Raw genomic sequence first — 107,869 nt, 5'->3', positions numbered from 1 at the left:
AAAGGTGGTGCGGGCCCCGGGGGTAGGTGAGGCCCGTCGGCGTGAGGGTGGCGCGCCACAGGACGACGGCCGTGACTCCGCAGTCGGCGGCCGCGCGCAGGGTCGTCGGGTCGTACGCGCCCCGGGGTGGGCGCAGGAGGCGGGCGCGGCGGGCGCAGAGTGCGGCGCGCTGGACGGCGTACGGCGCTCCCGCCAGGGGGCGGGGCCCGGGGGCGAACCGGCTCACCGGCAGGTGGGGTTCTCGGAGCCCGGCGGGGCGGTCGGTGGCGTCGTAGGTGAGGAAGACGACCCGGTCGCGGGTGGGGACGTGGTCCACGACCGGGGGCAGGGGCGGGCGGGACGGCGGCGCGGCGAGCGGCCGCACCCCCTCCGCCGCCTTCCTGCCGAGGCGTTCGATGGGCACGACGGGCTGGGCGCACCCGGCGAGGAACAGGACCGCGGCGAGGACCCCGGCCGGGACGGCCGACAGCGCCGCGCCCCGCACCCGCCACCACTCACCGGCTCGCCGCCCCACCGGCACCCTCCCGGCCGGGCCGCTCACCCTCGCTCCGCCGGACACCTCACCGCGCCCCCCGTGCCCGGGGCGGGCGGTTCACAGGTAGTCCTCCAGGCGGGCCACCGCGTACCCCTCGCGCGTCACCTTGTTCAGGAAGCGGCGCATGTCGTCGACCATCGTGCCGTCCCAGTCGCTGCGGCCGCGGAAGTGGGTGAGGACGATGTCGCCCCGGCGCAGCCGCTGGTCGTCCTCGCGGAACTCCCAGTGGTCGACGTACACCTCCTCGTTCCAGATCGGGGCGTACTTGATGCCGCAGGACTTGGCGGCGACCAGGGTGTCCTGGTTGTAGTTGCCGTAGGGCGGGCGCAGGACGGTCGGGCGTCTGCCGAACTGCTTCTGCATGATGTCCTGCATGTCGCAGATCTCGTGCTTCTGCTCCTCGTAGGACAGCCCCGGCAGATAGGGGTGGGTGAGGGTGTGGTTGTTCAGGGTGTTGCCGTAGGACTGCGCCTTGCGGAAGTAGCCGTAGTCGTCCTTGACCAGGTAGTTGCTGAGGAAGGCGGTGTACGGGATCTTCAGGTCCCGCATCATCTGGAGGAAGCGGGGGTCCTTCTCCGAGCCGTCGTCGATGGTGAGGAAGACGACCTTGTTCCGGGTCGGGACCGTGGTGAAGACCGGCGGCAGGCCCCAGTCCTCCTGGTGGTCCACCTCGAAGCCGGCGCGCGCGGTGATGCGGGGCTTCACCTTGGGCGGCGCCGGGGGCGCGATCGGGACCTCGTCCAGGCCCCAGCGTTTCGCGGCGGCGACCATGCGGGTGTGTTCGGCGGCCTGGGCGGCGCGCGGGTCGGGCGCGGCGTGCCCGGTCGCGCCCCGCCGGTCGCGCCCCGGCCCGCCGCCGGGCGGGCGGTGCCCGGGTCGGCGCCGGAACCGGAGCCGGAGCAGCCGGTGACGAGGGCGGTCGAGGCGAGGACGGCGGCGGCACAGCCGAGGGCGACCCGCGCCCGACTTTTGTCATTTTGTACTACTAGTCGCATGGTGCTGGATCTTCGCAGGCCCCACCCCCGCTCCCCGGGCGACAACGCCGCCCTGACGCGCACCATCCACCGACTGGCCCACAATGACCCGGTGAACGACCTCGCTCCTCTCCTCACCCCCGAAGGCCGGGCCCTCCTCGAAGAGGTCCGCGGCACCGCCCCGGCCGATGAACTCGCCGTCGCCACCCGGCTGCGCCGCGACCACCCCGCCGACCTGGTGTCGGCCGCGCTCGGCCAGGCCCGGCTGCGGCAGCGCGCGGCGGCCAAGTTCGCGGCGGCGGACGCGGAGCGGATGTTCTTCACGCCGAACGGGGTCGAGCAGTCGACGCGGGCGAGCGTGGCGGCGTACCGGGCGCGGCGGCTGACCGATCTCGGGGTGACCTCGGTGGCGGACCTGTGCTGCGGGATCGGCGGGGACGCCATCGCACTGGCGCGGGCCGGGATCCGGGTGCTCGCGGTGGACCGGGACCCGCTGACGGCGGCCGTGGCGCGGGCGAACGCCGAGGCGCTGGGGCTCACCGGCCTGATGGAGGTGCGGGAGGCCGATGTCACGGAGGTGGACACCGCCGGGTACGACGCCGTGTTCGTGGATCCGGCCAGGCGGGGCGGGCGCGGGAGGATCTTCGACCCCGAGGCGTACTCGCCGCCGCTGTCCTGGGCCGTGGAGGCCGCCCGCCGGGCCCCGCAGGCCGCGCTGAAGATCGCGCCCGGCATCCCGCACGAGGCGGTGCCGCCGGAGGCCGAGGCGGAGTGGATCTCGGACGGCGGCGATGTGAAGGAGGCGGTGCTCTGGTTCGGGACCGGGACGCCGGGCGCGGTGCGCGCCACCCTGCTGCCCGGCCCGCGCACCCTGCTCGGACGGGGCCTGCCCGATCCCGAGGTGCGGCCGGTGGGGCGGTACTTGTACGAGCCGGACGGCGCCGTGATCCGCGCGCATCTGGTCGCCGAGGTGGCCGCGGAGGTCGGCGGCGGGCTGCTCGACGCGACCATCGCGTACATCACCGCCGACGAGCTGCACCCGACCCCGTACGCCACCCCCTACGAGATCACCGACCAACTGCCCTTCAACCTGAAGAAGTTGAAGGCCCTGCTGCGCGAGCGCCAGGTCGGGACGCTGACCGTGAAGAAGCGCGGGTCGGCGGTCGAGCCGGAGGAGCTGCGCCGCAAGGTCAAGCCGCAGGGCCCGAACGCGGCGACCGTGTTCCTCACCCGGGTCGCGGGGGCGCCGACGATGCTGGTCGGCGGGCCCGCACGGCCGCCCGAGAGCCCCTGACCGGCCGGTCAGCGCAGGGTCGCCCACAGGTTCTCGGCGTCCGGCTCCTTCGCGATCACCCGGTTGGGGTCCGAGGGCGCCGTGACGACCGGCATCATCACGGTCTTCACCCGGTCCGCGCTCAGCCCCTTCAGGCTCTTGCCCAACTCGGTCAGCTCGGTGAGGGAGTCGAGTCCGGTGTCGGTGGTGAGGCTCTTGGTGACCGCGTCGGCGACCGTGTACAGCTCGGCCGGGTCGGTGAGCAGGTTCGTGCCGGATATCCGCTCCAACAGGGCCTTCACCAGCAGCTGTTGGAGTCCTATGCGGCCGAGGTCGCTGCCGTCGCCGATGCCGTGCCGGGTGCGGGCGAGGGCCAACGCCTGCTTGCCGTCGAGGTGATGGGGGCCGGCCGCCAGACGGAGATGGCTCTTGTCGTCGTCGATGTTCTGGGTCGTGGTGACATCGACCCCGCCGAGCGCGTCGACCAGCTTGGCGAAGCCGGAGAAGTCGATCTCGACGAAGTGGTCCATGCGCACCCCGGTGATCGACTCGACCGTCTTGACCGCGCACACCGGACCGCCCGCCGAGAAGGCGCTGTTGAACATCGAGCCGTACGCCACCGCCGTCGAACCCCCGCCGGGCAGCGGGCAGGAGGGGCGGGTGACGAGGGTGTCGCGCGGGATGCTGACCACGGTGGCGCGGGTGCGGCCCGCGTCGAGGTGCACCACCATCGCGGTGTCCGAGCGGGCGCCCGAACTGTCGCCGCCGCCCAGCTCCTTGTCGGCCTTGCCGCTGCGCGAGTCCGAGCCCAGCACCAGGATGTTGAGCGACCCGGCCGGCAGCGGGGCGGCCGCGGCCGTGGGGGTGCTCGGGGAGGGCGCGATCATCGCGTGCGCGGGGCGGTCGTCGCCGAGCGCGCTGTCGATGTCGACGCCCTTGATGTTGTGGTCCAGATGCCAGTACGCATAGCCGGCCGTGGCCACCCCCAGCACCAGGGCCGCCGCCAGGGTGAGTCCGGCGATCCGCAGCACTCTCGAACGCCGGCCGTGCTCCTCGTGTCGCGTCACGGCAGGAACGTAAGTCCGAATTATTAGGGGACTGTTAGCGGAAGCCGCTCGGAGGGGTTTTCTTCCGGAATTCTCATCGGCGGCGGTCGGCGGACACTCCCTCGAAAGTTTCGATCACGCGCCGCTCCCCCGCACCTCCGCCGTGCTGGAACGCACCACCAGGCTGGTCGCCAGCTCCAGCCGGGTGGCGGCGCGTTCCTCGTGCGCGCTGCCCAGTTCGAGCACCAGGCGGGCCGCGGCCTCGGCCATCTCGGTCAGCGGCTGCCGCACGGTCGTCAGCGGGGGGCCCACCCAGCGGGCCACCGGCAGATCGTCGAAGCCGACCACGCTGAGGTCCTCCGGGATGCGCAGCCCCAGCTCGCGCGCGGCCTCGTACAGGCCCACGGCCTGGAGGTCGTTGCCCGCGAAGACCGCGGTCGGCCGGTCCGGGCGGCGCAGCAGCTCCAGGCCCAGGCGGTAGCCGGCGTCGTGGTGGAAGTCCCCGGCCACGATCAGCGAGGGGTCGACGGGCAGCCCGGCCGTCTCCAGGGCGGCGCGGTAGCCGTCGATGCGGGCGCGGCTGCACATCATCCGGGACGGGCCGCTGATCGCGCCGATCCGGGTGTGGCCCAGCTCCACCAGATGCCGGGTGGCCGCGAGCCCGCCCTGCCAGTTGGTGGCGCCGATGGACGGCACGTCCGGGCCCGGGTCGCCGGCCGGGTCGACCACCACGAACGGGATGGACCTGCTGGTCAGCAGCGCCTGCTGGGCGCCGTCCAGCTCGGACAGGACGAGGACCACGCCGTGCGGGCGGCGGGCGGCGACCTGGTCGGCCCAGGAGCGGCCGGGGGTGAGCCGCCCGGCGGACTCGGACAGCACCACGCTGAGCCCCGCCGACTGCGCCACGTTCTCCACGCCCCGGATGACCTCCATCGCCCAGGCGCTCTCCAGCTCGTGGAAGACCAGGTCGATCAGGGGTGAGCGGGAGGCCTCGGCGCGCCTGCGCCGGTAGCCGTGGGCGCGCAGCAGCTCCTCGACGCGGGTGCGCGTCGAGGCCGCGACATCGGCTCTGCCGTTGAGGACCTTCGAAACAGTCGGAGCGGACACCCCGGCCTCGCGGGCGATCTCCGCGAGCGTCGCGGTCTGCGTTTCCACGGACTTCCCAGGCTTCATGCCCGCGATCGTAATCCCTGCGCGACCCCTTGACGAAGCCCTTGTTCCGCCATACGTTCCCGGAACATTCGGAACCCCACTCGAAACATTGCGAGGGCCAGGGTCATGGAGTCCACCACGTCCAACGGCGGGCGCACGTTCAGCAGGCGCTGGGTGCTCGGCGCCGGTGCCACCACACTCGTCGCCGCCGGCACCGCCGGACTCACGGCCTGCGGCTCCTCCGGGGGGTCGGGCGGCGGCGGGGCCCTGACCGCGTTCGTGTACGGCGACGACGCGGCCAAGATCCAGGTCGCGGCGATCGACCGGTTCAACTCCTCGGCCGCCGCGAAGAAGGCCAAGGGCAGGATCAAGCTGGAGAAGGTGCCCGGTTCCGAGTACCCGGCGAAGCTGCGCACCGCGATGGGCTCCCCCAACGCGCCCGACATCTTCTTCAACTGGGGCGGCGGCTCGATCAAGGCGTACCGCGACGCCAAGCAGCTGGTGGACCTCACCGACACCATCGCCTCCGACCCGGTCCTCAAGAGCGGCTTCCTGCCCTCGGTGATCACGGCCGGCGGCATCGGCGGACACAACTACGGCATCCCCATGCGCGGCATGCAGCCCGTGATCCTCTTCTACAACAAGTCCCTCTTCGCCGAGCGGAAGCTCCAGCCGCCCACCACCTGGGACCAGTTGCTGGACATCAACACCAAGCTGAAGAAGGCCGGGATCACCCCGTTCACGCTCGGCGGCGCGGACATCTGGCCCGAGCTGATGTGGCTGGAGTACCTGGTCGACCGGATCGGCGGGCCCCAGGTCTTCGACCGGATCAAGAACGGCGACGCCTCCGGCTGGGGCGACCCGGCCGTCCTGAAGGCCGCCCAGACGGTCAAGCAGCTCATCGACGACGGCGCCTTCGGCAAGGGCTTCAACTCGGTCGCCTACACCAACGGCGGCGCCCCGGCCGTGTTCGCCAAGGGCAAGGCCGCGATGCATCTGATGGGCTCGTGGGAGTACTCCACCCAGCTCGGCAAGTTCCCGGACTTCGCCCGCAAGAGCCTCGGCTGGACCGCGTTCCCGACCGTCGACGGCGGCGCGGGCGACATCCGCAATGTCGTCGGCAACCCCACCAACTACTGGTCGATCAACGCCCGTACGTCCAACAAGGACGCGGCGCTCGCCTTCCTGCGCGACTGCGCCTCCGAGACGTACGCAAAGGCGCTGATCGCCAACGGTGACATCCCGACCACGACCAACGCCGAGAGCCTGCTCGCCGCCTCGCCGAACCCGGAGTTCGCCACGTTCCAGTACAAGATGGTGCAGGACGCCCCGGCGTTCACGCTGAGCTGGGACCAGGCGGTCGACCCGAACGTGTCGACGCCGATGCTCACCGAGGTCAACAAGCTGTTCGTCGGCAAGTCCTCGCCGAGCCAGTTCGTCTCGGCGCTCCAGGGGCTGAAGTGAGCGTCGGCACCACCAAGGGCGGCGCGCGAGAGGACGTCCCGCAGCCGGATCAGCCGGGCCTCCGCGTCCTGGCGCACGGTCAGCACCGCGTCGATCTCCCGGCGCACGTCCTCCAGGGCGCGCGCCTCGTGTGCTCTTCCGATCCGCCCCCGCCGGGGCACCGGGGCGGACGCGGGCCGCCCGCACGCCGCCCTGGCGCTGCCCGGCGTCCTGTTCTTCCTGTTCTTCGCCGCCGTCCCGATGGTGCTGGCCTTCTGCCTGTCCTTCACCGAGTGGAACGGCCTCGGCGACCCGCGGCCCGCCGGACTCGCCAACTGGCGCAAGCTGTTCGCGGACGACCGGCTCACCCAGTCCCTCACCGTCACCGTGCTGCTCACGGTCGTCAGCTGGGCCTTCCAGACGGTCGTCTCGATCCTGCTCGGCGTCTGGGCGGCGGGCCGCCAGCGCAACCGCGCGATCCTGTCGGCGATCTTCTTCGTGCCGTTCCTGCTGTCCTCGACGGCGATCTCGCTGCTGTTCTACGCCCTGCTCGACCCCAACTTCGGGATCATCCGCGGCGACACCCTCGGCTCCACCGACGGGGCCTTCCTCGCCATCGTGTTCGTCGGCGGCTGGCAGTTCATCCCCTTCCACACCCTGATCTACCAGGGCGGGGCCCGGCAGATCCCCGAGGTCCTCTACCAGGCCGCGGCCATCGACGGCGCGGGCCGCTACCGCCAGTTCTTCTCCATCACGCTGCCCCAGCTGCGCAACACGGCGACCACCTCCGGCGTGCTGATGGTCGTCGGCTCGCTCACCTACTTCGAGACCGTCCTGATCCTCACCCAGGGCGGCCCCGGCACCGACACGGCGATCCTGCCGTACCTGATGTACGAGGCCGGTTTCAAGAGCTACGACTTCGGCTACGCCAGCGCCATCGCCTCCTTCCTGGTGGTGGCCGCGACCGCGCTGTCGCTGCTGCTGGTGCGGCTGTCCGGCTTCGGCACGATGCGCAGTACCCGGGAAGGAATGTGACGAGATGTCACACGACACGCTGCCCCACCCCGTGAAGACCGGCGCCGCGCCCGCGGCCCGGCCGGGCGGGCGCCGCCGCCGGCACTGGACCCGGCGGCCCGACCCGCTGGCCGGTCTCGGCTCGGTCGTCTGGCTGGTCGTCGTCATCGTGCCGGTCTACGCGATGATCACGGCCTCGCTCACCCCGCGGGACGAGGCGCTGGGCAACAACGCCCTGAAGCCGCCCGCCCATCCGACGCTGGCCAACTACGGCACCGTGCTGCACAACGGGTTCTTCCACTATCTGTGGAACACCGTGCTGGCGGCGGTGGCCGTCGTGGCGATCGTGCTGGTGCTGTGCGTGCCGCTCGCCTATGTGGCCGTACGCACCCGGGGCTTCTGGTCCGGGGCCGCCTTCCGGCTGTTCCTGCTCGGCGTCGCCATCCCGGCGCAGGCCGTCGTCGTACCGCTGTATCTGATGATCGCCAAGCTGAACCTCTACGACAGCCTGCTCGCGATCATCCTGCCGACGGCCGCGTTCGCCATGCCGGTGGCCATCCTGGTGCTCACCGGCTCCCTCCGGGACATCTCCGAGGAGGTGTACGAGGCGATGGCCCTGGACGGCGCCTCGCCGCTGCGGATGCTGTTCCAGCTGGTCATCCCGATGTCCAAGGGCGGTATCAGCACCGTCGGGATCTACTCGGCGCTCCAGGCGTGGAACGGCTTCCTCTTCCCGCTGATCTTCACCCAGTCCGAGGGGCCGCGCGTGCTGACCCTCGGACTGTTCAACTACGTGAGCCAGTTCGGTGTGGACATCCCCGCCCTGCTCGCCTCGGTCGTCCTCTCCGGCATTCCGATCTTCGCCGTGTATCTGGTGGCCCGCCGCGCCCTGGTGGGCGGCCTGATGGGTGTGGGCGGCAAGTGACCGCCGCCCGCGCCCCCTTCTCGACAGGAGTTTCATGAGCACCACCCCCGGCACCGCGCCCGGCGCCCCCTGGCGCGACCCCGCCCTGCCCACCGCCGTCCGCGTCGACGACCTCCTGGCCCGGATGACCCTGGAGGAGAAGACCGCCCAGCTGTACGGCGTCTGGGTGGGCGCGGCCACGGACGGCGACGGGGTCGCCCCGCTCCAGCGCGAGATGACCGCGGACCACGACTGGGACGAGCTGATCACCCTCGGCCTCGGCCAGCTGACCCGCTCCTTCGGCACCGCCCCCGTGGACCCGGCGCTGGGCGCGCAGGCACTGGCCCGCGCCCAGCGCCGGATCGCCGGGGCCGGCCGCTTCGGCATCCCGGCCGTGGCCCACGAGGAGTGCCTGGCGGGCTTCACCGCATGGCAGGCGACCGCCTACCCGGTGCCGCTGGCCTGGGGCGCGACCTTCGACCCCGCGCTCGTCGAGGAGCTGGGCGGGCGCATCGGCCGGGATCTGCGCGCGGCCGGTGTCCACCAGGGCCTCGCGCCCGTCCTGGACGTGGTGCGGGATCTGCGCTGGGGCCGGGTGGAGGAGACCATCGGCGAGGACCCGTACCTGGTCGGCACCATCGGCACGGCGTACGTCCGGGGTCTGGAGTCGGCCGGGATCATCGCCACGCTCAAGCACTTCGCCGGGTACGCGTCCTCGGCGGGCGCCCGCAATCTGGCGCCGGTGCGCGCGGGCGCGCGGGAGCTGGCGGAGGTGACGCTGCCGCCGTTCGAGATGGCGCTGCGCGAGGGCGGCGCCCGCTCGGTGATGGCCGCCTACACCGAGACGGACGGCGTCCCGGCCTCGGCCGACCCCCGGCTGCTGACCGGACTGCTGCGCGAGGACTGGGGGTTCACCGGCACGGTCGTCGCCGACTACTTCGGCATCGGCTTCCTCCAGTCGCTGCACCGGGTGGCCGGTGACCCCGCCGAGGCCGCGCACCTCGCGCTGGAGGCGGGCATCGACGTCGAGCTGCCCACGCTGAGCTGTTACGGCACACCGCTGGTGGACGCCGTACGCGACGGGCGGATCCCCGAGGCGCTGGTGGACCGGGCCGCGCGCCGGGTGCTGCTGCAGAAGTGCGAGCTGGGCCTGCTGGATCCCGACTGGGCGCCGGAGACCGGCGAGAAGATCGACCTGGACTCGGCAGGCAACCGGGCGCTGGCCCGGCGACTCGCCGAGGAGTCGGTGGTGCTGCTGGACAACCCGGGCGGGGCGCTGCCGCTGGCCCCGGACGCGCGGATCGCGGTCGTCGGGCCGCGCGCGGCGGACGCGCTGGCGATGCTGGGCTGCTACTCCTTCCCCTCCCATGTGCTCACCCACCACCCCGAGGTGCCGCTGGGCATCGACATCCCGACCGTCCTCGACGCCCTGCGGGCCGAACTCCCGGACGCCAAGGTCGGGTTCGCGGAGGGCTGCGGGGTCTCCGATCCGGACACCTCGCATTTCGCCGAGGCGGTGGCGCGGGCGGCCGAGTCCGATGTGTGCGTGGCCGTCCTCGGCGACCGGGCCGGGCTGTTCGGGCGCGGCACCTCGGGCGAGGGCTGCGACGCGGAGGACCTGCGACTGCCGGGCGCCCAGGCCGAGTTGCTGGACGCGCTGGTCGCGAGCGGCGTCCCGGTGGTGCTCGTGCTGCTGACCGGCCGCCCCTACGCGCTGGGCCGCTGGCAGGGCCGGCTCGCCGCGGTCGTCCAGGCGTTCTTCCCGGGAGAGGAGGGCGGTCCGGCGCTCGCCGGGGTGCTGTCCGGCCGGGTGAACCCCTCCGGGCGGCTCCCGGTGAGCGTGCCGCAGCGGCCCGGCGGCCAGCCCTGGACCTACCTCCAGCCCCCGCTCGGCCTGGCCGGTGAGGTCAGCAACCTGGACCCGACCCCGCTGTACCCGTTCGGGCACGGCCGCTCGTACACCGCGTTCGCCTGGGAGGACTTCAGCGGGCCCGGAGCGGAGATCCCGACGGACGGCGGGTACGACCTCTCGCTCACCGTCCGCAACACGGGTGAGCGGGCGGGCGCCGAGGTCGTCCAGCTGTATCTGCACGATCCGGTGGCCTCGGTGACCCGCCCGGACATCCGCCTGATCGGCTACCGGCGGGTGGAACTCTCCCCCGGCGAGTCCCGCCGCCTCACCTTCCGCTTCCACACCGACCTCTCCGCCTTCCCGGACCGCGCGGGCACCCGGATCGTGGAGCCGGGCGAGCTGGAGCTGCGGCTGGCCGCGTCGAGCACGGACGTACGGCACCGGGCGCGGCTGCGGCTGACCGGCCCGGTGCGGCCGGTGGGCGCGGGGCGGCGGCTGCGGTGCGAGGTGACGGAGACGGGGACGGAGGCCTGACCGCACGGGCCCGACGCAAACACCCCGCCTCCGGAAACCGGAGGCGGGGTGTGAGTGGAGCGCCGGGCAGGCCTTGCACCTGCATCTCCCCGCAGGAAGCGGGACGTCTTTCCTTGGACCACCAACGCACTGCGTTCGTACCGGCTTTCCGGCCGTTCGCTGTGTGATGATCATAGACCGACGCGAGCGGTGGCCGCAAACTCGCCCGAGACAAAGGGGACTTAGCCGCCCCTATTCGGACGCGACCGCCTCGAAACGCCAGCGGTGCACGGGCCTCGTCACCAACTCCGGGCCCGGTTCCGGGAGTTCCGGCAGCGTCGCGTCGTACGGCTCCGCCCACCACGTGATGACCAGCACCCGGTCCTGCGGCGCGCGGAAGGTCTCGCGGCGCGACGGCTCCCGGTCGAGCCGCTGTTCACGGGCCCAGGCGAGGAGTTCCCCGCCCCGGCCCTCGGCCGCGCGCGCCTCCCACATCAGCGCGACCGTCATGAGTACAGGTTCTCCTTGCTGACCTCGTGCACATGGTCGTGGTTGCCCGGCACATGCGGGTCGGTGACCGGCAGGGAGGAATCGGCCGACAGGTCCCAGCTGGAGGCGGCCCGGTTACGGGCGACCATCTCGGCGCCGAGCGCGGCCACCATCGCGCCGTTGTCCGTGCACAGCTTGGGGCGCGGCACCCGCAGCCGGATGCCGGCCGCCTCGCAGCGCTCCTGGGCGAGGACGCGCAGCCGGGAGTTGGCGGCCACCCCGCCGCCGATCATCAGATGGTCGACACCCTCGTCCTTGCAGGCGCGCACGGCCTTGCGGGTGAGCACGTCCACCACGGCCTCCTGGAAGGACGCGGCCACATCGCGCACCGGGACCTCCTCACCGGCCGCGCGCCTCGCCTCGATCCAGCGGGCCACGGCGGTCTTGAGGCCGGAGAAGGAGAAGTCGTACGCGGGGTCGCGCGGGCCGGTCAGACCGCGCGGGAAGCTGATCGCGGCGGGGTCGCCCTCCTTGGCGTACCGGTCGATGACCGGGCCGCCGGGGAAGCCCAGGTTCAGCACGCGGGCGATCTTGTCGAAGGCCTCACCGGCCGCGTCGTCGATGGTCGCGCCCATCGGCCGGACGTCAGAGGTGATGTCCGAGGACAGCAGCAGCGAGGAGTGGCCGCCGGAGACCAGCAGCGCCATCGTCGGCTCGGGCAGCGGGCCGTGCTCCAGCTGGTCCACGCAGATGTGGGAGGCGAGGTGGTTGACGCCGTAGAGGGGCTTGCCGAGGGCGTAGGCGTACGCCTTGGCGGCGGAGACGCCGACCAGGAGGGCGCCCGCGAGACCGGGGCCCGCGGTCACCGAGATGCCGTCGAGGTCCTTGGCGCTGACCCCGGCCTCCTTCAGGGCGCGGTCGATGGTCGGGACCATCGCCTCCAGATGGGCGCGGGAGGCGACCTCGGGGACGACACCGCCGAAGCGGGCGTGCTCGTCCACGCTGGAGGCGACGGCGTCGGCCAGCAGGGTGGTGCCGCGCACGATGCCGACGCCGGTCTCGTCGCAGGAGGTCTCGATGCCGAGGACGAGGGGTTCGTCAGCCATTGATCTCGGTTCCTTGAACAGATGCGGAAGGGTCGGTCAGGCGCATCACCAGGGCATCCACGTTCCCCGGCTGGTAGTAGCCGCGCCGGAACCCGATGGGGGCGAAGCCGAAGCGCTCGTACAGCTTCTGCGCGCGGAGGTTGTCCACCCGGACTTCGAGCATCACCTCGTGGCACTCGAACGCGGTCGCCGCCCGCAGCAGATCGGTCAGCAGCCGCCCGCCGAGCCCCGAGCCCTGGAGGTCGCGGGCGACGGCGATGGTCTGGACGTCGGCGAGGTCGCCGGAGGCGGCGAGGCCCGCGTAGCCGACGACCCGGCCGGTGCCGTCCTCGGCGGTGACATAGCGGCGGGTGGCCGCGGCGCCCCGGGAGTGGGCCAGCTCGGACCAGAACATGCCCCGGGACCAGGCGTCCTCGGGGAACAGGTCCTTCTCCAGCTCCAGCACCTGGTCGATGTCCCACCAGCGCATCTCGCGCAGTTCGACGGTCACTTCGGGGTGACCACCTTGTAGTTCTTGGGGACCTGCGCATCCGGGCGGCGCAGGTACAGCGGCCGCGGCGCGGGCAGTTCCTCCCCGGCGGCCAGCCGCTCGGCGGCGAGCGCGGCCAGCGCGGCGGCGGACACATGCTCGGGCTCATGGGCGCGCGGGAACGTGTCCGGGTAGAGCAGGGCGCCCGCGCCGACCGCCGGGAGCCCGGCGACCTGCTCGGCGATGTCGGCCGGGCGGTCGACGGCCGGGCCGGTCAGCCGGGTGCGGGAGTCGGCGTACGTCGCCCAGTAGACCTCCTTGCGCCGGGCGTCGGTCGCCACGACGAAGGGGCCCTTCTCGATGTCGGCGGCGTAGGCGAGGCCGTCCAGGGTGCACACGCCGTACACGGGGACGCCGAGCGCCAGGCCGAAGGTGTCGGCGGTCATCAGACCGACGCGCAGTCCGGTGTAGGGGCCGGGTCCGGTGCCGACGACGATCCCGGTGACCGTCTCCAGCTTGAGTCCGGCCTCGGTGAGGACCCGGTCGACGGCCGGCAGCAGCAGCTCCCCGTGTCGGCGCGCGTCCACCTGCTTCGACGAGGCGATGACGTCCGTGCCGTCGTGCAGGGCGACGGTGACGGCGGGCGTTGCGGTATCCAGAGCGAGCAAGAGCACGCGAACAGCCTACGGCGCCCGCGCCTCGCGCACGGCCGCCCGGGGCGGACGGTCACCGGCTGCTACGGTCTGTACGAAGTACGACATATCGCGCACGGCGGAGGTGGAAGCAGGTGGCAGGGACCAGCTCGGGAATCGTGGCCGGCCTCACCGCGGCGGCCGTCGGCGTGGTCGGCTTCCTGGCCTACGAGGCGTACGCGACGGTACCGGCGGGGCTGGGCGCCCGTCCCTCGGCGAACGGCTCACCCGGCGGGCAGGCCACGAAGGCACCCCGGGACCGGCGTCACCCGACCGCCCTGCCGAGCGGTTCCGGCAAGGGTGAACGGGTGGTGTACTCGGTGGACGACGACCGGGTCTGGCTGGTCGGCGCCGGCAACCGGGCGCTGCGCACCTTCCGCGTCCGCCCCGGCACGGTGGACCCGCCCGTCGGCACGTACTGGGTCACCTCCCGCTCCCACGCCGTCACCGGCACGGACGGCATCCCCATCGAACACGTGGTCCGCTTCACCACGGTCGACGGCGTCACCATCGGCTTCTCCGCCCCCACCACCCCCGACGCCGTCCCGGCCCCCGACGCGGGCACCAAGACGGGCGGCATCCGCGAGAGCCGCGCGGACGGCGAGGCGATGTGGAAATTCGCCACGATCGGCGAACGGATCATGGTCATCCACTGAGGGCTCCGCCGGTAACACCGCCCCCTTCGGCAACCGACGACATCCCAGAGCGGGCCCGCCCTGGGAACCGGCGGCTTTCCGGAGCGGCCAGCCCTGGGAACCAGCGGCTTTCCGGAGCGGCCACCCCTGGGAACCGGCAGCTTTTCGAAGCCGACGGCCCTGCGGGACGGCGGCCCGGGGGCCGGGCGGCCCTGCTGGTACGACCACCCTGGGGCCCGGCGCCCCTGTGCGGAACGACGTGCTCACGAGGGGCGAGGCAACCTCCTGCGGAGGTCACACCCCCGGGGACCGGGCGGTCCTGGGGCCCGGCGACCCTGTGGAGAACGACGCACTCACAAGGGCAAGGCAACCCCGCGAAGGACACGCCCTCCGCGGGCCGGGCGGTCCTGCTGGCACGACGGCACTGGGGCTCGGCGCCTCTGTGGAGAACGAAGCGCTCACGGGAGCGAGACAACCCCCTATGAAGGGCACGCCCCCGGCGGACTGGCGGCCCTGCTGGTACGACCACCCTGGGACCGGCGACCCTGCGGAGAGCGACGCGCTCACGAGGGGCGAGGCAACCGTGCGGAGGACACGCCCCCCGAGCGCCGGGCGGCGCCGCCCTGGAGCCCGACGCCCCTGTGCGCAACGAAGCGCTCACGGGAGTGAGACAACCCTGCGGAGGACACGCCCCCGAGGACCGGCGCCCCTGTGGGGAACGGTGCGTTCGCACGGGGGCGAGGCGACCCCCTGCGGAGGACACGCACCCGGAGGCCGGGCGGTCCTGGGAACCCGGTGTCTCTCGCAGGGCCGACAGCCCTGTCGGGACGGGGCTCCTCCGTGGCGCCGAGCGATCCCGCGCGGAGCGGTAGCGCCTGCCGCGTCGCTGCCACGCCCCGGGCGGCAATCTCGTGGAGGGCGGCGCCCACTCCGGGTGTGACCGCCCAGCAGAGGTTGCCCACCCCTGACCGCTCGGGCCACCCCTCTCGGGGGCCGGACGGCAGGTGCGGCGAGCTTACGGGGCCGGTAGCCCGCGGCCAGAGGGGCGTGACGACCCTATGAGCCGACGATCTCGCGGGGCGTCGGCACACCGGAGCGACCCGGCCGCCGGTAGATGGTCCGGCCGCCGGTAGATGGTCCGACCGCGCCGGAAAGCGGGCAGGCAGGCGCCGCTTCCGGCGATCTACGGCCCGGCCGCCGGAGGCTTACGCGGCGCGGCGAGGGGTGGCCGTCTGCTGAGGGGCCCGGGGCTCCGGCGGGCGCGGGGGGCTGGAGAGGGTCGCCGCGGCGGCGCAGGACGCCAGCAGGGCCTGCATGGGGACCGGGGCGGGGGTCTTCGGGGGGCGGGGGGCGGGCATGGGCGCCTCCTGAGGTGCGGCGGCGTAGTTAGGCATGCCTGACTACGGGCTGGACACCATGTCATCACGCCCGGGATGGCCACGCAACATCTTGCCGACGGCCTGTCGGAAAACCCTGCCGGGTCAGGCCGTGAGGGTCTCCAGGCCCGCCTCGGCCCAGCGCGCGCCGAGCCCCGTGAGGGTCACCTGCCGCACCTCGTCCGTGGTGTCGCCGACCGCGCGGTCGATGACGAGCTGGAGCCGGTCCTCGGTCAGCTCCTCGACCTTGCCCTCGCCCCATTCCACGACGATCACCGAGTCGGACAGCGAGACATCGAGGTCCAGGTCCTCCATCTCGTCCAGACCGCCACCGAGCCGGTAGGCGTCCACATGCACGAGCGGCGGACCGTCGCCGAGGGACGGATGCACCCGGGCGATCACGAAGGTCGGCGAGGTGACCGCGCCCCGCACCCCGAGCCCCTCCCCCAGCCCCCGGGTCAGCGTGGTCTTGCCCGCGCCCAGTTCCCCGGACAGCATCACCAGGTCCCCGGCGCGCAGCAGCTCGGCGAGGCGCCGCCCCAGCTCGCGCATCTGCTCGGGCGAGGTGATCGTCAGCCGGGTCTCGGCCCGGTCGTGCTCAGCGGGGTCGTACGGTGCTGCTGCTGGACGTTCCATAGGAACTTACGGTAGCCGCTGCGGGCACCGCCCCCGCGCGGGTGAGCAGATCGGCGAGGCGGTCTATGACCACCTCCGGGTGCTCCAGCATCACCAGATGCCCGGCGTCCGGCACCAGCACCAGCTCGGCGTCCGGCAGCTCGTCGGCTATGGCCTCGCTGTGCCCGCTCGGCGTCACCAGGTCCTGCACCCCCGCCAGCACCAGCACCGGCATCTCCCGGAAGCAGGCCAGCGCCCCCGTCTTGTCGTGGTCGGTGAAGGCCGGATAGAACTCGGCGACCACATCGATCGGCGTGGACTCGATCATCCGCTCGGCGAACCGCTCCACCGCCGGGTCGATGTCCCGCCCGGCGAACGAGTACCGCTTGATGATCCCGGCGAACAGCTCCGCCGTCGCCCGGCGCCCCTTCTCCACCAGCTCCGCCTGCTGCCCGAGCGCCCTGAGCACCCCCGGCAGGATCCGGCGTATCGCGTTGACGCCGGCCACCGGCAGCCCGAAGTTCACCTCGCCGAGCCGCCCCGAGGACGTGCCCACGAACGCGGTGGCGACCACCCGCTCCGCGATCAGCTCCGGGTACTGCGCGGCGAGCGCCATCACGGTCATCCCGCCCATCGAGTGGCCGACCAGCACGAGCGGCCCCTCGGGCGCGGCGGCGTCGACGACCGCCTTCAGATCGCGGCCGAGCTGATCGATGGTCAGCGGCTCCCGGTCCCGGCTCTGTGCCACGCCCCGCCCGGAGCGGCCGTGGCTGCGCTGGTCCCAGTGCACCGTGCGCACGACCCCGCGCAGGGCCGCCCGCTGGAAGTGCCAGGAGTCCTGGTTGAGGCAGTAGCCGTGGCAGAAGACGACGGTGACCGGGGCCGGCGCCTTGCGGCCGAAGAGCCGCAGCCGGCGCGCGGCGGGCGACCCGCCCGCGTCCGGCGCCACCTCGTCGACCTCGTAGTACAGCTCGGTGCCGTCATCGGCGTACGCCTTGCCCGGGGTGCCGCGCAGGGTGCCGTAGGGCCCCGCGGAGTCCAGGGCGAGACGTGCCTTGCGGCGCACCGCGCGGCCCACCGTCATCCGCTCGACGGCGACCCCGGCCGCCGCGCCCGCGGCGAGGACGCCTATCGCGGCACCGGCGATGCCCGTCGCCCTGCGCCAGCTCCCGGCCGCCGAGGCGACGGCGTCCGTCACGGTCTCCGCCCTGCTGTCGCTCACGTGCCGCTCCTCCTCGCCGTCGTACCGAATCGTCGTACCGAATCGCCCCGTACCGACTCGCCCTACGGATGTGCCGTACCGATGTTCGCCGAGACGAGTGCGACCGGGTGCGCGGATGTGACCGTTGTTACACGTGATTTGAGGCAGCCGGTCGCGGTCTTTTCCTCGGACGGGTTATCCGCGCACGTCCTTGTTGACGTCGTCGACGCCGTTGACGCCGTTGACGCCGTTGACGTCATCGACATAGACGCGCGGCACCCTGCTTCCGATGCGCGTGACGATCTCGTACACGATCGTGCCGCACGCCGTCGCCCAGTCCTCGGCGGTGGGCTCGCCCCGGTCGCCGGGGCCGAAGAGCACGGCCTCGGCGCCGACCGGCGGTTCGTCGCCGCCGAGGTCCACCACGAACTGGTCCATGGCGACCCGCCCGGCGGCCGTCCGCCACTTGCCGTCGACCAGCACGGGCCCGGCGCCGGAGGCGTGCCGCGGGACGCCGTCGCCGTAGCCGATCGGGACCAGGCCGAGGGTGGTGTCGCCGGGGGTGACGTAGTGGTGGCCGTAACTGACCCCGTGTCCGCCCGGCACCCGCTTGACCAGGGCGAGCGAGGTGCTGAGCGTCATCACCGGGCGCAGTCCGAAGTCCGCCGGGGTGCCGACCTCGGGGCTGGGCGAGAGGCCATACATGGCGATACCGGGACGGACCAGGTCGAAATAGGTCTCCGGAAGGGTGAGCGTGGCGGGCGAGTTGGCGATGTGCCGCACCTCGGGGCGCACCCCCTGCTCCTCGGCGTACGCCACCATCTCCCGGAAGCGGGTGAGCTGGGCGTCGATGGAGGGGTGGCCCGGCTCGTCGGCGCAGGCGAAGTGCGACCACAGTCCGGTGACCCGGACCAGTCCTTCGGCCTCGGCGCGCAGCGCGGCGGCGACCAGCTCCGCCCAGTCGGCGCCGGGCTGGCAGCCGTTGCGGCCGAGCCCGGTGTCGGCCTTGAGCTGGATGCGCGCGGTCCGTCCGGCGGCGCGGGCGGCCTCGGTGACCTCCCGCAGCGCCCACATCCCGCTGAGGGACACGTCGATGTCGGCCTCGATCGCCTGCCGCCAGGGCCCCCCGGGCACCCACAGCCAGCACAGGACGCGCTGGGTCAGCCCGGCCGCGCGCAGCGCGAGGGCCTCCTCGGGCAGGGCGGTGCCGATCCAGGTGGCCCCGGCCTCGACGGCCGCGCGGGCGCAGGGCAGCGCGCCGTGGCCGTATCCGTCGGCCTTGACGACGGCCATCACGGCCGCGTCCCCCACGCGGGCACGCAGGGTCCGCACATTGGCGCGCAGCGCGCCCAGATCGATCTCGGCACGGGCACGGAGCGGGGCGGTCGGCACAGCTGCTGTCTCAGTCATGGCGCCCCCAGTCTCTCAGAGCGCGCGCCCGGCTCCCGGCGGCGGTGCGGGTACGGCCACCGCGCGGGCGCAGGGGGCGGTAGGGGTACGGCAGTTGACCGGCGCCGGTGCCACGACGTCCCGTACCCCGCCCCGCCCCCGCTCCGCCCCCGCTCCGCCTCCTCAGTCCCGCACGTCCCGCCAGGCCTCCGGCACGCACTCCGCCACGTCATGCGCACCGGCCGGCGCGCCCTGCGCCGCGAACCGGCCCGCCAGTCCGTGCAGATACGCGGCGACGCTGCCCGCGTCCAGGGCGGACAGGCCTGCGGCGAGCAGCGAGCCGCCGAGACCGGAGAGCACATCGCCGCTGCCCGCGGTGGCCAGCCAGGGGGTGCCGGTGGCGTTCACCCGTACCGCGCCGCCCGCCGTGTCCGCGACCAGCGTGGTCGAGCCCTTCAGCAGCACCGTCGCCCGGTACACCGCCGCCAGTTCGCGCGCCGCGGCCAGCCGGGCGCCCTCGACCTCCTCGCGCGCCACCCCGAGCAGCGCCGCGGCCTCGCCCGCGTGCGGAGTCATCAGGGTGGGCGCGGTACGCCCTCGTACGGCGTCCCGGTCCGCGAGCCGCAGCCCGTCCGCGTCCAGCAGCACCGGCACCTCGGCGGCCAGCACCTCGGCGACGGTCGCCGCGTCGTCGCCCGCGCCGGGACCGGTGACCCAGGCCTGCACCCGGCCCGCCCCGGCCGGGCCCCGGTCGGAGACCAGGGTCTCGGGGAAGCGGGCGATGACCGCCTCCGCGGCCGGGCCGACGTAGCGCACCGCCCCCGCGCCGCCGCGCAGCGCCCCGGAGACGGCGAGCACCGCGGCGCCCGGGTAGCGCCCGGAACCGGCCGCGACGCCGACCACGCCCCGCCGGTACTTGTCGCTCTCGGCGGCCGGACGCGGCAGCAGGCGCGCCACGTCCGCGTGTTGCAGCGCCTCCAGCTCGGGCTCGGCGGGCAGCTCCAGGCCGATGTCGACCAGCCGCACCACCCCGGCGTACTCCCGCGCCGGGTCCACCAGCAGTCCGGGCTTGTACGTGCCGAAGGTGACGGTGAGGTCCGCCCGTACGGCCGCGCCCCGCACCTGGCCGCTGTCCGCCTCGACCCCGCTCGGCAGGTCCACCGCGACCACCGCGGCCCGGGTCCGCGCCACGGCCGCCACCAGCCGCTCGGCGTCGGGCCGCAGCCCGCCCGTGCCGCCGATCCCGACGATGCCGTCCACCACGAGGTCGGCCCGCCCGATCGCGTCGTCGGCCGCCTCGGGCACCGCGCTCACGCCCCCGGCCCGCCGCAGCGCGGCCAGTCCCTGGGCGTGCGCCCGCTCGGGCGACAGGAGGACGGCCGTCACTCCGGCCCCCCGTCGCGCCAGCCGGGCACCGGCGTACAGGGCGTCGCCGCCGTTGTCGCCGCTGCCGATCAGCAGAACCACCCGGCTGCCGTACACCCGGCCCAGCAGTTCGGCGCAGGCGGCGCTCAGTCCGGCGGCCGCCCGCTGCATCAGCGCCCCCTCGGGCAGCCGCGCCATCAGGGCCCGCTCGGCCGCCCGCACCGTCTCCACGCTGTACGCACTCCGCATGGCACCGAGTCTGCCCCGTGACCCCCACCGCGCACACCCGGGCCCGGCCGGTCGGCCCCCACCGCCCGCACCGGAGCCGGTCAGGCCTCGGCGACCACCACGGCCGAGGCGATGCCCGCGTCATGGCTGAGGGAGATGTGCCAGGACCGCACCCCCAGCTCGGCGGCGCGCGCGGCGACCGTGCCCCGCACCCGCAGCCGCGGCCGCCCGTTGTCCTCGACGTACACCTCGGCGTCCGTCCACAGCAGCCCCGGCGGTGCCCCGAGCGCCTTGGCCAGCGCCTCCTTCGCCGCGAACCGGGCCGCCAGCGAGGCGATGCCGCGCCGCTCCCCGCTGGGCAGCAGCAACTCCGCGGCCACGAACAGCCGGTCGGCCAGCTGCGGGGTCCGCTCCAGGGACGCCCGGAAGCGGTCGATCTCCGCCACGTCGATCCCGACTCCGATGATGCTCATGGGCAGCACCCTAGGGGGGCGGCGTCCCGCGCATCCCCTCTACGCTTCCGGCATGACGAGCACCACGCCCCAACAGGGCTATCTCACCGAGCTGTTCTCGCTGGCCGGCCGTGTCGCCGTGGTGACCGGGGGCAGTTCCGGCATCGGCCGGGCCGTCGCCGGGGCGCTGGCGCGGGCCGGGGCGAGCGTGGTGGTCGTGGCCCGGGGCGAGGAGCAACGGGCGGCCACCGTCGAGGAGTTGACGGCGGCCGGGTGCCGGGCGGCCGGGGTCGCCGGGGACCTCGGCAGCCGGGCGGGCGTCCGGGCGGCGGCCGAGGCGGCGGCGGAGGTGTTCGGGGAGCCGGACATCCTGGTGAACTCGGCCGGGATCAATCTGCGGCCCCCGATGGACGAGCTGACCGAGGACGTCTGGGACGCCACCATGGCCGTGAACCTGGAGGCGCCCTTCCTGCTGGGGCAGCGGTTCGGGCCCGGCATGGCCGAGCGCGGCTTCGGGCGGATCATCCACATCAGCTCCCAGCAGGCGCACCGGGCCTTCGTGAGCAGCGGCGCGTACGGCGTCTCCAAGGGCGCCCTGGAGTCGCTCGCCCGCTCACAGCGGAGGCGTGGTCGCCGTACGGGGTCACCTGCAACACCCTGGTGCCGGGCTTCGTGATGACCCCGCTCAACGCGCGGCTGTCCGCCGACCCGGAGAAGGTCACGGCGCTGGCCGCGCGCACCATGACCGGGCGCAACGGCCTCGCCGAGGACTTCGCGGGCGCCGCCGTCTTCCTCGCCGGCCGCGCCTCCGCCTACGTCACGGGCCAGTCGATCCGCGTCGACGGAGGCTTCTCGGTCCACTAGGGGCCCCGGTCCACCAGGGCCTCCCGGTCCACCAGGGCTTCCCGGTTCACCAGGAGCAGCGGCTCACTCCACGGTCACCGACTTCGCCAGGTTCCGCGGCTGGTCCACCTCGTTGCCCCGGGCCGCGGCCAGTTCGCAGGCGAAGACCTGGAGCGGCACCGTGGCCACCACCGGCTGGAGCAGGGTCGGCGTGACCGGGATGCGGATCAGGTGGTCGGCGTACGGGACGACCGCCTCGTCGCCCTCCTCCGCGATCACGATGGTGCGCGCCCCGCGCGCCCGGATCTCCTGGATGTTGGAGACGATCTTGTCGTGCAGCAGGGAGCGGCCGCGCGGCGACGGTACGACGACCACCACCGGCATGTCCTCCTCGACCAGCGCGATCGGCCCGTGCTTCAGCTCGCCCGCCGCGAAGCCCTCGGCGTGCATATAGGCGAGTTCCTTGAGCTTGAGCGCGCCTTCGAGGGCGACCGGGTAGCCGACGTGCCGGCCCAGGAAGAGCACGGTGTCCTTGCCGGCCAGGGTGCGCGCCAGCGCCCGTACCGGCTCCATGGTCTCCAGGACGCGCTCGACCTCGTCCGAGATCTTGGACAGGTCCTTGATCACCGCCTGGATCTCGTCGCCCCACTTGGTGCCGCGCACCTGGCACAGGTACAGGGCGACCAGGTAGCAGGCGACCAGCTGGGTCAGGAACGCCTTGGTGGAGGCGACCGCGACCTCGGGCCCGGCGTGCGTGTACAGCACCGCGTCCGACTCGCGCGGGATCGTGGAGCCGTTGGTGTTGCAGATCGCCAGCACCTTGGAGCCCTGCTCGCGGGCGTGCCGCAGCGCCATCAGGGTGTCCATGGTCTCGCCCGACTGGGAGATCGCGATCACCAGGGAACGGCCGCCGAGGATCGGGTCCCGGTAGCGGAACTCGCTGGCCAGCTCCACCTCGCAGGGGATCCGCGTCCAGTGCTCGATGGCGTACTTGGCGATCAGCCCGGCGTGGAAGGCCGTACCGCAGGCCACGATCACGACCTTGTCGATCTGGCGCAGATCGGCGGGGGTGATCCGCAGCTCGTCCAGGGTGAGCGAGCCGGACGGGTCGATCCGGCCGAGCAGGGTGTCGGCGACCGCCTTGGGCTGCTCGGCGATCTCCTTGAGCATGAAGTAGTCGTAGCCGTCCTTCTCGGCGGCCGAGGCGTCCCAGTCCACGTGGTAGGAGTGCACCTCGGCGGGCAGCCCGTCGAAGCCGGTCACGGTCACCCCGTCGCGGCGCAGCTCCACCACCTGGTCCTGGCCCAGCTCGATCGCCGAGCGGGTGTGCGCGATGAACGCGGCGACGTCGGAGGCGAGGAACGCCTCACCCTCGCCGACGCCGACCACCAGCGGCGAGTTGCGGCGCGCGCCGACCACCACGTCCGGGGCGTCCGCGTGCACCGCGACCAGCGTGAACGCGCCCTCCAGGCGCCGGCACACCAGCCGCATCGACTCCGCGAGATCGCCGGCCGCCGAGTACTCCTCGGCCAGCAGATGCGCGACGACCTCGGTGTCCGTCTCGGAGCTCAGCTCATGGCCGCGCTCGGCGAGTTCGGCGCGCAGCAGCGCGAAGTTCTCGATGATGCCGTTGTGGACGACGGCGACCCGGCCCGCGTTGTCCAGATGCGGGTGCGCGTTGTCGTCGGTGGGGCCGCCATGGGTGGCCCAGCGGGTGTGTCCGATGCCCGTCGAACCGGCCGGCAGCGGCCGTTCGACCAGTTCCTTCTCCAGGTTGACCAGTTTCCCGGCCTTCTTCGCGGCGGCCAGACCGCCGTCCGCCAGCAGGGCGACGCCCGCCGAGTCGTATCCCCGGTACTCCAGTCGCTTCAGCCCGGCCATCACGACATCGAGTGCCGACTGCGACCCTACGTATCCCACGATTCCGCACATGAGCCGCAGCCTACGGGCCGATCGACCGTCAAAAGTGGCGCCGCGTGCCCGATTTCGGAAATCCTCGGCCCGTTCAGAGCACATCCGTGGCCTGTTCGTGGCGCATCCGGGTCATCCGCACAACCGTGCGACCGGGTCGGAGGTCTACCGGCCGAACGCCGTAAGCGAACAACGGGAGACACACAGGTGAAGCGCAGACATCGCACCGTCCTGGCCACGGCCGTCGCCGCGACGCTGGCCGGGGGTCTGACCGTAGGGCTGACCGGGCCCGCCACCGCGGCCGGTTCGGGCACGACGACCGGCGCGGGCGCGGTGGCCGCGAAGCGGCCCCTGACCGACTTCAACGGCGACGGGTACGGCGACTTCGCCGTCACCGCCCCGGCCGCCCGGCTGAACGGCAAGTGGCGGGTGGGCGCGGTCACCGTCCTCTACGGCTCGGCGCAGGGCGCCTCGGCGGACCGGCGCACCACCATCACCCAGGACGCCCCCTGGGTGCCGGGCGCGGCCGAGAACGGCGATCTGTTCGGCGCCGCGACCACCGCGGGCGACTTCGACCACGACGGCTACACCGACCTCGCCGTCGGCACCCCGCTGGAGGACGTGGGCACGGACGTCAACGGCGGCCTGGTGCAGATCATGTGGGGCTCCCCGAAGGGCCTGGCCTCGGCCACCACGATCCCCGACCCGGCCCCGGCCGCCCACGACCGCTTCGGCGCCTCGCTCGCCGCCGGCGACTTCGACGGCGACGGCCGCACCGACCTGGCCGTCGGCACCAACGGCTCCACCCTCTACACCTTCCGCAAGGGCATCTCGCGCGGCGGCAAGGCCGGCGCCCTCGCCACCCGCACCCTGCCGCTGCGCTCCGCGCCGGAGGCCGGGATCACCAACCTCACCGCCGGGGACGTCACCGGCGACGGCCGCGCGGACCTGATGGTCAACGGCCTGAACCCCACCAAGGGCGCCGACGGCACGTACTACGACGTCAACTACTTCGTGCCCGGCACCGCCACCGGCCCCTCGGCCACCAGCGCCAAGAAGATGCCCGGCGGGGTCGCCGGCGCCATCGGCGACCTCGACGGCGACGGCCGCGGCGACATCGTCACCGGCGTCTACTGGGGCAGGAACACCGCGAACGGCCCGATCGGCGGCAAGGTCGTCGTCACCTACGGCTCCGCCTCGGGCCCCTCCAGCCGCGTCCAGACCATCACCCAGGAGTCCGGCAACGTCCCCGGCGACTCCGAGAACTGGGACAAGTTCGGCCAGTCGGTCGCCCTCGGCGACATCAACGGCGACGGCCTGCTCGACCTGGCCGTCGGCGCCCCCCAGGAGAACATGCGGCTGTGGGGGAACATGCACTACAACATGGGCACCGTCACCGTGCTGTACGGCTCGACGTCGGGCGTCGACACCAGCGCCGCGCCGCAGTACTTCTACCAGGGCAACCACGGCGTCCCCGGCAGCCCGGACGGCAACTTCGGTACGGCCGTGCTGCTCACCGACCTCGACCACGACGGCGGCGCCGATCTGATCGCCGGCACCCCCTGGGCGGACAACGGCGACGGCACCGTCACCGTGCTGCCCTCCGGCATCACGGCGGACGGCACGCGCCGGATCGGCGCCGCGGGGGCCCGGCTGTTCAAGCCCGGACAGGTCGGGATGGAGATCCTCAACGCCATCCCGCAGTTCGGCAGCATCCTCCAGAACTCCCGTCAGGTGTCCTTGATCAACACCTGACCGGGGCCCGCGGCACCGGCCGGTGCGGGGTGGGAACGTCCGCGTGACGCACACCACCGTCGGCGTGACGCACCCCACCCCGCCACCCCGTTCAAACTCCGTTAACAATGGAATGTGATCTCACCGGTCCCCTCGATGCCCCGGAGCGCCCACCGGCACAGGCCGGAGGCGACTCCCTACGTCGACCTCACCCGAGCCGAGTGGAGCGCGCTGCGCGACAAGACGCCGCTGCCGCTCACTGCCGAGGAGGTGGAGAAGCTGCGCGGTCTGGGCGATGTGATCGACCTGGACGAGGTGCGCGACATCTACCTCCCGCTGTCGCGCCTGCTGAACCTCTACGTCGGCGCGACCGACGGCCTGCGAGGCGCGCTCAACACCTTCCTCGGTGAGCAGGGCTCCCAGTCCGGCACGCCGTTCGTGATAGGCGTCGCCGGCTCGGTCGCCGTCGGCAAGTCCACCGTCGCCCGTCTCCTCCAGGCCCTGCTGTCCCGCTGGCCCGAGCATCCGCACGTGGAGCTGGTCACCACCGACGGCTTCCTGCTGCCGACGAGGGAGCTGGAGGCCCGGGGCCTGATGTCCCGCAAGGGCTTCCCCGAGTCCTACGACCGCCGCGCGCTGACCCGCTTCGTCGCCGACATCAAGGCCGGCAAGAGCGAGGTGACGGCCCCGGTCTACTCGCACCTCATCTACGACATCGTCCCGGAGCAGAAGCTCACGGTCCGGCGCCCCGACATCCTGATCGTGGAGGGCCTGAACGTCCTCCAGCCCGCCCTGCCCGGCAAGGACGGCCGCACCCGCGTGGGCCTCGCCGACTACTTCGACTTCAGTGTGTACGTCGACGCGAGCGGCGAGGACATCGAGCGCTGGTACCTCAACCGCTTCCGCAAGCTGCGCCAGACGGCCTTCCAGGACCCCGACTCGTACTTCCGCAAGTACACCCAGGTCTCCGAGGACGAGGCCCTGGACTACGCCCGCACCCTGTGGCGCACGATCAACAAACCCAACCTGACCGAGAACATCGCCCCGACCCGGGGCCGCGCCACCCTGATCGTCCGCAAGGGCCCCGACCACAAGGTCCAGCGCCTGCGCCTGCGCAAGCTGTAGGGCACGGCGCACCTGCTACAAAGGCGCCATGCTGCATCTGCGCCTGATGTCCCCGGCCGAACGGACCGACGAGGTGGTGCGACTCGTCGAGGCGACGGTCGGCACCGCGCACCTCGCGGTGATACCGGGGGCCGCCCGCGATCCGGCCGGTGACCTGGTGATGTGCGATGTCGCGCGGGAGGCGGCCGACGCGCTCATCGCCGGGCTCCGGCGCCTGGGCCTGGACGACACCGGCTCCATCGCCGTGGAGAACATCGACCTCTCGCTGTCCCGGCGCGCCGACAAGGCGGAGCGGGACGCCCCGGGCGAGGGGGCGGACGCGGTGCTGTGGGAGGGCCTGACCGAGGCCACCCACGAGGAGTCGACCCTGTCGGTCACCTACCTCGCCTTCATCACGCTGGCCACGATGATCGCGGCCTGCGGAGTGGTGCTGGACAACGCCGTCCTGATCGTCGGCGCGATGGCCGTGGGACCGGAGTTCGGCCCGCTGGCAGGCATCTGCACGGCCATGGTCCGGCGCCATCCGCGCCTGGCGCTGCGCTCGGGGACCGCGCTGCTCGTGGGCTTCGCGGTGGCGATGGCGGTGACGGTCGGCTTCAGCCTCTTCATGGACGCCGCCGGCCTGTTCCACCGCTCCGCCCTGGAGGGCCGGCGCCCCAACACCGCGTTCGTCTACGCCCCCGACGCCTTCTCGTTCATCGTGGCGCTGCTCGCGGGCGTGGCCGGCACCCTCTCCCTGACCTCCGCCAAGTCCGCCGCCCTCGTGGGCGTGGCCATCTCGGTCACCACGGTCCCGGCCGCCGCGAACGCGGCCGTCGCCCTCGCCTACGGCGACATGTCCCAGACCCTGGGCTCGACCGACCAACTCCTGCTGAACCTGCTGGGCATCATCCTGGCGGGCACCCTGACGCTGCTGGCCCAGCAGCTCCTCTGGAAGCGGCGGCAGCAACGCCCTTAGGGGCGCGGGGCTGTGCGTACATGCGGCTCCGCCGCGTGGGCGCGACGAGCCGCGAACCACCCGCGGCCCGCGACGCGCGGTCCCGCCCTCCCCGAACCCGGAACTACCGGAGCTACCGGAACTACCGGAACTATCCGAGCGCGGACTTCACCGCGTCCGCGAGCCGCCCGGCGACCGCCCGCGCCTGCTCGATGTCCGCCGCCTCGACCATGACCCGCACCAGCGGCTCGGTCCCGGACGGGCGCAGCAACACCCGCCCCGTGGACCCGAGTTCCCGCTCGGCCTCGGACACCGCCGCGGCCAGGTCGGCCGACGTCCGCACCCGCGACTTGTCCACGTCCGGCACATTGATCAGCACCTGCGGCAACCGCTCCATCACGGACGCCAGTTCGCGCAGGCTACGACCGCTCTGCGCCACCCGCGCCGCCAGCAGCAGCCCCGTCAGCGTCCCGTCACCCGTCGTCGCGTGGTCGAGGATGATCACATGCCCGGACTGCTCACCACCGAGCGCGTACCCGTGCTGCTTCATCTCCTCCAGCACGTACCGGTCGCCGACCGCGGTCTGCATCAGCTGGATCCCGGCCTTCTCCATCGCCAGCTTGAAGCCGAGGTTGGACATCACGGTCGCCACCACGGTGTCGGCCCGCAGCGCGGCGCGCTCCCGCATCGCCAGCGCCAGCACCGCGAGGATCTGGTCGCCGTCGACCTCCTCGCCGGTGTGGTCCACCGCGAGGCACCGGTCGGCGTCGCCGTCGTGCGCGATGCCGAGATCCGCGCCGTGCTCGATCACCGCCGCCTTCAGCAGCCCGAGATGGGTCGAGCCGCAGCCGTCGTTGATGTTGAGTCCGTCCGGCTCCGCGCCGATCGTGACGACCTGGGCACCGGCCCGGGTGAACGCCTCCGGCGAGACCCCCGCGGCCGCGCCGTGCGCCTCGTCCAGGACGATCTTCAGCCCGTCCAGCCGGTTGGGCAGCACCGACAGCAGATGGCCGACGTACTGCTCGAAACCCTCGTCGTAGGGCCGCAGCCGCCCCACCCCGGCGCCCGTCGGCCGCTGCCAGGGCTCGCCGTGCCGGTGGGACTCGTAGACCGCCTCGATCCGGTCCTCCAGCTCGTCGGCGAGCTTGTGACCGCCGCGCGCGAAGAACTTGATGCCGTTGTCCGGCATGGCGTTGTGGCTCGCGGAGAGCATCACACCGAGGTCGGCGCCGAGCGCGCCGGTGAGATGGGCCACCGCCGGCGTCGGCAGCACGCCGACCAGCAGGACGTCCACGCCCGCGCTCGCCAGGCCCGCGGCCACCGCGGCCTCCAGGAACTCCCCGGACGCACGCGGGTCCCGACCGACCACGGCCTTCGGCCGGTGGCCCGCGAAGGTACCCGCCTCGGCCAGCACATGCGCCGCGGCCACGGAGAGGCCAAGGGCCATCTCCGCGGTCAGATCCGCGTTGGCGACACCGCGCACGCCGTCCGTGCCGAAGAGTCGTCCCACTTGTCCTCCTGAGGAAGCGTCGATGGCGTAAACGGACGGGCGCCACAGCGATGGGGGGCGCCTCGCCATCCGATCACACAAGCCTTTGAGCGTCTTGTGTCGTTATACGCCCTTGGCTGGGATAAACGAACGCCCCGACGGCACATGTGGCGTGCCGCCGGGGCGTTCGGAGTACGAGCAGCAGCTCCCGCTGTTTAGCGCTTGCTGTACTGCGGAGCCTTACGGGCCTTCTTCAGACCGGCCTTCTTCCGCTCGACCGCGCGGTCGTCGCGGCGCAGGAAGCCGGCCTTCTTCAGGGCACCACGGTTGTTGTCGACGTCCGCCTCGTTCAGCGCACGGGCGACACCGAGACGGAGCGCACCGGCCTGACCGGAGACACCGCCACCCGCGATGCGGGCGACGACGTCGTAACGGCCCTCGAGCTCGAGCACCTTGAAGGGCTCGTTGACCTCCTGCTGGTGCACCTTGTTCGGGAAGTAGTCCTCGAGGGTGCGGCCGTTGATCTTCCACTTGCCGGTGCCCGGGACGATCCGGACGCGGGCAATGGCGTTCTTGCGACGGCCCAGGCCGGCGGCCGGCTGGGGCTCGCCGAAGCGGGAGGCCATGGACTCCGAGGTGTACTCACCCTCGACGGGGACCTCGGACTCGGTGGTGTAGCTGTCGATGTCAAGCTCTTCGAGCGGCTGCTCGGCAGTGGTCTCGGCCACGATTCTCCTCAGATTCTCTTCAGCTTTGGGGGTGGCCGGAATTACTGCGCGACCTGGGTGATCTCGAACGGCACCGGCTGCTGGGCAGCGTGCGGGTGCTGGTCACCCTTGTAGACCTTCAGCTTCGAGAGCATCTGACGGCCCAGAGTGTTCTTGGGGAGCATGCCCTTGACGGCCTTCTCGACGGCCTTCTCGGGGTTGTTCGCCAGCAGGTCGTCGTAGCGGACCGCGCGCAGACCACCCGGGTAACCGGAGTGGCGGTACGCCATCTTCTGGGTCCGCTTGTTGCCGGACAGGTGCACCTTGTCGGCGTTGATGATGATGACGAAGTCACCGGTGTCGACGTGAGGCGCGTAGATCGCCTTGTGCTTGCCCCGGAGCAGGGACGCGGCAGTGGTGGCGAGACGACCCAGGACGACGTCCTGAGCGTCAATGACGTGCCACTGGCGCGTCACATCGCCGGGCTTGGGGCTGTACGTACGCACGGTTCGTAGCCTTCGCTTCGAGTGAATGGTCCTGAACAGGTCACCGAAACGATCACGACAGCCTCGACCGCACCGCGGTGACGCAAACCGCGTGCTGATCGCTGGTCATCGGCCCGGTGGACCGGTGTAAGGGCCCGTCCCGTGAGAATGAGCAAGCCAATACACAACGAAGAAGCAGGTTACCTGGCGGCCCCCGGACGGGTCAAAACGAGGCAGGCCGCCCGGCGGGCCGCCGCTCGGTATTCCCCGTGATCCCCCGCGTCTAAGATGCGCCCCATGAGTTATGGGCAGGGGGGACCCCAGTCTCAGTGGGATCCCTGGAAACCGCAATCACAGCAGCCCCAGCAGCCTCAGCAGCCCTGGAGCGGCGGCGGCGACGAGGGGACACCCGACTGGGCCGCGCTCGCGGACGCCTCGGAGACCCGCGGCAAGCGGCGCAAGCTGCTGTTCATCGGCGGCGGAGCGCTCGCCACGGTCGCCGTCGGCGCCGCGGTCGCCCTCGCCGTCGTCTCCGCGGGCGGGCACGACAACGCCTCCGGGCACCCCACACAGGTGCCCAGCGCCTCGCTGCCCGACGGCTCCCCCACCGCGCCGTCCTTCGCGCCCACCAGCGCCCCGCCGCCGCTGGACCCGAAGGTCTTCATATCCAGCGCCAAGAAGGACACCGCCCCGCTGAGCCCCGCCACCCTGTTCCCGGGCACGCGGCTCACCATGGGCGGCACGGTGTACAAGAAGGGCGCCACCGGCGACACCACCAGCTGCGCGGCGGCGGCAGGCGGCTCGCTGCCCAAGATCCTCACCGCCGACGGCTGCACCCGGGTGATGCGCGCCACGTACACCGACGGCGACATCGCGGTCACCGTCGGCGTCGCCCTGTTCGACACCGAGGCCCAGGCCACGAAGGCGCGGCGGCAGACGGACGACCACAGCATCGTGCGCGCGCTGTCCGGCAAGGGCGTCGCCGCCTTCTGCGACGGCGCGACCTGCCGCTCGACCCGCAACGCCTACGGCCGCTACGCCTACTTCACCCTCGCCGGGTTCACCAACGGCAAGAACGTCACCACCAAGGACACCGCGGTCTTCCGCGCCGGCGACGACGTGGCGGAGTTCACCTTCCAGCAGATCCACCGCCGCGGCCAGGCCCAGGCCTCGGCGGCGGCGAACCGCTAGCTCAGCAGCACCCCGCCGACGGCAGCGAGCGCTTGTTGCGGGCCTCCTTGTTACGGGCGGCCAGCAGCTCGTCGGCGGGGTAGCCGACCTCTTCGAGGGTCAGCCCGTGCGGTCGTACGACATGGACGGCGGAGTCGCGCACCCCGGCGGCCAGCACCTTCCCGGGCCACTCGGGGCCCCGGTGCCCGTCGCCGACGAACAGCAGCGCGCCGATCAGCGAGCGGACCATGTTGTGGCAGAACGCGTCCGCCCGAACCGTCGCCGTGACGACCCCGTCCGCGCCCCGCGCCAGGCTCAGGTCCTGGAGCGTGCGGATGGTGGTCGCGCCCTCCCGCTTCTTGCAGTACGCCGCGAAGTCGTGCTCGCCGAGCAGCGCCCGGGCGGCCTCGTTCATGGCCTCCACGTCGAGCGGCCAGTCGTGCCAGAGCACATGGCCGCGCAGCAGCGGGTCCACGCCCCCGGGGTTGTCGGTGACCCGGTACGCGTACCGCCGCCAGATCGCCGAGAACCGGGCGTTGAACCCCTCCGGCGCCTCGGTCAGCCGCCAGATCCGCACATCCTTCGAGAGCCGTCCGGCGAGCCGCTTGAGCAGCTTCTCACGGTGCTCCGCCCACAGCTCGGCCGGCAGATCGACGTGCGCCACCTGCCCGCGCGCGTGCACCCCGGCATCGGTGCGCCCGGCCACGGTCAGCTCGTACGTCTCCTTGGACCGCGTCACCGTGCGCAGCGCGTCCTCGATCTCCCCCTGCACGGTCCGCTTCCCGCCGGCCTGCTTGGCCCAGCCGTGGAAATCGGTGCCGTCGTAGGAGAGATCGAGGCGGATACGTACATGCCCGGGCAGCGCTTCGTCACTCACACACAGATCCTCTCAGCAACAAAAAAAGCGGGCCCGCCCCTTGAAGGGAACGGGCCCACAAACGCGCCCCGAAGGGGCGCGGGGAACTGCGCGACCAGCCACGACAACAGCCGCGGCCGCCGACGCGCAGTCCCCCGGCAGAACGCTTACGCGTCCTTCGACTCCTCAGCGGCAGCCTCGACGGGGGCCTGAGCCTCTTCGGCGTCCTTGGCGGAGCGCTTCGTCGCGGCCTCGGCCTCGCCCACGGCCTTCTGCTGCACCGTCAGCGCCTCGACCAGCTCGATGACAGCCATGGGCGCGTTGTCGCCACGACGGTTACCGATCTTGGTGATGCGGGTGTAGCCACCGGGACGGTTCTCGTACCGCGGGCCGATCTCGGTGAAGAGCGTGTGCACGATGCTCTTGTCCGTGATGACCTGGAGCACCTGACGGCGGTTGTGAAGGTCGCCCTTCTTCGCCTTGGTGACCAGACGCTCGGCGTACGGGCGCAGGCGGCGGGCCTTGGCCTCGGTGGTGGTGATGCGGCCGTGCTCGAAGAGGCTCTTCGCGAGGTTCGCGAGGAGCAGCTTCTCGTGCGCGGCGCTGCCGCCCAGACGGGCACCCTTGGTGGGCTTCGGCATAGTTCTTCTCCTGTGTGTCTGCCCCGGCCGTGTCAGGTACCGGGGTCAGTATCCGAGCAGACGGTTGTCTGTCGGAGACCCGCGCCCCGAAGGGGCGCGGGGAACTGCGCGACCAGCCGCAGCCGGCCGGCAGACGAAATCGAACCCTGAGGCCCGAGTTCCTAGTACTGCTCGGTCTCGACGAAACCGGCGTCCGCGTCGTCGTCCGCGCCGAAGGCGTCCGCGGCGGCCGTCGGGTCGAATCCGGGCGGGCTGTCCTTGAGCGCCAGGCCCATGCCGGCCAGCTTCGCCTTGACCTCGTCGATGGACTTCGCACCGAAGTTGCGGATGTCCAGCAGGTCCGCCTCGGAACGGGCCACGAGCTCACCCACGGAGTGGATGCCCTCGCGCTTGAGGCAGTTGTACGACCGAACGGTGAGCTCGAGCTCCTCGATCGGCAGGGCCAGGTCCGCGGCAAGCGCGGCGTCCGTCGGGGACGGACCCATGTCGATGCCCTCGGCGTCGATGTTCAGCTCGCGCGCGAGACCGAACAGCTCGACCAGGGTCTTACCGGCGGAGGCCATGGCGTCACGCGGACGCATCGCCTGCTTGGTCTCGACGTCCACGATCAGCTTGTCGAAGTCGGTGCGCTGCTCGACACGCGTGGCCTCGACCTTGTACGTGACCTTGAGAACCGGCGAGTAGATGGAGTCGACCGGGATACGGCCGATCTCCTGGCCCACCTGCTTGTTCTGCACCGCGGAGACGTAGCCGCGACCGCGCTCGACGGTCAGCTCCATCTCCAGCTTGCCCTTGCCGTTGAGCGTGGCGAGGACGAGGTCGGGGTTGTGCACCTCGACACCGGCCGGGGGCGCGATGTCGGCGGCGGTGACCAGACCCGGGCCCTGCTTGCGCAGGTACATCACGACCGGCTCGTCGTGCTCCGAGGAGACGACCAGCTGCTTGATGTTGAGGATCAGGTCGGTGACGTCCTCCTTGACGCCCGGCACGGTGGTGAACTCGTGCAGGACGCCGTCGATCCGGATGCTGGTGACAGCGGCACCGGGGATCGAGGACAGGAGGGTACGGCGGAGGGAGTTGCCGAGGGTGTAGCCGAAGCCCGGCTCCAGCGGCTCGATCACGAACCGGGAGCGGAACTCGTCGACGACCTCTTCGGTCAACGAAGGACGCTGAGCGATCAGCATGGTGGAGATCCTTCAGTCAGGGGCGCCCGCTATTTGACGCCCGACTCAGTACTGCAAGGGTACGGGCGGTACGGCTTCCTCACAGAGGCCGTACCGCCCGAAACCGCAAAAAACCAGCGGAGCGCTGCGCGTCAGACGCGGCGGCGCTTCGGCGGGCGGCAGCCGTTGTGCGGGGTCGGGGTGACGTCCTGGATGGAGCCGACCTCAAGACCCGTGGCCTGCAGGGAGCGGATCGCGGTCTCACGACCGGAACCCGGGCCCTTGACGAACACGTCGACCTTGCGCATGCCGTGCTCCTGGGCGCGGCGGGCAGCCGACTCGGCGGCCATCTGCGCGGCGAACGGCGTGGACTTCCGGGAGCCCTTGAAGCCGACGTGGCCGGCGGAGGCCCAGGAGATCACGTTGCCCGAGGGGTCCGTGATCGAGACGATCGTGTTGTTGAACGTGCTCTTGATGTGCGCGTGGCCGTGAGCGACGTTCTTCTTTTCCTTGCGGCGCACCTTCTTGGCAGCGCCCTGACGACCCTTGGGGGGCATCTACAAACTCCTAGAGGGAGGTGGTCGGTCCTACAGCGAAGACCGTGGAATGTGGTCCGCTGCGGACTACTTCTTGCCCGGCTTCTTCTTGCCGGCAATGGCGCGACGCGGGCCCTTGCGGGTGCGGGCGTTGGTGCTGGTGCGCTGACCGCGGACGGGCAGACCGCGACGGTGACGGAGACCCTGGTAGCAACCGATCTCGACCTTGCGGCGGATGTCGGCCTGGATCTCGCGACGAAGGTCACCCTCGGTCTTGATGTTGCTGTCGACGTACTCGCGGATCGCGACCAGCTGCTCTTCGCTCAGGTCACGAACACGGGTGTTCGGGTCGACGCCGGTCGCAGCCAGCGTCTCCTTCGAGAGGGTCCGGCCGATGCCGAACACGTAGGTGAGGGCGACCTCCACGCGCTTTTCGCGCGGGATGTCAACACCGGAAACGCGTGCCATTCAATGGCTCCTGGTGAATCTTCGGAGGTCTTCCGCAGAACCGGCTCCCGGCCGCCGTACCAGGTACGAACCGGGTCCCCGGCCTCCGAGCCGGGGGTGTCGAGCCCATCGGCTCGGGATCTGCGTATGAACAATTCAGCTCGCGTCGCGCGAAGACTCTGCGATAGAGGTGCAGAGAGGGTGGTCGTGCGTCAGCCCTGGCGCTGCTTGTGGCGCGGGTTCTCGCAAATGACCATGACCCGACCGTGACGGCGGATCACCCTGCACTTGTCGCAGATCTTCTTGACGCTCGGCTTGACCTTCATGGGGTGAGGTTCTCCGGGTCAGTGCCATCGCACCGGGCGGGCCCGGGGCGCGGGCAAGATCTACTTGTACCGGTAGACGATCCGGCCACGCGTCAGGTCGTACGGAGACAGCTCCACCACGACCCGGTCGTCAGGGAGAATGCGGATGTAGTGCATACGCATCTTGCCGCTGATGTGTGCCAGGACCTGGTGGCCGTTCTGGAGCTCGACCCTGAACATGGCGTTCGGCAGAGACTCGACGACAGTGCCCTCGATCTCGATGGCACCTTGCTTCTTGGCCACGCTTCGCCCTTCGAATCGACTACCTTGATCGACTCCCCTGCTTTTCCCTTACGGGCGCATGCGGACATGCGGGTGCACGAGAGCCGACGAGTCAGTCTACGTCGGAGGAACCCGAAACGCGAATCGAGGGAGTCTTCCCCACCAGGGCGACCACTATGCGAGCTCTGTTCACTACGCCAGGGGGTCGGGAGCGATGGTGATGCCGAACTCCGCCAGCTTCGCCTTGCCGCCGTCGACCGCGGTGAGCACCAGCGGGCCCTCCTCCGTCAGCGCGACGGAGTGCTCCCAGTGGGAGGACCAGGTGCCGTCGGTGGTGATGACCGTCCAGTCGTCCTCAAGGACCTCGGTGCGCGGGGTGCCGAGGGAGACCATGGGCTCGATGGCCAGGCAGAAGCCGGGGACCAGCTTCGGGCCCTTGCCCCGGCGCCGCTCGACGTAGTTCAGCAGATGCGGGTCCATGTGCATCTCGGTGCCGATGCCGTGGCCGCCGTAGTCCTCGATGATCCCGTACCGGCCGCCGCCCGGCTTCGGCTGGCGGCGAATGTACGTCTCGATGGCCCGGGAGATGTCGACCAGCCGGTTGCCCAGCTTCATCGCGGCGATGCCGGCCCACATCGAGCCCTCGGTCACCCGGGACAGCTCGACCAGCTCGGGGGCGTGGCCGGAGCCGACGAAGGCGGTGTACGCCGCGTCGCCGTGCCAGCCGTCCACGATCGCGCCGCAGTCGATGGAGATGATGTCGCCGTCCTTGAGGACGACCTCGTCGGACGGGATGCCGTGCACGACCACGTCGTTCACGGAGGTGCAGATGGTCGCGGGGAAGCCGCCGTACCCCAGGAAGTTCGACTTGGCGCCGTGCTCCGCGAGCACCTTGCGCGCGACCTCGTCCAGGTCCTTCGTGGAGGCGCCGGGCACCGCGGCCTGACGGGTGGCCGCGTGGATCGCGGCGACGACCAGGCCCGCCGCACGCATCTTGGCGATCTGCTCGGGCGTCTTGATCTGCACCATGGGGGGGCCTGCGCTCTCCGTCACTCACGTCAGCTGGGTTACCTGTACAACACTACGGCCGCGGCGCCCCCGTAAGGGCACCGCGGCCGGAAGGCGGCCGGACTCAGTGGTTCTCGGCCTGCTCGCTCTTCAGCGCCTCCAGCGCGCGCTCGGTGACCTCGTCCACCGGGCCCATCGCGGAGATCGTACGGACCAGGCCCTGCGACTTGTAGTAGTCGATGATGGGCTCGGTCTGCGTGTGGTAGACCTCCAGGCGCGTGCGCACCGTGTCCTCGGAGTCGTCCGGGCGCTGGTACAGCTCGCCGCCGCAGATGTCGCAGACGCCTTCCTGCTGCGGCGCGTTGTACGCCACGTGGAAGACGTGCGAGGAGTCCTTGCGGCAGATCCGGCGGCCGGCGATGCGCTTGACCACCTCGTCCTCGGGGGCCTCCAGGTCGAGCACCGCGTCGAGCGTCATCCGCTCGGTGCGCAGCAGCTCGTCCAGCGCCTCGGCCTGTGCGACGTTCCGCGGGAAGCCGTCGAGCAGGAAGCCGTTCACGGCGTCCGGCTGCTCCATGCGGTCCTTGGCCATGGCGATGGTGACCTCGTCGGGCACGAGGTTGCCGGCGTCCATGTAGGACTTCGCGAGCTTGCCCAGCTCGGTCTGCCGACTGATGTTGGCCCGGAACAGGTCGCCCGTGGAGATGTGCGGGACGGCCAGCTTCTCTGCGAGCCGGACGGCCTGCGTTCCCTTACCGGCACCGGGCGGCCCGACGAGGACGATACGCATCAGCGGAGGAACCCTTCGTAATTGCGCTGCTGGAGCTGGCTCTCGATCTGCTTCACCGTCTCGAGACCGACACCCACGATGATGAGGATGCTGGTGCCGCCGAAGGGGAAGTTCTGGCTTGCTCCGAAGCCGACCAACGCCATTGTCGGTACGAGAGCGATCAGACCCAGATACAGCGAACCCGGCCAGGTGATCCGGTTGAGCACGTACGAGAGGTACTCAGCGGTCGGTCGGCCAGCCCGGATGCCCGGGATGAAGCCACCATACTTCTTCATGTTGTCGGCGACTTCTTCGGGGTTGAAGGAGATCGCCACGTAGAAGAACGCGAAGAAAACGATGAGCAAGAAGTACGCGGTGATGTAAACCGGGTGATCACCCTTGGTGAGGTTCGTCTGCACCCACTGCTTCCAGCCCGAGTTGCCGCCCGCGAACTGGGCGACCAGGGCCGGGATGTACAGCAGGGACGAGGCGAAGATGACCGGGATCACACCCGCCTGGTTCACCTTGAGCGGGATGTACGTGGACGTACCGCCGTAGGACCTGCGCCCGATCATCCGCTTCGCGTACTGGACCGGGATGCGGCGCTGGGCCTGCTCGACGAAGACCACGAGCGCGACCATGACCAGGCCGACCAGGATCACGGTGCCGAACTCGATCCAGCCGCCGGCCAGGGTGCCCTGCTTCTTGATGGCCCACAGCGCGGACGGGAACGTCGCGGCGATCGAGATGAACATCAGGATGGACATGCCGTTGCCGATGCCGCGGTCGGTGATCAGCTCGCCGAGCCACATCACCACCGTGGTGCCGGCGGTCATGCAGATGACCATGGTGATGGTCGTGAAGATCGCCTGGTCCGGAACGATGCTGGTGGCCACCGAGCAGCCGCTGAAGAGCGCGCCGCTGCGGGCGGTGGCGACGAGGCCGGTGCCCTGCAGGATCGCGAGGGCGAGGGTGAGGTATCGGGTGTACTGCGTGATCTTCGTGGTGCCGGCCTGGCCCTCCTTCTTGAGGGCTTCGAGGCGCGGGATGACCACGGTCAGCAGCTGCAGAATGATGCTGGCCGTGATGTACGGCATGATGCCGAGCGCGAAGACCGTGATCTGCAGCAGCGCACCGCCGCTGAACATGTTCACGAGACCGAACAGGCCCTGGTTGGCCCCGGCCTCGCTCACGCACTGCTGGACGGCCTTGTAGTTGACGCCGGGGATCGGAATGTGGGTACCCACGCGGTAGGCCACGATGATGCCCAGCGTGAAGAGCAGCTTCTTGCGCAGGTCGGGCGTCTTGAACGCCCGGGCGAACGCGGTGAGCACGGTGCCTCCTGCGACCCCCGCGCAACTGCGTCAAGGGTGACGGTCTGAGGTTCGACGAATACGAATGAGAACAGTGTTGGCCACCTTACCGGCGACCATGCCCCCCTTGGAACGACCAACCGGGGATACCTCATTGTGAGGTATCCCCGGTCGGGATCGTCTACGTCATCGCAACGTCGTCTGAGGGACTCAGACGAGCTCGGTGACCGTACCGCCGGCGGCGGTGATCTTCTCCTTGGCGGAGCCGGAGACGGCGTCGACCGTCACCTGCAGCGCCACGGAGATCTCGCCCTGGCCGAGGACCTTGACGAGGCTGTTCTTGCGAACGGCACCCTTGTCGACGAGGTCCTGGACGGTGACCTCTCCACCCTGCGGGTAGAGCGCGGCCAGCTTGTCCAGGTTCACGACCTGGTACTCGGTCTTGAACGGGTTCTTGAAGCCCTTGAGCTTCGGGAGACGCATGTGGAGGGGCATCTGGCCACCCTCGAAGCGCTCCGGAACCTGGTAACGGGCCTTGGTGCCCTTGGTACCACGACCGGCCGTCTTACCCTTCGACGCCTCACCACGACCGACACGGGTCTTCGCGGTCTTGGCGCCCGGGGCGGGACGGAGGTTGTGGATCTTGAGCGGGTTCTGCTCCGCCATGATCAGTCGACCTCCTCGACCGTCACGAGGTGGCGGACGGTGTGCACCATGCCGCGGAACTCGGGGCGGTCCTCCTTGACGACCTGCGTGTTGATGCCCTTGAGACCAAGGGAGCGCAGGGTGTCACGGTGGTTCTGCTTGCTGCCGATGTAGGACTTGACCTGCGTGATCTTGAGCTGCGCCATCACGCACCCGCCCCGGCACGCGCACGCAGCAGGGCGGCGGGAGCGACGTCCTCAAGAGGCAGACCGCGGCGGGCCGCGACCTCCTCCGGACGCTGCAGACCCTTGAGGGCCGCCACCGTGGCGTGCACGATGTTGATCGCGTTGTCGGAGCCGAGCGACTTCGACAGGATGTCGTGGATACCGGCGCACTCGAGCACGGCGCGCACCGGACCACCGGCGATAACGCCGGTACCCGGGGACGCGGGCTTGAGCAGCACGACGCCGGCAGCCTTCTCACCCTGGATCGGGTGCGGGATGGTGCCCTGGATACGGGGGACCTTGAAGAAGTGCTTCTTGGCCTCCTCAACACCCTTGGCGATGGCGGCCGGCACCTCCTTGGCCTTGCCGTAACCGACACCCACGGTGCCGTCACCGTCGCCCACCACGACCAGCGCGGTGAAGCTGAAGCGACGACCACCCTTCACAACCTTGGCGACACGGTTGATCGCGACGACGCGCTCGACGTACGCGGTCTTCTCGGCGGCAGCAGCGCCGCCGTCACGGCCCTTCCGGTCCCGCCGCTCGCCGCCACCGGCACCGCCTCCGCGGCGCTGGGGTCCAGCCATTGGATTACCTCTCTCTTTCCGCTAGCTACAAGCGGCTCAGAACTTGAGCCCGGCCTCGCGGGCGGCGTCCGCCAGGGCGGCGATGCGCCCGGCGTACTGGTTGCCACCACGGTCGAACACGACGGCCTCGACGCCCGCGGCCTTGGCCCGCTCGGCGACCAGGGCGCCGACCTGCTTGGCCAGCGTGGACTTGTCGCCCTCGCCACCGCGGATCGAGGTGTCCAGCGTGGACGCCGACGCGAGGGTGTGACCCTTCAGGTCGTCGATCACCTGCGCCACGATGTGGCGGTTGGAGCGGGTCACGACCAGACGGGGGCGCTCCGCCGTACCGGACACCCGCTTGCGGATCCGGATGTGACGGCGCTTGATCGCGGCGCGCTTGTAGGCGTCGCCCTTGAGGATCTTCTGCCCGTATGCCATGGCTTACTTACCCGCCTTTCCGACCTTGCGGCGGATGACTTCGCCCTCGTACTTGACGCCCTTGGCCTTGTACGGGTCAGGCTTGCGCAGCTTGCGGATGTTGGCCGCAACCTCGCCGACCTTCTGCTTGTCGATGCCCTCGACCTGGAAACGGGTCGGGGTCTCCACCTTGAAGGAGATTCCCTCAGGCGCCTCGACCAGGATCGGGTGGCTGTAACCGAGAGCGAACTCCAGGTTGGAACCCTTGGCGGTCACTCGGTAACCGACACCGCTGATCTCGAGCTTCTTCACGTAACCCTGGGTCACGCCGGTGATCATGTTCGCCACCAGCGTGCGGGACAGGCCGTGCAGGGCCTTGTTCTGACGCTCGTCGTTGGGGCGGGTCACCTGCAGGGTGCCGTCTTCGCCCTTGGCGATGTCGATCGGTGCCACGACGGTGTGGGTCAGCTCGCCCTTGGGGCCCTTGACCTTGACCGTGCGGCCGTCGATGGTGACGTCCACGCCGGCGGGAACCGCGATGGGGAGCTTGCCGATACGCGACATAGCTGTTTCCTCCGTTCCCTTCTGCTACCAGACGTAGGCGAGGACTTCCCCACCCACGCCCTTCTTGCCGGCCTGCTTGTCGGTGAGGAGCCCGTGCGACGTGGAGATGATCGCCACGCCGAGGCCACCCAGCACCTTGGGCAGGTTGGTGGACTTCGCGTACACCCGGAGACCGGGCTTGGAGATCCGCTTGATGCCCGCGATGGAGCGCTCACGGTTCGGGCCGAACTTCAGCTCGAGGACGAGGTTCTTGCCCACCTCGGCGTCCTCGGTCTTCCAGCCCGTGATGAAGCCCTCCTGCTGGAGGATCTCCGCGATGTGCGACTTGATCTTGGAGTGCGGCATCGACACCGAGTCGTGGTAAGCCGAGTTCGCGTTCCGCAGACGCGTAAGCATGTCTGCGATCGGATCAGTCATGGTCATGAATTGGCCTGTGGCCTTTCTCGCCGGGGTTTCCTATATGCGCCATCCCTCTCCCCGTACTGGGACGGGACGGGTGCGGCGCGGGGACCTACGGCGTAGTAAGTCGTTCAGGGCGGCAGAGGCCCAACCCTCCTAGCCTAAGCCATGAGAGTGGGCGCCCCTGCCGTCCCGGTTGCTTACCGAGAGGTCCAGGTGTCCCTAAAAGCAGGGACTACCAGGAGCTCTTGGTCACGCCCGGCAGCTCGCCACGGTGAGCCATCTCACGAAGGCACACGCGGCACAGGCCGAACTTGCGGTACACGGAGTGCGGGCGGCCGCAGCGCTGGCAGCGGGTGTAGCCACGCACACCGAACTTGGGCTTGCGAGCAGCCTTAGCGATCAGAGCCTTCTTCGCCATCTCGCTCACGCCTCCTTGAACGGGAAGCCGAGGTGACGAAGGAGCGCGCGGCCCTCAGCGTCGTTGGTCGCCGTGGTGACCACGGTGATGTCCATACCCCGGACGCGGTCGATCTTGTCCTGGTCGATCTCGTGGAACATGACCTGCTCCGTGAGACCGAAGGTGTAGTTGCCACGGCCGTCGAACTGCTTGGGGGACAGGCCGCGGAAGTCGCGGATGCGCGGGAGCGCGAGCGACAGGGTGCGGTCCAGGAACTCCCACATGCGGTCGCCACGGAGCGTGACGTGGGCACCGATCGGCTGACCCTCACGCAGCTTGAACTGCGCGATGGACTTCCGGGCCTTGGTGACGGCCGGCTTCTGACCGGTGATCGTGGTGAGGTCGCGAATGGCGCCCTCGATCAGCTTGGAGTCGCGGGCGGCGTCGCCCACACCCATGTTGACCACGATCTTGACGAGGCCGGGGATCTGCATGACGTTCTCGTACTTGAACTCGTCACGCAGCTTGCCCGCGATCTCGTCACGGTACTTCTGCTTCAGACGCGGAGTGGTGGTGGTAGCCATCAGATGTCCTCACCCGTCCGCTTGGCAACGCGGATCTTGTTGCCCTCTTCGTCGAAGCGGTAGCCGACACGCGTGACGACCTTCTCGCCGTCCTTCTCCACGACCAGCTGGACGTTGGAGACGTGGATCGGCGCCTCGGTGGTCACGATGCCGCCGGCCTGCGAGCCACTGGCGGTCGGGCCGGCCTTGGTGTGCTTCTTGACCCGGTTGACACCCTCGACCAGGACACGCTCGTCGCGCGGGTAAGCGGCAATGACCTTGCCCTGCTTGCCCTTGTCCTTGCCGGTGATGACCTGGACCAGGTCGCCCTTCTTGATCTTCATGCTTACAGCACCTCCGGCGCGAGCGAGATGATCTTCATGAACTTCTTCTCGCGCAGCTCACGGCCGACCGGGCCGAAGATACGGGTGCCGCGAGGGTCGCCGTCGTTCTTCAGAATGACGGCGGCGTTCTCGTCGAAGCGGATGTACGAGCCGTCCGGACGGCGGCGCTCCTTGACGGTGCGAACGATGACCGCCTTGACGACGTCACCCTTCTTCACGTTGCCACCGGGGATCGCGTCCTTGACGGTGGCGACGATGACGTCACCGATGCCCGCGTAGCGGCGACCGGAGCCACCGAGCACACGGATGCAAAGGATCTCCTTCGCACCAGTGTTGTCGGCGACACGCAGTCGCGACTCCTGCTGGATCACGTCTATCTCCTGAATGTCTGCCGGTTCCCCGGGGGCTGCTCGAGCGAGCGGCCCCCGGAGCCTGGCGGAACTGTCCTGCGAGGGGCGCCCCGCAGGAACCTACTTTTGGAATTCCCTTGCGGGAACTACCTACTTGGCCTTCTCGAGGATCTCGACGACACGCCAGCGCTTCGTGGCGGACAGCGGCCGGGTCTCCATGAGGAGGACACGGTCGCCGACACCGGCGGCGTTCTGCTCGTCGTGCGCCTTGAGCTTGTTCGTACGGCGGATGACCTTGCCGTACAGCGCGTGCTTCACGCGGTCCTCGACGGCGACGACGACGGTCTTGTCCATCTTGTCGCTGACGACGAGACCCTCACGGGTCTTGCGGAAGCCGCGGGCCTCTGCGTTCTCAGTCACGTTCTTCTCGCTCATCAGGCGTTCTCCACCGTTTCGATGCCCAGCTCACGCTCGCGCATCAGGGTGTAGATCCGCGCGATGTCCTTGCGGACCGCCTTCAGACGGCCATGGTTCTCGAGCTGACCAGTCGCCGCCTGGAAGCGGAGGTTGAACAGCTCTTCCTTGGCCTCGCGGAGCTTCGCGAGAAGCTCCTCGTTGCCCAGCTCGCGCAGCTCGGACGCCTTGGTACCGGCCGACATCACGCTTCACCTGCCTCGCGCTTGACGATCCGGCACTTCATCGGCAGCTTGTGGGCCGCACGAGTCAGCGCCTCACGGGCGATCTTCTCGTTGGGGTACGACAGCTCGAACATGACGCGTCCGGGCTTGACGTTGGCGATCCACCACTCCGGAGAACCCTTACCGGAACCCATGCGGGTCTCGGCGGGCTTCTTGGTGAGGGGACGGTCCGGGTAGATGTTGATCCAGACCTTGCCGCCACGCTTGATGTGGCGGGTCATCGCGATACGAGCCGCCTCGATCTGGCGGTTCGTGACGTAGGCCGGGGTCAGCGCCTGGATGCCGTACTCGCCGAACGCAACCTGCGTGCCACCCTTGGCCATACCGTCGCGCTTCGGGTGGTGCTGCTTGCGGTGCTTGACCCTACGGGGGATCAGCATTTCGGTCAGGCCTCCGTTCCGGTGCTCTCAGCCGGAGCGGCGGCGGGAGCCTCGGCCTTGGGGGCCTCGGCACCGGCAGCCTGCTGCGGCTTGCGACCGCGCCGCTCGCCACCACGGCCACCACGGGCCGGGCGGTCGGCACCGCCACGGGCCGGGCGGTTACCCGCACGGGCCGCAGCGTTCTCGGCGCGGACCTCGGCGATGTTCTTGACGTCGCCCTTGTAGATCCAGACCTTCACACCGATGCGGCCGAAGGTCGTCTTGGCCTCGAAGAAGCCGTAGTCCACGTTCGCGCGGAGCGTGTGCAGGGGCACACGGCCCTCGCGGTAGAACTCCGAGCGGGACATCTCGGCGCCACCGAGGCGGCCACCGCACTGGATCTTGATGCCCTTGGCGCCCGCCTTCATCGCCGACTGCATGCTCTTACGCATGGCACGGCGGAAGGAGACACGGGAGGAGAGCTGCTCGGCGACGGCCTGGGCCACCAGCTGAGCGTCCGTCTCCGGGTTCTTGACCTCGAGGATGTTGAGCTGAACCTGCTTGCCGGTCAGCTTCTCCAGGTCACCGCGGATGCGGTCGGCCTCGGCGCCGCGGCGGCCGATGACGATGCCCGGACGAGCGGTGTGGATGTCCACACGGACACGGTCACGGGTGCGCTCGATCTCAACCTTCGAGATGCCGGCGCGCTCCATGCCGGACGTCATCATCCGACGGATGGCGACGTCTTCCTTGACGTAGTCCTTGTACAGCTTGTCGGCGTACCAACGCGACTTGAAGTCGGTCGTGACACCGAGCCGGAACCCATGCGGGTTAACCTTCTGGCCCATTACCGGGTTCCTTCCTTGCTGCTGACGACCACGGTGATGTGGCTGGTCCGCTTGCGGATCCGGTAGGCACGGCCCTGGGCGCGCGGACGGAACCGCTTCAGGGTCGGGCCCTCGTCGACGTAGGCCTCAGAGATGACCAGGCTGTCGACATCGGTGTGGTCGTAGTTGTGCGCGGCATTGGCAATGGCGCTGTCCAGCACCTTGCCGACCGGAACCGAGGCTGCCTGCGGGGCGAATCGCAGAACAGCCTGGGCCTCCGTGGCGTCCATGCCACGGATGAGGTCCACCACACGGCGGGCCTTCATGGGCGTGACGCGGATGTACCGCGCCTGGGCCCTGGCTTCCATGGTTGTCCCTTCAGAGTTACTTACTTGTCTGAATGCGATCCGCGATTAGCGGCGCTTCGACTTCCGGTCGTCCTTGACGTGGCCGCGGAAGGTGCGCGTCGGCGAGAACTCGCCGAGCTTGTGGCCGACCATCGACTCGGTGACGAACACCGGGATGTGGGTCTTGCCGTTGTGCACCGCGATCGTGTGGCCGAGCATGGCCGGGACGATCATCGAGCGACGGGACCAGGTCTTGATGACGTTCTTGGTGCCGGCTTCGTTCTGCGTGTCCACCTTCTTGATCAGGTGGTCGTCGACGAAGGGCCCCTTCTTCAAGCTACGAGGCATCTCAACCCGTCCTTAGCGCTTCTTGTTCGTCTTGCGGCGGCGGACGATGTACTTGTTCGACGCCTTCTTGGGCGAACGAGTACGGCCTTCCTTCTTGCCCCACGGGGACACGGGGTGACGGCCACCGGAGGTCCGGCCCTCGCCACCACCGTGCGGGTGGTCGACCGGGTTCATGACGACACCACGGACGGTCGGGCGAACGCCCAGCCACCGCTTACGGCCGGCCTTACCCCAGTTGATGTTGCTCTGCTCGGCGTTGCCGACCTCACCGACGGTGGCGCGGCAGCGGACGTCGACCAGGCGGATCTCGCCGGACGGCATGCGCAGGTGGGCCATGGAGCCCTCCTTCGCGAGCAGCTGCACGGAGGCACCGGCGGAACGGGCGAACTTGGCACCGCCACCGGGACGGAGCTCGATCGCGTGGATCGTGGTACCGACCGGGATGTTGCGGAGCGCCAGGTTGTTGCCCGGCTTGATGTCAGCCCCGGGACCGTTCTCGACGCGGTCACCCTGCTGCAGGTTGCGCGGGGCGAGGATGTAGCGCTTCTCGCCGTCGGCGTAGTGCAGCAGCGCGATGCGCGCGGTGCGGTTGGGGTCGTACTCGATGTGCGCGACCTTCGCCGGCACGCCGTCCTTGTCGTGACGACGGAAGTCGATCACACGGTAGGCGCGCTTGTGTCCGCCACCCTGGTGGCGAACGGTCACACGACCGGCGTTGTTACGGCCGCCCTTGCTGTGCAGGGGACGGACCAGCGACTTCTCCGGCGTGGACCGCGTGACCTCGACGAAGTCGGCGACGCTGGCGCCACGACGGCCCGGCGTAGTCGGCTTGTACTTGCGGATTCCCATTTCTCAGTCCTCGTCCGATATCGGACGATCCGGACCGCCCTTAGGCGGTCGGACCGCCGAAGATGTCGATACGGTCGCCCTCGGCGAGGGTCACGATCGCGCGCTTGGTGGCGGCACGCTGACCGAAGCCGGTCTTCGTGCGCTTGCGCTTGCCCTGGCGGTTGATCGTGTTGACCCCGGTGACCTTGACGTCGAAGACCGCCTGGACGGCCTGCTTGATCTGGGTCTTGTTGGCGTTCGGGTCGACGATGAACGTGTACTTGTTGTCGTCGAGGAGCGCGTAGCTCTTCTCCGAGACGACCGGCTTCAGCAGGACGTCACGGGGGTCCGTGTACGACTTGCTCAGCGGCGTCTCGACGGTGTTCTTGCCCTCGGTGGCGTGGCGACGCGCCTTGGCGACGCGCGCGGCCTTGGCGGCCTTGGCGGCCTTCGAGGCAATAGCGGGGTGACGGATAGCCATCAGGCCTCGCTCCCTTCGGTGTCAGCGGCCTTGGGGCCAGACACGAAGGACTCGAAAGCGGCCTGGGTGAAGACCACGTCGTCCGAGACGAGAACGTCGTACGTGTTCAGCTGGCCCGGCTCCAGGATGTGGACCTGGGGCAGGTTGCGGGCGGACAGCCACGCGGCCTCGTCGGAGCGGTCGACGACCAGGAGCAGGTTCTTGCGCTCCGAGATCTTGCCGAACAGGCTCTTCGCGGCCTTCGTGGACGCCTGGCCCTCGACCACGCCGGCGACGACGTGGATGCGGTTGTGACGCGCCCGGTCGGTGAGGGCACCGCGCAGGGCGGCGGCCTTCATCTTCTTCGGGGTGCGCTGCGAGTAGTCACGCGGCACGGGACCGTGCACGACGCCACCACCGGCGAACTGCGGAGCGCGGGTCGAACCCTGACGGGCGCGACCGGTGCCCTTCTGGCGGTACGGCTTCTTGCCGCCACCGCGGACCTCGCCACGCGTCTTGGTCTTGTGCGTGCCCTGACGGGCCGCGGCCAGCTGCGCGACGACGACCTGGTGGATCAGCGGGACGCTGACCTTGGCGTCGAAGATCTCCGCGGGGAGCTCGACGGAACCGGCCTTCTCGCCCGCCGGCGAAAGGATGTCAACAGTGCTCATCGGTTACCTCAGGCCCCCTTGGCCGCGGTGCGGACCAGGACGAGGCCGCCGTTCGGACCGGGAACCGCGCCCTTGATGAGCAGCAGACCCTTCTCCGCGTCAACGGCGTGGACGGTCAGGTTCTGGGTGGTGACCCGCTCGTTGCCCATACGACCCGCCATGCGGAGGCCCTTGAACACGCGGCCCGGGGTGGCGCAGCCACCGATGGAACCGGGCGAGCGGTGCTTGCGCTGGGTGCCGTGTCCGGCGCCGAGGCCCTTGAAGTTGTGACGCTTCATGACACCGGCGAAGCCCTTGCCCTTGCTCTTGCCGGTCACGTCCACCTTGACGCCGGCCTCGAAGACCTCAGCGGAGATCTCCTGGCCCAGCGTGTACTCGGAGGCGTCCGCGGTGCGGATCTCGACGAGGTGGCGGCGGGGGGTGACGTCGGCCTTGGCGAAGTGGCCCTTGAGGGGCTTGTTCACCTTGCGCGGGTCGATCTCGCCGAACGCGATCTGGACGGACTCGTAGCCGTCGACGTCGTTCGTGCGGACCTGGGTGACGACATTGGGGCCGGCCTTGACGACGGTGACCGGAACAACGCGGTTGTTCTCGTCCCACACCTGCGTCATGCCGAGCTTCTCGCCCAGGATGCCCTTGATCTGCTTAGCCATTCTCAGATCACCAGCCCTCAGAGCTTGATCTCGATGTCGACACCGGCCGGGAGGTCGAGTCGCATCAAAGAGTCAACGGTCTTGGGGGTCGGGTCGAGAATGTCGATCAGGCGCTTGTGCGTGCGCATCTCGAAGTGCTCGCGCGAGTCCTTGTACTTGTGCGGCGACTTGATGACGCAGTACACGTTCTTCTCAGTGGGCAGCGGCACCGGGCCCGCGACCGACGCACCAGTGCGGGTCACCGTCTCGACGATCTTCTTCGCCGAGGAGTCGATGACCTCGTGGTCGTAGGCCTTGAGCCGGATGCGGATCTTCTGTCCCGCCATGGCTACTCAGTAGTCCTGTCTCTTCTAACGCTCTGGGACCCGGTGGTTTCCGGTACCCGCTTTCTCCGACCCACGCGGTCGGGCGTGTCGCGCTCCCGCTGACATGAATGTCCCTTGTTCGAACATCCCTGCGGGGAATGCACACGGCCCTTCCGGAATCCGCGGACCGGGGACCTCGGGCCCACCGGGCGCCTGATCGGTGTCGCGCCCACACTTCCCGGAAGATTCCCGTACGTCCGCCCCAGCGCTGCCCGAGGGCAGTTAGGGCGACGAGTACTGTGGGACTCGCTTCCGGTCCTCCCGGCGGGAGGCGCGCAGCATCAACACTCGACCGAGCAACTCGGACAGTCTGCCATACGTGCGGGGGGCTCCGCCAATCGAGCCGAAGAGATTACCCCTGGAGTGACGTAGGTCAAACCGGAAGCAGGTCCGGCCGCGCTGTGGAGGTGTCGAGTCCCTTCCGCGAACGTCTCGCGAACCGGTGGCCGAACGACCCGCTGTCGTCACCGTGCGTGTGCCAAGATTGCGCCCCGAATGAACTTTCGGGGTCCGGCAGAGCCGGAGGACAAGATCGAAGCGCTGATGACCGAGGCCATGCACGCCGCGAACGGCGGGCAGTCGATCGCGGGCGGGACCGTCGTTGTCGGCGGCGTGCTGGGAGCACGTTGATGACCTCGGCGTCGACGAGCACGAACCGCGCCTGGGATGCGCGGGCGCCGAAGTCGCCGCCGCGTATCTGGGCGCGCTACTGCCTGCAGTGGCTCTGGGGACCGCCCCTCTGGCTGCTCGCCCGTCTCCCCCTGATCCTCCTCGCCCTGCTGGAGGTGGAGGTCACGCGGTCGGGCAGGGGCTCCATGGGAAAACCGCGCCGGCGAAGGCGGATGTGGGTCGACCGCGAGCGGCTACGGCTGGATCGCATGACGGATCCCCACGAACAGGAGCGCGAGCTCCGGGAACTGCTGGCCGACCACCGCCTGGACTGCGTGCCCGTCCGGCCCGGCGGGGCCCCGCCCCTGGCCTGCTCCGGCGGGTTCCATCGGCTGGCCGTCGAGGACAGCTACTACCGGCTCCTGGGCGCGCGCCGCGCTTTCGCCATCGCCCACGACGAGTTCGGGTGGGTGCTGGGCGAGAACGCCGAGCGCGATCTGCCCGAGCGGCTGGAACTGCGCTGCCCATGAGCACCGGCCACCTCCGCGGCGAACCCGTGAACCCCGACCCGTATGCGTTCCGGATCTCCGTGAACAACCCGGTGCCGGTGCCCTCCCCCGTGCCGGCGCATCTGCCGCCCGGCGCGGAGATGGCCTCGACCATCCGGCTGCCGACCGCAGGGGGCTCCGAAGACGTTCCCCTCGCCCGGATTCTCACCGCGCCCTCCACCCGGCGTTGGAGCCGCGAGAAGCCGGTGCCCTTCTGGATCCACGACGGGCGGGACGACAGGCTGCTGTGCTCCGTCCACCCCGCGGCACGGGACGTGTACGACGTCCACGCGGCCGACGGTGCCCCGCTGGCCCGCGTCACCCGCCGGGCCGGACGGCTTCTGCCCTGGCCGCGCCGCGTCCGGTGGGCCGTGTCTTCCGGCGCCCGGGCCCGGCCGGTCACGGGCCATGTGGGCACCTGGTACTCATGGCTGCTCTACGTCGCGACCGCGCCCGTCTGGTTCCTCTATGTGCTCTGCGCGACGGTGTACTCGTTCATCGACGGCAGCCCGGACGACGCCACGCCGAGCACCTACCGGGCGGCGTAGGCGAGGAAGCCGGTCCAGGTTTCCGGGGCGACGGTGAGGCAGGGGCCCTCGGTGTTCTTGGAGTCGCGGACGTGGATGGTGGTGGGGGTGGGGGCGAACTCGACGCAGTCGCCGGGTTCACTGCTGTCGCTGTAGCTGCTCTTGCGCCACGTGAGGGCCAGCTCGACGCAGTCGTCAGCCTCGCTGCTGTCGCTGTAGCTGCTCTTGAACCAGTGGAGGTGGGCGGTGCTCATAGTCTCCCCAGCGCTTGCTCGATGAAGGACCGCGACTCCCTCGGCGGGAGGGCCTGCGCCCGGATCATGCCATAGCGCAGCTCAAGGATGCGGAGCTCCTTGGGGCCTGAGACCGGGCGGCCGTTGAACGCGCCACTGGAACGTCCGATCGCCGTGCCGTCGGCGAACTTCAATACCTGGATCACGCCCGCCGCTCCGGCGTGCTCCTCCCGGTCGGTCGGCATGACCTGAAACGTGACATTCCTCAACTGCGATACCTCCAGGAGGTGTTCGAGTTGTCGGCGCAGCACCATCTTGCCGCCGTAGGGGCGTTCGAGCGTCACCTGCTCCTGGACGAAGCTGAGCGTCGGGGCAGGTTCTCGTTCAAAGACTGTCTTACGACCGATTCGCGCCGCGACACCCCGCTCGATTACGTCTGTGGAGTAGGCGGGTTGCCTCATCTCCAACAGCGCTCGCGCGTACTCCGGTGTCTGCAACAGCCCGTGCAGGTTGTGGCTGCCGTACAGCAGCATCTCCACGGCCCGCCCCTCCAGGTCCGCCAGATCGCGTACCTTCTTGGGATAGCGCGCCCTCCTCATGTCCTCCATGAAGGCCCTCAGGTGGCCCTGCGCCTTCAGGAGGGTGTCCACCTTGTCCAGGAACTCCGGCCGGGGAATCCGCGAGCCGCGCTCGATCTTGCGGATCAGTGCTTCGCTGTAGCCGAGGGCCGCGGCCAAGTCGGGGACGCTCACCTTGGCCGCCTCCCGGCAGACTTGGAGCAGCCGTCCCACCGCCTGCACCATCGGCTCCATCTCATCGCCCGGCTCGACGTCCCAGCCTGCCTCGTCCACGTTCTCGGTCATGTCTCCTCCTTCGCCGTGCACTCGACTCGTATAACGCCGTGACAGCCGGGACAGCCGGGACAAAACCGGGACAGTCACCGTACGTACAGGCGCTATCGCTTACGTAGCGAACCACCCTCGGCCACGCTGAGTGACGTGAATCAGAAAACCGTCGCGGCTCCGGCCGAACTCCCCCGCCCCACCCGCAACTTCAGGCTTCTGCTCTCCCCCACCCCACGCGGCGCCCGGCTCGCCCGGCTGCTCTCCACGGAGCAGCTGCGCAGCTGGGGGATCCTCTCGGACGCGGCCACGCACGTGATCGCCGAGCTGGCGGCGAACGCCGCGACCCATGGCCGGGTGCCGGGCAGGAGCTTCCAGCTCACGCTGAACGTCGTCGGCGACACGCTCCGTATCGAGGTGAGCGACACCCGCCGTGAACGCCTGCCCGAGGCCCAACACCCCGGCGCGGAGGCGGAGTCGGGGCGCGGGCTGATCATCGTGGAGGCGCTGGCCGACCGCTGGGGCGTGTCGTCGGACGCCGTACCGCGCAAGACCGTGTGGGCCGAGATCACCGTCCCGGATCTTTGATGCGTCGCGGGCGAACCAGGCGGAGTAGCGCGGGACCGTAGCCCTTCTCCAGCTGCTCGCCCTCGCCGGCCAGGAAGTCCTTGGCGGCGGCGCCGTGATGGGCGTACAGGCCGTAGCCGGGCTTCACCTGGCAGCCGTGCTTCCCGGCCGTGGCCGAGGGGCGCCGCCTGCCTCCTCGGCTCTGAAGTCCGACGCAGGCAGCGCCTCGCTCAGCCCGCCCCGTGCCGGCGAGCCGCCGCACGCCCGGTCCCGCGACTCCTCGCCGACCCCGGAACCGAAGGCACCGCTGCCGTGGAGCACCGCCCCCACCGGCGCGAGTACCAACAGGCGCGCGGCATGCTCAGGGTCCGGTCATGTCCAGGCGGCATCGGCGGAGCCCATGAGCCGACGGCGATGACGACCGCGGCGGATCGCGGTCACGATGCAGATCGCCGGGACCGCGAGGGCCGCCGTGAGGAAGCAGCCGACGGCCGCGAGCATGCCGACGGCCACGCCCCGCACCCGGGGCTTGTCGCCGAGGGCGAAGGCGGCCGCCGGGCTGTCCGAGGTGCAGATGACGGGGTAGTCGCCGGTGGTCCTCGGGGTGAACTCGAAGACACGTTCCCAGGAGCGGGCGCCGAGGGTGACACGGAAGGTGCCGGACGGCTGGGTCACGGAGTCGGCGAGGGCCCGCGGCACGCGGCAGTCGACGTGGCCCGGCGCGGACTGGGAGACGTAGATCGACCGGGCCCTGCCCTGGGTGAAGCTGAACGTGCGCTGCTCCCCGCCGGTGAACGTGTGGGCCGTGTCGACCATGTGCACCGTGTCCTTGACCGCCAGCACGCCGAACGCGATACCGGCGCCGATCAGGACGAGGCCGAGCAGGGCCGCCACGACGTACCAGATACGCCGGGGCCGCAGGTCCTTCGCCCGGACGACGGGCGGTACGGGGGGCGGGCCGCCGTAGCCGCCGTACGGTGTGCCCCAGGTATTGGGTATGGACATGACGCCGCATCGTAGAGGAACCATCACCACGATGTCCCCGGCCGATCGGACGGCGGTCGCGGAGCGGGGCCCGGCACCTGCCGCCCCTCCCCCACGGGTAGGTCAGGAGCGAGCCGCCGTCACCGAGTTGTCCGCGCTGAGCAGACCGCCGTCCGCCGACAGGCCGAGGGTGGTGCGCAGGGCGCCGACGGCCGGGTCGCGCAGGGAGACGACCAGGCGGTAGGGCGGCGGGCCGGTGACGGTGCCGTGGGAGTCGGCGGGCGACCGGAGCGACTTCGCCACGGACGCGCCGTCGTGGCCGGGGCACATGGCCCGAGCGGGGAGGACGACCTCGGCCGCGCCCCCGTCGCTCACGTCCACGGAGGCGCCCGACCGGGCGGCGGAGGGCCAGCTGACGGGCAGGCCGTGGGCACCGGCCACCAGACCGTCCGGGCCCTCGATCTCCACCGCCACGCCCTCGCCGCCGAGCGTGCGCGAGAGCTGGAGCGGCTTTGCCGTGCCGGGCGCGGTGAAGCGCAGCCCGATGGCGATGCCGCCCACGCCGTCGGGGTCCGCCGCGTAGCCGTAATGGCTCAGCGCCAGCCGCGGGCCGTGCGCGGCGGAACCGGCGGAACCGGCGGACGGCGGGAGCGGGAAGTGGTGGTAGCCCTTGGTGCCGCACTGATCGCCGTCGGAGGTGCCGCCGCCGGGCAGCGACACCGCCTCGGCCGGACCGGAGGCGGGACCGGCGGCCGGTGCGGGCGGCGAGGACCGCGGGATCGGGATCAGGCCCATCTGGAAGGCGCCGAAGGCGACCACGGCCGCGGCCGCCGTCCAGGGCGCCGCGCCCGCCAGCCAGGCGGTCAACGACCGGGGGCGCGCCAGCCAGGCGGTCAACGACCGGGGGCGCCGCGGCCGGCGCGGGCCGCTCGGGCGTCGTACACGGGCGGCCGCCAGCCGGTCCCGCGCCGATGCCTCCTTGGGGGCGCCCGCGTCACCGCCCTCCATCGCGTCCCGCAGGAACGCCTCCCACTGCTCGTCGGACGGGGACTCGTCGGGGCCTTCGGCGGGCGGGAGGCTGCTCACGGGCTCAGGGTACGACGAAGAGGCCCGTACGACCGAAGTCGTACGGGCCTCTCCAAAGGTCGGTCAATGACCTTCAAGCAAGCGGAACTTACTTGACGATCTTGGTGACCTGGCCGGCGCCCACGGTGCGACCACCCTCACGGATGGCGAACTTCAGGCCCTCCTCCATGGCGACGGGCTGGATCAGCGAGACAGTCATCTCGGTGTTGTCGCCCGGCATGACCATCTCGGTGCCCTCGGGGAGGGTCACAACGCCCGTCACGTCCGTCGTACGGAAGTAGAACTGCGGACGGTAGTTGTTGAAGAACGGCGTGTGGCGGCCGCCCTCGTCCTTGGACAGGATGTACGCCTGCGCCTCGAACTCGGTGTGCGGGGTGACCGAACCCGGCTTGATGATGACCTGGCCGCGCTCGACGTCCTCGCGCTTGATGCCGCGGAGCAGCAGACCGACGTTCTCACCGGCCTGGCCCTCGTCGAGCAGCTTGCGGAACATCTCGATACCGGTGACCGTGGTGGTGGTCTTCTCGGTCTTGATGCCGATGATGTCGACGGTCTCGTTGACCTTCAGGACACCACGCTCGATACGGCCGGTGACGACCGTACCGCGACCGGTGATCGTGAAGACGTCCTCGATCGGCATCAGGAACGGCTTGTCGACGTCGCGCTCCGGCTCCGGAATCGCGGTGTCGACGGCGTTCATGAGGTCCAGGACGGACTGGGTCCACTGCGCGTCGCCCTCGAGGGCCTTCAGCGCGGAGACACGGACGACCGGCAGGTCGTCGCCCGGGAACTCGTACTCCGAGAGAAGCTCACGGACCTCGAGCTCAACGAGCTCCATGATCTCCTCGTCGTCCACCATGTCGGCCTTGTTCAGGGCGACGACGATGTACGGAACGCCGACCTGGCGGGCCAGGAGCACGTGCTCCTTGGTCTGCGGCATCGGGCCGTCGGTGGCGGCGACCACCAGGATCGCGCCGTCCATCTGCGCGGCACCGGTGATCATGTTCTTGATGTAGTCCGCGTGACCCGGGCAGTCGACGTGGGCGTAGTGACGCGCCTCGGTCTGGTACTCGACGTGCGCGATGGAGATGGTGATACCGCGCTGGCGCTCCTCGGGCGCCTTGTCGATGTTGTCGAACGGGGTGGCCTCGTTCAGCTCCGGGTACGCGTCGTGCAGCACCTTGGTAATGGCGGCCGTGAGGGTCGTCTTACCGTGGTCGATGTGACCGATGGTGCCGATGTTGACGTGCGGCTTAGTCCGCTCGAACTTCGCCTTCGCCACTGGGGTCCTCCTGTGGAGTGGTTCTGTACGCCTTACTTCATCGGCGCCAGGTGATCTTTGCTGGATAGCCCGGAACCCGGGGCATTCATCCTGGTATTCGGCTGAATGCCCCTTGAGGCTCCGGAGTCAAGCCTAAAGCGTGCGAACGCGGTGCGTTACTCGCCCTTGGCCTTCGCGATGATCTCCTCGGCGACGTTCCGCGGAACCTCGGCGTAGGAGTCGAACTGCATCGAGTAGCTTGCGCGACCCGACGTCTTGCTGCGGAGGTCGCCGACGTAGCCGAACATCTCCGAGAGGGGCACGAGGCCCTTCACGACGCGGGCGCCAGCCCGCTCCTCCATGGCCTGGATCTGGCCACGGCGGGAGTTGATGTCGCCGATGACCTCACCCATGTAGTCCTCGGGCGTGGTGACCTCGACGGCCATCATCGGCTCAAGGAGCACGGGCGAAGCCTTGCGCGCGGCCTCCTTGAAGGCCTGCGAGCCGGCGATCTTGAAGGCGAGCTCGGAGGAGTCGACCTCGTGGTAGGCACCGTCGTGGAGGATGACACGGACACCGGTCATCTCGTAGCCGGCCAGGATGCCGAACTGCATGGCCTCCTGCGCACCGGCGTCCACCGAAGGGATGTACTCCTTCGGGATACGGCCACCGGTGACCTTGTTCACGAACTCGTACGAGGTGTCGCCACCCTCGAGCGGCTCGATGCCGATCTGCACCTTCGCGAACTGACCGGTACCACCGGTCTGCTTCTTGTGGGTGTAGTCGACGCGCTCGACGGCCTTGCGGATCGTCTCGCGGTACGCCACCTGCGGCTTGCCGACGTTGGCCTCGACCTTGAACTCACGGCGCATACGGTCGACCAGCACCTCGAGGTGCAGCTCGCCCATACCACCGATGATGGTCTGGCCGGTCTCCTCGTCCGAGTGGACCTGGAAGGACGGGTCCTCCTCGGCCAGGCGCTGGATCGCGACGCCGAGCTTCTCCTGGTCGCCCTTCGACTTGGGCTCGATGGCGACCTGGATGACCGGCGCCGGGAAGTCCATGGACTCCAGGATGACCGGGTTCTTGTCGTCGGACAGCGTCTCACCGGTGGTGGTCTGCTTCAGGCCCATGACGGCGACGATGTCACCGGCGCCCACCGACTCGATCTCCTCACGCTTGTTCGCGTGCATGCGGTAGATCTTGCCGATGCGCTCCTTCTTGCCCTTGACGGAGTTCAGCACCGAAGAGCCGGACTCCAGGCGGCCCGAGTAAACCCGGACGAAGGTGAGCTTGCCGAGGTGCGGGTCGCTCATGATCTTGAACGCCAGCGCGGACAGCGGCTCGTCGTCGGACGGCTTGCGCTTGACGACGACCTCGGGGTCCTTGACGTCGTGGCCCTCGATGGCCTCGATGTCGACCGGCGAGGGCAGGTAGCGCACGACCGCGTCGAGCAGGGGCTGGACGCCCTTGTTCTTGAACGCGGTGCCACAGAACACCGGGGTGACCGTGGTGCCCTCGCTCTTGCCGGACGCGATGGTGATACGACGGATCGCGGCGTACAGCTGCTCCACGGAAGGCTCTTCGCCCTCCAGGTACAGCTCCATGATCTCTTCGTCGTTCTCGGCCACGGCCTCGAGCAGCTTGCCGCGGTACTCCTCGGCAGCCTCGGTGTGCGTGTCCGGGATGTCGACGACGTCGTACATCTCGCCCTTGGTGGCCTCGGCGGACCACACGAAGGCCTTCATCGTCACCAGGTCGACGACGCCCTTGAAGTCCGCCTCGGCACCGATCGGCAGCTGCATGACCAGCGGCTGAGCGCCCAGGCGGTCGACGATCATGTCGACACAGCGGTGGAACTCGGCACCGGTGCGGTCGAGCTTGTTGACGAAGCAGATACGCGGAACGCCGTAGCGGTCCGCCTGACGCCACACCGTCTCGGACTGGGGCTCAACGCCGGCGACGCCGTCGAACACCGTCACGGCACCGTCGAGCACGCGCAGGGAGCGCTCCACCTCGACGGTGAAGTCGACGTGGCCCGGGGTGTCGATGATGTTGATGGTGTGGTCGACGTCTTCCAGCGGCCAGTGGCAGGTGGTGGCAGCAGAGGTGATCGTGATGCCACGCTCCTGCTCCTGCTCCATCCAGTCCATGGTGGCAGCGCCGTCGTGGACCTCACCGATCTTGTAGGACACACCGGTGTAGAACAGGATCCGCTCGGTGGTGGTCGTCTTGCCCGCGTCGATGTGGGCCATGATCCCGATGTTGCGGACCTTGGCCAGGTCAAGTGAAGTGGTAGCCATAAGGCTTCAGTCTTCTCTCGGTCTCGATGTGGGTAGCGACTACCAGCGGTAGTGCGCGAAGGCCTTGTTGGACTCGGCCATCTTGTGGGTGTCCTCGCGCTTCTTCACAGCGGCGCCGAGGCCGTTGGACGCGTCGAGAAGCTCGTTGAGCAGGCGCTCGGTCATGGTCTTCTCGCGACGGGCGCGGGAGTAGCCGACGAGCCAGCGCAGCGCGAGCGTGTTGGCACGACCGGGCTTGACCTCGATCGGAACCTGGTACGTCGCACCACCGACACGGCGGGACTTGACCTCAAGGGTGGGCTTGATGTTCTCAAGCGCGCGCTTCAGCGTGATGATCGGGTCGTTGCCCGTCTTCTCACGCAGACCCTCCATGGCGCCGTAGACGATGCGCTCGGCGGTGGAGCGCTTGCCGTTCAGCAGCACCTTGTTGATGAGGGAGGTCACCAGAGGAGAGCCGTACACCGGGTCGATGATGACCGGGCGCTTCGGGGCGGGGCCCTTACGAGGCATTCTTACTTCTCCTTCTTGGCGCCGTAGCGGCTGCGGGCCTGCTTGCGGTTCTTGACACCCTGGGTGTCGAGGGAGCCGCGGATGATCTTGTAGCGAACACCAGGCAGGTCCTTCACACGGCCGCCGCGCACGAGCACGATGGAGTGCTCCTGCAGGTTGTGTCCCTCACCCGGAATGTAAGCGGTGACCTCGATGCCGCTGGTCAGACGCACACGCGCGACCTTACGCAGGGCCGAGTTCGGCTTCTTCGGGGTGGTCGTGAACACACGCGTGCAGACGCCACGACGCTGGGGCGAACCCTCGAGTGCGGGCGTCTTGTTCTTCTCGACCTTGTCCTGCCGGCCCTTACGGACCAGCTGCTGGATCGTAGGCACTACTTCTCCGGTTTCTGTGTGCCGAATAGGTAAAGCTAACCTGGAACGCCTCCGACCCACGCGGTCGGGTGTGTCGAATCCGTCCGGCTTCCGCCGTGAGGCGAGAAGGGCGCGAATTACGGTGGCCGGTTGTGGCTCGCCGTACGGTTTCAAGGCACGCACAGCAGCCAGGGCACACCCCAGGCACAAGGTCTGAGCGTACCCAGGCGACAGACTCCGGTCAAAACAGAAAGGGGGCGAGGGCGGGGTGTGGGTCTTTTATCACAGGTGAGGGGGTGGCGCATGTCGGGCGGGACGGCCGGAGAACGGGCCTGGGCACCCCACTCCAGAGTGACCCAGCCGGCGGCTCGGCGCGAGCCGCCTCGAAGATCACCCGCTACGGCTTGCACGTGTAGAAGACCAGCATCAGCACCTCCGACCCGACCCCCGCCCCGGCCCACGCCAGGAATTTCATGAACGGCACCTGCTTCTTGTCCTGGCACCACCCGAGGAACATCAGGAAGGCGCCGAAGAGAAAGAAAAGCCCCGCGAGAAAGAAACAACTGCCGATAACCCAGAACAAGACGTCGATCATTTACTCCCCCTGAATCTCATGAAAGGGCCGGAACCGCGGAATGCGCGCGCCCCGGCCACCGCCCGCGCCGCTGTACCGCGACGGCGAGCACGCACGACAGCAGCCCCACGCCCACGCCTCCGACCAGCGGAATGACCGGGCGCGACGCGTCGGAGCCGAGGTCCCCGCGGGAGCCCGTCGGGGCACGCACCGGGTTCCTGGCGTCATGGAATTCCACCCGCGACACCCCCCTCCCCGAGGCGCACGGCGAAATACATCCGATTGTTGACCCCGCTCGCGTACCCCTCGCGGAGAAATACCGCCTCCCCCTCCCCCAAGGCACGACCGTACAGTAAACCTGATGCGCTTCGGCCACTCACGGCGAAAAAAGAGGGCGCCCGAAAACGCCGAAGGGCGGCCACCCCCCGATGGGGAGTGGCCGCCCTTCAGACTGCTCGCTTACTGGTTGTACGGACCGTAGTCGTAGTCCTCCAGCGGAACGGCCTGGCCGGAGCCCGTGCCGAACGGCGAGTAGTCGATGTCGTCGTAGCCGACGGCCGAGTACATCGCGGCCTTGGCCTCCTCGGTCGGCTCGACCCGGATGTTGCGGTAGCGGGACAGACCCGTACCGGCCGGGATGAGCTTACCGATGATGACGTTCTCCTTGAGGCCGATGAGGCTGTCGGACTTGGCGTTGATCGCCGCATCCGTCAGGACTCGGGTCGTCTCCTGGAAGGAGGCGGCCGACAGCCAGGACTCCGTCGCCAGCGAGGCCTTGGTGATACCCATCAGCTGCGGACGACCGGAGGCGGGGTGACCGCCCTCCTGGACCACACGACGGTTCTCGGTCTCGAACTTCGAACGCTCGACCAGCTCGCCGGGCAGCAGCTCCGCGTCGCCCGACTCGATGATCGTCACGCGGCGCAGCATCTGCCGAATGATGATCTCGATGTGCTTGTCGTGGATCGACACACCCTGCGAGTTGTACACCTTCTGGACCTCGCCGACCAGGTGGACCTGGACGGCACGCTGACCCAGGATGCGCAGCACGTCGTGCGGGTTGGTGGCACCCACGGTGAGCTGCTGGCCCACCTCGACGTGCTCGCCCTCGCGGACCAGGACCTTGGCACGCTTCGAGATCGGGAACGCCGTCTCGTCGCTGCCGTCGTCCGGGGTGACGACGAGCTTCTTCGTCTTCTCGGTCTCCTCGATCCGCACGCGGCCGGAGGCCTCGGAGATCGGGGCGACACCCTTCGGGGTACGGGCCTCGAAGAGCTCGACGACACGCGGCAGACCCTGGGTGATGTCGTCACCGGCCACACCACCGGTGTGGAAGGTACGCATCGTCAGCTGGGTACCGGGCTCACCGATGGACTGGGCGGCGATGATGCCGACCGCCTCACCGATGTCGACCAGCTTGCCGGTGGCCAGCGAACGGCCGTAGCACATGGCGCAGGTGCCGACGGCGGACTCACAGGTCAGGACCGAGCGGGTCTTGACCGTCTCCACACCGTGCTTGACCAGCTCGTCGATGAGCACGTCGCCGAGGTCGGTACCGGCCGGGGCCAGCACCTTGCCGTCGACCACGATGTCCTCGGCGAGGCAGCGCGCGTACACGGACGTCTCGACGTTGCCCGTCTTGCGCAGGACACCGTCCTCGCCACGCTCGGCGATCGCCAGCTTGAGGCCGCGCTCGGTGCCGCAGTCCTCCTCGCGGATGATGACGTCCTGGGAGACGTCGACCAGACGACGGGTGAGGTAACCCGAGTCGGCGGTACGCAGAGCGGTGTCCGCCAGACCCTTACGGGCACCGTGGGTGGAGATGAAGTACTCCAGCACGGACAGGCCCTCACGGAACGAGGCCTTGATCGGACGCGGGATGGTCTCGTTCTTCGCGTTCGACACCAGACCACGCATACCGGCGATCTGCCGCATCTGCATCATGTTTCCTCGGGCACCCGAGTCAACCATCATGAAGATGGGGTTGGTCTTGGGGAAGTTCTCGTTCATCGCCTCGGCGACCTCGTTGGTCGCCTTGGTCCAGATCGCGATGAGCTCCTGAGTGCGCTCTTCCTTGGTGATCAGACCGCGCTCGTACTGCTTCTGGACCTTCTCGTCCTGGGCCTCGTAGCCCGCGACGATGGCCTTCTTGGCCTCGGGCACGACGACGTCGGAGATGGCCACCGTGACACCCGAGCGGGTACCCCAGTAGAAGCCGGCCGCCTTCAGGTTGTCGAGCGTCGCCGCCACGATCACCTTGGGGTAGCGCTCCGCCAGGTCGTTGACGATCTCGCCGAGCTGCTTCTTGCCCACCGAGTAGTCGACGAACGGGTAGTCCTCGGGCAGCAGCTCGTTGAAGAGCGCGCGGCCCAGGGTGGTGCGCAGACGGAACGAGTCCCCCTGCTGCCACTCGGGCTCGCCCTCCTCGCGGGCCGGCGGGGTCCAGCCGCGCGGCGGGATGGTGCCCACCGGGAAGCGGATGTCGACCGGCGACTGGAGCGCGAGCTCGCCCGCGTCGAACGCCATGGTCGCCTCGGCCGTGGAACCGAACGCGCGGCCCTCGCCCTTGACGTCACGCAGCTCGCCGTCGGTGGTGAGGAAGAACAGACCGAGGACCATGTCCTGGGTCGGCATCGTCACCGGGCGGCCGTCGGCCGGCTTGAGGATGTTGTTCGAGGACAGCATCAGGATGCGGGCCTCGGCCTGCGCCTCCGCGGACAGCGGCAGGTGCACGGCCATCTGGTCACCGTCGAAGTCCGCGTTGAACGCGGTGCAGACGAGCGGGTGGATCTGGATGGCCTTGCCCTCGACCAGCTGCGGCTCGAAGGCCTGGATGCCGAGGCGGTGCAGGGTGGGCGCACGGTTCAGCAGCACCGGGTGCTCGGCGATGACCTCTTCGAGGACGTCGTACACCACGGTGCGGCCGCGCTCGACCATGCGCTTGGCCGACTTGATGTTCTGCGCGTGGTTCAGGTCGACCAGGCGCTTCATCACGAACGGCTTGAACAGCTCCAGGGCCATCGCCTTGGGCAGACCGCACTGGTGCAGCTTGAGCTGCGGGCCGACGACGATGACGGAACGCGCCGAGTAGTCGACTCGCTTGCCGAGCAGGTTCTGACGGAATCGACCCTGCTTACCCTTCAGCATGTCGCTGAGGGACTTCAGCGGACGGTTGCCGGGGCCCGTCACCGGGCGACCGCGACGGCCGTTGTCGAAGAGGGCGTCGACCGCCTCCTGGAGCATGCGCTTCTCGTTGTTCACGATGATCTCGGGCGCGCCGAGGTCGAGAAGCCGCTTCAGGCGGTTGTTGCGGTTGATGACACGGCGGTACAGGTCGTTCAGGTCGGAGGTCGCGAAGCGGCCACCGTCCAGCTGCACCATCGGACGCAGGTCCGGCGGGATGACCGGGACGCAGTCCAGGACCATGCCCTTGGGGCTGTTGGAGGTCTGCAGGAACGCGGAGACGACCTTCAGCCGCTTGAGGGCACGGGTCTTCTTCTGGCCCTTGCCGGTGCGGATGATCTCGCGGAGCTTCTCGGCCTCTTCGTCGAGGTCGAAGGACTCCAGGCGCTTCTGCAGCGCCGCGGCGCCCATCGAGCCGTCGAAGTACGTGCCGAAGCGGTCGCGCAGCTCGCGGTAGAGCAGCTCGTCGCCCTCCAGGTCCTGGACCTTGAGGTTCTTGAACCGGTTCCACACCTCGTCGAGGCGGTCGATCTCGCGCTGCGCGCGGTCGCGCAGCTGCTTCATCTCGCGCTCGGCACCCTCGCGCACCTTGCGGCGCACATCGGCCTTGGCGCCCTCGGCCTCCAGCTCGGCCAGGTCGGTCTCGAGCTTCTTGGCGCGGGCCTCCAGGTCGGAGTCGCGGCGGTTCTCGATGTGCTGACGCTCGACGGAGACGTGCGCCTCCAGGGAGGGCAGGTCGCGGGTGCGGCGCTCCTCGTCGACGTACGTGATCATGTACGCCGCGAAGTAGATGACCTTCTCCAGGTCCTTCGGGGCGAGGTCCAGCAGGTAGCCCAGGCGGGACGGGACGCCCTTGAAGTACCAGATGTGGGTGACGGGAGCGGCGAGCTCGATGTGGCCCATCCGCTCACGGCGCACCTTGGCGCGCGTGACCTCGACGCCACAGCGCTCGCAGATGATGCCCTTGAAGCGGACACGCTTGTACTTGCCGCAGTAGCACTCCCAGTCCCGGGTCGGACCGAAGATCTTCTCGCAGAAGAGTCCGTCCTTTTCGGGCTTCAGGGTGCGGTAGTTGATGGTCTCGGGCTTCTTGACCTCACCGTGGCTCCACTGACGGATGTCGTCAGCGGTGGCCAGGCCGATCCGGAGCTCGTCGAAGAAGTTGACGTCGAGCACTATGCGTCAATCCCTCTCAGGTTCGTGAGTCTGTGGTCTGAAACGGGGGCCTGGGGGTCGGCGGGGCCCTGTGGGTGAGGGCCCCGCCGGACTCCCGTCAGACCTCTTCGACGCTGCTCGGCTCGCGCCGGGACAGGTCGATGCCGAGCTCCTCCGCAGCGCGGAAGACATCCTCGTCGGTGTCACGCATCTCGATGGACATGCCGTCGCTGGACAGCACCTCCACGTTCAGGCAGAGCGACTGCATCTCCTTGATGAGCACCTTGAAGGACTCGGGGATGCCGGGCTCGGGGATGTTCTCGCCCTTGACGATGGCCTCGTACACCTTCACGCGGCCGGTGACGTCGTCGGACTTGATGGTGAGCAGCTCCTGGAGGGCGTACGCGGCGCCGTAGGCCTCGAGGGCCCACACCTCCATCTCGCCGAAGCGTTGGCCACCGAACTGCGCCTTACCACCCAGCGGCTGCTGGGTGATCATCGAGTACGGACCGGTCGAACGCGCGTGCAGCTTGTCGTCGACCAGGTGGTGGAGCTTCAGGATGTACATGTAGCCGACCGAGATCGGGTCCGGGAACGGCTCACCGCTACGGCCGTCGAACAGCCGCGCCTTACCGGTCGGGAGCACCATGCGCTCGCCGTCGCGGTTCGGGATGGTGTGCTGGAGCAGACCCGCCAGCTCGTCCTCGCGGGCACCGTCGAACACCGGGGTGGCGACGTTGGTGCCGGGGGCGACCTGGTCGGCGCCGATGGCCTGAAGGCGCTCGGCCCACTCCTCCGCGAGGCCGGAGACGTCCCAGCCGCGGCTGGCGAGCCACCCGAGGTGGATCTCCAGGACCTGTCCCGGGTTCATTCGGGACGGCACACCCAGCGGGTTGAGGATGATGTCGACCGGGGTGCCGTCCTCCAGGAACGGCATGTCCTCGATCGGGTTGATCTTGGAGATGACACCCTTGTTGCCGTGTCGGCCGGCGAGCTTGTCACCGTCGGTGATCTTGCGCTTCTGCGCGACGTAGACGCGGACCAGCTGGTTCACGCCCGGCGGCAGCTCGTCGCCCTCCTCGCGGTCGAAGACGCGCACGCCGATGACCTTGCCGGTCTCGCCGTGCGGCACCTTCAGCGAGGTGTCGCGGACCTCACGGGCCTTCTCACCGAAGATGGCGCGCAGCAGGCGCTCCTCCGGGGTCAGCTCGGTCTCACCCTTGGGCGTGACCTTGCCGACGAGGATGTCACCGGCGATGACCTCGGCACCGATGCGGATGATGCCGCGCTCGTCGAGGTCGGCGAGGACCTCCTCGGAGACGTTCGGGATGTCCCGGGTGATCTCCTCGGGGCCGAGCTTGGTGTCACGGGCGTCGACCTCGTGCTCCTCGATGTGGATCGAGGAGAGGACGTCGTCCTGCACGAGGCGCTGCGACAGGATGATCGCGTCCTCGTAGTTGTGACCCTCCCACGGCATGAACGCCACGAGCAGGTTCTTGCCCAGGGCCATCTCACCGTTCTCGGTGGCCGGACCGTCGGCGAGGACCTGGCCCTCGATGATCCGGTCGCCCTCGTTGACGATGACCTTCTGGTTGACCGAGGTGCCCTGGTTGGAGCGGGAGAACTTGTGCAGGCGGTACGTGATGTACGTGCCGTCGTCGTTCGCCGTGGTGATGTAGTCCGCGGAGACCTCCTGGACCACACCCGCCTTCTCGGCCTTGACGACGTCGCCGGCGTCGACGGCGGAGCGGTACTCCATGCCGGTGCCGACGAGCGGGGCCTCGGACTTGATCAGCGGAACGGCCTGACGCATCATGTTCGCGCCCATGAGGGCACGGTTGGCGTCGTCGTGCTCCAGGAAGGGGATCATGGCGGTCGCGACCGACACCATCTGGCGCGGCGAGACGTCCATGTAGTCCACGTCCTCGCCACCGACGTAGTCGACCTCGCCGCCGCGGCGGCGGACCAGCACGCGGGCCTCGGCGAAGCGGAGCTCGTCCGTCAGCGGGGCGTTGGCCTGCGCGATGACGAAGCGGTCTTCCTCGTCGGCGGTCAGGTAGTCGACCTCGTCGGTGACCTGGCCGTCGATGACCTTGCGGTACGGGGTCTCGACGAAACCGAACGCGTTGACCCGGCCGTAGGAGGCGAGCGAGCCGATCAGACCGATGTTCGGGCCTTCGGGCGTCTCGATCGGGCACATGCGGCCGTAGTGCGAGGGGTGCACGTCACGGACCTCGAAGCCGGCCCGCTCGCGGGAGAGACCACCCGGGCCAAGCGCCGACAGACGGCGCTTGTGGGTGAGACCCGACAGCGGGTTGTTCTGGTCCATGAACTGCGACAGCTGGCTGGTGCCGAAGAACTCCTTGATGGAGGCGACGACCGGCCGGATGTTGATCAGGGTCTGCGGCGTGATCGCCTCGACGTCCTGGGTGGTCATGCGCTCGCGCACGACGCGCTCCATACGAGCCAGACCCGTACGGACCTGGTTCTGGATGAGCTCGCCGACGCTGCGCAGACGACGGTTGCCGAAGTGGTCGATGTCGTCGGTCTCGACGACGATCGTGCCGCCGTTGTCACCCGTGGTCTCGGTCTCACCGGCGTGCAGCTGCACCAGGTACTTGATCGTCGAGATGATGTCCTCGACGGTCAGGATGCCCGCGTCCAGCGGGGCGTCGGCGCCCAGCTTCTTGTTGACCTTGTAGCGGCCGACCTTCGCGAGGTCGTAGCGCTTCGGGTTGAAGTACAGGTTCTCGAGGAGCGTCTGCGCGGCCTCGCGCGTGGGGGGCTCGCCCGGACGCAGCTTGCGGTAGATGTCCAGCAGCGCGTCGTCCTGGCCCTGGGTGTGGTCCTTCTCCAGGGTGGCGCGCATCGACTCGTAGTCGCCGAACTCTTCGAGGATCTGCTCGGTGGTCCAACCGAGTGCCTTCAGAAGGACGGTGACCGACTGCTTGCGCTTGCGGTCGATGCGCACACCGACCATGTCGCGCTTGTCGATCTCCATCTCCAGCCAGGCACCCCGGGACGGGATGATCTTGGCGGAGAAGATGTCCTTGTCGGACGTCTTGTCGATGGAGGAGTCGAAGTAGACACCGGGGGAACGGACCAGCTGGGACACCACGACACGCTCGGTGCCGTTGATGACGAAAGTGCCCTTGTTCGTCATGAGCGGGAAGTCGCCCATGAAGACCGTCTGGGACTTGATCTCACCGGTCTCGTTGTTGGTGAACTCGGCGGTGACGAAGAGCGGGGCGGCGTACGTGAAGTCGCGGTCCTTGCACTCGTCGATGGAGTTCTTCGGCGGCTCGAAGCGGTGGTCCCGGAACGTCAGGGACATCGACCCGGAGAAGTCCTCGATCGGGGAGATCTCCTCGAAGATCTCCTCCAGACCGGACTTGGTGGGGACGTCCTGACCGTTCTCCAGAGCCTCCTCGACCCGACTCTGCCAAGCGGTGTTGCCGAGCAGCCAGTCAAAGCTCTCGGTCTGCAGCGCGAGCAGGTTCGGAACCTCGAGAGGCTCCTTGATCTTTGCAAAGGAAATGCGCAGCGGGGCGGTGCTTGCGCCGTTGTTCGTATTCGCGGTCGAGGCGTTGCGCGAGGCGGCCAAGAGGGGGTCCTTCCGAGGGCTCGGACTCACTACGCGCGTACCGGCCCCTCCCTCAAACACGGAGGCGGAAACCCCAGGTCAGGGGGGCTTCGGTCATCGATGCTCGAGTGAGGGCAGACCCCTGGTGACGGGCAGGGGACAGCTAACAGGCAGCGCAAAGGGTCAGTGTAGCCACTTGGCACACTGATGTCCAGTGCGGGTTTGTCGAGACCCTCGCTGTGCTCACCGCTCTTGTCAACGCCCTCGGCATGCTGCCCTTCAACGCACGTTGATACTGCCCTCTTCGCCGTCGATCCATGCCTCGGATTCGGATCCTTGTGACGACGCGTCCTGAGAATTGCGCGCTGCGTGCGGTTCGTCAAGAGCCTCCCACCGGAACCGGGCCGTCCGGAGGCACGACGAAGATCACCATACCTCTCGCCCTCACGAGTGCAAGGCAACCGCGGTCACCCTCCGGATACGCCGAAGAGCGACCACCCGGATGGATGATCGCTCTTCGGTGCGTTCGCGTTACAGCCCTACAGGGCCGAGTTCAGCGCGCGTTCGAGTCCTGCGGACCCGTGAGATCTTACTTGACCTCGACGGAGGCGCCGGCGCCCTTGAGGGACTCGGCGGCCTTCTCCGCGGCCTCCTTGTTGACCTTCTCGAGGACGGGCTTCGGGGTGCCGTCCACCAGGTCCTTGGCCTCCTTCAGGCCGAGGGAGGTCAGCTCGCGCACGACCTTGATGACCTGGATCTTCTTCTCGCCGGCACCGGTGAGGATGACGTCGAACTCGTCCTTCTCCTCGACGGCCTCGGCGGCGCCGCCAGCGGCACCACCGGCGACGACGACCGGCGCGGCAGCGGCGGCGGTGACGTCGAACTTCTCCTCGAAGGCCTTCACGAACTCGGAGAGCTCGATGAGGGTCATCTCCTCGAACTGGGCAAGCAGCTCGTCCTGGGTGAGCTTCGCCATGATGGCGGTCCTTCCACTCAATCGGCAGGTGCCGGATGTACTGGGTAAGGCGGGCGTACGTCGGCCCGCTGCGACCCGCGCCGGGTGGTGCGGGTCAGAAAGCGAGCCGAATTACTCGGCACCGCCCTGCTCGGCCTGCTTGGCGCGCAGCGCGTCCACGGTGCGGACGAGCTTCGACGGCAGCGCCTGGAAGAGGGAGGCAGCCTGGGACTGCTTCCCCTTGAAGGCACCGGCCAGCTTGCTGAGCAGAACCTCGCGGGACTCGAGGTCCGCAAGCTTCTTGATCTCGTCGGCAGACATCGCCTTGCCGTCAAGGACGCCGCCCTTGATGACGAGATTCGGGTTGTCCTTGGCGAAGTCACGGAGACCCTTCGCCGACTCCACCGGGTCACCGGTGACGAAGGCGACGGCCGTCGGACCAGCGAAGAGCTGGTCGTCCAGCGCGATCCCGGCCTCGTTGGCCGCAATCTTGGTCAGCGTGTTCTTCACCACGGCGTACTGGGCGTTCTCACCGAGCGACCGGCGCAGCGTCTTGAGCTGCGCCACGGTGAGACCGCGGTACTCGGTCAGCACGGCGGCGTTGGAGCTGCGGAACTTGTCCGTCAGCTCCGCAACCGCGGCAGCCTTGTCGGGCCTCGCCATAGAGCCTCGGCCTCCTTCCGGGTGATTCGGACCGCGCGGACCCGAAGGAGGACTGGGTAAAACGAAACGCCCCGGCGCAGGCGCTCGGGGCGGACTCGACCGGCCGCACACGCGCTCGGCGCGCGCACTCCGGGAGTTCTTCCACTGACACCTGCGCGGGTCGTCCACTTTTCAGCGGATCCTTCGGCCACCGCGCCCTCTGCAAGCGCGCGGCAACGACCAGCGGTCTTTGGCTTCGGAGATGACAGTACGGGACCGGGGCGCCATGGAGCAAATCGGCCCCCGGTCCCGGTGCCTCAGGAGCTGAGGCCGGTGCCGCCGGAGGTGGTGCCGCCCGAGGGGCTGTCGACGCCGCCGGACTTCATCATGTCGGCGATGTCCATCGTGTCGGCGGCCGGCGGCGCCTCGGCGGAGACCGCCACGCCGTAGTCGCTGTAGTGGGCGGTGCTGTTCAGCGTGCCGTTGGCGGTGGCCGCCTTCTCGGTCTTCTTGACCAGCAGGTTCTGGTCGTTGACCCAGATGTCGATGGTGTCCGTGGTGATGCCGGACTGCTTCAGCTGCTGCTTGAGCGCGGTCAGCTGGTCGGCGCTGAGGTTGCTGCCCTTGCCCGCGAGGGCGGCGACGTCCACGGTGCCCGCGTAGTGCGTGGTGTGCTGCCCGTCGACCGTCTCCGCGCCGACCTTCTTGACGTCGCCGGAGGCCAGCAGCATCTTCACCGACTGGTTCGGCGTGGACGTCTGGAGCTGGTCCTTCATGTACGCGCCGGAGGCGCCGCCGACCTTGGCCAGGTAGTCGAAGTCGTACTTGACCCAGTGCTTGCCGCCGGTCTGCTGGGCGAAGGCGTCGCTCATCTTCATGTAGTAGGCGCCCGGCAGATAGCGGGCCTCCATGTGCGAGGTGCCGGTCTTGCGCATCGCGTCGGCCATCTTGCCGCCGGTGTACGTGATGTCCAGGTTGCCCTTGAGGCCGTTGCCCCACGTCAGGGCGCCGTCGGCGTTCATCGCCATGATGTCGCCCATGGACGTGGTCGCGCGCACCTTGGCCGAGTCGGCCTTGTCCGTGGACTGCTCGACGTCGCGCAGCACGGCGGCTACGGGGCTCAAGTGGACCGTGCCGGCACCCGACGCCTTGCTGTCGCCCTTGCCGGAGTCCGAGGAGCCGCAGGCGGCCACCCCGGTCAGCGCCGCCACCACGGCCGCGGAAAGGGCCACCCGGCGTACGGTCGTCGTGCTCTTCATCCTTGTCCTACCCCCTGCGAATCGTCTGCGTGCAGCCTAGTGCGGGCCGCTGACAGTCGTACGACGAACAGGTCGTACACAGAAAGGACGGGCCCCGCACCTCGAAAGGTTGCGGGGCCCGCCCTTCAGTACGCGTACCGGACGCGGCTACCGGGGTGAGCGCGAGGCTCAGACGGCGGCCGGGTCCTCCTCGACGAGGAGGTTGCGGGTGCGGTTCGGGTCGAGCTGAATGCCGGGGCCCATCGTGGTGGTGAGCGCGGCCTTCTTGATGTAGCGACCCTTGGCGGCGGACGGCTTCAGACGGAGGATCTCCTCCAGCGCGGCGCCGTAGTTCTCCACCAGCTTGGTGTCGTCGAAGGACACCTTGCCGATGATGAAGTGCAGGTTCGAGTGCTTGTCGACGCGGAACTCGATCTTGCCGCCCTTGATGTCCGTCACGGCCTTGGTCACGTCGGGGGTGACGGTGCCGGTCTTCGGGTTCGGCATCAGACCACGGGGGCCGAGGACGCGGCCGAGGCGGCCGACCTTGCCCATGAGGTCCGGGGTGGCGACGACGGCGTCGAAGTCCAGGCGGCCCTTCGAGACCTCGTCGATCAGCTCGTCGGCACCGACGATGTCGGCGCCCGCGGCACGCGCGGCCTCGGCACGGTCACCGGTCGCGAAGACCAGGACCCGGGCGGTCTTACCGGTGCCGTGCGGAAGGTTCACGGTGCCACGGACCATCTGGTCGGCCTTGCGCGGGTCGACACCCAGACGGAAGGCGACCTCGACAGTGCCGTCGAACTTGGTCGTGGAGGTCTCCTTGGCGAGACGGACGGCCTCGAGCGGGGCGTACAGCTTCTCCCGGTCGATCTTGGCGTCCGCAGCGCGGAGAGCCTTGCTGCGCTTGCTCACAACTTGCTCCTGTGTGTTCTGAAGGAGTCGTGGTCTCTGGGCCGAGCAGGCCCTGCCACGTGCGACCGGCTACGGCCGCATTACCTGCTGGTGGTGGTCAGCCCTCGACCGTGACGCCCATGGAGCGCGCGGTACCGGCGATGATCTTCGCCGCGGCGTCCAGGTCGTTCGCGTTCAGGTCGGGCATCTTGGTCGTGGCGATCTCGCGGACCTGCGCCTGGGTGATCTTGGCGACCTTGGTCTTGTGCGGCTCGCCGGAGCCCTTCTCCACACCCGCGGCCTTGAGGATCATCTTGGCGGCCGGCGGCGTCTTGGTGACGAAGGTGAAGGAGCGGTCCTCGTAGACCGTGATCTCCACCGGGATGACCCAGCCACGCTGCGACTCGGTCGCGGCGTTGTAGGCCTTGCAGAACTCCATGATGTTGACGCCGTGCTGACCCAGCGCCGGGCCGACCGGCGGAGCCGGGTTGGCGGCACCGGCCTGGATCTGGAGCTTGATGAGCCCCGTGACCTTCTTCTTCTTGGGAGGCATAGCTCTCCGGGTCCTTTCGATTCGGGTCCTGCCCGCTCCCGGGGACAACCCGGACGCAGGCATACCGCACAACGATAACGGGTATAGATGCGCGGCCAAAAACCGAGCAGGTCAGACGGGCTGTAGTCAGCCTGTCCGACCTGTTCGGAAGCAGTGGTCCAGAAGGGACTGGTGCTGGACTAGTTCTTCTGGATCTGGTCGAAGGAGAGCTCGACCGGCGTCTCGCGGCCGAAGATCTCCACCAGGCCCTTGACCTTCTTGGAGTCGGCGTTGATCTCGTTGATCGTCGCCTGGAGGGTGGCGAAGGGGCCGTCGGTGACGGTGACCGAGTCGCCGACCTCGAAGTCCAGCACCTGGACCTCGACCTTGCGCTGCGGCGCGGGCTTGCCCTCGGCCTCGGCGGCCTCGCGGGCGGCCTTCTCCTCGGCCTCCGGGGCGAGCATCTTGACGATCTCGTCCAGGGTCAGCGGGTACGGGTCGTACGCGTTGCCCACAAAGCCGGTGACACCCGGCGTGTTGCGGACGACGCCCCAGGACTCGTTGGTCAGGTCCATGCGGACCAGGACGTAACCCGGCAGCTTGTTCTGCTTGATCGTCTTGCGGTCGCCGTTCTTGATCTGGACGACCTCTTCCTGCGGCACCTCGGCCTGGAAGATGTAGTCCTCGACGTTCAGCGAGACGGCGCGCTGCTCCAGGTTGGTCTTCACGCGGTTCTCGTAGCCGGCGTACGTGTGGATGACGTACCACTCGCCGGGCAGGGTGCGCAGTTCCTCGCGCAGGGCCTGGACGGGGTCGACCGGGGCGGCCGGCTCCTCCTCGACGGCCTCGGCGGCGGCGTCCTCGTCGCCCTCCTCGGCGGTCTCGTCCTCGGCGTCGTCGGCGGCCTCGGGGGCCTCCTCGTCGTCCGCGTCCTCGGTGTGCAGCGCGGCCTCCTCGGCCGGCTCGCCCGCCTCGGCCTCGGCAGCCTCGAACTCGTCCTGCTCGTCCGCGCCCTCGACGATGTCGAGCTCGTCGTCCACCAGCTCGGCAGCGTTCCCGCGAGGCTCGGTGGCGTCGTCGTTCAGGTTCGGGTCAGACACGATGGCTGCTTCTTCCTGGTTACATAGGGGTGGAACATGCGAAAACGGGCGCCGGTGCCACGGCGCCCTTCGCTCTTGGCTCAGCCGAAGACGTACTTGGCCGCGTGGTTGAGCCCATAGTCAATCACGGTCACCAGCGCGATCATGATGGCGACGAAGAAGATCACCACGGTGGTGTACGACGTCAGCTGGTTGCGCGAGGGCCAGACGACCTTGCGGAGTTCCGCGATGATCTGGCGGTAGAAGGTCGCCAGGCGCTTCAGCGGACCCTTCTTGGCGCGCTTGCCGCCCTTGCGGGCCTTCTTGGCCTCAGGCACTTCGTCCTGGGCATCAGGCGTATCGATGGAGCCCACGGCGTCCGTCATAATCCTCACCTGATCCCGGGTCGTGGCCGTGCCGCGCCCGGTTACTGAGCCGCACGGCGGTGCATTGCTGTACGTACAAGCGCACACATCCTGGCGGTGTGTGTAGCAGGGCCGGAGGGACTTGAACCCCCAACCGCCGGTTTTGGAGACCGGTGCTCTACCAATTGAGCTACGACCCTTTGTGTGTCCCCAACGTACCGCATCCGACCGAGTGCTCGGTGGCACCGATCTCGACGGGCCGCTGGAGGCCAACGAGGTGAGAGTGTACGTGGTCCGGGGCCCGGCGTCGAACAGAAAGTGTCGGCCCGTGCCCCCCGGAGCGAAGATCGTCCAGGCCGGGGCGGGTATTCGGATAGGTGTTCACGACTCGACCCGAAGCCGTTCAGAGTGTGAAACCCGTGTGCCCGGGACATTTCCGGTCTGGAAGCATGGGCTCCATGAGCGCTGCAACCCCTCCCACCGAGCGCCGGGTCTCCGCCCGAGTCGGCGCGATCTCCGAGTCCGCCACCCTCGCCGTGGACGCCAAGGCCAAGGCCCTGAAGGCCGCCGGGCGACCGGTGATCGGCTTCGGCGCCGGTGAGCCCGACTTCCCGACCCCGGACTACATCGTCGAGGCCGCGATCGAGGCCTGCAAGAACCCCAAGTTCCACCGCTACACGCCGGCCGGCGGACTGCCCGAGCTGAAGGCCGCGATCGCCGCGAAGACGCTGCGCGACTCCGGCTGGGAGCCCGACGTCTCCCAGGTCCTCGTCACCAACGGCGGCAAGCAGGCCATCTACGAGGCGTTCGCCGCGATCCTCGACCCGGGCGACGAGGTCATCGTCCCGGCGCCCTACTGGACCACCTACCCGGAGTCGATCCGCCTCGCGGGCGGTGTACCGGTGGAGGTCGTGGCCGACGAGACCACCGGCTACCGGGTCTCCGTCGAGCAGCTGGAGGCGGCGCGCACCAAGAAGACGAAGGTCGTGCTCTTCGTCTCGCCGTCCAACCCGACCGGCGCGGTGTACTCCGAGGCCGAGACCGAGGCGATCGGCCGCTGGGCGCTGGAGCACGGCCTGTGGGTGCTCACGGACGAGATCTACGAGCACCTGGTCTACGGCGACGCGGTCTCCGTCTCGCTGCCCGCGCTGCTGCCCGAGCTGCGCGACAAGTGCATCGTGGTCAACGGTGTGGCGAAGACGTACGCCATGACCGGCTGGCGGGTGGGCTGGGTCATCGGCCCCAAGGACGTCGTCAAGGCCGCGACCAACCTCCAGTCGCACGCCACCTCGAACGTGTCCAACGTGGCGCAGGCCGCCGCCCTGGCCGCCGTCTCCGGTGACCTGACGGCCGTGGCGAAGATGCGCGAGGCCTTCGACCGGCGCCGCCGGACGATCGTGCGGATGCTGAACGAGATCGACGGCGTGCTCTGCCCGGAGCCCGAGGGCGCGTTCTACGCCTACCCGTCGGTCAAGGCCCTGCTCGGCAAGGAGATCCGCGGCAAGCGCCCGCAGAACTCGGTCGAGCTGGCCGCGCTGATCCTGGAGGAGGCCGAGGTCGCGGTCGTCCCGGGTGAGGCGTTCGGCACGCCCGGTTACCTGCGGCTGTCGTACGCGCTGGGCGACGAGGACCTGGCGGAGGGCGTGAGCCGGATCCAGAAGCTCTTGGCGGAGGCGCGCGACTGAAACGTCGTCGCCCTCACCACGGCGCGCCAACCTACTCACGTGAGCAGGTTGGCGCGCCGTTCGTCTGTTCGGGCAAGACCTCGACCGGGGAAACGGCTACCGGGGAGGCGGGGGTGTGCGGCAGGATCTGGGAATGGAGCGTGTACGTGATCTCTCTGAGCTGCCGAAAGCCCATCTGCATCTGCACTTCACCGGTTCGATGCGGCCGGGCACCGTCCTGGAGCTGGCCGACAAGCACGGCGTACGTCTGCCGGAGATGCTGACGGGGGCCCTTACCAGCGGCGAGCCGCCGAAACTCAAGGCGACCGACGAGCGGGGCTGGTTCCGCTTCCAGCGGCTGTACGACGCGGCGCGCTCCTGTGTCCGCGAGCCGGAGGACATCCGGCGGCTGGTGCGGGAGGCCGCGCTGGAGGATCTGCGGGACGGCTCGGGCTGGCTGGAGATCCAGGTGGACCCGACGTCGTACGCGCCCCGGCTCGGTGGTCTGATCCCCACACTGGAGATCATCCTGGACGCGGTGGACAGCACCTCCCGGGAGACCGGCCTGGGGATCCGGGTGCTGGTGGCCGCCAACCGTATGAAGCACCCGCTGGACGCCCGCACCCTGGCCCGGCTCGCGGTGCGCTACGCGGACCGGGGCGTGGTGGGCTTCGGCCTGTCGAACGACGAGCGGCGCGGCATGGCGCGGGACTTCGACCGGGCCTTCCACATCGCGCGCGAGGGCGGCCTGCTGTCGGCCCCGCACGGCGGTGAGCTGACCGGACCGGCCTCGGTGCGGGACTGCCTGGACGATCTGCACGCGGGGCGGATCGGGCACGGGGTGCGCGCGGCGGAGGACCCCCGGCTGCTGAAGCGGCTGGCCGACCGCCAGGTGACGTGCGAGGTGTGCCCGGCGTCCAATGTGGCCCTCGGTGTCTACGAGAAGCCCGAGGACGTGCCGCTGCGCACCTTCTTCGACGCGGGCGTCCCGATGGCCCTGGGCGCCGACGACCCCCTGCTGTTCGGCTCCCGGCTCGCCGCCCAGTACGAGATCGCCCGCCATGTCCATGGCTTCACCGACCCCGAACTCGCCGAGCTGGCCCGCCAGTCCATCCGCGGCTCGGCGGCCCCGGGGGACGCCAAGGCGCGGCTGCTGGCGGGCGTGGACGCCTGGCTGACGTCCTAGCGGGGGTTCAGAGACCGACGCCCACCATGACGGGCTCGTTGACCAGGGTGATCCCGAAGGCGTCGCGCACCCCGGCGACGACCTCGCGGGCCAGGGCGAGGAGGTCCTCGGTGGTGGCCTCGCCGCGGTTGGTGAGGGCGAGGGTGTGCTTGGTGGAGATGCGGGCGGGCCCGGTGCCGTAGCCCTTGGTGTAGCCGGCCTTGTCGATCAGCCAGGCGGCCGAGGTCTTCCTACGGCCCTCACCCGCCGGGTACGCGGGCGGTTCGGCGCCCTCCCCCAGCCGCTCGCGCACCCGCTCCTGGAACGCGGCGAACTGCTCCTCGGTGAGGATCGGGTTGGTGAAGAAGGAGCCGGCCGACCAGGTGTCGTGATCGTCGGCGTCGAGCACCATGCCCTTGCCGGCCCGCAGCCTCAGCACGGTCTCGCGGGCCCGGTCCAGCGGCACCCGGTCCCCCGGCTCGACACCGAGCACGCGGGCCGTCTCGGCGTACTTGATCGGCGCGGACAGCCCGCCCGCGTCCGCCAGCTCGAACCGGACGCGCAGCACGACGTACCGCTCGGGGTCGGCCTTGAAGCGGCTGTGCCGGTACGAGAAGTCGCATTCCTCGTTGGTCAGCGTGACCGTCTCCCCGGAGCGCCGGTCGTAGGCGATCACCTCGGAGATCGTCGCGGAGACCTCCTGCCCGTACGCCCCCACGTTCTGGATCGGCGTGGCGCCCGCGGATCCGGGGATACCGGCCAGGCACTCGATCCCGGCGAGCCCTGCCTCGACGCTGCGCGCGACGGCGTCGCTCCACACCTCCCCGGCCGCCAGCTCCAGGGTGGTCCCCCGCAGCTCGACTCCCCGGGTGGCGATCCGCAGCGCGGTCCCCTGGAATCCCTTGTCCCCGATGACGAGGTTCGACCCGCCGCCGACGACCAGCAGCGGGGTCCCGCTGTCGTCCGCCTCCCGGACGGCGTCGATCACCTCGGCATCCGTCTCGGCGGTCACCAGCCGCAGCGCGGGCCCGCCCAGGCGGAACGTGGTCAGCGGGGCGAGGGGGGCGTCGTGGAGTACGTGCACGGGGGAAAGCCTACGAGAAGGGCAGGGGGGCCGAGTGTGGGCCGGTGCGACGGCGACAGCGTCGTGCCGGGCTCCCACGGGTGGGGACCTGCATCGCCCGACCGGTCAGTGCCCCTGATACATCGCCGCCAACGAGCCGGAAACTGACGTATTTGCGCCAACTTTACCTTTAGCGTTGATCACGGTGCCCCAAAGTGTGATTATCCAATCGATCTCGCAACACACAGACCTTAACGGGGAGAGAAGAGCCAAGTGCGCAAAATACTAGTTACCGCCGCCCTGACGGGCAGCCTGGTGACCGGGGCCATATCCGCCACTCCGGCGTCTGCCCACGCAGCCGCTTCCGCCGAATTCACCACCGAAGCCGACTACCTTGCCGCCGGCGGGGTGCCGCTGACCGAAACGGCTCCGGTTTCGGATCCCGCGGTGGCGGTCGGCCCTTCCGTCTCGTCTTTCGAATCAATCATCACGGCCGAGACGGGACTGTCGGCCAGTGATCCAATTTCTCAGAAATACAAGACCATAGGCGATTCGGTCAGTGTCGAACTCACGGACGAGGCGGGTGAAAATACGGTCAGCGTCACGCGTGTCTCAGTTGGAGGTAACGTACCGGACACCGCAGTCGCCGACCCGTCAGAGCCGCACACGGTGACTAAACTGGCCGACAGGTCTTCACTACTGACAGCCGACGACAGTAATGGCGCGACCGTCAGTACCCTCTCCCCGAGTGGGCAGCTGACCGTCTGGAGCAGCGAAACGGTCAGCGCGAGGCAACTCGAAGCCTGGGCAACGGTCGTGAACAGCAAGACTCCCGATCCGATCACAGTCGAATCAGAAAAGCCGATGGAAGACGCGATCGCGGCAGCGCCCGGTCGGGCCAGCGGCCTCGCCGCCAAGCCTTCCTGCCAAGTCATTCGCGACCCGAAGCCGTACAAGCACAACACTGATCACATCGGATACAGCGGTATCCTCAGTTGCAACACAGAGGGCTTGATGTCCTTCTCGGTCGGGATCGAGCAGTACCGCGGCGTGGGTATCTGGCGAAGCAAGGCATCGGACACAAAGACTAATTACAAAGGGAAAGTTCTGGGACGATTGGCCGACTGGCATTGCGCCAAGGGCACCGGAACTCAGACATACCGAGGCAAGATAGGAACTGCATCCCTACGCGCCTCCAGCGGCGTCTGGGCGAAATCCTCAAGCCTTCGCTTCAGCAGTCAAGTCCGAATCAGCTGCGGATAAATCACAGCGAATCGCTTCACCTGAGACGCCTCAGCACCCAAAGCACTGCAAGGATTATACCGCCAGCAGCCAGGATCCACTGACTCACGGCACCTGCCGAAGAGTGGGGAAAAAGAACTTCGGAAGAAACTCGACCAGCGAAAAAGAAGACGCCAACAATGGCGATGGCAACAATCGCCGCGATCGAAATTTCTACCGAATCGGACTTGGCCGGCTTATTGGCCACTGACCCTCCCTGGTCTGCCAGCACTTCCCGCATCTCCAGCCCGCTGGACGTGATACACCCTTCGCTCAGGCTACCCAGGTTGAGCTCACGATGTCCGGCACCGCCCCACCAACGGCGGCTCCGCACAGCGGGCGGCCATCGGGCGTCTGCCCGCCCCAGACAGCAACTGGGGCGGGCGCATGCGGTTGATGGGTCAGCTGTGCGAGGCGTACGTCACAAAGTCGGCCCACGCGGCGGGAGTCAGCGCCAGCCGGGGGCCCTCCACGATCTTGGAGTCGCGGACGTGGACCGTGCCGGGGGTGACGGCAAGTTCGACGCAGGACTCGCCGTTGGTGCCGCTGCTGTAACTGCTCTTGAACCACGCCAGCATGTTTGTCAGTCCTCCGAGGCGTAAGGCACGAAGTTCGCCCACGCGGCGGGGCTCAGCGCCAGCCGGGGGCCCTCCACGATCTTGGAGTCGCGGACGTGGACCGTGCCGGGGGTGACGGCAAGTTCGACGCAGGACTCGCCGTTGGTGCCGCCGCTGTAACTGCTCTTGAACCACGCCAGTTCGGAGGCGTCCCCGGCGAAGGCCTTGCGGATCATGTCTCTCCCAGCAATTGCTCGATGAAGGCCAGCGACTCCCGTGGTGGGAGGGCTTCCGCCCGGATGGTGCCATATTGCAGCTCAAGGATGCGCAGATGTTTCGGATCAGAGACTGGTCGACCGTTGAACAGGCCATCGGCGCGCCCGACCGCCGTACCATCCGGGAACTTCAGCAGGTCGATCCTGCCGTCCAGCCCCGGGTGAGCGTCTGTGTTCGTCGGCATGACCTGAAGCGTGACGTTATGCAACCGCCCTACCTCCAGCAGGCGTTCGAGCTGCTGTCGCCACACCATTGTGCCTCCAACCTGCCGATGCAGCGGTGCTTCTTCCAGCACGAAGTGAAGCGACGGAGACGGATCCCGTTCGAAGACCGACTGCCGAGCCAGACGAGCCGCCACCATGCGCTCCACGTCGTCAGGCGAGTAGGGCGGCTGCGCGGCCTGGATCACGGCTCGCGCATGCTCGGGTGTCTGCAACAGCCCGGCGATGATGTTGCACTCGAACACGCCGATCTCAATGGCCTTGGCCTCCAGCTTCCCCAGTTCCCGAATCTTCTTCGGATACCGAACCTTCTTGACGTCCTCCCACGTCGCCTCGATGACCCCGTTCGCGTTCAGCACCCGGTCCGCATCGACCAGATAGTCCCGCCGCGGAATCCGCTTCCCCGCCTCGACCTTGTAGACCAGGTCCTCGCCGTACCCCACCAGCGCCCCGAACTCCGCGGCGCGCAACCCCGCGGCCTCGCGCAGCAGCTTCAGCTGCCGTCCCACCATCGTGATCACGGCGACACCCCACTCGTCGTCCGGATCAACCTCCCAGCCCGGCTCGTCCGCCTCGCCTTCGGGCCGTACCGCCTCGCCGTCCACCGACATCCCGAACCCCTCCGTCGTCCCGCGCGCGTACCGCGTCGCACTACCCGGAGCAACGACCCCGACAGCCTGGACAGCACCGGACAACCAGCCGACAGTCACCGCACGCAACCGCTCGATCACTCCTCACGGTAGGCATTTCCGGCCACGCTGAGGGGCATGAACCAGGAAATCGTCGAGGCCACGGCCCAACCTCCCACGCAGTCAAAGGATTTCAGCCTGTTGCTGTCGTCCACCCGCCGAGGGGCCCGGCTGGCCCGGTTGCTCACGGAGGCGCATCTGCGGCGCTGGGGGCTGCCCACCCGGACCGCGAGCCATCTCGTGGCCGAGCTGGCGGCCAACGCCGTGACGCACGGCCGGGTGCCGGGGCGGGACTTCCGGCTGACGCTGATCCTCGTCGGCGGCACGCTGCGGATCGAGGTCACGGACACCCGGGGCGAACGGCTCCCCACGCGCCAACGGCCCGCCGAGGACGCGGAGTCGGGCCGTGGCCTGCTCCTCGTGGACGCTCTGGCGGACCGCTGGGGTGTGCGGGAGGACCGGTTTCCGTGCAAGACGGTGTGGGCGGAGTGCTCGCTGTGCTGATCAGCCGGACGTGGGCTCCAGGGCCGGTGCTGAGGTGGTCTCGGGCAGCGGCTTCGGGCCGGTGCTGCGGCCGCGGCCCGGGATGACCAGGCACGCCAGGGCCGCGAGGGCGACCACGGCGGCGCCGGTGACCAGCGCGGGGCGCAGGCCGTCCACGAAGGACTGGGCTGAGGTGTAGCCGCCGTACGCGGAGAAGATCGACGACATGACCGCGATACCGAGCGCGCCGCCGACCTCGCGCAGGGCGTTGTTCGCACCGGAGGCGATGCCCTGCTCGTGCGGGCGGACGCTGGACATCACGAGGTTGGCGGCCGGGGCGAAGTAAAGGGCCATGCCGATGCCGCTGAGTATCAGGGCGGGCAGCTGGACCCCGTAGGAGGCGTGGGCGGTGACCACGTAGGCCATGTAGCCGAGGCCGGCGGCCTGGAGGAACAGGCCGGCGGCGACGACCGGTCGGCCGCCCACCCGGTCGGAGAGGACTCCCGCTATGGGCGCGACGAGCATCGGCATACCGGTCCACGGCAGCATCCGCAGCCCCGCCTCGGTGGGCGAGTAGCCGAGGACGCCCTGCATGTACTGGCTGAGCAGGAAGATCGAGCCGAACATGCCGACGAACATCAGCATGCTCGCCGCGTTGATCCCGGAGAAGGCACGGGAGCGGAACAGCCGCATCGGCAGCATGGGGTTGGCGGCGCGGGAGCCGTAGACGACGAAGGCGAGCAGGAGCGCGCCGCCTGCCGACAGCGCGGTCAGGACCACCGGGTCCGTCCAGCCGTCGGAGGGGCCGCGGACCAGGCCGTAGACGATGCCGAAGAGGCCGCCGCTGGCGAGCAGGGTGCCGGGGACGTCCAGGCGGGCACCGGAGCCGCGGGACTCGGCGAGGCGCAGGCGGGCGAAGGGCAGCGTGAGCAGGCCGAGCGGAACGTTCAGCCAGAAGATCCAGTGCCAGGACACATGTTCGGTGAGGCTGCCGCCGATGAGCGGCCCGGAGGCCACGGCCAGGCCGTTGACGGCGCCCCAGATGCCGTACATGGTCCCCCGTTTGGCGGCGGGCACGGCCGCCGTCAGCAGGGTCAGCGTCAGCGGCATCATCACGGCCGCGCCGACGCCCTGCACCGCGCGGGCGGCGATCAGGGAGTCGATGCCGGGGGCCATCGCCGCGGCGGCGGAGGCGCCGGTGAAGACCGTGAGTCCGGCGATGAACAGCCGCCTGCGGCCGAACCGGTCGCCGAGCGCGGCGCCGAACATCAGCAGGCAGGCGAAGGTGAGCGTGTACGCGCTCACGGTCCACTCCAGGTCGTCCAGCGCCCCGCCGAGGTCCTTGCGGATGGCGGGCAGGGCGGTGGTGACGACGAGGTTGTCCAGGGCCGCCATGAATCCGGCGACGCTGGTGATGAGGAGGGCCCAGACGGCGCTCCGGCGGGTCTGCCGGGCCTCGTGGGCCTGTTCGGTCTGCTGTGACATCGCTCCCCCGGGGAAATGAGTTCCCAGTCGTTTCGGGTTTGGTTAGTAATCGATGACTAACTTTTGCGGGCACGCGTTCACTCATGGGTGCGCCGCGCCCCGCCGAGTCCGCCGTGCGCGCGGGCCGCGCCTACGCGTCCGGCTCGCTCGTCTCGTCCGGCTCGTCCGGCTCCCGTTCGAACGGGAGCGTGTCCAGGCCCTCCCACACGCGGTGCCCGCGCGGGAAGCCCATGGCCACCAGGCAGTTGATGAGCATTCCGTAGGCCATGAACTGGGTCGTGTTCTCCACGCAGGTGCCGAGCGGCAGATCGACCGCGTCCCACAGCCGCATCCAGCCGGCCCGGACGGTCTCGCCGAACTCCAGGTCGCCCTCTTCCTCGGCGGCGGCGACGGCCAGGTACATCTGCATCTGCATCATCAGCCGCGAGGGCCGCTCGACGATCGCCGTGGTGTAGGCCTCGGCCATGGCGTGCAGGGCCTCTTCCCCCTCCAGGCCCTCCGTCGCCTCGACGAACATGCCGATGGTTTCCTCCACGCAGCGTTCGGCCGCCGCGAGGAAGATCGCCCGCTTGCCCGGGAAGAGCCGGAAGAGGTACGGCTGCGACACGCCGACCCGCTTGGCGATGGCCTCGGTGGAGGTGCCGTAGTAGCCACCCCTGCCGAACTCCTCCATCGCCGCGCGGACGACACTTTCGCGCCGCTCTTCTGCGCTCATCCTGACCATGGGCAGTAAGTTAGTACTCAATTACTACTTTACGCAAGGAGCCCCCGGCGAGGGCAAAGCCCCGGGCACGCGTAAGGGGCGCCCCACCAGGGAGAACGCCCCTTACACACCGTCAAGCGAGCCACACCCCGTCAGGCGAGCCGTACGACCGCCCGCGACATCCCCAGCACCTTCTGGCCGCCGCTGGTCGCGGTGAGGTCCACGCGGACCGTGTTGTCGTCCAGCTTGGCCGCGACCTTGGCGCTGACCTCGATCAGGGCGCCCTGGTCGTCGTTGGGCACGACCACCGGCTTGGTGAAGCGGACGCCGTACTCCACGATCGCGCCCGGGTCGCCGAGCCAGTCGGTGACCACACGGATCGCCTCGGCCATGGTGAACATGCCGTGCGCGATGACGTCCGGCAGGCCCACCTCCTTGGCGAACTTCTCGTTCCAGTGGATGGGGTTGAAGTCACCGGAGGCACCCGCGTAGCGCACGAGCGTGGCACGCGTCACGGGGAAGGTCTGCGCCGGGAGTTCGGTGCCGACCTCGACATCGTCGTAGCCGATCTTCGCCGTCATCAGCTGCTCAAACCTCCTCGGCCGCGCGGGCCACGAGCTTGGTCAGGGCGGTCACGACGTGCTCGCCCGCCTCGTCGTGCACCTCACCGCGGATGTCCACGATGTCGTTGCCCGCGAGGGACTTGATCGCCTCGATGGTGGAGGTGACCGTGAGCCGGTCGCCGGCGCGGACCGGGCGGCTGTAGGCGAACTTCTGGTCGCCGTGCACGACCCGGTTGTAGTCCAGGCCGAGCTGCGGGTCCTCGATCACCTGGCCGGCGGCGCGGAACGTGATCGAGAACACGAAGGTCGGGGGGGCGATCACATCGGAGTGCCCGAACGCCTTGGCGGCCTCGGGGTCCGTGAACACCGGGTTGGTCTCCCCCACGGCCTCGGCGAACTCGCGGATCTTCTCCCGGCCCACCTCGTAGGGCGCGGTGGGCGGGTAGGTCCGTCCCACGAAGGACTGGTCGAGCGCCATGGCCCGGTACCTCCTGATGTCTGGATGTGAGGGTCCCAAACTAGCCGGGGCCCGGAGCCGGCCGGAGGCCCGACCGTGAAAACGCCGCGAGGCCGCCCCCTCGAAAGGGGACGGCCTCGCGGACGAGCCTATTTATCGCGTTTCGCGATGCGCGGTGTGCGCATTGCAACGCGGGCAGTGCTTCTTCATCTCCAGTCGATCCGGGTTGTTACGCCGGTTCTTCTTGGTGATGTAGTTCCGCTCCTTGCACTCCACGCAGGCCAGCGTGATCTTCGGGCGGACGTCGGTGGCAGCCACGTGAGTGCTCCTAAGACGAACGGATGGGCTTATTCAACGCAAGAAAGAGTAGCCGATTGAAGGACCGACCCCACAATCGGCTACTGTCAGTAGCGGTGACCGGACTTGAACCGGTGACACAGCGATTATGAGCCGCTTGCTCTACCGACTGAGCTACACCGCTTTGATGAGATCGGAACCCGCCTTGCGACGGGAACCTCTCACACCAGAGCCCCAAAACGGAATCGAACCGTTGACCTTCTCCTTACCATGGAGACGCTCTGCCGACTGAGCTATTGGGGCGAGCGATGAAGACATTACACGGTCCGCCGCCGTTCACCCAAATCCATATCCACGCTGGGCCGGGACGCCTGTCGACGGGCCTGACGGGTGTGACTTCGGGGGCCGCGCGGGACGGCCGCGGGGGGCTTCGGCGGGGGCGGCGGAGGGCCTCGCGGAGGGGCTTCACGGGAGGCGGGTGCGGGGTGCGGCCGGTGGAGCCGGGCCGGGCGGATCGTCACGGACCGTTGCCGTCGCCGGGCGCGGGAGCTGGTCGCTGCGGGCGGGCCGCGCGGGACACGTCGGCTGACACCGAGCGGGCCGCGCCGCCGCGCGGAACGCCCGGCAGGCCGAAACCCCCTTCAGACCACGCCGGTACGACTATTTCGCTCCTGCGCGACCTGTGCCGTTCGTCACCCTAGGCTCGACACGCCCTGTGTGATCTTTGGGCGCCCCGAAACCCGGTCGCCAGTCACACCGCGTCACAGTCCCCCGCCCCCTCCTCCCCCTCCGCCCCTCGACCTTGGAGCGCGATGCCCGACAGCCAGCCGCAGCCGCACCTGCCGTCGAACTCGCCGAATCCGTCGGGCGGTCTGCTGCTGTGCGGGGCGCGGCTGACCGACGGCCGGACCGTGGACGTACGGCTGGGCGGCGGACGGATCGAGGCCGTGGGCACCGCGGGCAGCCTGGCCCAGGGGCCGGCCCGCGCGGGCGCCCAGCGGGTGGACCTCACCGGCTACCTGCTGCTGCCCGCCCCGGCCGAGCCGCACGCGCACGGCGACACCGCCCTGTCCGCCGAGCGGCCCGGCCCGGCCTCCTGCGACCCCGAGGACGTCCAGCGCCGGGCCACGGAGGCGACGCTGCTCCAGCTGGGGCACGGGGCGACCGCCGTACGGGCCCATGTGCGCGTGGGCGACGTACAGGGCCTCGGCGCGCTGAACGCCGTGCTCCAGGCCCGGCGGGCGCTGCGCGGGCTCGCGGAGCTGACCGCGGTGGCGATGCCCCGGCTGCTGACGGGGGTGGCCGGGGCGGACGGGCTGGCGATGCTGCGGGACGCGGCGAAGATGGGCGCCGCGGCGGTGGGCGGCTGCCCGGACCTGGACCCGGATCCCACGGGGTACGTGGAGGCGGTCCTGGAGGTGGCCGCCGAGCACGGTCTGCCGGTGGACCTGCACACGGACGCCGCCGACCCGGCCCGGCTGTCCCGGCTCGCGGCGATGGCGGGCGGTCTGCGCCCCGGCGTGACGATCGGCCCGTGCGCCGGTCTCACGCGCCTGCCCGCCGAGGCCGCCTCCCGCGCCGCGGACCAGCTCGCGGCGGCCGGGGTGACGGTCGTGTGCCTGCCCCAGGGCGGCTGCGGCGGCACCGAGACCGGCGGGGCACCGCTCCGGTACGGCTGCTGCGCGCGGCCGGGGTGCGGACGGCGGCCGGCAGCGGCGCGCTGCGGGACGTGTCGAACCCGGTGGGCCGCGGCGACCCCCTGGAGGCCGCCTACCTGCTCGCCTCCGCCCACGGGCTGCGCCCCGAGGACGCGTACGACGCCGTGAGCGCCACGGCCCGCGCCGTGCTGGGCCTGCCCCGGGTCCGGGTGGAGGCGGGGTTCCCGGCCGAGCTCCTGGCCGTGCGCGGCGACCATCTGCCGGGCGCGCTCTCCCTGGCGTACAGCCGGATCGTGATCCATCGCGCCCGGGTGGTGGCCCGTACGAGCGCGGTACGGGAGTACTGCAACTCGGCGGCGGTCTCGGAGCCGGGGCTGCCTCGGCAGGGGCGGGGCGAGGTGTCGTAGCACCGCCCGGGGCGTACGGTCTGAAGCATGCGCATTGTCATCGCTGGTGGTCACGGTCAGATCGCGCTGCGGCTGGAACGGCTGCTCGCCGCGCGTGGGTACGAGGTCGCGGGGATCATCCGCAAGCCGGAACAGAGCGACGATCTGCGGTCGGCCGGGGCCGAGCCGGTGGTGCTCGATCTGGAGTCCGCCTCGGTGGAGGACGTCACGGAGCTGCTGCGGGGCGCGGACGCGGCGGTGTTCGCGGCGGGCGCGGGTCCGGGCAGCGGTACGGACCGCAAGGAGACGGTGGACAGGGGCGCGGCGGTGCTGTTCGCGGACGCGGCGGTGCGCGCGGGCGTACGCCGGTTCGTGGTGGTGTCCTCGATGGGCGCCAACCCCTCGCACCAGGGCGACGAGGTGTTTGACGTCTACCTGCGCGCCAAGGGTGAGGCCGACGCGTACGTCACCCGTCAGAAGGACCTGGACTGGACGATCCTGCGGCCCGGATCGCTGACCAATGACGCCGGTACCGGCCTGGTCCGCCTGGAGGCGCACACCGGGCGCGGCATGATCCCGCGCGACGACGTGGCCGCCGTACTCGCGGAGCTGGTGGACACCTCGGCGACGGCCGGTCTGACGCTGGAACTGACGGGCGGTTCGACGCCGGTGTCGGTCGCGGTGAAGTCGGTGGCCGGGAACTGACCTTCGGGCGGCGGGAGTTGAGCGCGCCTCAGAACAGCGTCAGCTGACCGGGGAAATCCGGTACGACGTATCCGTCCAACGTCGGCTGCGCGGCGCCTAGTTGGGCTTGACGCCGGGACCCCTCGCAGGAGACGAGCCGTACGTCCTCCCGGGCTCCGGGCGGATCGTGCCGCGCGAAGCGGCCCGCCACGACGGCGATCTCGCGGTGGCACACGGGGCAGGTTCTGCGGCGGGAGGACATACCGCCAGTGTGCCTGCTCCGGACGCGCCGCCGGTCGCGCCCGCTCAAAGCTGCATGGCACCGCTTCAGGAGCGCGGATGCGCGGCTTCAGGTGCGCGACTGGGCCTCCCAGCACTCGGGGCCGACCCCGCGCCAGTCGATCAGCGGCGAGTCCGCGACCTGCTCCGGCTCGATCTCCAGGCCGGCCCGCCGCAGGAACTCCACCAGGTCCCGCACATTGTGCGCAAGCCCCAGGATCTCCCCGTCCACCCGGACCCGCCGCCCGCCGCTCGGCGAGGGCAGCTGGACGACGATGGGTCGTTTCCCGGCCATGCCTCCAGCATCGTCCGTACCGGGAGCGGTCGCACCCGCGCCGGGTTCTGGTTCTGGTTCTGGTTCTGGGTCGGGTTCCGCCGATCGATATTCGCTCACCCGTTCGATTCTAGTGGCACTCGCAGGCGCCCTGTCGCTTCTTCCGTGTCGGATGACGGTCGCCGTCGAGAAGTGATGCCGGTGGCGTGCAACCCGGCGGGGGTGTCCGGGAGTACCTACGGGCGGACGTCCAAGCGGCCACCGCTCCCGGTGGCCGCCGTAGGCCGACGCGCGGGCCCAGCGTGTCGGCCGTCGAGGACCGCCCGGCACGGCGCCGGGCGGCAGCTGTGAAGGAGAAATGCTCCGTGGCTCTCAGTTCTGCCAGGAAGGCAGCCGTGGCGGCCGTCGCCGTCGCCGCGCTCGGTGGGGTCTCGTTCTTCGGTGCGTCCGCGAGCGAGGCGGCCCCGGGCCCGGCCGTCCACACCTCGTCCGCGTCCGCCTCCGCCGTCGCCAAGGATTCCGTTTCGGCTCACCGGCAGGCGCCGCAGGTGGTCACGCGGGTGATCGGCAAGGGCCGGGTGGACGGGCACCGCTGGTCGGTGGCGCTGGAGTTCCACCGCACCCTGCCCAAGGGCTACACCCTGCCCGGCCTGCCCGACGGCACCACGATGCCCGGCACGTCCCTGCTGTGCCAGCGCATGTACATCGGCGGCGTCCGCATCGACCACCAGGGCGGCCCCTGGTCCGACTGCCAGCCCGTCACCGGAACCAACGACCCCGCTCCCGCAGGCGAGATGGGCCTCTGGGGCCTCCACGACAAGGGCACCGACGGCACCCGCCTCATGGTCGCCAACCCCGAACCCGACATCGCCTACGGCGTCATCACCCTCACCGACGGCCACCGGATCAAGGCCGAGACCGTCACCGTCCCCGGCACCACCTACCGCGCCTGGGCCGCAGCCATCCCCGACGGGCAGACCATCGCCGCCGTCGACCAGTACGACAACCACCGCAACCAACTCACCCACGACACCAACTGGCGCTGACCAGCCGGAAGAAGGACGGGCACCTCCTGCTGTGCAGCCAAGTGACCGCAAGGCCGCGAACAGCGGGCCGGACGCGGAGTTCACCCGGTTCGTCGCCGCCCGTTGGCGGGCCCTGACCCATACCGCGTACCTGCTCACCGGCGACTTCCACGAGGCGGAGGACCTGGTGCAGACGACGCTGGCGAAGGTGTACCCGCACTGGCGGCGACTGGACCCGGAGCGCGCCGAACACTATGTGCGCCGCGCCCTGGTGAACACCAACCGCAGCCGGTACCGCCGTCGCAGGATCACCCATCTCCTTCTCCCGTCGCTGCCCGACACCGGTCCCGTCCACGACGACGGGGCCGGTGCCGGCGGCGTGGACGTGTACGACGCCCTGGCGCGCGAACTCGCCGACCTGCCCGAGCGGCAGCGGGCGGTGGTGGTGCTGCGCTATTGCGAGGACCTGTCCGTCGAGGAGGTCGCGGACGTCCTCGGCTGTTCGGTCGGCACGGTGAAGAGCCAGGCGTCGCGGGCGCTGGCCAAGCTGCGCAGCCGGTCGTCCCTCACCCGCACCTACCCGGCCAGCCGCCCCGCAGAGGCACGATGACTCCAGACCACGGCCAAGAAGACTGGGCACGGGCGGCCTTCGCCCGCTCGCGCGAGGCGTACCCCTCGTCCCCGGCGCCCGTCGACCGGATCCTGACCGCCGCCCGCGCCCGCCGGAGACGCCGCCGTGCCGCGGCCGCCGCGGCGAGTGCCGCCTGTGTCGTCGGCATCGGCCTGTCGGTCGCGTTCCTCAGGCCGCCCCAGCCCGGTGCCGTCGCCCCCGCGCGCCTGCCCGCACCCCCCGCGAGTTCCCCCTCCACCCCGGCTCCGAGCACGGTCACCGTCCGGGTGGGCGACGGGACGGCGGACGGGAAGCGCTGGTCGGTGGCGCTGGAATTCCACCCGGCCCCGCCCAAGGGCTACGTCCCGCCCCCGCACAACGACTCCGGTACGTCCCTGCTGTGCCAGCGCATGTACATCGGCGGCGTCCGCATCGACCACCAGGGCGGCCCCTGGTCCGACTGCCAGCCCGTCACCGGCACCAACGACCCCGGCCCCGCAGGCGAGATGGGCCTCTGGGGCCTCCACGACAAGGGGTTGGACGGCAGCCGCCTCATGGTCGCCAACCCCGAACCCGACATCGCCTACGGTCTGATCACCCTCACCGACGGCCACCGGATCAAAGCCACGACGGTCACGGTCCCCGGCACCGGCTACCGCGCCTGGGCCGCAGCCATCCCCGACGGACGGACCATCGCCGCCGTCGACCAGTACGACAACCACCACCACCGGCTCACCCACGACACCAACTGGCACTGACCGCGTAGGCGACTCAAGAGCCAGGCCGGCCAGGGGGCCTCCGTAGGCCCTTCACCGTTTCACCGGACCGAATGGGATCCGACAACGAGAAACCCCCTCTGATCAGATAATCAACCTGATCAGAGGGGGTTTCCCTTACTGTGGCGGCGCCAGGATTCGAACCTGGGAAGGCTGAGCCGGCAGATTTACAGTCTGCTCCCTTTGGCCGCTCGGGCACACCGCCAAGTTTGCCGCCAATCGAACCCGCTTTCGGCGGTGTTCCCTGGCAACGACGTAAACAATACCCGATCCACGGGGGTGCTTCGCCACCCGGTTGATCTCCAGCCCTCGGGTCCCGGGGTGGCTAGGCTGGTGCGGATGCGGCCCGGCAGGATGCCGGGCCCGGCGGCCGCCGCCGCGCACGCCGGCACGCACCGACACGCACCCCGATACAAGGAGCCACAGGACATGGCCGACTCCAGTTTCGACATCGTCTCGAAGGTCGAGCGGCAGGAGGTCGACAACGCCCTCAACCAGGCCGCCAAGGAGATCTCCCAGCGCTACGACTTCAAGGGCGTCGGCGCCTCGATCGCGTGGTCCGGGGAGAAGATCCTCATGGAGGCGAACTCCGAGGAGCGGGTGAAGGCCGTCCTCGACGTCTTCCAGTCCAAGCTGATCAAGCGGGGCATCTCGCTGAAGGCGCTGGACGCGGGTGAGCCCCAGCTGTCCGGCAAGGAGTACAAGATCTTCGCCTCCATCGAGGAGGGCATCTCCCAGGACAACGCCAAGAAGGTGGCGAAGATCATCCGTGACGAGGGCCCCAAGGGCATCAAGGCCCAGGTCCAGGGCGACGAGCTGCGCGTCAGCTCCAAGAGCCGCGACGACCTCCAGGCCGTGATCGCCCTCCTGAAGGGCAAGGACTTCGACTTCGCGCTCCAGTTCGTGAACTACCGGTAGGCACCGGGAGCGGAACGGAGAGAAGGGTGGGGCCCCTGCGGGCGCCCACCCTTCCGTGCTGTCGGGGCAGTGCTCAGCTGCGGCGGGAGTTGCCGAAGACCAGCCGGTAGGCGATCAGCAGCACCAGCGAACCACCGATGGCCGCGACCCAGGTGGCACCGTCGAAGAAGTGCTTGCTGACCGGGTGGTCGAGCCAACGGGACGAGACCCAGCCACCGACGAACGCGCCCAGGATGCCGATGACGGTCGTGCCCAGGAGGCCGCCGGGGTCGCGCCCCGGCAGCAGGAACTTGGCTATGGCTCCGGCCAGCAGCCCCAGAATGATCCAAGCGATGATGCCCATAGCGCCAACCCTGCCCTTTCGCGCCCGGTGCGCACAGCCTCGTTCGTGAGATCTTGGTGAGGATGAGCGGTTGGCCGAGCGCACGTTCGTGCCGTCTTGGTGAACAGGACGCCGGCAAACCTCCCCCTGGTTGCCGTCACCGGGTCGGGGGTTCGTCCCGGATCGTTCCCGATCTCGCCACAGGGGCACTCCGGTACTGCTCGACGAGTGTGACCGGCTGATACTTGTGACAGCAGGGAAGCCCGGCGCAGTGACCTGAGAGGTGCCGATCATGAAGGTGTTCAACCTGCTGCTCAACATCCTGTGGCTGCTCTTCTGCGGCATCTGGCTGTCGATCGGCTATCTGATCGCCGCGCTGATCTGTTTCATCCTGATCATCACGATCCCGTTCGGCATCGCCTCGCTGCGTATCGCCGGGTTCGTGCTGTGGCCGTTCGGCCGGACCGCCGTGGAGCGGCCGGGCGCCGGTACCGGATCGGTCGTCGGCAACGTCATCTGGGTGATCTTCGCGGGCTGGTGGCTCGCCCTGGAGCACCTGATCACCAGCATCCCGCTGTTCCTGTCGATCATCGGGATCCCCTTCGGCTGGGCCAACCTGAAGCTCATCCCGATCTCGCTGATGCCGCTGGGCCGCGAAATCGTCCGCACGGACCAGGGGTTCGGCAGCCGCTGATCGATGTGCGGGGGCGCCGTACCTCCGCAATCATCGCTACAGGGGCGGTGACGACGGGGGCACAGACGCCTGTCCAGGCCTGGGGGAAGCGCACCATCCCGGCATCCGTACGGAGTTCTCAGATGCCCAGGAACCACATCGGCCCGACGACCGCCACCGCACCGTCGTCCACCCGGCAGGGGACCGGCCATCTGGGGGTGAGCGCGGCGGACTGCGGGCTGCTGCTGCTCCGGCTGACCTTCGGGCTGTTTCTCGCGGGACACGGGGCCCAGAAGCTCTTCGGACTCTTCGGCGGGCAGGGGCTCGCGGCCACCGGCAAGGGGTTCGAGTCGCTCGGCTACCGTCCCGGCAAGCTCTTCGCCGCGATCGGCGGCCTCTCCGAGTTCCTCGGCGGCCTCGGCCTCGCCGCCGGGCTGCTCGTGCCGCTCGCGGCCGCCGCGATCGTGGGCGTGATGATCAACGCCATGGTCACCGTGAGCGCCGCCCACGGGGTGTGGGTGGACAAGGGCGGGGTGGAGTACAACATCTGCATCGCCGTCGTGGCCCTCGCCGTCGCGGCCATCGGGCCCGGCCGGCTCGCCCTGGACCGCTTCTTCCGGTGGGGGACGGGCGGCTGGCCCCAGGCCGCCTTCGCCCTGGTGCTCGGGGGCGTGGGAGCGGCGCTCGCGCTGGCCCTGTGAGGGGCGGCCGGGTGAAAGCCCACCAGCCGGACGAAGGCCGTACCAGCCGGGTGTGAAAGCCCTACCGGCCGGACGAAGGCCGTACCGCCAGCCTCACAGCCTGCGGCCCGCCATGCCCTCCAGGCGCTGGATCCGCTCCGCCATCGGCGGGTGCGTGGAGAACATCTTCGACAGCCCCTGCCCCGGGCGGAACGGGTTCGCGATCATCATGTGGCTCGCGGTCTCGATCCGCGGCTCGGGCGGCAGCGGCAGCTGCTGGGTGCCGATCTCCAGCTTGCGCAGGGCGCTCGCGAGGGCCAGGGGGTCGCCGGTGAGCTGGGCGCCGGAGGCATCCGCCTCGTACTCCCGGGAGCGGCTGATGGCCAGCTGGATCAGCGTGGCGGCGAGCGGGCCCAGGATCATGATCAGGAGCATGCCGAGCAGGCCGGGACCCTCGTCGTCGTCCGAACGGCCGATCGGGATCAGCCAGGCGAAGTTCACCAGGAACATGATCACCGAGGCGAGCGCGCCGGCCACCGAGGAGATGAGGATGTCCCGGTTGTAGACATGGCTCAGTTCGTGCCCGATGACGCCGCGCAGCTCGCGCTCGTCCAGCAGGCGCATGATGCCCTCGGTGCAGCACACCGCCGCATTGCGTGGGTTACGGCCCGTGGCGAAGGCGTTCGGGGCCTCGGTCGGGGAGATGTAGAGCCGGGGCATGGGCTGGCGGGCCTGCGTGGAGAGCTCGCGGACCATGCGGTACAGCGCCGGGGCCTCGAACTCGCTCACCGGGCGGGCCCGCATCGCGCGCAGGGCCAGCTTGTCGCTGTTCCAGTACGCGTACGCGTTCGTGCCGAGGGCGATCAGGACGGCCACGATCAGCCCGGTGCGGCCGAAGAAGCCGCCGATGATGATGATGAGCGCCGACAGCCCCCCGAGGAGTACTGCGGTCCTGAGCCCGTTGTGCCGGCGGTGCACCGTACGCCCTCCAAGTGGTACTGCGGGGAACCCTTCGGTCCAGTCCCTCGGTCCAGTGGACCCTTTCGCTCTGGTCAACGCCAGGCGGCGGTCACAAGTTCCCAGGTGGGCGGGGGCGGGCGCGGCGGCCGTACGAGTGAAGGGGGTTCCGGGCGTGCTCGCGCGGGCCCGGTGGGCCGTGCTGGAGAAGGGCGGTGGGCCGCCTCGGAGGAGCCCGCAGGCCGCCCTCAGAAGAGCCCGGTGGCCGCGAACCGCAGTACCAGTTGGGGTGCTCCGGACAGGGCGACGCCCGCCACTCCGGCGAGGGCGATCGCGGCCGTCAGCGGGGCCGGGATCCGGTGCCGCGCGGTCTCGCCCTCCGGAGCGCGGAACAGCAGGGCCGTCCACTGGAGGTAGTAGAAGAGGGCGATCACCACGTTGACGGCCATGACCACCGCGAGCCAGCCGAGGCCCGCGCCGACGGCCGCCGAGAACACGGTGACCTTGGCGAACAGGCCGATGATCCCCGGCGGCAGGCCCGCAAGGCAGAGCAGGAAGAAGGCCATCAGGAGGGCCGTCACGGGGTTGGTGGCGTACAGGCCCCGGTAGTCGGAGATCCGGTTTCCGGCGCGGCCGCGGCCCACCACGGCGGCGACCGCGAACGCGCCGAGGTTCACGGCGGCGTACATGAGGGCGTACGCGACGGTCGAACCGATCGCCTGCTGCGCGTCCTTGGCGTACCCGGCCGCCGCGATCGGCACGAGGAGGTAGCCGGCCTGGCCGACGGAGGACCAGGCGAGCAGGCGTACGGCGCTGCGGGCGCGGGTGGCCCGCTGGCGCAGCGCGCCGACGTTGCCGACCGTCATGGTGAGGGCGGCCAGGACGGCGAGCGCGGGCCCCCAGACGTCGGCGTACGACGGGAACGCCACCACGGTGACGAGGATGAGGCCGGAGAAGCCGACCGCCTTGCCGACGACCGACAGGTAGGCGGCGACGGGCAGCGGCGCGCCCACATAGGTGTCGGGCACCCAGAAGTGGAAGGGCACGGCGGCCGTCTTGAAGGCGAAGCCGATCAGAGTGAGGACGACGCCGGTCTGGGCCAGGGTGTGCAGCTGGCCGGGGGTGTCCGGAAGTCGTTGCGCCACCTGGGTGAGGTAGAGGGTTCCGGTGGACGCGTAGACGAAGCTGACGCCCATCAGGCTGACCGCGGTGGCGGTGACCGAGGACAGGAAGAACTTCAGCGCGGCCTCGGCGGAGCGCTTGTCTCCGTACCGGATGCCGACGAGCGCGAAGGCGGGCAGGGAGGCGACCTCCAGGGCCACGATCAGGGTGGCCAGGTCGCGGGCGGCGGGCAGCAGGGCGGCACCGGCCGTGGCGGAGAGCAGCAGGAACCAGAACTCACCGGGCGGGACACGCCGCCGGTCGTCGTCCAGGGTGGTGATCGACAGCAGGGCCGCGAGCAGGGCGCCGCCGAGGACCAGGAGCTGGATGACGAGGGTGAAGTGGTCGGCGGTGTAGCTGCACGCGCGCGGGGCGCCGGTGCCGGATCCGGTGCCGCTGCCGGTGCCCGTGCCCGTGCCGGTCAGGCAGAAGGTGGCGCGGTCGCCGTCCAGGAGCGGCAGCAGCATCAGCGCGGCGGCGGCGAGTCCGGCGACCGAGATCCAGCCGAGGACGTTCTTGCGGGACTCGGGCAGGAAGAGGTCGGCGACGAGCACGCCGAGCGCCACGACGGCGGCGACCAGGGGCGGGGCGACGGCGAGCCAGTCGACGGACTGGACCAGCGACGCGGCGGACGCGGCCAGGGGATGTCCGAGCGGCTGGGCGAGGTGGTGGACCAGCGGCGCGGCGGAGGTGGCGGTCTCGGCGAGCGGCTGGGCGAAGGGCTGGGCGCTCATCGGGTGCCTCCTGCGAGCAGCTGGTGCACGGCCGGGTCGGTCAGGCCGAGCAGGGCCCGCGGCCAGAGTCCGGCGACGACGGTCAGGGCGACGAGCGGGGTCCAGGCGGCGAACTCGTACCCCTGGACGTCGGCGAGCTTCGGGACCTCGCGCTCGGCACCGCCCATGCAGACCCGGCGGACCACGATCAGCATGTACGCGGCCGTCAGCAGGGTGCCGAACGCGCCGATCGCCATGAAGGTGAGGAAGGCGGGGCGGCTGAGGTCCGCCGCGGGTTTGAACGCGCCGAACAGAGAGAGCATCTCGCCCCAGAACCCGGCGAGTCCGGGCAGCCCGAGGGAGGCCACGGCACCGAAGGCGAGCAGCCCGCCGAGGCGGGGCGCCTTGCCGTACAGGGCGAGTCCGGTCCCCTCGGCGAGGGCGTCGAGGTCGGTGCTGCCGGTGCGCTCCTTGAGGGCGCCGACCAGGAAGAACAGCAGGCCGGTGATGAGGCCGTGGGCGATGTTGGCGAACAGGGCGCCGTTCACGCCGGTCGGAGTCATGGTGGCGATGCCGAGGAGGACGAAGCCCATGTGGCCGACGGAGGAGTAGGCGATCAGCCGCTTGAGGTCGCCCTTCGCGCCCCGCCTGGCCAGCGCCAGGCAGGCCAGGGACCCGTAGATGATCCCGACCACGGCGAAGGCGGCGAGGTAGGGCGCGAAGGTGTGGAAGCCGTGCGGCGCGACCGGCAGCAGGATCCGGACGAACCCGTACGTACCCATCTTCAGCAGGACACCGGCCAGCAGCACCGAGCCGACGGTCGGCGCGGAGGTGTGGGCGTCGGGCAGCCAGCTGTGCAGCGGCCACATCGGGGTCTTGACCGCGAGCCCGAGTCCGATCGCCAGAACGGCGATGACCTGCACGGACGCGGTCAGCGACCGGCCGTTGTCAGTGGCGAGTGCCACCATGTCGAACGTGCCCGCCTTGATTCCGATCAGGAGCAGGCCGAGCAGCATGACGACGGAGCCGAGCAGCGTGAACAGGATGAACTTCCACGCGGCCCGGGTCCGCCCCGCGCCGCCCCAGCGGGCGATGAGGAAGTACATCGGGATCAGCACGGTCTCGAACGCGAGGAAGAACAGCAGCAGATCGAGCACGGCGAAGGTCGCGAGCGTGCCGGTCTCCAGCAGGAGCAACAGGGCGACGAACGCCTTCGGGGACGGGCCCGCGGGCGGCTTGAAGTAGGAGTACAGCGCGCACAGGAAGGTCAGCAGCGCGGTCAGTACGACGAGGGGGAGGGAAATGCCGTCGATGCCGAGGTGGATCCGCACGTCGAGCGCGGGGATCCAGCTGATGTCGGTCGTGGCCTGCATCCTCGACGGATGGTGGTGGTCGAAGCCGAGCGCGAGCAGGATCGCGGCGGCCAGGATCACCCCGGTCACGGTGACACCGTGGCGCAGCACGGACTGCTCGGGCGACTTCCCCTTCAGTCCGGGCGGGGCCGGCAGGAGGGCGGCGACGGCGCCGATGAGCGGGCCGACGACGATCAATGCGAGAAGGACCCGCATCACGGACTCGTTGATATCGATCACGCCTGCTCACGCTCCCGTGGCGACGAGGACGACGGCGACCGCCAGGACGACGGTGCCGGCGAGCAGCGCGCTCACATAGGTCTGCACATTGCCGGTCTGGGCGCGGCGTACGGCGGCCCCGAGCAACCGGGGCAGCGCGCCGGCGGCGCCGACGTAGGTGTCCACGACCTCGCGGTCGAGGAAGCGGACGAGGCTCGCCGCGGCCAGTACCGGGCGGACGAACAGCGCCGCGTAGACGGCGTCGAGGTGGAAGCCGACGGCCGCGTGCCGGTGCAGCGGGCCGAGCAGCGCCCGCCCGGGGTCCGCCGGGTCGGGGGCGTAGGCGATGTCGCCGTAGGCCGGGGTGTGGCTGGCGATGGCCTCGGCCTCGACCCGTCCCGCGTCGCCCTCGGGGTGGGCGGCGACCGCGCCGAGCGGGAGGCTGACGAGGCTTCGGGTGGTGCGCTGCCAGACGCCGTAGGTGAGGAGGGCGCCGACCACGGCGAGTCCGGTGCCGAGGATGGAGGTGAGCGGGGTCGGGGTCAGGGAGGTGCCGTCGAACCAGCCAGGCAGCGCGCGGTAGGCGAGCCCGCCGAAGGCCAGTGAGGGCACCGCGAGGACCCAGAGGACCACGGTCATGGTCAGCGGCTGGCGGCCGTAGTCGGGGGCCTCGGCGCCCCGGCCGTGGAAGGCCAGCAGCCACAGCCGGGTGGCGTAGGCGGCGGTCAGTACGGCGGTCACCAGACCGGCGACGAGGACGAGCCAGCCGGCCGCGCCGGGCACGTGCGCGGTGTCCCCGTGGGCCGCGCGTTCGGCGGCGCCGAGGACGGACTCCTTGGAGAAGAAGCCGCTGAAGGGCGGGATCGCGGCCAGCGCGAGCAGGGCCACGGTCATCGTCCAGTAGGCGTCCGGTACCCGCTCGCGCAGGCCGCGCATGCGGGACATGGCGGCCAGCGAGTTGGTGCCGGCGGCGTGGATGACCACACCGGCGGCGAGGAACAGCAGCGCCTTGAAGGCGCCGTGGGACAGGAGGTGGAAGACGGCGGCACCGCGGTCGCCGACGGCGAGGGCACCGGTCATGTAGCCGAGCTGGCCGATGGTCGAGTAGGCGAGGACGCGTTTGATGTCGTCCTGGGCGAGCGCGGCGAGGCCGGAGCCGGCCATGGTGACGGCGGCCAGCACGGCCAGGACCAGCATCGCGGCCCCGGACGCCTCGAACACCGGGAGGAGACGGGCGACGAAGTAGACACCGGCGGCGACCATGGTGGCGGCGTGGATCAGCGCCGAGACCGGCGTCGGGCCGGCCATGGCGTCCGGGAGCCAGGTGTGCAGCGGGAACTGCGCCGACTTGCCGGCCACGCCCGCGAGCAGCAGCAGCGCGACCAGGGTCGGATGGTGCAGGCCGCCGCTCGCGACCGCCCCGAGGACGCGGGTGATGCGGAAGGAGCCGGCGTCGGTGGCGAGCGCGAACAGGCCGATCAGGAACGGCACATCGCCGAGCTTGGTGACCAGGAACGCCTTCAGGGAGGCGGCGCGGGCCTCGGGGGTCTCCCAGTAGTGGCCGACCAGGAAGTAGGAGCAGATGCCCATGACCTCCCAGCCGACCAGCAGCACGATCAGGTCGCCGGAGTAGACGACGAGCAGCATCGCGGAGGTGAACAGGGAGACGAGAGCGGCGTACGAGGGGTAGCGGGGGTCGTCGCGCAGATAGCCGGTGGAGTAGATCTGCACGCAGGTCGCGACGAAGGCGACCAGGATCGCGACGAGCGCGGCGAAGCCGTCGATGTGCAGGGCCAGTTCGACGGGCACCGAGCCGGTGGGGGTCAGCTCCGTGTGCGCGTCCAGGGCCGCTCCGCCGCCCTGGCGGACGGCGACCAGCGCGGCCAGCACCAGTGCGGCCAGCGGCGGCAGCACCGCGAGCGGGCGCACGAAGCCGGGCGCGGTGCGGCCGAGCAGCAGTCCGGCGGCGGCGCCGAGGAACGGCAGGAGGGGGACGAGTACGGCGAGGGTGGTCGTGGTCACGCGGTGGCCTCGGTCTTCTGTGCCGCGTCGGCACCCGGTTCCGCGTCGCCCCGGCCTTCGGCGGTGTCGCGGAGCTTGTCGATGTCGGAGGTGCCGCGGTTGCGGTACACGGCGAGCACGATCGCGAGGCCGATGCCGATCTCGGCGGCGGCGACGGCGATGGTGAACAGGGTCAGCGCCTGGCCGGAGTGCAGGGTGTCGCGGGCGGCGCGGCTGAGCCAGACGTCGAAGGCGACCAGGTTGAGGTTGACGGCGTTGAGCATCAGCTCGACCGACATCAGGACCAGGATCGCGTTGCGGCGGGCGAGGACGCCGTACAGGCCGGTGCAGAAGAGGAGGGCGGAGAGTACGGCGGGGTAGACGAGGTGCATCAGCGGGCGCCGTCCTTCTGGGCGGGGACGGGTGCCGGCGTACGGGCTTCCGGCTCGTCAGCGGCGTCGGCCTTGGCCTTGCGGGACAGGACGATCGCGCCGACCAGGGCCGCGAGGAGCAGCACGGACAGGGCCTCGAAGGGCAGCACCCAGTACCGGAACAGGGTCGCGCCGGTGACATGGGTGGTGCCTGCGGCCGGTCCGGTCAGGTCGATCCACGTCGTACGGAAGGCGTCGGTGACCACCCACACCAGGGCGACGGCGGCGGCGATCGCGACGGCGAGGGCGGCCCAGCGGTTGCCGGAGTCGGCGTCCGGGGAGCGGCCGATGGGGGCCCTGGTGAGCATCAGCCCGAACAGGAGGAGTACGACGACGGAACCGACGTAGATCAGGACCTGCACCCAGGCGATGAACTCGGCCGTGAGCAGCAGGTACTCCACGGCGAGGCCGCCGAGCGCGACCACCAGCCACAGGGCGGCGTGCACCAGTTGGCGGGTGGTGACGGTGATCAGCGCGGCGCCGAAGGTGACCAGGCCGACGAGGAGGAAGGCGATCTCGACGCCGGTCGGGGAGAGGAAGCCGTGCGGGGCGGCGGCGAGAGGCCCGTGCGGGGCGGCGGCGAGGCTCAGGGCGGGGGCGGGGCTCATGCGTCGCCCTCCTCGGGGTGGGTCCGCGCGGCCTCGGCCTGCGCGGCGGCGGCCTGCTTCTCGGCGCTCTTGCGGGCGGCGGCGATCTCCTTCGGCTCCTCCGCGCCCGGGTCGAGCGCGGGCGGGGCCGGTACGGTCCACATCCACTCGCGGAGCTTGTCGCGCTCATGGGTGAGTTCGTGGATGTCGGTCTCGGCGTACTCGAACTCCGGGGACCAGAACAGCGCGTCGAAGGGGCAGACCTCGATGCAGATGCCGCAGTACATGCACAGGGAGAAGTCGATGGCGAACCGGTCGAGGACGTTGCGGCTGCGCTCACGGCCGCCGGGGGCGGCGGGCGGGACCGTCTCCTTGTGGGAGTCGATGTAGATGCACCAGTCGGGGCACTCACGGGCGCACAGCATGCAGACCGTGCAGTTCTCCTCGAACAGGCCGATCACGCCCCGGGTGCGGGGCGGCAGTTCGGGCAGGGTGTCCGGGTACTGCTCGGTGCCGTGCTTGCGCGTCATCGTGCGCAGGGTGACGGCGAGGCCCTTGGCGAGGCCGGAGCCGGGGATGCGGGGCCGGGAGGGCGGGGGCGACGCGGCCATCAGGAGATCACCACCTTGACGATGCCGGTGAGGGCGATCTGGGCGAGGGAGAGGGGCACGAGGAGGGTCCAGGACAGCTTCTGGAGCTGGTCCTCGCGCAGCCGCGGGTAGGTGACGCGCAGCCAGATGACGAGGAAGGCGAGGATCGCGGCCTTCAGCAGCGTCCAGACCCAGCCGAGCCCGTCGGCGCCCCAGGGGCCGTGCCAGCCGCCCAGGAAGAGCACGGTGGTCAGGCCGCACAGCACGACGATGCCGGCGTACTCGGCGAGCAGGAACAGGGCGAAGCGCAGCCCGGTGTACTCGGTGTACGCGCCGAAGATGATCTCCGAGTCGGCGACGGGCATGTCGAACGGCGGGCGTTGCAGTTCGGCGAGTCCGGCGACGAAGAAGACGACCGCGCCGATGAGCTGCCAGGGCAGCCACCACCAGTGGAAGGCGTGCAGGATGCCCGGCAGCGAGACGGTGCCGGCCGCCATCGCGACGGAGGCCGCGGCGAGCAGCATCGGCAGTTCGTAGGCCAGCAGCTGGGCGGCGGTGCGCAGGCCGCCGAGCAGGGAGAACTTGTTGGCGCTTGCCCAGCCCGCCATGAGCGAGCCGAGCACGCCGACGCCCATCACCGCGAGCGCGAAGAACACGCCCGCGTCCAGGGCCTGTCCGACGGCTCCCTCGCTCGGTCCGATCGGGATGACGAGCAGGACGAGCAGGTACGGCAGCAGGGCGACGGCGGGCGCGAGCTGGAAGACCCGGCGGTCGGCCTGCGCCGGGACCACGTCCTCCTTCTGCGCGAACTTCACGCCGTCGGCGACCAATTGGGCCCACCCGTGGAACCCGCCCGCGTACATCGGCCCGAGCCGCCCCTGCATATGGGCCATCACCTTGTGCTCGGTCTGTCCCACGACCAGCGGGAGGACGAGGAAGACGACGAACACGGCCACGAGCCGCAGGGCGACGTCGAGTGCGCCGTTCACTGCGGGCCTCCTGGGGGGTCGGTCGGGGGGGATTCGGGGTTCGGGTCGGGGGCGGGGGCTGGGGCTGGGGTGGAGTCCGGGGGCGGTTCCGGGCTCGGTTTCGGGGTGGGTTCCGGGGTGGGTTCCGGGTCGGACGAGGTTTCGTCGGACGGGGGCTCGTCAGAGGGGGATTCGCCGGACCGGGACCGCGGGGCGGTCGGTTCCGACGGCTGATCGGCTTCCGGGGACGTGGACCGCTCCGACGCTTCGGGCCGCTCAAGCGCCTCGGGGGCGGGCTGCGGCTCAGGGGCGGGCTGCGGCTCGGCGGCCTGTTCGGGCTCGTCGAAGGCCGGGCGGGCGTGGTGCCACGGGGCGTCGGAGCCGCGCGGGGTCGTACCGCGGGCGGAACGGTCGGCGGCGGCTTCCTTCGGTCCCGTGGGCCGCTCCGTCGGCTCGGTGGCCGGGGGCTCCGGGGAGCGCTGCGAGGCCGAGCCCTCCGAGGCACTGCGGCCACGACGGGGACGGGCGGGCGGCGTGGCCTCGGCCGCGGCTCCCTCCGGCGTCGCCCGCGAGGCATCGGCCGCGCCCGTCTGACTCGCCGAACCCTCGCTCGCGCTCCGCATCCTGCGCGGCCGGGCCGGCGCACCGGCGGTGGCGTCCGCCTGGGCACTCCCCTCCCCCGACACCTGCCCCGCCGGACCCTGGCTTGTGGAACCCTGACCAGCCGACACCTGACCAGCCGAGTCCTGACCAGCCGAGTCCTGACCAGCCGAGTCCTGATCGGCCGAACTCTGACTCGCCGACCCCTCGCCCACGCTCCGCATCCTGCGCGGGCGCGCCGGGGCGGCGCCCTCCGTCGTGCTCGGCTGACCGGCCGAGCCCTCCGCCGCGGTGCGGGTGCGTCGTATCGGACGGTCTCCGGCGGCGCGGGCCGGGCGGGCCGGGGCGGCGGGGAGTTGACCCTTGAGGGGGCCCCACTCGTTGGGGTCCGGGACGCCGGGCGGGAGCATCTGGCGGCGCTTGGGGCCCCCGTGCTCGGACTCGCCGGGCTCCTTCGCGCCGGGCCATGCCTTGGCGACACGGGCGGCGAGGACGAAGTCCTTGCGCAGCGGATGCCCCTCGAAGTTCTCGGGGAGGAGCAGGTGTTCGAGCCCCGGGTGGCCCTCGAAGGTCACCCCGAACATTTCGTGCGTCTCGCGTTCGTGCCAGGCGGCGCCGGCGTACACCCCGACGGCGGTCGGCAGCACCGGCGCCGAGTGCGGCACCGTCGTACGGACGAGGAGGCGGCGGACCGGGTTCAGGGCCACGACGTGGGCGGACACCTGGAAGCCGGTGCCCGGTTCGTCGACCGCGCTGAGCCAGTCGAAATAAGTGCAGGTCAGCGTCGTACGGGCGGTCTCGAGCGCGGTGAGCCAGGCGGATGGCGGGACGTCCACCGTCAGGACCTCGTACGACTCCTCGGCCACCGCCTCCGCGCCGAACAGTTCTTCGACGGGGGCGGGCAGCCAGCCGGTCGTGCTCATCGCGCGCCCTCCTCGCCGGACGGGACGGGCGGCCGTACCAGACCGCTCTGGAGCGCGGCCGCGGACGGCCGGGCGCCACCGTGGCCGTAGCGCTCCGTCAGTGACTCGGCCGCGATCTTCTCCTGGAGCTTGAGGATGCCCTGGAGCAGCGCCTCGGGGCGCGGCGGGCAGCCGGGCACGTAGACGTCCACGGGGATGATCTGGTCGACGCCCTTGGTGACGGAGTACGAGTCCCAGTAGGGGCCGCCGCAGTTGGAGCAGGCGCCGAAGGAGATGACGTACTTCGGCTCGGGCATCTGTTCGTACAGTCGTTTGACCGCAGGGGCCATCTTGTCCGTGACCGTGCCCGAGACCACCATCAGGTCGGCCTGGCGGGGTCCCGGCGCGAAGGGGATGACGCCGAGCCGGATGAAGTCGTGCCGGGCCATCGACGCGGCGATGAACTCGATCGCGCAGCAGGCGAGGCCGAAGTTGAAGACCCAGAGCGAGTAGCGGCGGCCCCAGTTGAGGACCACCTTCATGGGCTCGGGCGCCAGCCTGGCCAGCGCGCCCAGCCGCTTGGGCTCGGGGAGGAGTACGGGGTCCGGGGTCACGTCCATGCCAGGACACCCTTCTTGTATGCGTACAGCAGGCCGACGGCGAGGAAGCCGAGGAAGACGAACATCTCCACGAGGGTCGTCGCGCCGAAGCCGGGGGCGGCGAAGACCGTCGCCCAGGGGAACAGGAAGACGGAGTCGACCGCGAAGATCACGTACAGGAAGGCGTAGACGTAGTAGCGGACCTGGGTGTGGGCCCAGCCCTCGCCGACGGGGTCGACGCCGCACTCGTAGGTCAGGAGTTTTTCCGGGGTGGGCACTACGGGGCGCAGCAGCCGTCCGGCGCCGAACGCGACCGCGACGAACAGCACGCCGACGACGGCGAGCAGCCCCACGGCCGAGTAGGACCGGAAATAACCGGCCCCGGTGACGACATGCCCCGCCCCGGTGACAACACGTCCCGCCCCGGTGACGACATGTCCGGCCGCGGTGACGACATGTCCGGCCGCGGTGACGACGTGTGTCGCGGTGATGGTCGAGTCCCCCAGCGTCTCCCGCACCGTCCGTCCCTCACTCCCTGACCTCATGACCTGTACGCACGGGAGTCTAGGCCCTGATAAAGAAGCGGTAAGCAGGCAGTCACGCCCCGAGACGCCCCCGGGAAGGCACGGGGGTGGGGTTTTCCCCCGTGAGCGGAGGGCGGTGTACCGCATGGCGCGGAAGGTGCCGCATTCGGCAGGCTGTCCGGTATGACCGCTCCCAGCTCCGCCGCCGGCCCACACGACGGCCCTGATCGGCACGACGGCCCCGACCGGCCCGGTATATCCGGTCGGCCCGACGGCACCGTCGGCACCGACGGCTTCCCGCCTCCGAGGCCGGCCTACGCCATCCACACCTGGAAGGAGATCGCGCACCTTCTGCTGAACCTGCCGACCACGGTGTTCGGCTTCGTCTACGCGATCACCGTGCTGTCCGTCGGCGGCGGCCTCGCCGTGACCGTGGTCGGCCTGCCGCTGCTGGCGCTGTCCCTGATGGGCGCCCGGCAGCTGGGGAAGCTGGAGCGGGCGCGGGCCAGGGCGCTGCTCGGGGTCCGGGTGGAGGAGCCGTCGCCGCTGCCGCTCGCCCGCGGCGGTGGCATGCTCCAGCGGGCGTGGATGGCGCTGAAGGACCCGGTGGGCTGGCGCACTCTGCTGTACGAAGTGATCCGGCTGCCCTGGGGCATCCTCACCTTCTGCACGGTGCTGACCTCGCTGTTCGTGCTGTGGCCCCTGCTGCCCTACCTCGCCCGGGGACTGGCGAACGTGGACCGGGCGATGGTGCGCGCCCTGCTCTCCCCCTCCGACGAACTGGAGCGCCGGATAGCGGAGCTGGAGTCGGACCGCGGTGTCGTGGTGGACACGGCCGCCGCCGACCTGCGCCGCATCGAGCGCGATCTGCACGACGGAGCGCAGGCCCGGCTGGTCAATCTGGCCATGGGTCTCGGCCTGGCCAAGGAGAAGCTGCTGGAGGACCCGGACACGGCGGCGGAGATGGTGGCGGAGGCGCACGGCGAGGTGAAGCTGGCCCTCCAGGAGCTGCGCGACCTGGCCCGGGGCATCCACCCGGCGGTGCTCACGGACCGCGGCCTGGACGCCGCCCTGTCCTCGGTCGCCGCGCGCTGCACGGTGCCGGTCAAGGTGACCGTGGACCTCGCGGACCGCCCCGCCGCGGCCATCGAGGGCATCGCCTACTTCACCGTCTCCGAGCTGCTCCAGAACGTCAGCAAGCACAGCGCGGCACGCTCCGCGTCGGTGGACGTGTGGCGGACCGCGGACCGGCTGCTGATCCAGGTCCACGACGACGGCCGGGGCGGCGCCGTCCTGGACGGCGGCACCGGGATGCGGGGTCTTGCGGACCGGCTGGGCGCGGTGGACGGCCTGTTCGTGGTCGACTCCCCGGTCGGCGGTCCGACGGAGGTCACGGCCGAACTGCCGTGGCGGGACCGGGAGAAGTAGCCGCGCGGGACGGCCGGTGACACCCGCGGGCCGACCGGGGGTGGGGAAAACCCCCGGTCCAGGACGCCGACGGACTCCATGGTCCCGAGGGCCTTGGCACACGACTCTTGAGGTACGGCTGAACCGCCGCCTGGACGAGGAGAACGGGACGACATCGATGGCCACTCAGTACGGACACAGTGGGTACGGCCAGGGTTACGACACCGGCGACGACGAGGGTCGGTACGGATACGGCCCGCGCCCCGGCCGCCGCCCCCGGCTCCCCGCCGCGCTGCGGGCGCCGTTCGAGGGCCGTACCTGGCGGGAGCTGGGTTATGTCCTGTTGAGCCTGCCGGTCTCGATCGTGCTGTTCACCTGGACGGTGACGATGGTGTCGCTGGGCGCGGGCCTGCTGGTGACCTTCCTCGGTGTCCCCGTCCTCGCGGCGGCGCTGGCCGGCTCCCGGGGCTTCGGCGCGCTGGAGCGGGTGCGGGCGCGGGCGCTGCTGGGGGTGGACGTGCCCAGCCCTGAGCCGCTGCGGGTGACCAAGCCGGGCGCGCTGGCCTGGGTGGGCGCGGTCCTCAAGAGCGGCGCCTCCTGGCGGAGCCTGCTGTACTCCCTGGTCCAGTTCCCCTGGGCGATCTTCACCTTCACGGTCACGGTGACCCTGTGGATGCTGAGCCTGACCGCGCTGACCTACCCCCTGTGGTTCTGGGTCTTCCCGACGTACGTGGGGGAGAGCGGCCTTCAGCTGTACGGCGACGAACACCACCGCATCTATCTGGACAGCCCCTTCGAGATCACCGTGACCGCGCTGGTCGGGCTGCTGTTCACACTGGCCACGCCCTGGCTGGTGCGCGCCCTGACGACGGTGGACGGGCTGCTGGTGCGCGGGCTGCTCGGCCCCTCCCTGCTGTCGGAGCGGGTCGTGGAGCTGGAGTCGGACCGGGGCGTCGTGGTGGACACGGCCGCCGCCGACCTGCGCCGCATCGAGCGCGATCTGCACGACGGGGCGCAGGCCCGGCTGGTCGGTCTGGCGATGGACCTGGGGCTGGCGAAGGAGAAGATGCGGGAGGACCCGCAGGCGGCGGCGCGCATGGTGGAGGACGCGCACGGCGAGGTGAAGACGGCGCTCCAGGAGCTGCGTGATCTGGCCCGGGGCATCCACCCGGCGGTGCTGACCGACCGAGGTCTGGACGCGGCCCTGTCGGCGGTGGCGGCCCGGTGCACGGTGCCGGTCCGGGTGGAGGTCGACCTGCCGTTCCGTCCGGCGCCGGCCATCGAGGGCATCGCCTACTTCACGGTCTGCGAGCTGCTCCAGAACGTCGCCAAGCACAGCGGGGCACGCTCCGCCTCGGTCGATGTGTGGCGGTCGGAGGACCGGCTGATGCTCCAGGTCACCGACGACGGGGTGGGCGGCGCGGACGCCTCCGCCGGGTCGGGCCTCGCGGGTCTCAGGGGCCGACTGGACGCGGTGGACGGCATCCTGCTGGTGGACTCCCCCGCGGGCGGTCCGACCCGGGTCATAGCGGAACTTCCCTGGCGCGGCTGACCGACGGCCGACCAGCAGCCGACCACCAGCCAGCCAACAGCCAACTAGCGTCTGACCAGCGGATATACCGGCACTCGACCCAGTTATCCACAGGGCATCACACGCTGTGTGCCGATTCCTGGAATGCTTGGCCTCGTACGAAGGCGCGTCCCTGACGGGCGTCGCCACGGGACCGCGCATGACGGGGGCGAAAGATCGTGGAGGACAGGGTGCGGGTGGTCATCGCCGAGGACTCGGTGCTGCTCCGGGAGGGTCTGACCCGGCTGCTGACCGACCGGGGACACGAGGTGGTGGCCGGGGTCGGGGACGCGGAGGCGCTGGTGAAGACCATCGCCGATCTGGCCGGTACGGGCGCGCTGCCCGATGTGGTGGTGGCGGATGTGCGGATGCCGCCGACGCACACGGACGAGGGGGTGCGGGCGGCCGTGGCCCTGCGCAAGGCGCATCCGGGGCTCGGGGTGCTGGTGCTGTCGCAGTACGTGGAGGAGCGGTACGCCACCGAGCTGCTGGCCGGTTCCACCCGGGGCGTGGGCTATCTGCTCAAGGACCGGGTGGCGGACATCCGGGAGTTCGTGGACGCGGTGGTGCGGGTCGCCGAGGGCGGTACGGCGCTGGACCCGGAGGTGGTCACGCAGCTGCTGGGCCGCAGCCGCAAGCAGGATGTGCTGGCCCGGCTCACCCCGCGCGAGCGCGAGGTGCTGGCGCTGATGGCGGAGGGGCGCACGAATTCGGCGATCGCCCGGCAACTGGTCGTCAGCGACGGCGCGGTGGAGAAGCACGTCAGCAACATCTTCCTCAAGCTCGGGCTGTCGCCGAGCGACGGGGACCACCGGCGGGTGCTCGCGGTGCTCACCTATCTGAAGTCCTGATCGGACGCCCTCGGGGAGCGGCGGGCGGGACCCGGCGTCAGGGGTGTGTCAGAGGATGCGGCTTCCGTGGGAATGAGGGGTGCCCGGCAGGAGAGCGGAGCGGACAACCGGGGAAGGAAGCCCTGACATGTCAGCGCTACACGCCGTCTCGAAACGTCATCCGAATCTTCGAATGACCACGGGAAGGCGACCCTAACCGACGTAGGGTTGATCCTGGGATGGTCCGTGGGACGACCACGCCCCGGACAGCCGCCTCGAAGGAGGTCCAGTTCAGTGACCAGCCAGGTCAGCAGCCCAACGGAGCAGGCCGACGGATCAGTCGTCGGGGAGCAGCGCAAACCGGGCGGGGCGAAGGACGTGCGCCGCCTGGACCGGGTGATCATCCGGTTCGCGGGGGACTCGGGTGATGGCATGCAGCTCACCGGTGACCGGTTCACCTCGGAGACCGCTTCCTTCGGCAACGACCTCTCCACCCTGCCGAACTTCCCGGCCGAGATCCGCGCCCCCGCAGGCACCCTGCCGGGCGTCTCGTCCTTTCAGCTGCACTTCGCCGACCACGACATCCTCACCCCGGGTGACGCTCCGAACGTCCTCGTCGCGATGAACCCCGCCGCGCTGAAGGCGAACATCGGTGATCTGCCGCGTGGCGCCGAGATCATCGTGGACACGGACGAGTTCACCAAGCGGGCCCTTCAGAAGGTGGGTTACGACGCCTCGCCGCTGGAGGACGGCTCGCTCGACGCCTACGGC

The 107,869-nt window shown here is 70.0% G+C and carries 118 protein-coding genes, 4 tRNA genes and 3 pseudogenes (1 of these 125 cut by a window edge); 30 read left to right on the top strand and 95 right to left on the bottom strand.

Annotation, left to right across the window (positions count from 1 at the left end):
* Window positions 1-514, bottom strand: partial view of a hypothetical protein gene (locus ACLF5H_RS17345; protein WP_421676933.1) — the 5' portion only. The gene continues 107 nt to the left of window position 1, outside the view; the window shows 514 of its 621 coding nt (coding positions 1-514); the start codon lies at window positions 512-514; its stop codon lies beyond the left edge, outside the window.
* 78 nt (window positions 515-592) lie between these two features.
* Window positions 593-1,530 (bottom strand): annotated as a pseudogene (locus tag ACLF5H_RS17340) (polysaccharide deacetylase family protein).
* Between the two features lie 91 nt (window positions 1,531-1,621).
* Here ACLF5H_RS17340 and ACLF5H_RS17335 point away from each other — a divergent pair.
* On the top strand, window positions 1,622-2,803 hold the full coding sequence (locus ACLF5H_RS17335; protein ID WP_421676948.1) for a THUMP-like domain-containing protein: 1,182 nt from the start codon (window positions 1,622-1,624) through the stop codon (window positions 2,801-2,803).
* Between the two features lie 8 nt (window positions 2,804-2,811).
* Here the strand turns inward: ACLF5H_RS17335 and ACLF5H_RS17330 are convergent, their stop codons facing one another.
* Window positions 2,812-3,813 (bottom strand): LCP family protein, encoded by a 1,002-nt coding sequence (locus ACLF5H_RS17330; protein WP_421676947.1) that lies wholly within the window; start codon window positions 3,811-3,813, stop codon window positions 2,812-2,814.
* Between the two features lie 150 nt (window positions 3,814-3,963).
* Window positions 3,964-5,001 (bottom strand): LacI family DNA-binding transcriptional regulator, encoded by a 1,038-nt coding sequence (locus tag ACLF5H_RS17325; RefSeq protein WP_421676932.1) that lies wholly within the window; start codon window positions 4,999-5,001, stop codon window positions 3,964-3,966.
* Window positions 5,002-5,106: 105 nt separating this feature from the next.
* Here ACLF5H_RS17325 and ACLF5H_RS17320 point away from each other — a divergent pair, with 105 nt between their 5' ends.
* The 4 genes from ACLF5H_RS17320 (at window position 5,107) to ACLF5H_RS17305 (ending at window position 10,727) form a co-directional block, all read left to right on the top strand.
* The gene (locus tag ACLF5H_RS17320) at window positions 5,107-6,444 is read left to right on the top strand and encodes an ABC transporter substrate-binding protein (RefSeq protein ID WP_421676931.1); all 1,338 of its coding nucleotides are present in this window, start codon (window positions 5,107-5,109) and stop codon (window positions 6,442-6,444) included.
* A gap of 240 nt (window positions 6,445-6,684) precedes the next feature.
* Entirely contained in the window at window positions 6,685-7,458 is a 774-nt protein-coding gene (locus ACLF5H_RS17315; RefSeq protein WP_421676930.1) for a carbohydrate ABC transporter permease, read from the top strand.
* Between the two features lie 4 nt (window positions 7,459-7,462).
* Window positions 7,463-8,362 carry a carbohydrate ABC transporter permease gene (locus tag ACLF5H_RS17310; protein WP_421676929.1) on the top strand — a complete coding sequence of 300 codons (900 nt, stop codon included), beginning with the start codon at window positions 7,463-7,465 and terminating at the stop codon, window positions 8,360-8,362.
* A 34-nt stretch (window positions 8,363-8,396) separates the two neighbouring features.
* On the top strand, window positions 8,397-10,727 hold the full coding sequence (locus tag ACLF5H_RS17305) for a glycoside hydrolase family 3 N-terminal domain-containing protein (RefSeq protein ID WP_421676928.1): 2,331 nt from the start codon (window positions 8,397-8,399) through the stop codon (window positions 10,725-10,727).
* 231 nt (window positions 10,728-10,958) lie between these two features.
* Here the strand turns inward: ACLF5H_RS17305 and ACLF5H_RS17300 are convergent, their stop codons facing one another.
* Genes ACLF5H_RS17300 through tsaB form a run of 4 tightly spaced genes read right to left on the bottom strand, consistent with a single transcriptional unit; the run spans window position 10,959 to window position 13,444 of the window.
* Window positions 10,959-11,216: a hypothetical protein gene (locus tag ACLF5H_RS17300; RefSeq protein WP_421676927.1), complete on the bottom strand. Its 258-nt coding sequence runs from the start codon at window positions 11,214-11,216 to the stop codon at window positions 10,959-10,961.
* Entirely contained in the window at window positions 11,213-12,301 is a 1,089-nt protein-coding gene (gene tsaD / locus ACLF5H_RS17295) for a tRNA (adenosine(37)-N6)-threonylcarbamoyltransferase complex transferase subunit TsaD (RefSeq protein WP_421676926.1), read from the bottom strand. The genes ACLF5H_RS17300 and tsaD overlap by 4 nt, the downstream gene beginning before the upstream one ends.
* Window positions 12,294-12,770, bottom strand: a complete 477-nt coding sequence (gene rimI / locus ACLF5H_RS17290) for a ribosomal protein S18-alanine N-acetyltransferase (RefSeq protein WP_421676946.1) — start codon at window positions 12,768-12,770, stop codon at window positions 12,294-12,296. Before rimI ends, tsaD begins: the two co-directional genes overlap by 8 nt.
* A 17-nt stretch (window positions 12,771-12,787) precedes the next feature.
* Window positions 12,788-13,444 (bottom strand): tRNA (adenosine(37)-N6)-threonylcarbamoyltransferase complex dimerization subunit type 1 TsaB, encoded by a 657-nt coding sequence (tsaB, locus tag ACLF5H_RS17285; RefSeq protein ID WP_085566138.1) that lies wholly within the window; start codon window positions 13,442-13,444, stop codon window positions 12,788-12,790.
* Window positions 13,445-13,557: 113 nt separating this feature from the next.
* Between tsaB and ACLF5H_RS17280 the strand changes: the two genes are divergently transcribed.
* Entirely contained in the window at window positions 13,558-14,118 is a 561-nt protein-coding gene (locus tag ACLF5H_RS17280; RefSeq protein ID WP_421676925.1) for a hypothetical protein, read from the top strand.
* A gap of 1,184 nt (window positions 14,119-15,302) precedes the next feature.
* Here ACLF5H_RS17280 and ACLF5H_RS17275 read toward each other — a convergent pair.
* From ACLF5H_RS17275 to ACLF5H_RS17250, 6 genes are all read right to left on the bottom strand, one after another.
* A complete protein-coding gene (locus ACLF5H_RS17275) occupies window positions 15,303-15,455 on the bottom strand; it encodes a hypothetical protein (protein ID WP_421676924.1) in 153 nt (50 codons plus the stop codon).
* A gap of 123 nt (window positions 15,456-15,578) precedes the next feature.
* Window positions 15,579-16,109: a tRNA (adenosine(37)-N6)-threonylcarbamoyltransferase complex ATPase subunit type 1 TsaE gene (tsaE, locus tag ACLF5H_RS17270; RefSeq protein ID WP_421676923.1), complete on the bottom strand. Its 531-nt coding sequence runs from the start codon at window positions 16,107-16,109 to the stop codon at window positions 15,579-15,581.
* Window positions 16,072-17,310 (bottom strand): alpha/beta fold hydrolase, encoded by a 1,239-nt coding sequence (locus ACLF5H_RS17265; RefSeq protein WP_421676922.1) that lies wholly within the window; start codon window positions 17,308-17,310, stop codon window positions 16,072-16,074. Before ACLF5H_RS17265 ends, tsaE begins: the two co-directional genes overlap by 38 nt.
* A gap of 174 nt (window positions 17,311-17,484) precedes the next feature.
* Window positions 17,485-18,699, bottom strand: coding sequence for an alanine racemase (alr, locus tag ACLF5H_RS17260; protein WP_421676921.1), 1,215 nt, complete (start codon window positions 18,697-18,699; stop codon window positions 17,485-17,487).
* Between the two features lie 162 nt (window positions 18,700-18,861).
* A complete protein-coding gene (locus ACLF5H_RS17255; protein ID WP_421676920.1) occupies window positions 18,862-20,292 on the bottom strand; it encodes an NAD(P)H-hydrate dehydratase in 1,431 nt (476 codons plus the stop codon).
* Window positions 20,293-20,372: 80 nt separating this feature from the next.
* Window positions 20,373-20,744, bottom strand: a complete 372-nt coding sequence (locus tag ACLF5H_RS17250) for a holo-ACP synthase (RefSeq protein ID WP_421676919.1) — start codon at window positions 20,742-20,744, stop codon at window positions 20,373-20,375.
* A gap of 52 nt (window positions 20,745-20,796) precedes the next feature.
* Between ACLF5H_RS17250 and ACLF5H_RS17245 the strand changes: the two are divergent.
* A pseudogene (locus tag ACLF5H_RS17245) lies at window positions 20,797-21,587 on the top strand (SDR family NAD(P)-dependent oxidoreductase).
* A gap of 63 nt (window positions 21,588-21,650) precedes the next feature.
* On the opposite strand, the gene glmS reads toward ACLF5H_RS17245, so the two are convergent.
* Complete coding sequence (gene glmS, locus ACLF5H_RS17240; RefSeq protein WP_421676918.1) at window positions 21,651-23,498, bottom strand: glutamine--fructose-6-phosphate transaminase (isomerizing); 1,848 nt, start codon at window positions 23,496-23,498, stop codon at window positions 21,651-21,653.
* Between the two features lie 186 nt (window positions 23,499-23,684).
* Between glmS and ACLF5H_RS17235 the strand changes: the two genes are divergently transcribed.
* The 3 genes from ACLF5H_RS17235 to ACLF5H_RS17225 all read left to right on the top strand — a co-directional run bounded on the left by ACLF5H_RS17235 (window position 23,685) and on the right by ACLF5H_RS17225 (window position 27,294).
* Entirely contained in the window at window positions 23,685-25,232 is a 1,548-nt protein-coding gene (locus ACLF5H_RS17235; RefSeq protein WP_421676917.1) for an FG-GAP-like repeat-containing protein, read from the top strand.
* A 135-nt stretch (window positions 25,233-25,367) separates the two neighbouring features.
* Window positions 25,368-26,336, top strand: coding sequence for a type I pantothenate kinase (gene coaA, locus ACLF5H_RS17230; protein WP_421676945.1), 969 nt, complete (start codon window positions 25,368-25,370; stop codon window positions 26,334-26,336).
* A gap of 28 nt (window positions 26,337-26,364) precedes the next feature.
* Complete coding sequence (locus tag ACLF5H_RS17225; protein WP_421676916.1) at window positions 26,365-27,294, top strand: DUF389 domain-containing protein; 930 nt, start codon at window positions 26,365-26,367, stop codon at window positions 27,292-27,294.
* Between the two features lie 130 nt (window positions 27,295-27,424).
* On the opposite strand, the gene glmM is transcribed toward ACLF5H_RS17225, so the two are convergent.
* From glmM to rplM, 3 genes are all read right to left on the bottom strand, one after another.
* Window positions 27,425-28,783, bottom strand: a complete 1,359-nt coding sequence (glmM, locus tag ACLF5H_RS17220) for a phosphoglucosamine mutase (RefSeq protein ID WP_421676915.1) — start codon at window positions 28,781-28,783, stop codon at window positions 27,425-27,427.
* A gap of 194 nt (window positions 28,784-28,977) precedes the next feature.
* Window positions 28,978-29,490: a 30S ribosomal protein S9 gene (gene rpsI, locus ACLF5H_RS17215; protein ID WP_148026541.1), complete on the bottom strand. Its 513-nt coding sequence runs from the start codon at window positions 29,488-29,490 to the stop codon at window positions 28,978-28,980.
* A gap of 41 nt (window positions 29,491-29,531) precedes the next feature.
* Window positions 29,532-29,975 (bottom strand): 50S ribosomal protein L13, encoded by a 444-nt coding sequence (rplM, locus tag ACLF5H_RS17210; protein WP_037657589.1) that lies wholly within the window; start codon window positions 29,973-29,975, stop codon window positions 29,532-29,534.
* Window positions 29,976-30,251: 276 nt separating this feature from the next.
* Between rplM and ACLF5H_RS17205 the strand changes: the two genes are divergently transcribed.
* Window positions 30,252-31,145 (top strand): hypothetical protein, encoded by an 894-nt coding sequence (locus ACLF5H_RS17205; protein ID WP_421676914.1) that lies wholly within the window; start codon window positions 30,252-30,254, stop codon window positions 31,143-31,145.
* Window position 31,146: 1 nt separating this feature from the next.
* Here ACLF5H_RS17205 and truA read toward each other — a convergent pair whose 3' ends face one another.
* The 31 genes from truA to rpsJ form a co-directional block, all read right to left on the bottom strand.
* Window positions 31,147-32,001, bottom strand: a complete 855-nt coding sequence (truA, locus tag ACLF5H_RS17200) for a tRNA pseudouridine(38-40) synthase TruA (protein ID WP_421676913.1) — start codon at window positions 31,999-32,001, stop codon at window positions 31,147-31,149.
* 146 nt (window positions 32,002-32,147) lie between these two features.
* Window positions 32,148-32,621 carry a 50S ribosomal protein L17 gene (gene rplQ / locus ACLF5H_RS17195; RefSeq protein ID WP_037657581.1) on the bottom strand — a complete coding sequence of 158 codons (474 nt, stop codon included), beginning with the start codon at window positions 32,619-32,621 and terminating at the stop codon, window positions 32,148-32,150.
* A 161-nt stretch (window positions 32,622-32,782) separates the two neighbouring features.
* Complete coding sequence (locus tag ACLF5H_RS17190; RefSeq protein WP_003966937.1) at window positions 32,783-33,805, bottom strand: DNA-directed RNA polymerase subunit alpha; 1,023 nt, start codon at window positions 33,803-33,805, stop codon at window positions 32,783-32,785.
* A gap of 131 nt (window positions 33,806-33,936) precedes the next feature.
* Complete coding sequence (rpsK, locus tag ACLF5H_RS17185; protein ID WP_003956432.1) at window positions 33,937-34,341, bottom strand: 30S ribosomal protein S11; 405 nt, start codon at window positions 34,339-34,341, stop codon at window positions 33,937-33,939.
* 66 nt (window positions 34,342-34,407) lie between these two features.
* Window positions 34,408-34,788, bottom strand: a complete 381-nt coding sequence (gene rpsM, locus ACLF5H_RS17180; protein WP_037657579.1) for a 30S ribosomal protein S13 — start codon at window positions 34,786-34,788, stop codon at window positions 34,408-34,410.
* Between the two features lie 191 nt (window positions 34,789-34,979).
* Entirely contained in the window at window positions 34,980-35,093 is a 114-nt protein-coding gene (rpmJ, locus tag ACLF5H_RS17175) for a 50S ribosomal protein L36 (RefSeq protein ID WP_003998809.1), read from the bottom strand.
* A 60-nt stretch (window positions 35,094-35,153) separates the two neighbouring features.
* Window positions 35,154-35,375 carry a translation initiation factor IF-1 gene (gene infA / locus ACLF5H_RS17170; protein WP_004927214.1) on the bottom strand — a complete coding sequence of 74 codons (222 nt, stop codon included), beginning with the start codon at window positions 35,373-35,375 and terminating at the stop codon, window positions 35,154-35,156.
* Window positions 35,376-35,546: 171 nt separating this feature from the next.
* Window positions 35,547-36,383 (bottom strand): type I methionyl aminopeptidase, encoded by an 837-nt coding sequence (gene map, locus ACLF5H_RS17165; protein WP_421676912.1) that lies wholly within the window; start codon window positions 36,381-36,383, stop codon window positions 35,547-35,549.
* 103 nt (window positions 36,384-36,486) lie between these two features.
* Window positions 36,487-37,152 carry an adenylate kinase gene (locus tag ACLF5H_RS17160; RefSeq protein ID WP_421676911.1) on the bottom strand — a complete coding sequence of 222 codons (666 nt, stop codon included), beginning with the start codon at window positions 37,150-37,152 and terminating at the stop codon, window positions 36,487-36,489.
* Window positions 37,152-38,465, bottom strand: coding sequence for a preprotein translocase subunit SecY (gene secY / locus ACLF5H_RS17155; protein WP_085566122.1), 1,314 nt, complete (start codon window positions 38,463-38,465; stop codon window positions 37,152-37,154). Before secY ends, ACLF5H_RS17160 begins: the two co-directional genes overlap by 1 nt.
* Window positions 38,466-38,654: 189 nt before the next feature.
* On the bottom strand, window positions 38,655-39,110 hold the full coding sequence (gene rplO, locus ACLF5H_RS17150; protein WP_037657572.1) for a 50S ribosomal protein L15: 456 nt from the start codon (window positions 39,108-39,110) through the stop codon (window positions 38,655-38,657).
* 2 nt (window positions 39,111-39,112) lie between these two features.
* Window positions 39,113-39,295, bottom strand: a complete 183-nt coding sequence (gene rpmD / locus ACLF5H_RS17145; RefSeq protein WP_003974250.1) for a 50S ribosomal protein L30 — start codon at window positions 39,293-39,295, stop codon at window positions 39,113-39,115.
* The gene (gene rpsE / locus ACLF5H_RS17140) at window positions 39,295-39,900 is read right to left on the bottom strand and encodes a 30S ribosomal protein S5 (RefSeq protein ID WP_007494753.1); all 606 of its coding nucleotides are present in this window, start codon (window positions 39,898-39,900) and stop codon (window positions 39,295-39,297) included. Before rpsE ends, rpmD begins: the two co-directional genes overlap by 1 nt.
* 36 nt (window positions 39,901-39,936) lie before the next feature.
* Window positions 39,937-40,320: a 50S ribosomal protein L18 gene (rplR, locus tag ACLF5H_RS17135; RefSeq protein ID WP_085566121.1), complete on the bottom strand. Its 384-nt coding sequence runs from the start codon at window positions 40,318-40,320 to the stop codon at window positions 39,937-39,939.
* A gap of 3 nt (window positions 40,321-40,323) precedes the next feature.
* Window positions 40,324-40,863: a 50S ribosomal protein L6 gene (gene rplF / locus ACLF5H_RS17130; protein ID WP_037657566.1), complete on the bottom strand. Its 540-nt coding sequence runs from the start codon at window positions 40,861-40,863 to the stop codon at window positions 40,324-40,326.
* Between the two features lie 24 nt (window positions 40,864-40,887).
* Entirely contained in the window at window positions 40,888-41,286 is a 399-nt protein-coding gene (gene rpsH, locus ACLF5H_RS17125; protein WP_037657563.1) for a 30S ribosomal protein S8, read from the bottom strand.
* 211 nt (window positions 41,287-41,497) lie between these two features.
* Window positions 41,498-41,683, bottom strand: a complete 186-nt coding sequence (locus ACLF5H_RS17120) for a type Z 30S ribosomal protein S14 (RefSeq protein ID WP_003948630.1) — start codon at window positions 41,681-41,683, stop codon at window positions 41,498-41,500.
* Window positions 41,684-41,688: 5 nt separating this feature from the next.
* A complete protein-coding gene (rplE, locus tag ACLF5H_RS17115; protein ID WP_037657562.1) occupies window positions 41,689-42,246 on the bottom strand; it encodes a 50S ribosomal protein L5 in 558 nt (185 codons plus the stop codon).
* Window positions 42,246-42,569: a 50S ribosomal protein L24 gene (rplX, locus tag ACLF5H_RS17110; protein ID WP_037657560.1), complete on the bottom strand. Its 324-nt coding sequence runs from the start codon at window positions 42,567-42,569 to the stop codon at window positions 42,246-42,248. The genes rplE and rplX overlap by 1 nt, the downstream gene beginning before the upstream one ends.
* Before the next feature lie 2 nt (window positions 42,570-42,571).
* Window positions 42,572-42,940 carry a 50S ribosomal protein L14 gene (gene rplN, locus ACLF5H_RS17105; RefSeq protein ID WP_003998823.1) on the bottom strand — a complete coding sequence of 123 codons (369 nt, stop codon included), beginning with the start codon at window positions 42,938-42,940 and terminating at the stop codon, window positions 42,572-42,574.
* Between the two features lie 129 nt (window positions 42,941-43,069).
* Window positions 43,070-43,354, bottom strand: coding sequence for a 30S ribosomal protein S17 (gene rpsQ / locus ACLF5H_RS17100; protein ID WP_018543912.1), 285 nt, complete (start codon window positions 43,352-43,354; stop codon window positions 43,070-43,072).
* Window positions 43,354-43,578, bottom strand: coding sequence for a 50S ribosomal protein L29 (gene rpmC, locus ACLF5H_RS17095; protein WP_007494763.1), 225 nt, complete (start codon window positions 43,576-43,578; stop codon window positions 43,354-43,356). Before rpmC ends, rpsQ begins: the two co-directional genes overlap by 1 nt.
* Window positions 43,578-43,997 (bottom strand): 50S ribosomal protein L16, encoded by a 420-nt coding sequence (gene rplP / locus ACLF5H_RS17090; protein WP_018564810.1) that lies wholly within the window; start codon window positions 43,995-43,997, stop codon window positions 43,578-43,580. The genes rpmC and rplP overlap by 1 nt, the downstream gene beginning before the upstream one ends.
* A gap of 5 nt (window positions 43,998-44,002) precedes the next feature.
* A complete protein-coding gene (gene rpsC / locus ACLF5H_RS17085; RefSeq protein WP_014674374.1) occupies window positions 44,003-44,824 on the bottom strand; it encodes a 30S ribosomal protein S3 in 822 nt (273 codons plus the stop codon).
* Entirely contained in the window at window positions 44,824-45,171 is a 348-nt protein-coding gene (gene rplV / locus ACLF5H_RS17080; protein ID WP_026252021.1) for a 50S ribosomal protein L22, read from the bottom strand. Before rplV ends, rpsC begins: the two co-directional genes overlap by 1 nt.
* Before the next feature lie 45 nt (window positions 45,172-45,216).
* A complete protein-coding gene (rpsS, locus tag ACLF5H_RS17075; RefSeq protein ID WP_003974263.1) occupies window positions 45,217-45,498 on the bottom strand; it encodes a 30S ribosomal protein S19 in 282 nt (93 codons plus the stop codon).
* Window positions 45,499-45,510: 12 nt separating this feature from the next.
* A complete protein-coding gene (rplB, locus tag ACLF5H_RS17070) occupies window positions 45,511-46,347 on the bottom strand; it encodes a 50S ribosomal protein L2 (protein ID WP_030811669.1) in 837 nt (278 codons plus the stop codon).
* 40 nt (window positions 46,348-46,387) lie between these two features.
* Window positions 46,388-46,807, bottom strand: coding sequence for a 50S ribosomal protein L23 (gene rplW, locus ACLF5H_RS17065; protein ID WP_037657557.1), 420 nt, complete (start codon window positions 46,805-46,807; stop codon window positions 46,388-46,390).
* Window positions 46,807-47,457, bottom strand: a complete 651-nt coding sequence (rplD, locus tag ACLF5H_RS17060; RefSeq protein ID WP_037657555.1) for a 50S ribosomal protein L4 — start codon at window positions 47,455-47,457, stop codon at window positions 46,807-46,809. The genes rplW and rplD overlap by 1 nt, the downstream gene beginning before the upstream one ends.
* 8 nt (window positions 47,458-47,465) lie before the next feature.
* Window positions 47,466-48,110, bottom strand: coding sequence for a 50S ribosomal protein L3 (gene rplC, locus ACLF5H_RS17055; protein WP_005481233.1), 645 nt, complete (start codon window positions 48,108-48,110; stop codon window positions 47,466-47,468).
* 17 nt (window positions 48,111-48,127) lie between these two features.
* Entirely contained in the window at window positions 48,128-48,436 is a 309-nt protein-coding gene (gene rpsJ / locus ACLF5H_RS17050) for a 30S ribosomal protein S10 (protein WP_003948644.1), read from the bottom strand.
* 668 nt (window positions 48,437-49,104) lie between these two features.
* Between rpsJ and ACLF5H_RS17045 the strand changes: the two genes are divergently transcribed.
* Window positions 49,105-49,614, top strand: a complete 510-nt coding sequence (locus tag ACLF5H_RS17045) for a hypothetical protein (protein WP_421676910.1) — start codon at window positions 49,105-49,107, stop codon at window positions 49,612-49,614.
* Window positions 49,611-50,180: a hypothetical protein gene (locus ACLF5H_RS17040; protein ID WP_421676909.1), complete on the top strand. Its 570-nt coding sequence runs from the start codon at window positions 49,611-49,613 to the stop codon at window positions 50,178-50,180. The genes ACLF5H_RS17045 and ACLF5H_RS17040 overlap by 4 nt, the downstream gene beginning before the upstream one ends.
* Here ACLF5H_RS17040 and ACLF5H_RS17035 read toward each other — a convergent pair.
* Both ACLF5H_RS17035 and ACLF5H_RS17030 read right to left on the bottom strand, forming a co-directional pair.
* Window positions 50,165-50,413, bottom strand: a complete 249-nt coding sequence (locus tag ACLF5H_RS17035) for a DUF397 domain-containing protein (protein WP_421676908.1) — start codon at window positions 50,411-50,413, stop codon at window positions 50,165-50,167. The genes ACLF5H_RS17040 and ACLF5H_RS17035 overlap by 16 nt on opposite strands.
* On the bottom strand, window positions 50,410-51,255 hold the full coding sequence (locus ACLF5H_RS17030) for a helix-turn-helix domain-containing protein (RefSeq protein ID WP_421676907.1): 846 nt from the start codon (window positions 51,253-51,255) through the stop codon (window positions 50,410-50,412). Before ACLF5H_RS17030 ends, ACLF5H_RS17035 begins: the two co-directional genes overlap by 4 nt.
* A gap of 135 nt (window positions 51,256-51,390) precedes the next feature.
* Between ACLF5H_RS17030 and ACLF5H_RS17025 the strand changes: the two genes are divergently transcribed.
* Window positions 51,391-51,822: an ATP-binding protein gene (locus ACLF5H_RS17025; protein ID WP_421676906.1), complete on the top strand. Its 432-nt coding sequence runs from the start codon at window positions 51,391-51,393 to the stop codon at window positions 51,820-51,822.
* Between the two features lie 351 nt (window positions 51,823-52,173).
* Here the strand turns inward: ACLF5H_RS17025 and ACLF5H_RS17020 are convergent, their stop codons facing one another.
* The 17 genes from ACLF5H_RS17020 to ACLF5H_RS16940 form a co-directional block, all read right to left on the bottom strand.
* Window positions 52,174-52,806, bottom strand: a complete 633-nt coding sequence (locus tag ACLF5H_RS17020) for a serine/arginine repetitive matrix protein 2 (RefSeq protein ID WP_421676905.1) — start codon at window positions 52,804-52,806, stop codon at window positions 52,174-52,176.
* Window positions 52,807-52,908: 102 nt separating this feature from the next.
* Window positions 52,909-53,871, bottom strand: coding sequence for a hypothetical protein (locus tag ACLF5H_RS17015; RefSeq protein WP_421676904.1), 963 nt, complete (start codon window positions 53,869-53,871; stop codon window positions 52,909-52,911).
* A gap of 88 nt (window positions 53,872-53,959) precedes the next feature.
* A complete protein-coding gene (gene tuf, locus ACLF5H_RS17010) occupies window positions 53,960-55,153 on the bottom strand; it encodes an elongation factor Tu (RefSeq protein ID WP_037657541.1) in 1,194 nt (397 codons plus the stop codon).
* A 155-nt stretch (window positions 55,154-55,308) separates the two neighbouring features.
* A complete protein-coding gene (gene fusA / locus ACLF5H_RS17005) occupies window positions 55,309-57,435 on the bottom strand; it encodes an elongation factor G (RefSeq protein WP_037657540.1) in 2,127 nt (708 codons plus the stop codon).
* A gap of 39 nt (window positions 57,436-57,474) precedes the next feature.
* The gene (gene rpsG, locus ACLF5H_RS17000; RefSeq protein WP_003992340.1) at window positions 57,475-57,945 is read right to left on the bottom strand and encodes a 30S ribosomal protein S7; all 471 of its coding nucleotides are present in this window, start codon (window positions 57,943-57,945) and stop codon (window positions 57,475-57,477) included.
* A 2-nt stretch (window positions 57,946-57,947) separates the two neighbouring features.
* Window positions 57,948-58,319, bottom strand: coding sequence for a 30S ribosomal protein S12 (gene rpsL / locus ACLF5H_RS16995; RefSeq protein ID WP_003948652.1), 372 nt, complete (start codon window positions 58,317-58,319; stop codon window positions 57,948-57,950).
* A 376-nt stretch (window positions 58,320-58,695) separates the two neighbouring features.
* Window positions 58,696-58,893 carry a hypothetical protein gene (locus ACLF5H_RS16990; RefSeq protein WP_421676903.1) on the bottom strand — a complete coding sequence of 66 codons (198 nt, stop codon included), beginning with the start codon at window positions 58,891-58,893 and terminating at the stop codon, window positions 58,696-58,698.
* A 438-nt stretch (window positions 58,894-59,331) separates the two neighbouring features.
* Window positions 59,332-63,231: a DNA-directed RNA polymerase subunit beta' gene (locus ACLF5H_RS16985; RefSeq protein WP_256640020.1), complete on the bottom strand. Its 3,900-nt coding sequence runs from the start codon at window positions 63,229-63,231 to the stop codon at window positions 59,332-59,334.
* A gap of 97 nt (window positions 63,232-63,328) precedes the next feature.
* Entirely contained in the window at window positions 63,329-66,814 is a 3,486-nt protein-coding gene (gene rpoB, locus ACLF5H_RS16980; protein ID WP_085566112.1) for a DNA-directed RNA polymerase subunit beta, read from the bottom strand.
* A 568-nt stretch (window positions 66,815-67,382) separates the two neighbouring features.
* A complete protein-coding gene (gene rplL / locus ACLF5H_RS16975; RefSeq protein WP_145482792.1) occupies window positions 67,383-67,769 on the bottom strand; it encodes a 50S ribosomal protein L7/L12 in 387 nt (128 codons plus the stop codon).
* 111 nt (window positions 67,770-67,880) lie between these two features.
* Window positions 67,881-68,411 (bottom strand): 50S ribosomal protein L10, encoded by a 531-nt coding sequence (gene rplJ / locus ACLF5H_RS16970; RefSeq protein WP_046419436.1) that lies wholly within the window; start codon window positions 68,409-68,411, stop codon window positions 67,881-67,883.
* 296 nt (window positions 68,412-68,707) lie between these two features.
* Window positions 68,708-69,649 (bottom strand): hypothetical protein, encoded by a 942-nt coding sequence (locus ACLF5H_RS16965; RefSeq protein ID WP_421676902.1) that lies wholly within the window; start codon window positions 69,647-69,649, stop codon window positions 68,708-68,710.
* A gap of 168 nt (window positions 69,650-69,817) precedes the next feature.
* The gene (gene rplA, locus ACLF5H_RS16960; protein WP_416484585.1) at window positions 69,818-70,543 is read right to left on the bottom strand and encodes a 50S ribosomal protein L1; all 726 of its coding nucleotides are present in this window, start codon (window positions 70,541-70,543) and stop codon (window positions 69,818-69,820) included.
* A 97-nt stretch (window positions 70,544-70,640) separates the two neighbouring features.
* The gene (gene rplK, locus ACLF5H_RS16955) at window positions 70,641-71,075 is read right to left on the bottom strand and encodes a 50S ribosomal protein L11 (RefSeq protein WP_037657523.1); all 435 of its coding nucleotides are present in this window, start codon (window positions 71,073-71,075) and stop codon (window positions 70,641-70,643) included.
* Between the two features lie 179 nt (window positions 71,076-71,254).
* Complete coding sequence (gene nusG / locus ACLF5H_RS16950) at window positions 71,255-72,154, bottom strand: transcription termination/antitermination protein NusG (protein WP_421676901.1); 900 nt, start codon at window positions 72,152-72,154, stop codon at window positions 71,255-71,257.
* 80 nt (window positions 72,155-72,234) lie between these two features.
* Window positions 72,235-72,519, bottom strand: coding sequence for a preprotein translocase subunit SecE (gene secE, locus ACLF5H_RS16945; protein ID WP_037657517.1), 285 nt, complete (start codon window positions 72,517-72,519; stop codon window positions 72,235-72,237).
* A 106-nt stretch (window positions 72,520-72,625) separates the two neighbouring features.
* Window positions 72,626-72,698 (bottom strand) — tRNA-Trp (locus ACLF5H_RS16940).
* A gap of 258 nt (window positions 72,699-72,956) precedes the next feature.
* Between ACLF5H_RS16940 and ACLF5H_RS16935 the strand changes: the two genes are divergently transcribed.
* Both ACLF5H_RS16935 and ACLF5H_RS16930 read left to right on the top strand, forming a co-directional pair.
* A complete protein-coding gene (locus tag ACLF5H_RS16935; RefSeq protein WP_421676900.1) occupies window positions 72,957-74,183 on the top strand; it encodes a pyridoxal phosphate-dependent aminotransferase in 1,227 nt (408 codons plus the stop codon).
* Window positions 74,184-74,316: 133 nt separating this feature from the next.
* Entirely contained in the window at window positions 74,317-75,348 is a 1,032-nt protein-coding gene (locus ACLF5H_RS16930; RefSeq protein WP_421676899.1) for an adenosine deaminase, read from the top strand.
* Window positions 75,349-75,355: 7 nt separating this feature from the next.
* Here the strand turns inward: ACLF5H_RS16930 and ACLF5H_RS16925 are convergent, their stop codons facing one another.
* Window positions 75,356-76,411, bottom strand: a complete 1,056-nt coding sequence (locus tag ACLF5H_RS16925) for a UDP-N-acetylmuramate dehydrogenase (RefSeq protein WP_421676898.1) — start codon at window positions 76,409-76,411, stop codon at window positions 75,356-75,358.
* A gap of 252 nt (window positions 76,412-76,663) precedes the next feature.
* Here ACLF5H_RS16925 and ACLF5H_RS16920 point away from each other — a divergent pair, with 252 nt between their 5' ends.
* Window positions 76,664-77,653: a hypothetical protein gene (locus tag ACLF5H_RS16920; protein ID WP_421676897.1), complete on the top strand. Its 990-nt coding sequence runs from the start codon at window positions 76,664-76,666 to the stop codon at window positions 77,651-77,653.
* A gap of 16 nt (window positions 77,654-77,669) precedes the next feature.
* On the opposite strand, the gene ACLF5H_RS16915 is transcribed toward ACLF5H_RS16920, so the two are convergent.
* From ACLF5H_RS16915 to ACLF5H_RS16900, 4 genes are all read right to left on the bottom strand, one after another.
* Complete coding sequence (locus ACLF5H_RS16915; protein WP_421676896.1) at window positions 77,670-77,879, bottom strand: hypothetical protein; 210 nt, start codon at window positions 77,877-77,879, stop codon at window positions 77,670-77,672.
* A gap of 193 nt (window positions 77,880-78,072) precedes the next feature.
* Window positions 78,073-78,249: a DUF397 domain-containing protein gene (locus ACLF5H_RS16910; RefSeq protein ID WP_421676895.1), complete on the bottom strand. Its 177-nt coding sequence runs from the start codon at window positions 78,247-78,249 to the stop codon at window positions 78,073-78,075.
* A gap of 5 nt (window positions 78,250-78,254) precedes the next feature.
* A complete protein-coding gene (locus ACLF5H_RS16905) occupies window positions 78,255-78,464 on the bottom strand; it encodes a DUF397 domain-containing protein (protein WP_421676894.1) in 210 nt (69 codons plus the stop codon).
* The gene (locus tag ACLF5H_RS16900) at window positions 78,461-79,336 is read right to left on the bottom strand and encodes a helix-turn-helix domain-containing protein (RefSeq protein ID WP_421676893.1); all 876 of its coding nucleotides are present in this window, start codon (window positions 79,334-79,336) and stop codon (window positions 78,461-78,463) included. The genes ACLF5H_RS16905 and ACLF5H_RS16900 overlap by 4 nt, the downstream gene beginning before the upstream one ends.
* A 156-nt stretch (window positions 79,337-79,492) precedes the next feature.
* Here ACLF5H_RS16900 and ACLF5H_RS16895 point away from each other — a divergent pair, with 156 nt between their 5' ends.
* Window positions 79,493-79,918, top strand: coding sequence for an ATP-binding protein (locus ACLF5H_RS16895; protein WP_421676892.1), 426 nt, complete (start codon window positions 79,493-79,495; stop codon window positions 79,916-79,918).
* Here the strand turns inward: ACLF5H_RS16895 and ACLF5H_RS16890 are convergent, their stop codons facing one another.
* From ACLF5H_RS16890 to ACLF5H_RS16860, 7 genes are all read right to left on the bottom strand, one after another.
* A complete protein-coding gene (locus ACLF5H_RS16890) occupies window positions 79,919-81,382 on the bottom strand; it encodes an MFS transporter (protein WP_421676891.1) in 1,464 nt (487 codons plus the stop codon).
* A 130-nt stretch (window positions 81,383-81,512) separates the two neighbouring features.
* Window positions 81,513-82,106, bottom strand: coding sequence for a TetR/AcrR family transcriptional regulator (locus ACLF5H_RS16885; RefSeq protein WP_421676890.1), 594 nt, complete (start codon window positions 82,104-82,106; stop codon window positions 81,513-81,515).
* Between the two features lie 131 nt (window positions 82,107-82,237).
* Complete coding sequence (locus ACLF5H_RS16880; protein WP_421676889.1) at window positions 82,238-82,666, bottom strand: MaoC family dehydratase; 429 nt, start codon at window positions 82,664-82,666, stop codon at window positions 82,238-82,240.
* A 7-nt stretch (window positions 82,667-82,673) separates the two neighbouring features.
* Window positions 82,674-83,126 (bottom strand): FAS1-like dehydratase domain-containing protein, encoded by a 453-nt coding sequence (locus ACLF5H_RS16875; RefSeq protein ID WP_421676888.1) that lies wholly within the window; start codon window positions 83,124-83,126, stop codon window positions 82,674-82,676.
* 132 nt (window positions 83,127-83,258) lie between these two features.
* Window positions 83,259-83,423: a 50S ribosomal protein L33 gene (gene rpmG, locus ACLF5H_RS16870; protein ID WP_003948671.1), complete on the bottom strand. Its 165-nt coding sequence runs from the start codon at window positions 83,421-83,423 to the stop codon at window positions 83,259-83,261.
* A gap of 90 nt (window positions 83,424-83,513) precedes the next feature.
* Window positions 83,514-83,586: transfer RNA gene (locus ACLF5H_RS16865), tRNA-Met, on the bottom strand.
* Window positions 83,587-83,632: 46 nt separating this feature from the next.
* Window positions 83,633-83,705: transfer RNA gene (locus ACLF5H_RS16860), tRNA-Thr, on the bottom strand.
* Between the two features lie 509 nt (window positions 83,706-84,214).
* Between ACLF5H_RS16860 and ACLF5H_RS16855 the strand changes: the two are divergent.
* Window positions 84,215-85,467: pseudogene (locus ACLF5H_RS16855) on the top strand (hydrolase).
* A 27-nt stretch (window positions 85,468-85,494) separates the two neighbouring features.
* On the top strand, window positions 85,495-86,151 hold the full coding sequence (locus tag ACLF5H_RS16850) for an SDR family oxidoreductase (protein ID WP_421676887.1): 657 nt from the start codon (window positions 85,495-85,497) through the stop codon (window positions 86,149-86,151).
* A gap of 28 nt (window positions 86,152-86,179) precedes the next feature.
* Here ACLF5H_RS16850 and ACLF5H_RS16845 read toward each other — a convergent pair whose 3' ends face one another.
* Window positions 86,180-86,392: a hypothetical protein gene (locus ACLF5H_RS16845; protein WP_421676886.1), complete on the bottom strand. Its 213-nt coding sequence runs from the start codon at window positions 86,390-86,392 to the stop codon at window positions 86,180-86,182.
* Between the two features lie 87 nt (window positions 86,393-86,479).
* The gene (locus ACLF5H_RS16840; RefSeq protein WP_037663336.1) at window positions 86,480-86,704 is read right to left on the bottom strand and encodes a hypothetical protein; all 225 of its coding nucleotides are present in this window, start codon (window positions 86,702-86,704) and stop codon (window positions 86,480-86,482) included.
* 344 nt (window positions 86,705-87,048) lie between these two features.
* Here ACLF5H_RS16840 and ACLF5H_RS16835 point away from each other — a divergent pair, with 344 nt between their 5' ends.
* Genes ACLF5H_RS16835 through ACLF5H_RS16825 form a run of 3 tightly spaced genes read left to right on the top strand, consistent with a single transcriptional unit; the run spans window position 87,049 to window position 89,076 of the window.
* Window positions 87,049-87,729, top strand: coding sequence for a hypothetical protein (locus ACLF5H_RS16835; protein ID WP_421676885.1), 681 nt, complete (start codon window positions 87,049-87,051; stop codon window positions 87,727-87,729).
* 31 nt (window positions 87,730-87,760) lie between these two features.
* Complete coding sequence (locus tag ACLF5H_RS16830) at window positions 87,761-88,318, top strand: SigE family RNA polymerase sigma factor (RefSeq protein ID WP_421676884.1); 558 nt, start codon at window positions 87,761-87,763, stop codon at window positions 88,316-88,318.
* Complete coding sequence (locus tag ACLF5H_RS16825) at window positions 88,315-89,076, top strand: hypothetical protein (protein ID WP_421676883.1); 762 nt, start codon at window positions 88,315-88,317, stop codon at window positions 89,074-89,076. Before ACLF5H_RS16830 ends, ACLF5H_RS16825 begins: the two co-directional genes overlap by 4 nt.
* A 141-nt stretch (window positions 89,077-89,217) precedes the next feature.
* On the opposite strand, the gene ACLF5H_RS16820 is transcribed toward ACLF5H_RS16825, so the two are convergent.
* Window positions 89,218-89,299, bottom strand: a tRNA-Tyr gene (locus ACLF5H_RS16820).
* Window positions 89,300-89,523: 224 nt separating this feature from the next.
* Between ACLF5H_RS16820 and ACLF5H_RS16815 the strand changes: the two genes are divergently transcribed.
* Window positions 89,524-90,012 (top strand): YajQ family cyclic di-GMP-binding protein, encoded by a 489-nt coding sequence (locus ACLF5H_RS16815; RefSeq protein WP_085566096.1) that lies wholly within the window; start codon window positions 89,524-89,526, stop codon window positions 90,010-90,012.
* Window positions 90,013-90,085: 73 nt separating this feature from the next.
* On the opposite strand, the gene ACLF5H_RS16810 is transcribed toward ACLF5H_RS16815, so the two are convergent.
* Window positions 90,086-90,355, bottom strand: a complete 270-nt coding sequence (locus ACLF5H_RS16810; protein WP_421676882.1) for a GlsB/YeaQ/YmgE family stress response membrane protein — start codon at window positions 90,353-90,355, stop codon at window positions 90,086-90,088.
* Window positions 90,356-90,626: 271 nt separating this feature from the next.
* Between ACLF5H_RS16810 and ACLF5H_RS16805 the strand changes: the two genes are divergently transcribed.
* Window positions 90,627-91,028 (top strand): YccF domain-containing protein, encoded by a 402-nt coding sequence (locus ACLF5H_RS16805; protein WP_361676718.1) that lies wholly within the window; start codon window positions 90,627-90,629, stop codon window positions 91,026-91,028.
* 122 nt (window positions 91,029-91,150) lie between these two features.
* Window positions 91,151-91,708 carry a DoxX family protein gene (locus ACLF5H_RS16800; protein WP_421676881.1) on the top strand — a complete coding sequence of 186 codons (558 nt, stop codon included), beginning with the start codon at window positions 91,151-91,153 and terminating at the stop codon, window positions 91,706-91,708.
* Between the two features lie 93 nt (window positions 91,709-91,801).
* Here the strand turns inward: ACLF5H_RS16800 and htpX are convergent, their stop codons facing one another.
* From htpX to ndhC, 11 genes are all read right to left on the bottom strand, one after another.
* Entirely contained in the window at window positions 91,802-92,665 is an 864-nt protein-coding gene (gene htpX, locus ACLF5H_RS16795) for a zinc metalloprotease HtpX (protein WP_037663326.1), read from the bottom strand.
* 227 nt (window positions 92,666-92,892) lie between these two features.
* Complete coding sequence (locus ACLF5H_RS16790) at window positions 92,893-94,539, bottom strand: NADH-quinone oxidoreductase subunit N (RefSeq protein ID WP_421676880.1); 1,647 nt, start codon at window positions 94,537-94,539, stop codon at window positions 92,893-92,895.
* Complete coding sequence (locus tag ACLF5H_RS16785; protein ID WP_421676879.1) at window positions 94,536-96,110, bottom strand: NADH-quinone oxidoreductase subunit M; 1,575 nt, start codon at window positions 96,108-96,110, stop codon at window positions 94,536-94,538. The genes ACLF5H_RS16790 and ACLF5H_RS16785 overlap by 4 nt, the downstream gene beginning before the upstream one ends.
* Window positions 96,111-96,116: 6 nt before the next feature.
* The gene (locus tag ACLF5H_RS16780) at window positions 96,117-98,111 is read right to left on the bottom strand and encodes an NADH-quinone oxidoreductase subunit L (RefSeq protein ID WP_421676878.1); all 1,995 of its coding nucleotides are present in this window, start codon (window positions 98,109-98,111) and stop codon (window positions 96,117-96,119) included.
* Complete coding sequence (gene nuoK, locus ACLF5H_RS16775; protein WP_421676877.1) at window positions 98,108-98,482, bottom strand: NADH-quinone oxidoreductase subunit NuoK; 375 nt, start codon at window positions 98,480-98,482, stop codon at window positions 98,108-98,110. Before nuoK ends, ACLF5H_RS16780 begins: the two co-directional genes overlap by 4 nt.
* The gene (locus ACLF5H_RS16770) at window positions 98,482-99,129 is read right to left on the bottom strand and encodes an NADH-quinone oxidoreductase subunit J (RefSeq protein WP_421676876.1); all 648 of its coding nucleotides are present in this window, start codon (window positions 99,127-99,129) and stop codon (window positions 98,482-98,484) included. Before ACLF5H_RS16770 ends, nuoK begins: the two co-directional genes overlap by 1 nt.
* On the bottom strand, window positions 99,126-99,719 hold the full coding sequence (locus tag ACLF5H_RS16765) for a NuoI/complex I 23 kDa subunit family protein (RefSeq protein ID WP_421676875.1): 594 nt from the start codon (window positions 99,717-99,719) through the stop codon (window positions 99,126-99,128). The genes ACLF5H_RS16770 and ACLF5H_RS16765 overlap by 4 nt, the downstream gene beginning before the upstream one ends.
* On the bottom strand, window positions 99,719-100,687 hold the full coding sequence (locus ACLF5H_RS16760; RefSeq protein ID WP_421676874.1) for a complex I subunit 1/NuoH family protein: 969 nt from the start codon (window positions 100,685-100,687) through the stop codon (window positions 99,719-99,721). The genes ACLF5H_RS16765 and ACLF5H_RS16760 overlap by 1 nt, the downstream gene beginning before the upstream one ends.
* A complete protein-coding gene (locus tag ACLF5H_RS16755; RefSeq protein ID WP_421676873.1) occupies window positions 100,684-102,189 on the bottom strand; it encodes an NADH-quinone oxidoreductase subunit C in 1,506 nt (501 codons plus the stop codon). Before ACLF5H_RS16755 ends, ACLF5H_RS16760 begins: the two co-directional genes overlap by 4 nt.
* The gene (locus tag ACLF5H_RS16750; protein ID WP_421676872.1) at window positions 102,186-102,788 is read right to left on the bottom strand and encodes an NADH-quinone oxidoreductase subunit B; all 603 of its coding nucleotides are present in this window, start codon (window positions 102,786-102,788) and stop codon (window positions 102,186-102,188) included. The genes ACLF5H_RS16755 and ACLF5H_RS16750 overlap by 4 nt, the downstream gene beginning before the upstream one ends.
* The gene (gene ndhC, locus ACLF5H_RS16745) at window positions 102,779-103,285 is read right to left on the bottom strand and encodes an NADH-quinone oxidoreductase subunit A (RefSeq protein ID WP_421676871.1); all 507 of its coding nucleotides are present in this window, start codon (window positions 103,283-103,285) and stop codon (window positions 102,779-102,781) included. Before ndhC ends, ACLF5H_RS16750 begins: the two co-directional genes overlap by 10 nt.
* Before the next feature lie 189 nt (window positions 103,286-103,474).
* On the opposite strand from ndhC, the gene ACLF5H_RS16740 reads away from it, so the two are divergent.
* From ACLF5H_RS16740 to ACLF5H_RS16725, 4 genes are all read left to right on the top strand, one after another.
* The gene (locus tag ACLF5H_RS16740) at window positions 103,475-104,719 is read left to right on the top strand and encodes a sensor histidine kinase (protein ID WP_421676870.1); all 1,245 of its coding nucleotides are present in this window, start codon (window positions 103,475-103,477) and stop codon (window positions 104,717-104,719) included.
* 157 nt (window positions 104,720-104,876) lie between these two features.
* Window positions 104,877-106,250, top strand: a complete 1,374-nt coding sequence (locus ACLF5H_RS16735) for a sensor histidine kinase (RefSeq protein ID WP_421676869.1) — start codon at window positions 104,877-104,879, stop codon at window positions 106,248-106,250.
* A 209-nt stretch (window positions 106,251-106,459) separates the two neighbouring features.
* The gene (locus ACLF5H_RS16730; RefSeq protein WP_421676944.1) at window positions 106,460-107,119 is read left to right on the top strand and encodes a LuxR C-terminal-related transcriptional regulator; all 660 of its coding nucleotides are present in this window, start codon (window positions 106,460-106,462) and stop codon (window positions 107,117-107,119) included.
* A 273-nt stretch (window positions 107,120-107,392) separates the two neighbouring features.
* Window positions 107,393-107,869 (top strand): 2-oxoacid:acceptor oxidoreductase family protein (locus tag ACLF5H_RS16725; RefSeq protein WP_421676868.1); only part of this gene is annotated, 477 nt, incomplete at its 3' end.

Source organism: Streptomyces sp. LaBMicrA B280, assembly GCF_049222185.1.
Classification (GTDB): Bacteria; Actinomycetota; Actinomycetes; order Streptomycetales; family Streptomycetaceae; genus Streptomyces; species Streptomyces murinus.
Note: the sequence above shows the minus strand (reverse complement) of the source record. Positions and strands in the feature narration are given on the sequence as shown.

What these genes read in the sequence shown, in the direction of transcription:
- ACLF5H_RS17325 (WP_421676932.1), bottom strand. Translation starts at nt 5,001, where the DNA reads ATGAAGCCTGGGAAGTCCGTGGAAACGCAGACCGCGACGCTCGCGGAG.
- ACLF5H_RS17320 (WP_421676931.1), top strand. Translation starts at nt 5,107, where the DNA reads ATGGAGTCCACCACGTCCAACGGCGGGCGCACGTTCAGCAGGCGCTGG.
- ACLF5H_RS17315 (WP_421676930.1), top strand. Translation starts at nt 6,685, where the DNA reads ATGGTGCTGGCCTTCTGCCTGTCCTTCACCGAGTGGAACGGCCTCGGC.
- ACLF5H_RS17310 (WP_421676929.1), top strand. Translation starts at nt 7,463, where the DNA reads ATGTCACACGACACGCTGCCCCACCCCGTGAAGACCGGCGCCGCGCCC.
- ACLF5H_RS17305 (WP_421676928.1), top strand. Translation starts at nt 8,397, where the DNA reads ATGAGCACCACCCCCGGCACCGCGCCCGGCGCCCCCTGGCGCGACCCC.
- ACLF5H_RS17300 (WP_421676927.1), bottom strand. Translation starts at nt 11,216, where the DNA reads ATGACGGTCGCGCTGATGTGGGAGGCGCGCGCGGCCGAGGGCCGGGGC.
- tsaD (WP_421676926.1), bottom strand. Translation starts at nt 12,301, where the DNA reads ATGGCTGACGAACCCCTCGTCCTCGGCATCGAGACCTCCTGCGACGAG.
- rimI (WP_421676946.1), bottom strand. Translation starts at nt 12,770, where the DNA reads ATGCGCTGGTGGGACATCGACCAGGTGCTGGAGCTGGAGAAGGACCTG.
- ACLF5H_RS17275 (WP_421676924.1), bottom strand. Translation starts at nt 15,455, where the DNA reads ATGCCCGCCCCCCGCCCCCCGAAGACCCCCGCCCCGGTCCCCATGCAG.
- tsaE (WP_421676923.1), bottom strand. Translation starts at nt 16,109, where the DNA reads ATGGAACGTCCAGCAGCAGCACCGTACGACCCCGCTGAGCACGACCGG.
- alr (WP_421676921.1), bottom strand. Translation starts at nt 18,699, where the DNA reads ATGACTGAGACAGCAGCTGTGCCGACCGCCCCGCTCCGTGCCCGTGCC.
- ACLF5H_RS17255 (WP_421676920.1), bottom strand. Translation starts at nt 20,292, where the DNA reads ATGCGGAGTGCGTACAGCGTGGAGACGGTGCGGGCGGCCGAGCGGGCC.
- ACLF5H_RS17250 (WP_421676919.1), bottom strand. Translation starts at nt 20,744, where the DNA reads ATGAGCATCATCGGAGTCGGGATCGACGTGGCGGAGATCGACCGCTTC.
- glmS (WP_421676918.1), bottom strand. Translation starts at nt 23,498, where the DNA reads ATGTGCGGAATCGTGGGATACGTAGGGTCGCAGTCGGCACTCGATGTC.
- coaA (WP_421676945.1), top strand. Translation starts at nt 25,368, where the DNA reads ATGCCCCGGAGCGCCCACCGGCACAGGCCGGAGGCGACTCCCTACGTC.
- ACLF5H_RS17225 (WP_421676916.1), top strand. Translation starts at nt 26,365, where the DNA reads ATGCTGCATCTGCGCCTGATGTCCCCGGCCGAACGGACCGACGAGGTG.
- ACLF5H_RS17205 (WP_421676914.1), top strand. Translation starts at nt 30,252, where the DNA reads ATGAGTTATGGGCAGGGGGGACCCCAGTCTCAGTGGGATCCCTGGAAA.
- rplQ (WP_037657581.1), bottom strand. Translation starts at nt 32,621, where the DNA reads ATGCCGAAGCCCACCAAGGGTGCCCGTCTGGGCGGCAGCGCCGCGCAC.
- ACLF5H_RS17190 (WP_003966937.1), bottom strand. Translation starts at nt 33,805, where the DNA reads ATGCTGATCGCTCAGCGTCCTTCGTTGACCGAAGAGGTCGTCGACGAG.
- rpsK (WP_003956432.1), bottom strand. Translation starts at nt 34,341, where the DNA reads ATGCCCCCCAAGGGTCGTCAGGGCGCTGCCAAGAAGGTGCGCCGCAAG.
- rpsM (WP_037657579.1), bottom strand. Translation starts at nt 34,788, where the DNA reads ATGGCACGCGTTTCCGGTGTTGACATCCCGCGCGAAAAGCGCGTGGAG.
- rpmJ (WP_003998809.1), bottom strand. Translation starts at nt 35,093, where the DNA reads ATGAAGGTCAAGCCGAGCGTCAAGAAGATCTGCGACAAGTGCAGGGTG.
- map (WP_421676912.1), bottom strand. Translation starts at nt 36,383, where the DNA reads ATGGTGCAGATCAAGACGCCCGAGCAGATCGCCAAGATGCGTGCGGCG.
- ACLF5H_RS17160 (WP_421676911.1), bottom strand. Translation starts at nt 37,152, where the DNA reads ATGCGTATCGTCCTCGTCGGGCCGCCCGGTGCCGGTAAGGGAACGCAG.
- rplO (WP_037657572.1), bottom strand. Translation starts at nt 39,110, where the DNA reads ATGGCGGAGCAGAACCCGCTCAAGATCCACAACCTCCGTCCCGCCCCG.
- rpmD (WP_003974250.1), bottom strand. Translation starts at nt 39,295, where the DNA reads ATGGCGCAGCTCAAGATCACGCAGGTCAAGTCCTACATCGGCAGCAAG.
- rpsE (WP_007494753.1), bottom strand. Translation starts at nt 39,900, where the DNA reads ATGGCTGGACCCCAGCGCCGCGGAGGCGGTGCCGGTGGCGGCGAGCGG.
- rplR (WP_085566121.1), bottom strand. Translation starts at nt 40,320, where the DNA reads ATGGCATACGGGCAGAAGATCCTCAAGGGCGACGCCTACAAGCGCGCC.
- rplF (WP_037657566.1), bottom strand. Translation starts at nt 40,863, where the DNA reads ATGTCGCGTATCGGCAAGCTCCCCATCGCGGTTCCCGCCGGCGTGGAC.
- rpsH (WP_037657563.1), bottom strand. Translation starts at nt 41,286, where the DNA reads ATGACCATGACTGATCCGATCGCAGACATGCTTACGCGTCTGCGGAAC.
- ACLF5H_RS17120 (WP_003948630.1), bottom strand. Translation starts at nt 41,683, where the DNA reads ATGGCGAAGAAGGCTCTGATCGCTAAGGCTGCTCGCAAGCCCAAGTTC.
- rplE (WP_037657562.1), bottom strand. Translation starts at nt 42,246, where the DNA reads ATGGCTACCACCACCACTCCGCGTCTGAAGCAGAAGTACCGTGACGAG.
- rplX (WP_037657560.1), bottom strand. Translation starts at nt 42,569, where the DNA reads ATGAAGATCAAGAAGGGCGACCTGGTCCAGGTCATCACCGGCAAGGAC.
- rpsQ (WP_018543912.1), bottom strand. Translation starts at nt 43,354, where the DNA reads ATGAGCGAGAAGAACGTGACTGAGAACGCAGAGGCCCGCGGCTTCCGC.
- rpmC (WP_007494763.1), bottom strand. Translation starts at nt 43,578, where the DNA reads ATGTCGGCCGGTACCAAGGCGTCCGAGCTGCGCGAGCTGGGCAACGAG.
- rplP (WP_018564810.1), bottom strand. Translation starts at nt 43,997, where the DNA reads ATGCTGATCCCCCGTAGGGTCAAGCACCGCAAGCAGCACCACCCGAAG.
- rpsC (WP_014674374.1), bottom strand. Translation starts at nt 44,824, where the DNA reads ATGGGCCAGAAGGTTAACCCGCATGGGTTCCGGCTCGGTGTCACGACC.
- rplV (WP_026252021.1), bottom strand. Translation starts at nt 45,171, where the DNA reads ATGGAAGCCAGGGCCCAGGCGCGGTACATCCGCGTCACGCCCATGAAG.
- rpsS (WP_003974263.1), bottom strand. Translation starts at nt 45,498, where the DNA reads ATGCCTCGTAGCTTGAAGAAGGGGCCCTTCGTCGACGACCACCTGATC.
- rplB (WP_030811669.1), bottom strand. Translation starts at nt 46,347, where the DNA reads ATGGGAATCCGCAAGTACAAGCCGACTACGCCGGGCCGTCGTGGCGCC.
- rplW (WP_037657557.1), bottom strand. Translation starts at nt 46,807, where the DNA reads ATGGCTATCCGTCACCCCGCTATTGCCTCGAAGGCCGCCAAGGCCGCC.
- rplD (WP_037657555.1), bottom strand. Translation starts at nt 47,457, where the DNA reads ATGAGCACTGTTGACATCCTTTCGCCGGCGGGCGAGAAGGCCGGTTCC.
- rplC (WP_005481233.1), bottom strand. Translation starts at nt 48,110, where the DNA reads ATGGCTAAGCAGATCAAGGGCATCCTGGGCGAGAAGCTCGGCATGACG.
- rpsJ (WP_003948644.1), bottom strand. Translation starts at nt 48,436, where the DNA reads ATGGCGGGACAGAAGATCCGCATCCGGCTCAAGGCCTACGACCACGAG.
- ACLF5H_RS17045 (WP_421676910.1), top strand. Translation starts at nt 49,105, where the DNA reads ATGACCTCGGCGTCGACGAGCACGAACCGCGCCTGGGATGCGCGGGCG.
- ACLF5H_RS17040 (WP_421676909.1), top strand. Translation starts at nt 49,611, where the DNA reads ATGAGCACCGGCCACCTCCGCGGCGAACCCGTGAACCCCGACCCGTAT.
- ACLF5H_RS17035 (WP_421676908.1), bottom strand. Translation starts at nt 50,413, where the DNA reads ATGAGCACCGCCCACCTCCACTGGTTCAAGAGCAGCTACAGCGACAGC.
- ACLF5H_RS17030 (WP_421676907.1), bottom strand. Translation starts at nt 51,255, where the DNA reads ATGACCGAGAACGTGGACGAGGCAGGCTGGGACGTCGAGCCGGGCGAT.
- ACLF5H_RS17020 (WP_421676905.1), bottom strand. Translation starts at nt 52,806, where the DNA reads ATGTCCATACCCAATACCTGGGGCACACCGTACGGCGGCTACGGCGGC.
- fusA (WP_037657540.1), bottom strand. Translation starts at nt 57,435, where the DNA reads ATGGCTACCACTTCACTTGACCTGGCCAAGGTCCGCAACATCGGGATC.
- rpsG (WP_003992340.1), bottom strand. Translation starts at nt 57,945, where the DNA reads ATGCCTCGTAAGGGCCCCGCCCCGAAGCGCCCGGTCATCATCGACCCG.
- ACLF5H_RS16990 (WP_421676903.1), bottom strand. Translation starts at nt 58,893, where the DNA reads ATGATCGACGTCTTGTTCTGGGTTATCGGCAGTTGTTTCTTTCTCGCG.
- rplL (WP_145482792.1), bottom strand. Translation starts at nt 67,769, where the DNA reads ATGGCGAAGCTCACCCAGGACGAGCTGCTTGCCCAGTTCGAGGAGATG.
- rplJ (WP_046419436.1), bottom strand. Translation starts at nt 68,411, where the DNA reads ATGGCGAGGCCCGACAAGGCTGCCGCGGTTGCGGAGCTGACGGACAAG.
- ACLF5H_RS16965 (WP_421676902.1), bottom strand. Translation starts at nt 69,649, where the DNA reads ATGAAGAGCACGACGACCGTACGCCGGGTGGCCCTTTCCGCGGCCGTG.
- rplK (WP_037657523.1), bottom strand. Translation starts at nt 71,075, where the DNA reads ATGCCTCCCAAGAAGAAGAAGGTCACGGGGCTCATCAAGCTCCAGATC.
- secE (WP_037657517.1), bottom strand. Translation starts at nt 72,519, where the DNA reads ATGACGGACGCCGTGGGCTCCATCGATACGCCTGATGCCCAGGACGAA.
- ACLF5H_RS16935 (WP_421676900.1), top strand. Translation starts at nt 72,957, where the DNA reads ATGAGCGCTGCAACCCCTCCCACCGAGCGCCGGGTCTCCGCCCGAGTC.
- ACLF5H_RS16930 (WP_421676899.1), top strand. Translation starts at nt 74,317, where the DNA reads ATGGAGCGTGTACGTGATCTCTCTGAGCTGCCGAAAGCCCATCTGCAT.
- ACLF5H_RS16910 (WP_421676895.1), bottom strand. Translation starts at nt 78,249, where the DNA reads ATGCTGGCGTGGTTCAAGAGCAGTTACAGCAGCGGCACCAACGGCGAG.
- ACLF5H_RS16905 (WP_421676894.1), bottom strand. Translation starts at nt 78,464, where the DNA reads ATGATCCGCAAGGCCTTCGCCGGGGACGCCTCCGAACTGGCGTGGTTC.
- ACLF5H_RS16900 (WP_421676893.1), bottom strand. Translation starts at nt 79,336, where the DNA reads ATGTCGGTGGACGGCGAGGCGGTACGGCCCGAAGGCGAGGCGGACGAG.
- ACLF5H_RS16895 (WP_421676892.1), top strand. Translation starts at nt 79,493, where the DNA reads ATGAACCAGGAAATCGTCGAGGCCACGGCCCAACCTCCCACGCAGTCA.
- ACLF5H_RS16890 (WP_421676891.1), bottom strand. Translation starts at nt 81,382, where the DNA reads ATGTCACAGCAGACCGAACAGGCCCACGAGGCCCGGCAGACCCGCCGG.
- ACLF5H_RS16885 (WP_421676890.1), bottom strand. Translation starts at nt 82,106, where the DNA reads ATGGTCAGGATGAGCGCAGAAGAGCGGCGCGAAAGTGTCGTCCGCGCG.
- ACLF5H_RS16880 (WP_421676889.1), bottom strand. Translation starts at nt 82,666, where the DNA reads ATGACGGCGAAGATCGGCTACGACGATGTCGAGGTCGGCACCGAACTC.
- ACLF5H_RS16875 (WP_421676888.1), bottom strand. Translation starts at nt 83,126, where the DNA reads ATGGCGCTCGACCAGTCCTTCGTGGGACGGACCTACCCGCCCACCGCG.
- ACLF5H_RS16850 (WP_421676887.1), top strand. Translation starts at nt 85,495, where the DNA reads ATGCGCATTGTCATCGCTGGTGGTCACGGTCAGATCGCGCTGCGGCTG.
- ACLF5H_RS16845 (WP_421676886.1), bottom strand. Translation starts at nt 86,392, where the DNA reads ATGTCCTCCCGCCGCAGAACCTGCCCCGTGTGCCACCGCGAGATCGCC.
- ACLF5H_RS16840 (WP_037663336.1), bottom strand. Translation starts at nt 86,704, where the DNA reads ATGGCCGGGAAACGACCCATCGTCGTCCAGCTGCCCTCGCCGAGCGGC.
- ACLF5H_RS16825 (WP_421676883.1), top strand. Translation starts at nt 88,315, where the DNA reads ATGACTCCAGACCACGGCCAAGAAGACTGGGCACGGGCGGCCTTCGCC.
- ACLF5H_RS16815 (WP_085566096.1), top strand. Translation starts at nt 89,524, where the DNA reads ATGGCCGACTCCAGTTTCGACATCGTCTCGAAGGTCGAGCGGCAGGAG.
- ACLF5H_RS16810 (WP_421676882.1), bottom strand. Translation starts at nt 90,355, where the DNA reads ATGGGCATCATCGCTTGGATCATTCTGGGGCTGCTGGCCGGAGCCATA.
- ACLF5H_RS16805 (WP_361676718.1), top strand. Translation starts at nt 90,627, where the DNA reads ATGAAGGTGTTCAACCTGCTGCTCAACATCCTGTGGCTGCTCTTCTGC.
- ACLF5H_RS16800 (WP_421676881.1), top strand. Translation starts at nt 91,151, where the DNA reads ATGCCCAGGAACCACATCGGCCCGACGACCGCCACCGCACCGTCGTCC.
- ACLF5H_RS16790 (WP_421676880.1), bottom strand. Translation starts at nt 94,539, where the DNA reads ATGAGCGCCCAGCCCTTCGCCCAGCCGCTCGCCGAGACCGCCACCTCC.
- nuoK (WP_421676877.1), bottom strand. Translation starts at nt 98,482, where the DNA reads ATGCACCTCGTCTACCCCGCCGTACTCTCCGCCCTCCTCTTCTGCACC.
- ACLF5H_RS16770 (WP_421676876.1), bottom strand. Translation starts at nt 99,129, where the DNA reads ATGAGCCCCGCCCCCGCCCTGAGCCTCGCCGCCGCCCCGCACGGGCCT.
- ACLF5H_RS16765 (WP_421676875.1), bottom strand. Translation starts at nt 99,719, where the DNA reads ATGGCCGCGTCGCCCCCGCCCTCCCGGCCCCGCATCCCCGGCTCCGGC.
- ACLF5H_RS16755 (WP_421676873.1), bottom strand. Translation starts at nt 102,189, where the DNA reads ATGAGCACGACCGGCTGGCTGCCCGCCCCCGTCGAAGAACTGTTCGGC.
- ACLF5H_RS16750 (WP_421676872.1), bottom strand. Translation starts at nt 102,788, where the DNA reads ATGGACGTGACCCCGGACCCCGTACTCCTCCCCGAGCCCAAGCGGCTG.
- ACLF5H_RS16740 (WP_421676870.1), top strand. Translation starts at nt 103,475, where the DNA reads ATGACCGCTCCCAGCTCCGCCGCCGGCCCACACGACGGCCCTGATCGG.
- ACLF5H_RS16735 (WP_421676869.1), top strand. Translation starts at nt 104,877, where the DNA reads ATGGCCACTCAGTACGGACACAGTGGGTACGGCCAGGGTTACGACACC.